Below are 109,304 nucleotides of genomic sequence, written 5' to 3'. Positions count from 1 at the left end.
CCGCCTGCCCTCTAAATATCGCTTTTTCGGCGATTTCGCTCATTAAAGTGTCATCTACACGGAAAAACGAGTCTTAACAACGTTTTTCGTCGGGCGGGTCGATCTTACACAATCTCCCAGCGAGCCTAGATGTCTCGACAAAGTGTAGCGATGGCGCAAATTGGCTACCCAATATCTAGGCACACCGTCACAAGCTCGCATGTGAAGTCGAATTGCGTTCCGCATCAACTTCGACGCAACCATATAATATTATTTAGTTTTTCAAGAATGCACGGCTGTCAAAACGCAAGAGGCACGAAGCTGCAGAACGCTAAGCAGACCGCGAACCCGTCCCATCCGATACAGATTGCTTCATCATCACCATAGGCCCAACCAGTAATCGGTGGGTTCCACCAAGTGCACCAGCCGATGCGCTCAAACAGGCAAGCAATGCGTTTCAGTGCGAAGGGAAGCCGAGGGAATCGGCAGGGTTTTCCCAGCCGATTCTTAGCGTCACGCTGCGTCGCTCGGCCATCAGGGGATGACGGCTTGCAGGGACCGATCGTCCTGGTTCGCGGTTTTCTTAGCGTTCTGAGGCTTCAGGAAGGCCCGCGACAGTGACCAGCTAGAAATACTCATCGACACACTCAGCAGTCTGACAGGTCAAATCCCGCAGAACTGCGCACCTTTGCGAACTCATAAAGCGAACCGCACAGGGGGCTCTGACTGATGTCATTGTAGAACCGGGGCCTAAGCCCCGATCCTCTTGATGCGGATCCCCAGCTTGCGGGCCTTGTCGACGATGTTCTCGGTAATGCCCGAACCGGGGGTGGCGATCAGACTTTGGGGCATCGTCTCGAGCATCTTGTCGTTGCGCTTGAAGGGAGCGGCTTTGCCGTGGCTCTTCCAGTCGGGCTTGAAGACCACCTGGGTGACACCGCGGGTATCTGCCCAGCGGGCCGCAATCATCTCGGCACCCTTGGGCGTGCCACCGTGCAAGAGCACCATGTCGGGGTATTTGGCGTGGGTAGCGTCGAGAACGGACCAGATCAGATCATAGGCGTGATAGTCCCCGCCCGAGAAGGCGATCCTTGTACCTTCGGGGCAGTGCACCTCGGTCTCTTTGCGGCGCTTGGCCGACAGATAGGCCCGGCTATCCACCACGGCGGAGGTGAGGCCGCGATGCGAGACCTTGGATCCTGTGCGGGGCAGCCAGGGCGAGCCTGTGGCGGCCGAGAAGTGGTCCACGGCCAGATCGCGCATCTGCTCGAAGGCGTCGCGATGGTCCCAGAGCTTGAGCCCGATCATCTGGAGGCGCTCGAGCTCGACCGAGGCGACCTCTGAGCCGTCCTGGATGGCCAGACTTTCCCGGACCTCGAACTCATTGTCGTCAAGGAGCTTCTGAATGTGGGTGAAGCGACGATGGAAGATCGAAGTGAGGGACCAGAGCATCTCTTCGAGATTGTCTTCCAACTGGCTGCCGGTGAGGAGGCCGATGGTGGTGTCAAAGAGCGTCGCCATGGCGAGATCGACCTCGTCGGGCTGGGCAAGCTGAGCCTGATGCGCGCCATCGCTATTGCGCGCTCGGCCCCACCGCTGGTCGTATTGGTGCTCTTGGTCAGCCCGGTTCCGCCAGGGATCGGCTTGGCCATTCTCATCGCCGTATTCTTTTCCCTCGGCGCGCTGACGAACGGCCTGACGATTGCCGTATTCGGGCTATTGATGGAAGTCTCCCCAGACGAGCGTCGCCCATCGTATAGCGGCTATTTCAATGCCTTGACCGCTCCAGCGTTTGTCTTCCCGCTTCTGGGAGGCTTTGCCATTGCAGCATTTGGAACTTGGATCGTGTTCGCAGTCGCGCTCATGCTTGCCGTCGTTCAGGCGACTTTTCTCTTTCGCATCGAGCTGCCCGGGTCGGTATCGGTCTCCCGGTAGGCTACCGAATTTCGCGAGGCCGAATATTCAAACATGACCGGTGCGGCTGAGGTTTTTTTGATGGTTTCGGATAGCGAACAGCCGATGGCGGGTTTTCTACCTAGTGTCTTGTGAAGAGTTGGAGTTCTCAAGAAAAAGGCCATTGACCTTCCAGTGACTGGAAGATGCATATCTTCGACAGATTGGAAATGGAGGTCAATCATGTGTGCTGACGAGACGAGCGAGATAGTGAGCGATCCGGTGTGCGGGATGTCCGTTGATCGCGCGACCGCACGCCATGTATCCCAAGTTGCAGGCGCGCCGTATTTCTTCTGCTCGACGCGCTGCAAGGAGAAGTTCGATGCAGCACCGGAAACCTACATAGACGGAGGACCCACGCCGGAAGCAATGCCAGAAGGCACGATTTATACATGTCCGATGCACCCCGAGATCGAGCAGGTCGGCCCCGGCGACTGCCCGATTTGTGGTATGGCGCTGGAGCCAAAAGATATTCAGACAGTCGATGAAGGCCCCAATCCGGAACTCGTCGATTTCACCCGCAGGTTCTGGATCGGCACAATCCTAACCGTTCCCGTCGTCGTTCTAGCGATGGGAGGCTATGTCGGTCTCCCCGTGCGCAGCTGGATTGGCGAGGGATTGGCCCACTGGATCGAGCTAATTCTGGCTACGCCGGTCATTCTCTGGTCAGGTTGGCCGTTTCTGGTGCGCGGCTGGAAGAGCTTCAGGACCATGAACCTCAACATGTTCAGCCTGATCGGTATGGGAGTTGCCGCTGCCTGGGCGTTCAGCACGATCGCAGTAATCGCGCCCGGACTATTCCCAAGCGGTTTTCGGGACGTTGAAGGCAATGTCGGTGTCTACTTTGAAGCGGGCGCGGTGATCGTGGTTCTGGTGCTACTTGGACAGATTCTGGAACTACGTGCCCGGGAGCGGACCGGCTCGGCCATCCGCACCTTGCTCGACCTGGCCGCAAAGAGCGCACGTCTGATACGTGAGGACGGAACGGAAGAGGAAGTGCCTCTGGAGGACGTGCAGATTGGCGACCGCATAAAAGTGCGCCCAGGCGAGAAGGTGCCAGTGGACGGCGAAGTTGTCGAAGGGCGGTCGTCGGTTGATGAGTCGATGCTCACGGGCGAGCCTGTGCCGGTCGAGAAAGTCGAAGGCGACGTGGTCACCGGGGCGACAATCAACGGCACCGGCAGCCTCGTGATCGAAGCCAGACGCGTAGGAAAGGACACGATGCTGGCACAGATCGTCGAAATGGTGGCAGCAGCACAGAGGTCCCGCGCTCCGATCCAGAAGCTCGCAGACGCCGTGGCCGGCTATTTTGTACCAGCTGTGATCGCGGTTGCAGTCATTTCGTTCGTCTCATGGTCAATCTGGGGGCCGTCGCCCGCGCTGGCTTACGGCCTGGTCTCCGCCATCGCCGTTCTCATCATTGCCTGTCCCTGCGCGCTCGGGCTCGCAACGCCGATGTCCATCATGACCGCGACCGGGCGCGGGGCTCAGGCGGGCGTGCTGATCAAGAATGCCGAAGCGCTTGAGGCATTCGAGAAGGTGGACACGCTGATCGTTGACAAGACCGGCACTCTGACGATGGGCAAACCGGAACTGTCTGTCGTGCTACCGGAAGACGGCCACGAAGAAGCCGAGGTTCTTCGACTTGCTGCCAGCCTGGAACGCGGCTCCGAGCACCCGCTGGCTGAGGCGATTGTGCGCGGTGCTGAGGCACGCGGCATGAAACTCGCAAATGCCGACGCGTTCGAAGCCGTCACCGGCATGGGTGTTAAGGGTAACGTGGACGGCAAACCGGTGGCCTTGGGCAACGCGAAGATGCTCGCCGAACTCGGTATCGATGCGCCTGAGGTGACCGAAGTCGCCAACGCCCGTCGCGACGAAGGTGAAACGGTCATGTTTGTCGTCGTCGACGGCGGGATCGCCGGTCTCGTGAGCGTGGCAGATCCGGTCAAGGAAACAACTCCTGCCGCCCTGAAGGCCCTGCATGACCTAGGTTTCCGGATCGTAATGGTCACGGGCGACAATGAGCGCACGGCCAAGGCCGTGGCGGGGCGGCTCGGCATCGACGAGATACGCGCCGATGTCCTGCCCGAGGACAAGGCCCGCATCATACGTGAGCTTCAGGCCGAGGGATGCAGGGTCGCCATGGCCGGGGACGGTGTGAACGATGCACCTGCTTTGGCGCAGGCCGATGTCGGTATCGCCATGGGTACCGGCGCCGATGTCGCGATCGAAAGCGCAGGTTTCACCTTGGTCAAAGGGGACCTAAACGGACTTGTCAGAGCGCGCCGCCTGTCGCTGGCGACAATGCGGAACATCAGGCAGAATTTGTTCTTCGCCATGATCTACAACACTGCCGGTGTGCCAGTGGCCGCCGGGGTTCTGTTCCCGTTCTTTGGTCTCCTGATCTCGCCGATGTTCGCAGCTGCCGCGATGAGCCTTTCATCTGTCTCGGTCATCGGGAATGCGTTGCGACTGAGATCGGTGCGTCTTTGAAAAAATGGAGCCACTCAGGCACTTTCCGGAGTCGCATTCATTTAAGTGGCGACAGATCCGAGCAGAATCAGACGGCAATCAAAAAGAAAAAATCTATGCAGGCATTGACCTTCCAGTTAGTGGAACCCCTATCTGTTGGCTATGGATCAAGCGAGGTTTCAACGATGAACATTGGTGACGTCTCCGAACGAAGCGGACTGCCCGCCAAAACCATTCGATACTACGAGGATATCGGGCTTGTTCGTCCACCGCGTCGTGAGAACGGTTATCGCGAGTTTGGATATCGCGAATTGAACACGCTTGCATTCCTCGGACGCGCCCGCTCCCTGGGGTTCAGCATCGAGGATTGCCGAACGCTCTTGTCTCTTTACGAAGACCGCGAGCGGTCGAGCTCCGAAGTCAAGGCGATTGCGAAGATCCATCTGACGCAAATCGACCGAAAGATCGAAGAACTACAGGCATTGAGCGCAACGCTCGGCGATCTTGTCGCACGGTGTCAGGGCGACAAACGGCCTGATTGCCCGATCATTGACGACCTGGCGCAACAGGTTTCCCGCGAAGACGGTGATCAGGCGATAAATCGCACTTCACGGAAACGCGACAAGCCGTCGCTGGATATTCATGCAACGCAATAGTAGATAATTATCCATGATCTTGTTCGCCCGCCTTTTCTGCTTTCTCGCGCTCATGGCTTTCGCCGTGGGCGCAGTTGCGCATTCGGCGGGATCGGCTGCCATGGCCTCCGCGATGATCACCGCGGATGCCGGGATGTCCGGGATGGACGATTGCGACGCGTGCGGCGATCAGGAGGCCGGACTCAAGGGCGGGGTTTGCAATTTCGTGTGCAACGTCACAGGGATGGCCGCTGTTCCGGTTGCTTCGGCGGACACGGGCCATGTCGCCACGTCCATCGCGCATGACCGGATGCCGGAGCGGGTTGCGCGTGGCATCACCGGTCCTCCGGCTAAAGAACCACCTCGATTCTACCTCTGATCCGACACTCGGCGCCTGATCGCGCTGGATGTGTCGACTCGTACCGACTGCGCGCTTCCGTGCGGTCGCGCGAGACAATCGCACCGCCACCGCAGCTTTGCCGCGGTGCAGCGCCGTCAGATCAGAGAGTACAAGTTCATGTTCAACCGATCCAATCCGACTCTATCGCGCCGTTCCTTTCTCGCTGCTTCGGTAGCGGGGGTTGCTGCAACGGCCTTCGGCAAGACCACGTTCGCCGAGTCGCAGAGCCGTAGTTTCTCGTTGCGTGCCGCGCCGGGCGCTGCGCGGCTAGTGCCCAACCCGCACCCCGAGACACCCGCGTGGTGCTACAACGGACAGGTTCCCGGCCCCGAATTGCGCGTGCGTCAGGGCGAACGCTTGCGCATCGACGTCATGAACGGCTTGGCCGAGGACAGCACGGTCCACTGGCACGGGCTGCGCGTGCCGAACGCCATGGACGGGGTGCCGCACCTGACCCAGACGCCAATTGCACCGGGCGAGACCTTTACCTACGAGTTCGAGGCAGTCGATGCGGGAACCTTCTGGTATCACCCCCACCAGCGCAGCTTCGAGCAGGTCGGGCGCGGTCTCTACGGACCACTCATCATTGAGGAACCGAACGCGCCGCAGGTCGACCGCGACATCACCTGGATCCTCGACGACTGGCGCCTGACGCGGGATGCTACTATCTCGGACGATTTCGGCGCGACCATGGACATGAGCCACGCCGGACGGTTGGGAAACACGGTCACGATCAACGGGCAGATTCCCGAGACCTTCGCTGTGCGGCGAGGCGAGCGCATCCGGCTGCGGCTTATCAACGCCGCCAATGCACGCATCTTCGCGCTCGATTTCGGCGACCACGAACCGCGCGTCATCGCGCTGGATGGCCAGCCTGTCGCCCCCCATGCAGCGCCCGGCGGGCGGGTTTTGCTCGGCCCCGCCATGCGGGCCGATGTCATCCTGGATTGTACTGGCGCCTCGGGCTCAAGGGTTCAGCTGGTCGATCGGGCCTATCGCGATAACGAGTATCGGCTGCTCGATATCGTCTACGAGGGCGCGCCACTGCGCGACGCGCCGCCCGATTGGGATATTGCCTTGCCTGACAATTCGCTTCCGGAACCGGACATGGCGTCTGCGCGCCGCCACGAGGTGCTGTTCACCGGCGGCATGATGGGCGCGATGGTCGAACGCGACATGGGTCTCAGTCCATCCGGCGGCATGATGGGGGGCGGCATGATGGGCATGCGCCACGACGGGCGCGGCATATGGTTCGTCACCGGCAAGGCGGCCGAGGGGCATATGCTCGATCCCTTCCTCACCCTCGAACGCGATGCAAGTCACGTCATCCAGATGACCAACGCAACGGCTTTCCATCACCCGATCCACCTGCACGGCCATTCCTTCCGGGTCATCACCCGCGATGGGGCACCGACCGAGCATCGCGAGTGGCAGGACACGGTTCTGATGGCACCGCGCGAACGCGTCGAGATCGCCTTTGTCGCCGACAATCCGGGGGACTGGATGTTTCATTGCCACATTCTCGAGCACCAGGCGGCGGGGATGATGGGCGTGATCCGGGTGGCCTGAACATGGGAGAAAGCAAATTGAGATCCGTATACCCAACGCTGCTTCCCACGCGACGCGCCTTTCTTTCGTCGGCTCTCGGCGTAAGCGCCTATGTACTTCTGCCGGACCTTGCGCGGGCCGGCAGCGGCGGCGGAATCCGCGCGTTGGCTTTCGACGGTGACGTGCTGTTGGCGGCGGAAGCAACGTTGAACGTCAGCGAGGATAACGGCGGCACCTGGGCCGAGCGGACGACGCCCGGCAAAGTGCTGGCAATGGCCACCAATCCTGACCGGCCCGGCCTTGTCGCCGCCGGCCTGGAAAAGGGCGGTGTCGCACTGTCGGCCGATGGTTCGGCAACGTGGCGCATCGGCAATGCCGGGCTTCCGGACGGAGAAGTGAATGCCCTCGCAATCGCATCGCGGAACCCCGACCTAATCTATGCGGCAGTCCGCGGCGACGGTCTCTATAAGAGCGAGGACGCTGGCGAAACCTGGACCCTGGCGATGGACCGCCCCTGGCTCAAAGAGGCCGAGCGCGATCCGCTCACTTTGGCGTCCGTCGATCTAGAGACCGGCATGGGCGGCATATGGATTTATGCCGGCACCGAGATGGGTCTGACCCGGGTGCCTGACTGTTTCTGCCGGTGGCAGGACGTCCAACCGGGCAACGCAATGGATGCGCTGGTCTCTGGCGATGCGCCACCTCCCGAAAACCCCTTGCCCGACGGCGAGCCGGTACAGTCGCTGGCGAGCAGCCCTTCGGCACCGGAGCGGCTCTATGCCGCTCTGCCCTCGGGGATCTGGACCTCGGCGGATGGCGGGGTGGTCTGGACCCAGGTGGCTCTTAGCGCCGCGACTGCGATCGCGGTTCATCCTCGTGACGAGACGTACATCGCCGCTGTCATCGGCGGCACCCTGAAACTCAGCCGCGACGGCGGCAAAAGCTGGACCGCGACAGCGGCCGGATGAAGGAGAGAGAGATGCAGAGAAGAACGGTATTCGGCCTGATCGGCGGCGGTATTGTCAGTGCGGGGGCGCTGACGACGCTGACCTGGGCACAAAGTGAGCCAACGGCAAAGCCGGAAACGACCGATGGCACGAAGCAGATCACGATCTGGCGCGATCCGGGCTGCGGTTGCTGCGATACTTACGCCGATTATCTCGAAGAAAACGGCTTCACCGTCACCCGCGTGGATGACCGGGATTTCGACAAGCGGTCGGTCGACGTCGGTGTTCCGGAGCGCGGCATTGGCTGCCATCTCGCCGAGATCGACGGCTATTATGTCAGCGGTCTGGTTCCGGCCGAGATCATCGACCGGCTCCTGAGCGAGCGACCGGACATCGCTGGCATCACCTTGCCGGGAATGCCGGCCAATGCCCCGGGGATGGCCCGCGTCAAGACCGGCACCCTCAAGACCTACGCCTTCGGCGAGGGCGGCATCACCGTCTATTCCGATGAGTGAGTGCATGGGCATGATGAACGGGCCCATGATGGGCGCGATGATGCTTGTTGGCGGGGTGGTTCTGCTGCTGCTCGTCGCCGTCCTTGTGTTGAGCGTGATCGCCCTGGCCAAGTACATCCGGGGCGCTACATGAGACCGATTGCTGGCATGTTTCTGGCAGGGATCGCGACTGCCGTCATCGGCAGTTTCGTTCTGGCGCAGGCATCTCCCGACGAGACGGCGATCGAAGGTCTGACCTTTCTTGGAGAGCCAGTCTCTGAGGACGACCTCATCGCAGGCAAACAAATCTACGCCGAAAGCTGCGCGTCCTGCCATGGTGAGAATCTCGAAGGCCAGCCTGACTGGCGGCGACGTCTCGACAACGGCCGTATGCCTGCCCCGCCGCACGATGAAACGGGCCACACCTGGCACCATTCCGACCGCAATCTTTTCATCGTGACGAAGGGCGGCGTTCAAGCGGTGGTGCCAGGATATGAGAGCGACATGCCGGCCTTCGAGGGCATCCTGACAGACGACGAGATCGCCGAAGTCCTCGCCTACATCAAGAGCACCTGGCCCGAACGGCAACGCGAGTTCCAGGCCGAGGTCTCGGCAAACGACAGGGGTGGGCTATGACTGAGCACACCGAGCATCCGCCAAAGCGAACATCGCGGCTGGCCCTGCTGCCAGTGGCCGTTTTCGCGGTGATCGGCGGCGCATTCTATTGGGGGCTTTTCAACAACGATGACGGTCTGCCTTCGGCGCTAATCGGCAAGCCGGTACCCAAATTCGATCTGCCGCCGATCGAGGGACGTTCCGACGGCCTCTCGACCGCCGATCTGAAAGGGCAGGTGTCCATCGTCAACGTCTGGGCGTCGTGGTGCGTGCCGTGCCGGGTCGAAATGCCCCTGCTCAACGAACTGGCCGCTCGAGATGAAGTCGCGATTTTCGGCATCAATTACAAGGATCGACCTGCAGAGGCCTTGGACTTTCTCGGGGAGCTCGGCGATCCTTACGACAGGATCGGGGCTGACAGTACTGGCCGGGTCGCGATCAACTGGGGCGTGTACGGTTTGCCGGAGACCTTCGTGATCGATGCGGAGGGTCGGATCGCCTACAAGCATATCGGTCCCTTCAACCGCCGCTCCTTGGAGGAAGACATCCTCCCCGTGGTGCGACGCCTTCAGGAAGGAGCCGGATCATGAATCGACGCGAACTTTTGGCGGGAATAGCGGCTCTGGGGCTCGCGGGACGTGCCGAGGCAAAGCCGCTGATGCCGCTTCACGATGCGCCACGCGAAATGCTGTCGCCGCCTTTCGTCAACGGAGCGGGGCGAGACCTGACCCTGGAGGATTTCCGGGGCAAGGTCGTGCTTCTCAATATCTGGGCAACCTGGTGCGTGCCGTGTCGCGAGGAAATGCCGACGCTCGATGCGCTTCAGGCCCGTCTCGGAGGAGACGATTTTCACGTCCTGCCGCTCTCCATCGACCGGGCAGGCCTCAAGGTCGTCCGGCGCTTCTACGAGGAGATCGGCATCCAGCACCTCGACATCTACCTGGCGGACAGTACCCGCGCGATGTGGGCTTTCGGAGCGCTCGGCTTGCCGACGACGATCCTGATCGGGCGCGGCGGGGAGGAACTCGGCCGCCTGGTTGGACCGGCCGAATGGGACAGCCCGGAAATCATCTCTCAAATGCAGACCATCATCAACGAAAAGGAATGAAGAGCAATGTCGGACATATCACCTGAAACCCATGTTGGCGGGGCCGGCCAGTTGCGTCCCAAACTGGGGCGCCGCGGACTGATTCTGGCGGCGATGGCGATTATCGCCGCCGGAATGGCCCTCAACTGGGGCTGGCTGACCGCCATCGGGGCGGCCCCGCTCATCCTGGCTGTAGCGCCGTGCGCTGTCATGTGCGGACTGGGCTATTGCGCGATGTGCAAATCCGACTCCTGCGACAAGACGAACTCACCCACAGAGGCGAGCACTACGAGGGATTGAACCCGAAAACCAAAGGAAGCCTGAAGGAGAAACAGATGAAACCTATCAAGAATCTGAGCATCGCCGCAGCCGTGGCTACCCTCCTGGCAACCGCTGTGGTTGCCCAGGAAAACAGCGGGGCGTCCGGCCAGATGATGGACGGCGAGAACGGCATGTCAGGCAACATAATGCAGGGCGATATGTCCGGCATGGACGGCATGATGCCGATGATGAAGATGATGCAGGCCTGCACGGAGATGATGGAGGCGATGAACGTATCCATGGAGAAAACCCAGCCTTCGATAGACAAAGGCTGATTGGTCTTCGCCGGGGGCACGAGCCCCCGGCGACACCACACGGAGGATGCGTATGTCACGAACACCGGCCGCTCGATTTCTGTTGGTCCTTCTTTGGATGCTAATCGCGCCTTTGGGTGCCGCAGCTCAGCAATCCACCCCGCTCGATCAAACGGAGCAAGAGGCCATCAGGCTGCCGTTGAGCCAGCTCTTCTCCGGGGGGCGGAAGTAGATGGTGGACGTCTCCCTTTTTGGCCTGACCGCGGCGCTTCTGGCCGGAGCTATTTCGTTCCTGTCGCCCTGCGTTCTCCCGCTGGTCCCTGGGTATGTCTCCTACGTTGCGGGACGCACGGCGGCCCAAGGCGGTGTCGCATCCGCTTCCTCCTCGCGCGCAGTGTGGCTGAGCATGTGCTTCGTGCTTGGCTTCTCGACCATATTCATCGCGCTCGGCGCGTCGGCGACGGCGCTCGGACAGGCACTGTTGCGTTGGCGTTATGAGTTAAATCTCATCGGTGGGGTGATCATCATTCTGTTCGGGATGTTCATGATCGGTGCTGCGCGAATATCGGTCATGGAACGCGACTTCCGTTTCAATCTCGACATCCCTGGCGGTCAGCCGGCTGCTTCCTACGTGCTCGGTCTGGCGTTCGGCTTTGGCTGGACGCCGTGCATCGGGCCTATTCTCGGCGCGATCCTCACAGCCAGCGCAGCCAGCGCGACGATCGGTGAAGGCATGGTCTTGCTCGCTGTCTACTCAACCGGTCTCGGTGTTCCTTTTCTCATTGTTGCTGCTTTCACTGACCGTATCGCCGGGCGACTGCGGGCCATAGGTCGCGTCGGTCGACGACTTCACCAAGCGGCCGGTGTGGTGATGATCCTGATGGGAATTGCGATGATGACAGGACAGTTGAGCGCGCTGTCATACTGGATGCTCGATGCGTTTCCGATTCTCGGACGTATCGGCTGAGCGGCGAGAAGCTGTTTTGTCGGGTCACGAAAGTTTTCCTTGAACCTCTAGTAGCTTTAGGCGTTAGCCCTCTACAAAGCGCCAGTGCCGCGGGCAAACTGCCACCGCCACCTCAAACCCTCTCGGGCTGGCAACAATGTATCCGGGAAATTGCGCGACCCGCCATACAATTACGAAGGAGACGTCTAACATGTTGACGAGAAGGCATTTCATTCAATCGACCACCGCGCTGTTCTCGGCATCGCTGGCCAGCCCGGCATTCGCCGACTCTTGGCCCACGGAAGCGCAAAAGGCCGAATGGGACGCGCAAGTCACGCCGCCTGGCTACGATCCTGCCACGTCCAATCCCTGGGGTCTGCATCCGCGCTTTCTTCCGCAACGTGTCGCCGCCAATGCGGGCCTCGTCCCTGGAGACATCCATGTGGATGCGGTGGCGCGCTATCTCTATCACATCGAGGAAGGTGGTACGGCAATGCGCTATGGTGTGGCGATCGCGCGTGGCAATCTATACGAGCCGGGCACATATACGATCAAGCGCAAGGTCAAGTGGCCGCACTGGCAACCGACGCAGAACATGATCGACCGCGATCCCGAACTCTACGCGGACATCGCCGACGGCATGGAGCCTGGACCGGAGAATGCGCTCGGGTCTCGAGCGCTTTACCTGTACGTCGGTGATCGCGACACCTATTTGCGGATACACGGCTCTCCGCATCCGAGCAGCATTGGTGGTCGTGCAAGTTCCGGCTGCGTGCGCATGGTTATGGCGCACATCAACGACCTCTACCCAAACGTCGAGCTCGGATCGACGGCCTACCTCTATTCGGCCGAGGACAGCGTCACCGCCCGCAGCTAGACGCGCGCGGGCTTGGCGGGCGGTTCGACGGTCTGCCGAGCGGCTCAGCTTTCCCGTGCGGCGCAGATGCGACTGCCATTTGGCGTGCGGAGCGGAACCAAGGTCGTTTCGACCGGCCCGCTATGCTGGTACCAGTAACAGCTGTCGTCCGGCACAAGGCGCGCGGTAGAAATATCCTGGTCGGGCGCCGCCATTGCCACGACGCTATCGGGAATATTCCCGATAGCGTTCGCCGCGTCGCTCCCGCTGCTTGGAGGGATGGCACACCCTGCGGTGAACAACAGTGTGGTTCCGATCGTCACGTTTTGCTTTGATAGTACCGGCCGCATTGAATTTCCTTCCTGTTTTGTCGGTCTGGCCGCAACAGTTGGCCAGCCTCTTTCCGACGACACATAGCAAAAAAAGCGATCCGGAGAACCATCAATTAATGTTCTTGAACCTCTAGGTACTGTAGGAACTATGTTGTTCTGAACAACCCGACTTTTGAGGTCCGTTCATGTCTGCTGAAACCAACCGACGAGATCATTCTCACGCCTCGCAAGAGAGCGGCAACAGTTGCTGCGGAAGCGATCGACCATGCGGCAACGTCGCTCCGGCGACGCCTGCGCCGTCTGTCGGGCGGAGCTTCCAGGTCTCCGGGCTCGACTGCGCCGAAGAAGTGGCGATCCTGAACAAGGTCGTCGGTCCGAAGGTCGGCGGAGCAGAGCATTTGGCCTTCGACGTCATCAACGGGCGGATGACCATTCTGGACAGCGCGGACCGTGTAACTGACGACGAGGTGGCGCAACTGGTTGCGACCACCGGCATGAGTGCGAAGCCCTGGGATGCGGGAACCGCATCGGAAGATCAGGCGGCCCATCTCGCCCGGCAGCGGCTGTTCACGGCGCTGAGCGGCGGCTTCTGGGCGGCCGGCTTTCTCTGGCACATCTTCGAGACCGGCATGGGCGGGGCCCTCGGCCTGTTCGCGGGTCACGGCGAGTCCCCCATGCCGCTGGCCGAGGCGGTGCTCTTCGCCGTCGCGATCCTGTTCGGTGTCTGGCTCGTGGCCCCGAAGGCTTGGTCCTCCGCGCGGCGTCTGTCGCCCGATATGAACCTTCTCATGGTGGTCGCGGTGGCGGGAGCCATTGGCCTCGGCGAGTTCTTCGAGGCGGCGACGGTGGCCTTCTTCTTCTCGCTGTCGCTCTACCTCGAGAGCTGGAGCGTCGGGCGCGCGCGGAACGCCGTGTCGGCGTTGCTCGACCTCGCACCGCCGACGGCAAGAGTTCTCTATGATGATGGTTCTGAAGCAGACGTGCCGGCTTCTGCTGTTGCCATCAATGCACGGTTCGTGGTGCGCGGCGGCGACCGCATCCCGCTGGATGGTGAAGTTGTTGATGGGGCAGGGGCCGTCGATCAGGCGCCGATCACCGGCGAAAGTGCGCTGGTGCCGAAGGAGCCAGGCGACGAAGTCTACGCGGGCACGATCAACGGCGAAGGGACTTTGACCGTGCGCGCGACCAAAGCGGCATCCGACACGGTGCTCGCCAAGATCATCCGCATGGTGGGGGACGCTCACGCCCGCCGCGCGCCCGTGGAGCAGTGGGTCGCGAAGTTCGCGCGCATCTACACGCCCATCGTCATGGCGCTGGCCGTCGCCATTGCGCTAGTGCCGCCGCTCGTCTTCGGTGGCGCCTGGGACTACTGGTTCTATAACGCGCTCGTTCTTCTCGTGATCGCCTGTCCCTGTGCGCTGGTCATCTCGACGCCGGTTTCCATCGTGGCCGCACTGACGGCCTCGGCGCGGGCGGGGGTTCTCATAAAAGGCGGCGCGTATGTCGAGGCTCCAGGCCGGACGACGGCTCTGGCGATGGACAAGACTGGAACCATCACGATGGGTGAACCGGAGGTGGCCGCCGTCCATCCACTTGGGGGGGCCTCGGCGCGAGATCTGATGACGCTGGCGGGCGCACTCGAAGCGCGGTCATCGCATCCGCTGGCACGTGCCATTCTTGCGCGGGCCGAGGCAGACGGCATCGCGGTTCCAGCGGCGGAGGATACGCGCACCGTGCCGGGACGAGGGCTGGAAGGACGGGCAGGAGGCCGGAAAGTCTGGCTCGGCTCCGACCGGTTCGCCGAGGAGAAAGGGTTCGGCAGCGCCATTCCGGCGGACCTCCGTGACCGGATCGAAGGGGCCGGCAGTACGCTTGTGGCCGTCGGGGACGAGACCGGCGTGACCGGCATCCTCGAACTGCGCGACCGAATCCGCCCGGACGCCAAAGGTATTGTCACGCGCCTTCATGCGCAGGGCGTGAAAACCATCGTTATGCTGACGGGCGACAATGAACGCACGGCGCGCGCCGTTGCGGCAGAGGTCGGCATCGACGAGGTGCGTGCCGAACTCTTGCCCGAGGACAAAGTGACGGCCATCGAGGAACTGGTCGAAAGCCACGACATGGTCGCGATGATTGGCGACGGAGTGAATGACGCCCCGGCCATGGCGCGGGCGCATTACGCCATCGCCATGGGCGCCGTCGGGTCCGACGCGGCCATCGAGACCGCCGACATCGCCCTCATGACGGACGACATCGGCAAGGTACCGTGGCTCATCGGCCATTCACGCCGCGCCATGTCGATCATCCGCCAGAACATCGGCGTTTCACTGGCGACGAAAGCCGTCTTCGTCGTCGCAACGGCATTCGGGATGGCGTCGATGTGGGGCGCGATCGCCGCGGATGTCGGCGTCTCGCTGCTGGTGGTTGCGAACGCGTTGAGACTTCTAAATGGTCACAAGTCCAATGTATCGCCATCCGGCGGCGAGCCGATTGGTGAGCAGATGGCAAGAGGCGCGCTCGCACACGGGCATTGAACCGCCACCACCCGCAGGGTAGCGTTCGGCCCATATGAGACCTCGCTCACGAGGCATAGAGCAGTGACGAAAATCCATATTCCGCGCCGGGGCGTCTTGTTCGGTGGGCTTGTTGCCATTCTGTCCGGTTGCGCCAGCAAGTTCCGAACCTACAGCGGACCCGAGGTCACCCGGCTGCGCCTCTACAAGGCGCAGCGCTTGCTGGTTCTTGACGGCGCCGATCGTGTGTTTCGGACCTATCCGATCGGGCTGGGCTTTGCGCCTGTCGGTCATAAGCAGTTCGAGGGCGACGGCCGCACACCGGAAGGCTCCTACGTGATCGACCGGCGGAACCCCGACAGCCTCTTCCATCTGTCCGTCGGCATCTCCTACCCGAACGAGGCCGACATCGCTTTCGCTGAGTCCCAGGGGCGTTCCCCCGGCAAGGACATCTTCATTCACGGCGGACCTCGGCGGGGGATCGACCCCACGAATGTCCGCGACTGGACGGCAGGCTGCATCTCGGTCTCGGATCCCGAGATCGAGGAAATCTACGCCATGGTTAGGGACGGGACACCGATAGACATCTACGCCTGAAGGACCAGGAGGCGTGTCGCGTCCGCCGATTGTTTCAGGCAAACCGGCGGCGAAGAGCCACGTTGATGGCCTCGATCGCGATCACCATCGCGATCACGGCCAGTGTGACGCTTGCTGCCTTGTCGTACTGGAATGAGCGCACATAGGTCTGGATGTAGAACCCTATACCGCCCGCACCGACAATGCCCAGGATCAGCGACTCGCGCAGGTTCAGTTCGAACCGGAAGATGGTGTCGCGGGCGACGACCGGCGCCATCTGCGGCCAGATCGCGTAGCGGAGCCGCGCCAGCGGCCCGGCACCGGCGCTTTCCAGCGCGGCAATCGGCGCGCGGGAGACGCCGTCGATCGCTTCGGCGTAGAACTTCGCGAGCATGCCGGTGGCATGGAAGGCGACCGCGATGATGCCGGGGAGGGGACCCAGGCCCACCGCACCCACCATGAGCATCGCCACCAGGATCAGCGGGATGGCACGGATGAAAGCGAGGAGCGTCCGGACGGGTCGGTAGACCGCCGAAGAAACCATCGTCTCGGACGCAAATATCCCGAGGGGGACCGATAGGAAGACCGCGCCCAGAGATCCCAGGATCGCGATGCGTAGCGTTTCCGCGCTACCCTTCACGATCTCGTTCATCACGGTCGGATCGGGCGGGACCATCCGGCCGAGGAAATCCGCGATCCGGGGTCCGGCGGAACAAAAACGCGACAGGTCCACGCGACAACGGTCCCAACGCCGAGCAGTGGGATGCTCCAGCGGGGGCGCACCTCCGTCAAGAGGGCCGGCGCCGGAAGAGTGCCGACGAGAATTACGAGAAAGCTCAACCCATAGCTTCCGACCCATGCAGCCGGTTGCCGCAAGGCTGCGTATTCGACAAGCGCGTAGCCCGCGAGGTTCCATGGGAATCCCGTGAGGATGTGGCCGCGCAGCCACTCTGCGGCCGTCCAGCAGGTCGCAAATAGAAGACAGCCCATAACGCCCTCGATCGCGCGACGGCGTGCGATGGCCGTGAAGAGTGTCGCCGCCATGGCCGGAAAGATGGCCAGACCCGCAGACAATCCTGCGACGGCGGGGATCGCCAAAGCACCGAACCTCTCGGCATCCACGTAGAAACTCTCCGCGATCCACGAGAGACCGAAGCCGAACTGCCCGAGACCGAACGCCCAGCCGACGAGTGCGGCCTTGGCCGGGGAAAGATGCCGGAGGAGGACAAGAAGGGCAGCGTAGGCAACGGGGACGAGCAGGAGGATCGAGAACGGAGGGAGGGTCAGGACCGTCAGTCCGCCGGCTACAATGGCCACGATCATGCGCGTCGGCAGGGAAATCACCCGCTCCCCGGACAGCGTCCAAAACAGCGTCATGGACCGCACCTGGGCCGTCGCGTGATCATCGGCGCGACAAGAAGCAATCCGACGCCGCCGACCACGAAGACGTCAGCCATGTTGAAAGCTGGCCAGTGCGCGGAGCCGGCGTAGAAATCGAGGAAATCGGTCACGGCCCGGAACCTGAGGCGGTCCAGGACGTTGCCTAAGGCGCCGCCGATGATCGCCCCGTAGGCAACCGCCTCGATGCCGTCCCGGGTGCGCAGCATCATGGTCACGAGCCAAGCGCACACGGCAAGAGCGAGCACCACGAGGCTCCACCACGGCGCGCCGCCCAAAAGCCCGAAGGTCACGCCATCGTTCCGATAGAACGTGAGATTGAATCCGGTGAACACGGGAACACCAGCGCTCAGGACGCTCGCATTCGTGATGACGATGGCCTTTGTGACCTGATCGATCGCGAAAGCCGCGACGGCAGCCAACATGCCGATCACCGGCGGTCTTTCGGCTGACAACATTTTCTCACCCCAGCCAGACATCGAGAAACAGCATCAGGACAAGGCCAACCGACAGTCCGAGCGTCGCCTTGTTCTGATGTCCGCTGCGATGGGTCTCGGGGATGATTTCGTGGCTGATCACATAGAGCATCGCGCCGGCGGCGAACGCCAGCCCCCAGGGCAGCAGCGGCTCCGACAGCGTGATGATACCCGCCCCGAGCAACCCGCCGATCGGTTCGACCATGCCGGTGAGGGCCGCGATGCCCCAGGCGCGCAGCTTCGCGTATCCTTCACCCATGAGCGACACCGCCACCGCCAGACCCTCGGGCGCGTTCTGCAAGCCGATACCGATGGCGAGTGGGACGCCACCTTCCATGCCACCGGAACCGAACCCGACCCCGACCGCGAGACCCTCAGGAAAGTTGTGGATCGTGATTGCGATGATGAAGAGCCAGACCCGCCGGAGCGACGCGGCGTCCGGACCTTCGCGGCCTGTTTTGAAGTGTTCGTGCGGCAGCTTCTCGTTCATCAGGGCAACGGCAGCCATGCCAAGAAGGATTGCGATGCAGACAATGGCCGCGGGCGCGGCCCCGTTGTCGAACCGCGGTTCGGCCGCGTCCAGCGCGGGGATGATCAGGGAGAAGAACGAAGCTGCGAGCATCACGCCAGCCGCAAAGCCGAGCGACAGGTCGCGTGTGCCGCGTGAGGGGATCCGCCCGAACAGCACGGGGACTGCTCCGACGGCTGTCAATGTGCCGGCGGCCAGGCTTCCGAGAAAGCCGAGCATGATCGGGGACAATGGATCCATTCGTCAGGTGGCTTACCCTTCCGGGTAGCTCGAGTAGACTTCGGTCGAGCCGTCCTTGAGAATCAGAAAGACGTCGTAGGCTTCGCGGTCCTCCTCGGGCCCCATGCCGGGCGAACCGTAGGGCATGCCCGGAACCGCGAGACCGATCGCGTCGGACCGTTCGTCCAGAAGGCGGCGGATGTCGGCGGCCGGCACGTGGCCCTCGATCACGTAACCGTCGACGAGCGCCGTGTGGCAGGAGACCATACGCTGCGGCACCCCGTTGTCGAGCTTGAAGCGCACGAGAAGGCCGCCGAACATGTCCTGGCCGGTCGGTGTGAAGCCGTTGTCCTGGAGATGGTTCATCCAGGACAGGCAGCAGCCGCATCCATTGGTCTTTCGGACATCGATGGCAGTTGCCTCCGCGAGGGCCTGCGCCGCCGGAAACAGTGCGATGGCGAAGGTCAGGGCTTGTGTCAGACGTTTCATGGGTCAGAGCCTTTCGGTTGCTGTCAGGGCGATCTCGCGGTCGAGACTTTCAGCGAGAAGGGCGCGGGCTTCGGCCAATCGCGACAGCGCGCCAGTGTCATCCGCTTCGCGCTCGGCAGCTTCGGCGAGCCGCTCGTCTGAGAGAGGATCGGTCGGCCGACCGTCCACCAGAACCTCGTAGTGCAGGTTCGGACCGGTCGCGGTGCCGGTGGCGCCCACACGGCCGATCAGGTCTCCGGCGGCCACGCGCTGGCCTTGCACGAGGCCTTCCGGGACCGCGCTGAGATGCGCATAGCGCGTCGTGGTGTCCGAGCCATGCGAGATTTCAACCACGCGGCCGTACCCGTTCCGCCAGCCGATGAAGCTGACGCGCCCGGGTGCCGTGGCCTGAACCGGCGTCCCACGCGCCGCAGCGAAATCGACGCCGGTGTGCATTCGCACGTTCCCGTAGACCGGATGCGTGCGGCGGCCGAAAACGGAGCTCAGTCGCGCGCCTTCCACGGGCTGCGCGAAGACGCGGAGAACCGCGCCGTCGACATAAACCGTGGCCTGACCGCTGCCATTGTCCGGCCAAACGACCTCATAGAGCGCGCCGCCGACCTCGAGCGCGGCAAAGGCCAGTTCCGGTTGTCCGATCCTGTCCTGGCCCACGCGCGCCTCTCGCCACAGAACCCGGAGCGTTTCGCCGCCGGCCATCTCACGGCGGAAATCCACCGTTCCGCCGAGCATCTGCGCCAGGTCCACCGCGAACCGGGCCGGGATATCGGCCTCGTCGAGCGCAGAAAAAAGCGAGCTGTCGATCACTGCTTCCCCGGCAAGCGTCACCATCTCGGACTCCGGCGTGACGACCTGCGTGGCAAGCTCATCGCCGAAGATCACCTCGATGCGTACGCCGTCCTCGACGGCGAGCGCGACACCGCGCGGGCTTCCGTCCGTCGTCGAGACGACGGTGACGGAATGTCCTGGCCGCAGCCGCCTCAAATCATACTCCGCGCCAAGGGCGAGGGCGACTTCCGCACGGTCGGTCGCCGAGAGACCGGCCTCCGCAAGAACTGTATCGAGCGTCTCACCGCTTTCTATGTTGCGCGACCAGGTGAAAAGGGGAGGGTCGATCGTCGGCAAGGAAGTGTCGGCGACCGAAATCTGCAAAAGAGGCATGGGGCTAGGCAACGTCGTGGGCTCGGCTCCTGCCTGCGCAATTCGCGGCGGTTCCGACACCACAAACGGGGGAGACTGGAGACCGTCCGGCATCCATATGCTTGCTACCGCGAGACCCGGAGGGACGGGGTCCTTCGACCAGATCCCCGAAAGTAAAACGACACCCCCCGATAGCGCGACGACAACTCCGATACCCGCCGCGATGGTTCTGATCCTCATGTTGCCCCCTCGGTTTCTTCTTCGAGTGCGCGGCGAATCTTCGGCACCGCGAATTCCCTTGGCTCGTGATAGTCGATCATGGTGACGAACCGCCCCGCAGCGTCGAAAAGGAAAACGCTGGCGGTGTGGTTCATCGTATAACCGCCACCCTCGGTCGGCACCCGCTCGAAGCTCCCGCGGAAACCGCGCACGGCTTTCGCGATTTCCTCATCTTTGCCGGTCCAGCCGCGGATCGCCGGATGGAAATAGCCGGCATACTCCGACATCGCATCGACGGTGTCGCGCTCGGGATCGACAGTGATGAAAACCACGGACATCTCGTTTGCCTCGTCCCCCAAATCGTCGAGCCATCCCGAAATGTCCGAGAGCGTGGTCGGGCAGACGTCCGGACAGTAGGTAAAGCCGAAGAACACCATCGTAGGGCGCCCGATCAGCGTTTCCGGCCCGACCTCGTTTCCCTCGTGATCCGTCAGGCTGAAGTCCATGGCGGACAGAGCCAGCGGCCGCTGGCCCATCGGTTCGGGCGCCCCAGGCCCGTCGACTTGCCACCAGCCGACAAAGAGCGCGAAGACTAGCGCCCCGGCACCCGCTGCGCCGTATCCAAGGATCGTCCGTCGCCGCATCAGTCGTTCGGACCTCGCGCAGCGATGCCAAGGATCGGCACCTCGACCGTCACTTCGCCTCCGTCGTCAAAGAGCAGCGTCAACGGATAGGATTCTCCTTCCGTCATCGTCGTCTGCAACAGCATCAGCATCGCGTGCAGACCGCCCGGCTCGAGCGACATGCTTTCGCCTGGCGCGATGGTGATCTCGTCGGCCGGAGCCATGGAACTCACGCCATCGGCATCGGTCTTCGACTCGTGGATTTCGGGCATCATGGCGAGCGGCGTCACGAGACCGATCAGTATCACCGGTGTATCGCCGGTATTTCGGATCGTCATGTAGGCGGCGCCTGGGCGGTTCATGCCGATTGACGCGCGGGACCAAGCGCCTTCGACGACCACGTCCTCGGATCCTGCAAGCGCCGGCGTCAAAGCCCCCGCCCACGACAAAAGCGCTGTCAGCGCACCGCTAGTAATGAAGGTCCTCATCCTGCTCTTCCCATTTCTTGGTTCAGCTTCGCGCCGCTGCGACTTCAGCCGCCACCAGGCTTCGTAGTTCGGCCTCCCCGAACGGGTCGAGTGGCTTGCCGTTCACGAAGAACGTGGGCGTCTGGCGGACGCCCACAGTCTCGACGTCGGCGCGGTCCTGGTTCAGGATCGCCACTACGTCCGGTGCAAGCATCCGCGTGCGCGCGGCCTCGGCATCGAGGCCCGCCGTTGCGGCGATCTCCAGGATGAGTCCCGGCTCAGGCGCTCCATGCGACGCCCATCTCGGCTGTTCCCGCAGTACCGCTTCGAGAACCGGCTCAAAGACGCCCTGCATGCGCGCGGCCTCGAGCACGCGGATCGCTTCCTCGGACGCCGCGCCGTGGAAAGGTGTGTAGCGGATCACGACGCGGACAGCATCCCCACGCTCGGCCATGATGTCCTTCACGATGGGATGAAAGGCGCGACAGGCCTCGCAGGCCGGATCGAAGAATTCGACGATCGTAACGGGCGCCTCCGCAGGCCCGAGGATGGGTGAGTAGGGGCGGATCATCGCGTCCGCGAGTTCCGGAGCAACGGGCTCCACTTCGGCCACGGGACCGGGGCGGTTTGCAAACCAAGTGGCTCCGCCAAAACCGGCGACGCCGAGGGCGAGAACGGACAGGATCAGGCCGCGTCGGTTCATGTTCGTGTGTCCTTAAGTGAAAGGGCCGACAGCGCCCCGATCAGCGCGAAGGCAGCGAGCGCCATCAGCGGGATAGGGATGCCGAAGACCAACTGGTTGTCGTCGGTGCAGGAGGGACCAGCGGCCGTGCAGGGCTGAATGCGCTCGGGGACCAGGCCAGCGTAAAGACCCATATGCCAGAGCGCGACAGCGCCGCCACCGAGCGCAAGCGCGATCCCGTAGCGGCCGGCGCGATGGTCGCGACACCAAAGGCCGAGCCCGAGAATGATGGCCAGCGGGAACATGAAGGCCCGCTGGAACCAGCAGAGCAGGCAGGGCGTCTGCCCCAGCACCTCGCCGATGAAAAGCACGGCTAGCGATGCCGTGAGAGCAATCACCCATGCCAGTCCCAGTGCCGTTTCTCCGGATATTCGGGTCATGTCGGTCAGATCCTCTCTCTCAGATTATCGAGGATCTCTTCGGCGGACGTGCCGTAGGGCCAGGACTCGGCAAAGCCTGCGTCTGGATCGAAGAGGAACAGATGCGACGTATGCCCCATCGTGTAGCCGTCGGGGGCAGAGGCTTCTTCGATGCGTTCAAAGAAGATCGGGAAAGTTTCCGAAGTCTGCGCAATCTGCTCCGGTGTGCCGGTCAGTCCGATGATGCCGGCATCGAACAATGTGACATAGTCGGCAAGTTCCATCGGTTTATCTCGATCGGGGTCGATCGTGATAAAAATCGGTTGCACCTTGGCAGCGTCAGGGCCCAGTCCCGCCATGACGGCCGCGACCTCCGACAGGGTGGTGGGGCAGACGTCGGGACAGTTGGTGAAGCCGAAGAAGATCAGCATCCAGCGCCCCGCGAAATCGTCTTCGGTGCGTACCATGCCCTGATGATCGGTCAGTTCGAACTCCGCGACGAAAGCCGGCTCTGCCTCTGATCGAGAGCTGTCGGCGCGATCGTCGGACCCGAGCAGAAGCCACCCGAGCGCGAGGACTGCAATGCCCACCAATGCCCAGAGAAGTTTTCTTACCGATGCGAGGGACAATCCGGACTGCCTGTCATTGATTCTTGATTGTTTCGGCGTTTACATCCTCTAGCTACTGTAGATTCAAGCCTGATTGTCCGGCTGCGGCGGGAGGTCACGCGTCTGTGAGTCTTGGACTTGCGCTATCAACCCACCAAACCTACAAGGTCTGTAGGTTCTCTTAAGGGAAACATATGCTGACAATCGGCAATCTGGCGAAGAAGACCGGCACCAAGGTGCAGACCATCCGGTACTACGAACAGATCGGGCTCATGCCTGAACCGGGCCGGACGGAGGGCGGGCAACGCCGCTACGGGGATGCCGAACTCGATCGGCTATCGTTCATCCGTCATTCACGGCAACTCGGTTTCTCGCTCGATGCGATCCGGGAGCTCCTCGATCTCAGCGACCATCCGGAAAAGTCCTGCGACGAGGCAGATGCGATCGCCCGCCGGCAACTCCGCCAGGTCGAGCAACGCATGGCGCGCCTGAAGGCACTTCGCACCGAGCTGAAGCGCATGATCCACGAGTGCAGCGGCGGGCGAACGGCGGATTGCCGGGTGCTCGAGGTCCTGCGGGACCATTCGGAGTGCCTGACCGAGCACGACGACATCGGGGCATAAGCTCGGCTGGCACTGGCCCTTGCGTTTGGAACCCTGCAGCGCGGTGGCGGTTCACCTCATGAACGCCAGAGGAACAGATCAAGCATGGCCACGGCAAAGAAGGCGAGGGAGAGACGCACGCTCTGGATCGTTCTGGCGCTCAACATCGGTCTGGCTTTGGCGTTCTTCGCGACCGGCGCGTTCGGCGATTCGAGCGCCCTGATCGCAAACGGCCTCGACAACCTTTCCGACAGCTTCGTCTACGCCATAAGCCTGTTTGCGCTGTCCCGGTCCGGCAGGTGGAAACGCGGCGCCGCCAATGTCTCGGGTGGGTTGCTGATCCTGTTCGCATTGGGCATCCTCTATGATGCGTGGCGGCGCTATGTCGGCGGGTCGGATCCGCTCGGGACAATCATGATCGCCATGGCCCTGATCGCCGCGGCGATCAACGCGATCTGCGTCTGGTTACTCGCCCGACTCCGCGAACCGGACGTCAACATCCGCGCCGCGAACACTTTCAGCTGGAACGACTTCGCCGCGAACCTCGGGATCGTCGTGGCTGGCGGTCTCGTTGCCTGGCTGGGAACGAACTGGCCGGACCTAGTCGTGGGTGTGGTCGTGGCCGGGATCGCGGCATGGGGCGGTGTCGACATTTTGCGCGATGCACACGGCGAACACCACAAAGCCGTTCATGCCGACGACCAGTAGCGATTGATCGCCTTCTGAAAGAGGCTTGAAGCTACAGTTGCTGTAGCCTCTATTTAGACCCTCGCCAGATTCGAGGAGATCCATCTTGCCCGCCGTTGACCCCTTGCTGACAGCCACGCGGCTGCTGGATTTCGAAGCCGGCCCTATTGCTGATCTTGGCCGGTGCGATCAACGCTTGGTTGTTGATCGAAGAAGAGTTCCCCTGTGTCCTTCATTTCGACAGTTGGCGGCTGAAACTCTCCGGCTCCCCAACCATTTTTGCCCGGATCTGTCATGTCCAGTACATGTTGATAATCGTAGGCTGCGGCTTGCGCATCGTCCCTTATTCGAGCTGAGGTTTCGTTCAGGCAATTCAGGTAATCCTCGACCTCGCTAAAATAGCGCCGAAATTCCGCCCGGACCTCAGCACCGGAAAGTCCGGCATCGAGAAGGTGTGCAGCCTCTGGCCTGATGGGCTCGATACACAGTTCTTGGGCCGTCCCAGAAACCGTGAGGGCCGCCACGATGGCCGCCGATAAGATGAGCGGTTTCATCGGCGCCTCCTGCTCCGTTCATTCAGCCCGATCAGGCTTCCCATGATGTTCAAAGCACCAGTCCGCTGCGCCCGCACCATACCGCGCAGATACGCCCCTGCCGAAAGGATGGTGATCCCCGGATCGGCAACCTTGGCATCGGTGATTAGAACACAAAGCATCGCTGCATCCTCCTCCAGAACGTCCATGGCTTCCCCCCAGGCAGATGGGTGGATGCCCAACTCAGGCAGGCGCTTCTGCGCGGCGATCACGAAGGAATGGAAATCCAGCCTGCCGCGCTTTTGTCGCTCGATATCGAGCCACATCTTCATCTCTTCGGAACAAAGGCCATACAGACGATCACAGCCCAGGTTCTGAATGAATGTGGACTTGTGCGCCTCGCCGGCCGCCCCACCTTGCTTTTCTACGCAATGGACGCGGCCGTCAGGCTGCGGCCGATCAATAATCGAGTGCGTGGGCTTGACCACGCTCCGCGTATTGACCGGGTCGTTACAGATTACTTGGTTAGAATCTTGAGTTGTATCTTGTATATGGGACCGCTCGTTTTCGAGCGGTCGATCATGCATTTCATGCAGCAACTGAGACGCCGATATCGTCAGCGCCTCGGCTTCAGCCTCATGGTTCTGAAGCTCTTCGAGCGACATCCGATGAAGCGCCTGGCCTGACGGCCACCCTGCGAACGCCTGCTGGATGCGCTTGACCTCGGCAGTCAGGCCCTGACGCTCGATCAACTCGCACAGGATGCCTTTTAGGTGCCGCTTGTGCGAGCTGCGTTGCCCGCGTAGACGGGCGTGGGTCCTGCGATCGGCCTCGATCACGTCCCGCAGGGACAGAAACTCGTCGACGCGTGCGATCGCCACGCCGAAGAAGACGCCGCAACCGGAGAAGCCGGACCGCGCGCCATTCGCCATCGTCTGCTTCTCGATGAGCCCCGCGCGGACAAGCGCCGCCTCGTGTTGCCGGATGCGGCAAGCCGTGACGCCACGCTTGTGCGCAATCTCGCTCTGGCTGAGGTAACAGCAGGGTTCATCTACGCCGCACTTGAACGCGCTCGGCCTGGTCGACGCGATCATGGTGCGAAAAGTCATCATCGCAGCGGCACCGATGCCAAGGCTGGGCGCAACCGCATCGACAAGCGCGACGAAGCCGTCGCGCTCCATGCCGCGTGGAAGCGTTGGTTTGACGGCCTCGCACCGTCGGACAGGCAAAGCTTGGGGTACATGCATCTATTCGTTCCTCGTTCGTCTGAAGCGAGGCGGCAGCAGGCAAACGTCGACAGGTCGCACAAATGCGTTTCGACTTGTCTGCAAGGTGGGGAAGCTGATAGGCTAAATCATGATTACGGATGATTACGGGCTTGCCGGCCCTGAGTCCCTCAGCCCCCGTGGAAGGTTGCCGCCTTCGCGGGGGTTTTAATTTCTTAAGCCCTTGGTGTTCCTCTCCGTCATGGCCTTCGTTGCCTCATTCTTGCGCCCTTGGCGTACCCGGCATCGGCGATGCCAGCACCTGCGGTGATCAGTAATTCACCTGCTCGTAGCCATAGTTTCCCAGGTAGTCGGTCCAATCGATGAAGACGGCCCTCCGGTAGAGGCTCGGACAGCTCTCGCCCCAACCGGCGAGACCTTCGAATGCGTCCGGTAGTGACGCCACCGAACCGCTGGACCAGCTGAAGTCGCCCTGCACCCCATAGGTGCCCACGCGGACCTTTTCGCTTCGACGGCAGTCGCCATCGCCGCTCTCTCGCTGCCGGGCATACTCGACGTTGTAGACGCGGATGGAGCGGACAAAGTCATACTCGGCCCCGCTGATGTCGACATCGGCCACGCCGTTGTCATCGGTATAATCCGCGATCGGGGACAGCATCTCGTCCCGCTCCGACCTCGGGAGAAGCATCCCCTTAAAAACTGCCGAGAATGGCGGCGAAGCCGAAGGTCTAGGCCTGCCGACCGCCTCATTGAGGAGCGGCAAAGCCCTCTCATCTTTAGGTAGGCGGTAGCCCACGCCCAAGGGGCAATTCCAGATCTGCAGTGGCGGCTCCACCGGCCAGGGCGTGATCCTGCTGATGAAGACAGATCGCGCCTCGTTGCACTCGGTGCTTCCGGGCCAGCCTCCCGCCAGACAGATCAGGATCGCGCAGTCTACTTGGTAAGCTTGCGCAGCGGGAGGTGCCGCCAGGATTAGGCCCGTACAGGTCAGGGCGGTCGCGGCACCACGCTTCATCGCGTGTCCAAAATATAACAAAGCTTCTGGCCCCCCTCAGAACTTAACTCGGCATGTCCCCGCCTGCGCTCCGCTCTCGGGATGGTCACAGCTGGGTGATCATCCTATAGCCGAAGGAGGCAAGGATAGCGCCAAACTTCCAGAGGGAGCGCTATTTGTCAAATGCGCCTGACGCTCTAAAGGCGCGAATGTGCATAATGGGCAAATTTACGTAGTTTGGCGCTTTTTCCAAATTTAGGCTTTAACGTTGAAGAAAGTCGTGATTCAAGGATACGCAGCACCTGTCCAGAAATTCCCAACGACAGGTGTCAGCCAATGTGGAACCCACGCGTGATTACGACTGATGCAGTGCAAAACTTCCTTGAGAAGGGTGGCAAGCTCGACTACCGCCCAATTCACACACCAAAAGGATGGAACTGGGAGCTCTGGGCTGTTCAGACGAACGGCGCGGCCAGCCCCGTCATTTCCTCGAAGACTGGCGAAGCCCGCGTCTTCAAGTCTTCCGACGCGCTCGTCAGCTTCCACATGCGCATTTTCCCCGACGCCGAAGGCGTCTGGGTGCCTGCCCCGAAATCTGGACAAGACGAAGACACCGAGTGATCGCCTCGGCGCTCTGCGCTGGCTGATCCTCCGACCGCTCTGCGGTTCACTCCTCTCCCTCTCGATCCTTTCCGCATTCACCGTCGGCTCACCACGCCTTGCGCTGGCTGAGCCCATGAATGCCACCGCGTTCCGGGCCGTCGCTGAGAACTGCGCGCCCGGTGTCGCCCCCTCCATCATGGAAAAGCTCGTCGCCGCCGAGAGTGGCTTCAACCCGTTCGCCATCGGCGTGAACGGCCCGGATCGGGCATCCTATGCGCCGCGCTCCGCCAATGAGGCCGCACAGATCGCTGCCCGCCTGATCGCAGAAGGCAAGTCCATCGACATGGGCCTCGGGCAGATCAACAGTGCCAACCTGTCCTGGCTCGGACTGACGCCTGCCACGGTGTTCGATGCCTGCCGCAACCTGACGGCTGCGGAAACCGTGCTGCGGGACGGCTATGACCGGGCGCGAGATGCCGGAGCGGACCAGACACAGGCCCTGCACCAGGCACTCTCCTCCTACAACACCGGCTCTTTCACGCGTGGTTTCCACAACGGCTATGTGGCCCGCGTGCTGGGAGAGGGGTCCGTGACCGCCCCCTCGTACGACAAGCGGTCACCCTCCCCGAGCGACGACAAGGACAGCGCGAAACGATGGGACGTGTTCGGCGCGGCCACCGGATCGAACGCCTTGGTTTTCCAATAGAAGGACGCAACCATGAAGACCTTTCTGACCCGCCACCGGAGCATCGGTGCCCCGATGTTGCTGGCTGCGGTCCTGACCGTAGCGGCGCAGCCCGCCGCTGCCGCAGGCTTCACCGACTTCCTGAACAACATCCTCGACGAGTTCGAGAGCGCCAAGCAGCCCATTGCCCTGATCGCGCTCATGTTCATCGGCGCGGGCTGGCTCTTCAACTTCGTCGACCTGCGCCGCGCCGCCTGGGCCGTGGGCGGCGTCGTCATGATCTACGCCTCCTCCGAGGTGCTCAGCATGATCACCGGCTGACCGGCAGGGAGGGCCCCGAATGAGCAATGCAATGGAAAAGGTAAAGATGAACGAGGACGTGCTGTTCCTCGCCCTCACGCGCCCGGCGATGATCTTCGGCATCCCCATCGAAGCCTTTGCCATGTGCTGCGGCATTGGCGGTCTGGCGATGATCGCCGCGGACTCGATCTTCTACCTGCCCATTGCGATCCCCCTGCTCGGCGTCTCTCGCCTGATCGTCGAGCGCGATCAGAACGCTTTCCAAATCCTGTTTCGCTGGCTGGACACAAATGCCCGGTGCCGGAACCGGAGCCTCTGGGGGGGATCATCGACATCCCCCCTGCGTCTCCGCCGCCTCTACAAGATCGAGGAGATCGACTGATGGGCCTGCTCGACAAGATCAAGACGGAGAACACGGCAGACCGCTACCTTCCCTTCATCCGCCATTCGGACGCGCACACGATCATCACCCGCAACCGGGGTGCCTTCCAGATGCTGAAGCTTGAGGGCGTCTCTTTCCGCACGGCCGATACCCAGCTCATCAACACGCTGCACAACCAGCTCAGCCACGCGCTGCGCAACATCGCCGACGACACCGTCATGGCCTATGTCCATGTGGTCCGGGCCACCGATGACGACTATCCGTCGGGCACCTTTGTCACCGACCTCGCCCGCTGGATCGACGAAAGCTATCGCAGCCGCATCGAGGCCAAGCGCCTGTTCCGGAACGATCTGTATCTGACCGTGTACATGCAGCCCCGCAGCCTGCCCGGTGGTCGGCTGGCAAAAGGCGTCCGTCGTGCCCGCACCAGCCAGATCGAGGTGGATCAGGACCTCCTGGACGATCTCGACGACAAGACCACGCAGTTGACCCGCAGCCTCAGCCGCTTCCGGCCCCGGAAGCTCTCGATCACCCGGGACCACCGCGACCTGCTGATCTCCGAGCCTGCCAGCGTCCTGAAGCAATTGATCTCTGGCCGGTATGAGCCGGTCCCGCTCGTGCACGGAACCATCGGCAACGCGATCTACACCGACCGGGTGATCTTCGGTCGGGAGGCTCTGGAAATCCGCCATGCCGCCGCCAGCACCTATGGCGCGATGTTCGGCATCAAGGAATACCACGCCCGCACGCGCCCAAACATGTTCGACAATCTGCTGACGGCCCCCTTCCGTTTCGTCCTGACCCAGTCCTTCCGCTGCACCGCGAAGAACGAGGCCATGCGCCAGATGTCCCTCAAGGAAGGGCGGCTGCGCAACGCAAATGACCCCGCCGTGTCCCAGGCGGACGGGCTGCGAGACGCCCGCGACGACCTGATGTCGGGCGAGTTCGTGATGGGCGAACATAACCTGTCACTGACCGTCCTGACCGAGGACGCCAAGGAGCTCAAAGCCCGCGCCGCCGATGCGCATAACCTGCTGTCGGAATCCGGGGCTGTCGTCGCCCGCGAAGACATGGGGCTTGAGCCGCAGTTCTGGGCGCAGCTTCCCGGCAACCATGCTCACCGGGCGCGGGTCGCGATGGTGACCAGCCGCAACTACACGGCCATGTCCCCGCTGCACAATTATCCGACCGGCCACCGGCACGGCAACGAATGGGGCGATGCGGTCAGCAAGCTCCAGACCAGCGCCGGAAGCCCCTTCTACTTCAATTTCCATGTCGGCGATCTCGGTCACACCTTCATCTGCGGCCCGTCCGGCTCCGGCAAGACGGTCGTGCAGACCTTCCTGCTGTCGCAGCTGGAAAAGTTCAGGGCCAAGCGCGTCCTCTTCGACAAGGATTACGGGGCCGAGATCTTCGTCCGCGCCTCGGGCGGCTCCTATCTCGATTTCCAGTCCGGTCGCCCGACCGGCTGCGCGCCGTTCATGGCGATCGATCTCGATGCCGACGGTCAGGCCTTCATGGTCGAGCTGGTCAAGTCCATGCTGGGCGGCGAACGCGTCCCCTTCTCGGCCGAAGACATCCGGCGGATCGAGATGGCGGTCGCGGGCCTGTCCAACCTGCCGCGCACTGGCCGCACCGTCTCTGCCCTGCGCGAGTTGCTGGGCTTCGGCGGTGGCGCGGAAGACATCGGCAACCGGCTGGATCGCTGGCTCAGCAACGAACGGCTCGGCTGGGTCTTCGACAATTCCGAAGACACCATCGCCTTCGATGCCGATCTCGTGGGCTTCGACATCACGGCCTTCCTCGACGATCCGGAAATCCGCAACCCGATCATGATGTATCTCATGCGCCGGGTCGAAAACCTGATCACCGGCCAGCGCATCGCGATCGTCATCGACGAGTTCTGGAAGGCCCTGTCCGATCCCTACTTCTCGGACTTCGTGAAGAACAAGCTCAAGGTCATCCGCAAGCAGAACGGCATCATCGTGGCCGGGACGCAGTCGGCCTCCGACGTGGTGAATAGCCCGATTGCCCGCACGATCATCGAGCAATGTGCCAGCCAGATCTTCTTCGGCTCCGACCGCGCCAGCCGCAAGGACCTGGTCGACGAGTTCGGCCTGTCCGAGCGCGAGTTCCAGATCGTGCGTGACGAGCTGCCCCTCGGCCACTTCCTCATCAAGCAGGCGCAAAACTCGGTGGTCTGCGACCTCGACCTGTCCGGCCTCGATGACGTGCTGACCGTCCTGTCGGGCCGTACCGCCACCAACGCCATCATGCATGCGCTGATGCAGGACCACCCTGCCCCGAAAGACTGGCTCCCCCGCCTATTCCAGAAAAGGAAGGATCTCCGATGACAAGGCTCTCCATGCCCGCCGCTGCGCTGGCGCTGTCTCTCTCGACCGCGGCCCATGCCCAAGGCGTGCCCGTGGTCGATACGACGGCCATCGCCAACGCCAAGGCCGAGTTCGTCAAGGAAATCGCCCAGATGGTCGAAGAGCTGGAGCAGGCCAAGGCGCTCTATGCCTCGATCAACGGCCTGACCGACATGGATTCCATCGTCAGCGCCCTGAACTCGCCCGATGTTCGCGAGCTTCTCGGGCCGGATGCCATGCAGATCGCCAGTGACTTCGACATTGATCTCGATGACCTGGGCGACCTGGCAGGCAAGGCGCAGGACGCAGCCGACTTCTCCGCGCTGGATGGGGCCAATATCGACGCCGACGATTTCTACCAGAGCGAACTGGACCGCATCCGCAACCAGTCTGCGCGCGATACCGCTGTCGGGGATCGGATCGTGTCGCTCTCCGATGACCGGCTGGCAGGGCTTGAGCAGCTGCGCAGCAAGATCGGCTCCGTTTCCACCCAGAAGGAGGTGGACGCCCTGAACGCCCGGATCTCGGTGGAACAGGCCATGCTCCAGAACGACACCAACCGCATTCAGGGCCTCGCCATGCTCCAGCAGGCCCAGGCCAAGGTCGAAGAACAGCGTCAGACCGAAATCGCCGTACAGCGCCGCATAAGGGAAGAGGCCGCTTTCGAACGCCTCTATGGGCCCGATGCATTTTGAAGGAGATCACCATGACACCCCAGATACCCATTCTCGCGGCCTTGACCGCCACCCTCCTGCTCATGGGCTGCAAGGAGGAGGAGAACCGGACAGTCGACTATTATTCGTCCAACCCGGAAGAACGAGCTGAGATGCTGGCAACCTGCGAAGTCTCTGATCGGGCAACGGAGGACGCGAATTGCGTCAATGCCGATTTGGCGGAGCAGCAGGCCAAGCGGGATCAGGATCGCGAAGGCTTCCAAAAAACATTCGGGGACCCGTCGTTCGACTGAACCGGGACACGGAAGGACCGCCACCATGCTGCAAGCGCTCTACGACAATTTTGCTGACAGTCTCACCGACAAGATGAACGACATCAGCAGCACCATCTCTTCCGAGCTGACTGCACCGCTGACGGCGGCCCTGACAATCTACCTGTTTCTCTATGGCTGGGCGATCATCCGTGGCTCCATCCACGAACCGCTGATGGATTTTACCCTGCGCGGCGTAAAACTGGCGATCATCTGGACCCTCGTGTCCAGCGCCGGCGATTACTCGTCCTGGGTCGGGGACACGATTCTCAACGGCATCCCTGATTTCGTGGAAACGCTGACCGGCGGCTCGGCCGACCTGCCCTCCGATCCCGTGATGGCAATGGCAGGGAAATTGAGCCTCGAGGTTCAGGAGCATTATGGCTCCGGCCTTGCCGGCTCCATCTACGGGTATGTCCTCTCCATCGTTCTGATACTCATTGCCGTGCCGTTCGCCGCCTTGGCATTTGTCGTCAGCTTGGTCGTGCACTTCGGGCTCGCTCTGATGGCCGCGATTGGTCCGATCTTCATCGCCTTCGCCCTTTTCGACGTCACGCGTGGATGGTTCTTCGCATGGCTGAGCCAGTCTCTGAACTTCACGCTCCTGAAGCTCCTGGTGACGGTTCTCATGATGACGATCACGGCCTTCGTCGGGGACGTCTACACAAACTTCAACATCAACGACGGGGCCGCTTCGATCTCAGCCTTCATGGTCGCGATGTTCTGCGGCACGATCTTCTTCTTCCTGCTTCCCTCCATCGCGGCGGCGCTGAGCGCCGGGGCCGGTGCCTCGACCGGCGCCGCGCAGCGCTTCGTGGAGCGGAAGCTTCTGGGAAATGCGGCTCCCCGGCAGGGAGGCAGCACGCCCCCTTCCGGCGGCTCCGCGACACGACAGAGCTGAGGCGGACAAATCCACCTCTTCCACGATTAGACTCCAAGGTTACGCGATGAAGATACTTGTCCTCCTGATGGCCGTCCTCAGCATTTCGGCCTGCGCCACGACGACGCCGCTGCCGGGTGTGAAAGGCTCGGTCGTCCGCCCTCTGAATCCGACCAAGTGGGACTATCAGGCCGCTGTCCTCGAAAAGCAGAAGGAAATCGGCGTCACGCCCCAGATCGCGGACACGCGGGAGGGGAACGACGCATGACGGTATCGCAGGACAAGGACCTTGCCGCCTATCTGAAGGAGGCCCGCAGCTTCGATTATGACAGCCGCCTCGCCGCCGAACGCTCCAAGCGGACAGCCTGGATCATCGCCGGGGCCGCCAGCGTCATGGCGCTGACCAGCGTGGCCGCTGTCGGCTTCATGGCTCCGCTCAAGGAAGTGGTGCCATTCGTCATCCGGGTCGATCAGGCTAGCGGCGTGCCCGAGGTCATGACCCGGCTCAGCGACGGCGAAACCACCTATGACGAGGCAGTCACCCGCTACTTCCTCGCCCGCTATGTCCGTGAGCGCGAGGGCTACACCTATGCCGAAAGGGAAGCGATCTTCCACGAGGTGACACTGATGTCTTCGCCCGAGGAACAGGCCCGCTTCTCGACCTATTACAACGGCTCCAACCCCAAGAGCCCGCAATACGCCTATGGCACCGACAGCAAGGCCGAGATCAAGATCCGCTCGATCTCCTTCCTGAACGACGGGCTGGCACAGGTCCGGTTCTACAAGACCGAGACCAACGAACGCGACAACCTGACGACGCAAAGCCTCTGGGTCTCGACCATCGGCTTCGACTTCGACGCCGATGCCAAGATCAGTACCGAGGATCGCACGATCAATCCCTTGGGCTTCATCGTCAGCACCTATCGGGCCGACCCGGAGGTGACGGAATGATCCGACGTGCAGCCCTCATTACCTGTCTGGCGCTCGCCGCCGCGCCTGCCCTGGCGCTCGACATCCCCAACCCGTCGCGTTCCGACAGCCGCGTTCGGTCCGTCAGCTACAACGAATGGGACGTGGTCCGTGTCGTCGGCACCCTGCGGACCTCCGTGCAGGTCGTCTTTGCCCAGACCGAGGAAATCATCGACGTGGGCAGCGGTGACACCGTCGCCTGGGAGATCGTGCCGCGCGGCAATATCCTCTACCTCAAGCCGCGCGAGGCCAACCCGCCGACCAACCTTCAGATCGCGACCATGCGCGAGGACGGCACCACCCGAACCTATTCCTTCGAGCTGATCGTCCGGGACGGCGCGATCACCAACAACTCCAAGGATGTCTATTTCCAGATCAGGTTCGCCTACCCGACCGACGAGGCCAACCGCCGCCGCGCAGAAGCCGCAGACCAGAAAGCGCGGGCGCAGGAAGAGGCGGCCAAGGCAAGGCTGGCGGACTCCTTGGCAACCTCCGGCTCGAAGAACTGGCGCTATCTGGTCGCCGGATCGCATGACCTTCAGCCGTCGCAGGCCTACGACAACGGGGAAATGACGGTTCTGACCTTCTCGCGGATGAACCGGATGCCCTCGGTCTTTGTCGTGGACAGCACCGGCACCGAGCGCATGGCGAACACCACGGTCCGCAAGAACCAGATCATCGTGCATGACGTGGCCCGCGAGATGCGCCTGCGCCTCGGGAACCAGGTCACCGCACTCTACAACATGGGGCTGGGATCTTCGTCTGGTGGCTACACCGGCACCGGCACCACCAGCCGCTCCGTGCAGCGCGAAATCATCGGACAGTGATCATGACGACTGAAGAGCAAGCACCGCAGGACGGTGCGCCCGAACCCGTTGAGAACGGCATCGAGGGCGAGCGCGGCATCTCCTCGATCACCAGCGCCAAATCCGCCGGTCTGAACGAGAAGAACAAGAAATTCCTCGTCGCCGCTGGCCTGGTCTTTCTTGGCACGATGGCCTTCCTCCAATGGCCTTCCGACGAAGAGCCTGCACCGCCCGAGGAAACCGAGCGCCAGCAGACCACGATCCGGCCCGGGCAGAACTTCGAACCTGCGGAACTACCTCGAGAGCAGGAGCAGCAAGCCGAGCCAGAGGTGGCAGACCCCGAACCCGAAGCGCCAGTCGGGCCGATCGAGCGCGTGCGACGGGAAGAACAACTGGCCCCTGCGGAACCGAGCGAGGCCGAACAGCTTTACGAGTCCTCTAAACGCGCACCCGTCATGGCCTATCAGGGCAACCTGACGGGGCTTTCCGGATCGGCAGCCCAGGCAGGCACCGATGCCGGGGCCAATCTCCTTGGCGGCTCGGCCGAGGGCGCGGGCGGCAAGATGACGGGACTGGCGGCCGAGCTCGTCACCAGCGACCGGCAATCGGAGAAGGCCACCGTTCTCGCCCATCCGAACCTGACCGTGACACAGGGCACGACGATCCCCTGTTCGCTCGACACGGCGATGGATTCCACGGCCCCCGGGATGGTCCGCTGCACCGTGACCGACGATGTCTATTCGACCACGGGCGCGGTGATCCTTCTGGATCGCGGCACGCGCATCGTTGGCGAGTACAAGGGCGGGATGCAGCGGGGCCGCAAACGCCTCTTCGTCATCTGGACCCGAGCCGAAACACCGAACGGCGTGATCGTGAACCTCGGCTCGCCCGGCGCCGATGCCCTTGGTCGTACCGGCTTTGATGGCGACATCGACACCCAGTTCTGGACCCGCTTCGGCGGCACGATGATGCTGTCGATCATCGACGATGCCCTGATCGTCGCCACCACCTCCGGCGATGGCGATGATGACTCCTATGAAAACTCCCGCGCGGCGGCGCGCAGCCTCGCCCAGACGGAGCTGGAAAACACCATCGACGTGCCCGTGATCCTGCGGAAGAACCAAGGCGAAGAGGTGTCGGTCATGGTGGCGCGCGATCTCGATTTCTCCGGCGTCTACCGGTTGAAATGATCGAGAGGCCCATCCTGCCGCAAGAAAGGCCCGTGCCCCCGGCGCTGGCCTCTCACATGGCCCCGCTGTCGCCCTTCCTTGAACGCCACGACGTTCTGGAAATCTGCATCAACCGCCCCGGCGAGGTCTTCGTCGAATATGCCCACGGAACATGGGAACGGGTCGAACTGCCCGACCTGACCTACGCCTTCCTGACCGGCCTCGTCGCGACCGTGGGCACGTTCTCGCGGCAGAAGATCAACGAAACGACGCCACTCCTCTCCGGCTCCCTGCCGCAGGGCGAGCGCATCCAGATCGTGTTGCCGCCTGCCGTTCCGGCGGGCACGGTCAGCATCACGATCCGCAAACCGGCGCAGCGGACCTTCACGCTCGATGAGCTTCTGGGTCAGGGCATGTTCGAGGGCGTCACCAACGCCCCCTCCGCCTTGTCTGGCGAGGATGACGCCCTGCTTGACCATCACCGCAACGGCGACTGGAAAACCTTCCTGAAATCCGCCGTGCTGGCGAAGAAGAATATCCTGGTTTCGGGCTCCACCGGCTCGGGCAAGACGACCTTCTCGAAGGCGCTGATCCCGCTGATCCCGACCGATGAACGGCTGATCACCATCGAGGACACCGTCGAGCTGGAACTTCCACAGCCCAACGTGGTGCGGATGATCTATTCCAAGGGTGGTCAAGGTGAGGCCAAGGTCACGGCGCGCGACCTGCTGGAAAGCGCGCTCCGGATGCGACCCGACCGCATCTTCCTCCAGGAGCTTCGCGATACCTCGGCGTTCTACTACCTGCGCAACGTCAACACCGGGCATGGCGGGTCGATCACCACCATACACGCCGACTCCGCCACGCTCGCCTTCGAACAGCTGGCCCTTCTGGTGAAGGAAAGCGAGGCGGGGCGCGACCTCAAGCGCGACGAGATCAAGGACATGCTCTACCAGATGGTCGATGTGGTCGTGCAGATAAAGAAGACCGCCGCCGGGCGCAGGGTCACCGAGGTCTATTTCGATCCCCGCAGAAAGCTCGGGGGTGCCGCATGATCGTCCAGAACTGGCATCGCCTCGGCACACCCGCGCGGGCTGCCGCGATCTCGGCTGCGGTCGTGTTCGCCGTTGCCGGGGGGCTCGTCACCGCCGCCTATGTCATGCAGTGGGGGCTGAAGGTCCCACTCCACATGCCCCGCGACCTTTTGCTTTGGCCGCAGGCGGCACTGGCCGGATACACTGATCCCGAGACGGTCAAGTGGATCAAGCTCTCCGCCTATGCCGGGCTCCTGCCGACCATCGTGATCGCCGCCGCCATCCTGAAGGCGCAGCCGAAACCGGACGTGCATGGCCGCGCCGAGTTCGCACGCGCCCGCGACATCCAGCAGGCGGGCATGAGGTCGAAGGCTGGTCTGATCGCGGGTTTCACCGGCTCCCTGCCCTCCCGACACTATGGCAAGCGGGTCGACAAATGGGGCCGCGCAGTCGAGCAAGGCGGCGCGGTCAAGATCCAGAAGGCCGGGCATCTGACCCCCAAGAACCTGCTGATGTATGGCGGCGACGAACACGTTCTGCTCTATGCCCCGACCCGCTCCGGCAAGGGCGTCGGCGTGGTGATCCCGAACCTTCTCAACTGGCCGGACTCTGCCGTGGTCCTGGACATCAAGAAGGAAAACTGGACCCTGACCGCAGGCTTCCGCAAGGCAGGCGGCCAAGAGGTGTTCCTGTTCGATCCCCTCGATCCGGACGGTCGCACACATCGCTGGAACCCGCTTTCGACGGTCCGGCGCGGCACCGATTACCAGATCGAGGATCTTCAGCGGCTGGCCGATCTGTTCATTCCGGTCGCCTCGAAAGACCCGTTCTTCGACCGGGCAGCACAAACGGCCTTTGTCGGCGTCGGTGGCTATCTGGCCGAGACTCCGGAACGGCCCTTCACCTTGGGCGAAATCTACCGCCAGCTCACCCTGACCCCTGACTTCGTCCAGGCCTTCCAGAAGCGGATCGAGGACAGGAAGGCCTCAGGGCGTCCGCTGTCTCTTCAGACCGTCACGACCCTCAACGACTTCCTGTCGAAAAGCGAGAACACCTTCGAGAGCGTGAAATCCACGATCACCGCCAATCTTGGCCTCTTCGCCAACCCGATGCTCGACCGCGCGACCGCCACGTCGGATTTCTCCTTCGCTGATCTGCGCCGCAAGCGGATGACGATCTATGTCGGCATCACGCCCAACAACCTCGGTCGCCTCGGGCCGCTGATGAACCTCTTCTTCCAGTCCTGCGTCGATGCGAACATGCAGGAACTGCCCGAGCACAATCCCGCCCTGAAACACAAGATCCTGCTCTGTATGGACGAGTTCGCCTCGGTCGGCGAGCTTCCGGCCTTCAAGCGCGGCATCGGCTATTTCGCGGGCTACGGGATGAGGGTGCTGACCATCGTCCAGACCCCGGCCCAGCTGGCCGACATCTATGGCCAGGACGGCGCCGATGCCTACATGGACAACTCCGGCGTCAGCATAGTCTTCACCCCGAAGGGGGTGAAAGAGGCGCGCAACCTGTCGGAACGGCTCGGCACGCATGGCGTTGAGGCCCGCAGCGAGTCCAAGTCCAAATACCTTGCCAACCGCAAGGGCACGACCGTCAGCCACAGCGAACAGAAGCGCTCCCTCATGCTGCCGCAGGAGCTTCTGCAAATGGACCAAAGCGAGGCGCTGGTCTTCGTCTCGGGACATCCACCAATCCGGGCGAAGAAGATCAGGTTCTATGCCGAAGCCGCGCTTCTCGAACGCTCCAAGGTGCCGCCGCCCGTGGTCCCCAAGATCGACCGCCACGCCCTGAGTGACGCCGTGGCTTCCCTCAGAAATGAAAACGCGACCCTGCGCGAAAGCGTTTCCGTCCTACAGGACAAGGTCGACAAACTTGCCGGTCTGAAAGCCTTCCAAGCCGCGAACGTCGCCAATGGCGAACCTGCCGAGGTGCCGATGACCGACGAGGAGATCGCCAACCCCGAAGGCATCTCTTTCGACCGGCTGGCCCTGAGCGGGCAGAAGGCACAGGCGAAAATCAAGGAGCTGAACAAGGCCGGACAGGTCGGAACACGCAAGGGCGCAGCGGATATCCTCGCCGCCCTTGGCTGTGACGTCGCCCCCGCGAAAGCCGAAAGGAAACGGAATGCCTGAGACGGACAAGAGCACAAGCTTCACGCTCTCCTATGCGCATAACCACAAGGAAGAGCGCTTCACCTCGGCCGCCGCCGCAGGGCGTGCCTTCGCGGATGCCGACGCCAGCCAGCGCCCCCGCGTGATCGAGGCCACGGAGAAAAGCGCGCGTACCGTCGCCCATACGGTCACCATCGGGAGGGCAATCCAGAAATCCGTCCCTACGCTCGACAGCGTCCGCAAGGATCTCACCGACCTCAACCGCGATGGCGCGGCCCCTTCCCGCATGACGCAGACCAACATGGACTTCTGGACCGGCTATCATGAACGGGTCGCGGAGAAGGCCAGCCCCGATAAGGCCTCAGCGGACCAGGGCTCGATCTCGCCTAGCGAGAAACAAAAGGCCAAACCGGATCAGGATCGCTTTGACCTGCCGGTCAACTACCACGACAGGTTTCTCGTCACGAAGGCGAAGGGTCAGCAGGACCTCTACCGATCCTATGATGACGCCCGGCCTGCGATCATCGACAAGGGCGACCAGCTCAGCACCCGAAACGCGGATCGCGGGACCGCAATGGACATGATCGAGCTGGCCTCGCATCGCGGCTGGCAGAGCCTCAAGGCGAAAGGGCCAGAGGAGTTCCGGCGCGAGATGTGGGTCGAAGGTACCGCCCAGGGCCTGAAGGTTCAGGGCTATCGCCCCACGGAGAAGGATCAGGAGGAAGCCAACCGCCGGTCTCAGATGATCGGGGAACGCGCCATCGAGCGGACGGACCGTGCCTCCCAACCCGCCAATGCGAAGACGACCGGCCGCGAAAACCAGCAGGGCGTGCCGCGCCAAAGCTACTCTGACGGCATCTCCGGCAAGATCACCGACATCGGCACCGCCCCTTATCGCAACCGCGAAGGGGCGGACCCGGTGCCCTTCGTCGCCCTAACCAGCAAGGCGGGCAAGGAAGAGCATATCTGGAGCGTCACCCTCCCTGCCGCGCTCGAAAAGCATGACCTGAAGGTCGGCGACCGCGCGACCTTCTTCTCTCCCCGCGTCGAACCCGTGACCTACAAGACCAAAGACCAGAAGACCGGCGAGGAAGTCGAACGTCAGGGACTCCGCCGCCTCTGGGACGCCAAGGACATCGAGCGTGAAACACAGCCGCAACGCGCGACACAGGGCACATCTGCGGCGAAGGCAACCACCGAGGAGACGCCAATGGCTGACAAGCAGCGCGAGCAGGACACCAAATCAGATCGGCTCGAAGACCGGATCAAGCGCTACGAACCCGGCGACCATGCCGCCAAAGGTCCGGCCAGCGTTCTGGCCCACATGGACGCGCGGCTCCGGGCTGAAGGGGTTTCGGAAAAGGACCGTGAGACTGCCCGCGACCACGCCGCCAAGCTTCTATCTCAAGGGATGAAATCCGGAAGACCGATCCCTGTCCAGAAACTAGCCAACGTCACCAAGGAGCAGGAGGCTCAAGTGCGTGGAGCGACCGCCAAGGAAACGAGACCTGTTCCTGAACGCCAGATGCCGGACCAGACCAAGGGCAGCCGCTCTAGATAGAGCGTCATGTTAACCTCACATTGTCGTGAGCTTCCAGCAACTGGAGGGCCTCTTCGGACTTGACGACTGACCACCAGGAAGTGTTTGTCGTCGGTGGACGAAGGGAAACTGTATGCTCGGTAGGGTCTTCATCATTCTTGTTGCATTGCAGCTCGTTGTGACGAGTGCGTTTGCGCATGTGATGCCAATGGCCGAACATTGTGCAGCGCCTGCGGCTCAGCATGTGCATGGTGACGAAGTATACGTTCTTCAGGATCAGATGGCCGACACTGCCTTCGAGACTGAGCAGCAGCCCAAGCCAATGGGACTGCTTCATTGTGCCAGCGTTGCTTGCACAGATCAGTCTGGAAATACGTCTGCTGTCGACCTGCACAAAGATTTCCGGATCGCGGACCTTTCTCCGGCTGAACCACGCATGGCTCTGCAGTCCGTTCTTCTTTCCTTCCTTCGGCCTCCTCTGGCCTGAGCGCGCCTGTCCGGCGTTGATTGCGGCGTGCCCGAGCGGCTACGTCCGGCAATCCGATCATTTGCGGCCTTCTTCAGGTTTGAACCCTTGGCCCATCTGATCCTTCTCCCTCCCTTCACTGCTCGGCAGTGATCTCCTCTTTGCAGGGCCATCTTTTTGGTCCGCGCTCACGGAAAACACATGAAACACACGAACTTCCTGCGGCCTCTCGCCGTAGTGCTGGGGCTTGCCCTCGGCCTGCCCGCGCAGGCTGGCACTTATGACATTACCGTCGACAAGGTCCGGATCGACACCGGAACCTTCAAGAAGAACGGCATCGGCTACAATGGCAGCCAGACCCCGACCATCCTGCACTTCCAGGAAGGCGAAGACGTCGTCATCCGCGTGAAGAACAATCTGCGCGAAAGCACGTCCATCCACTGGCATGGCCTGATCCTGCCGTTCCAGCAGGACGGCGTGCCGGGCATCAGCTTTAACGGCATCAAGCCGGGCGAAACCTTCACCTACCGCTTTCCGATCGAACAGGCAGGCACCTACTGGTTCCACAGCCATTCGGGTTTCCAGGAGCCTGACGGCGCCTATGGTGCCATCGTGATCGCCCCAAAAGGCGGCGAGGCCGTGCCGACGAACCGCGACTACGTGGTGCAGTTCACCGACAAGCATCCACACAGTGGATCGCGGATCTTCCGCAACCTGAAAGCTTCGGCAGACTACTACAACCGCGCGCAACGCACGGCGCAGGACCTGATCGAGGACGCGGGTGCCGAGGGTTTGAAAGCCGCACTTCAGGATCGGAAGATGTGGGGTGCTATGCGCATGATGCCCACGGATATCGAGGATGTTCAGGGCTTCACACCGCTGATCAACGGGGCCAGCACCCAGCAGAACTGGACCGGCATCTTCAAGCCCGGCGAGAAGGTGCGCCTGCGCCTGATCAACTCCTCGGCGACGACCTATTTCGACGTGCGCGTGCCTGGTCTGAAAATGACGGTGGTCCAGGCCGATGGCAATGACGTGAAGCCGGTCACGGTGGACGAGCTGCGCATCGCCGTGGCGGAAACCTACGACGTGATCGTCCAGCCGCGTGAGGCCAAGGCCTATTCGATCATCGGCGAGAGCGCGGGTCGCACCGCGATGGTGCGAGGCACGCTGGCCCCGTCCGAAGGCATGGTCGGCCCCTACTACAGGATGCGGCCTCAGCCCCTGCTTACGATGGCAGACATGGGGGGCATGATGTCCGGGATGGATCATTCGGGAATGGACATGGGCGGTATGGACATGTCCGGGATGGACCACTCAGGCATGGACATGAGCGGGTTCGACATGTCCGGGATGGATCACTCCGGCCATGATATGAGCAGCATGGATATGTCTGGCATGGACCATTCCGGGATGGATATGGGCGGCATGGACATGTCCGCTGGCATGCCCGTCGTTCCTTCTGAAGGCGCACCGGGCGCTGCCTTCTATGCACCGGGCAGCGGGCTGATCCCGACGGCGGCCAATGGCGGCAAGTTCCTTGGCTACGAAGACCTCACGGCGCGCAAGCCGCTCTACCGTGATCGCCCCGCCACCCGCGAGATCGAGATCCGCCTCACTGGCAACATGGAACGCTACATCTGGTCGATCGACGGCGTGAAATACGAGGACGCCGATCCGATCCGCCTGAAGTATGGCGAGCGTGTCCGCTTCAAGTTCGTCAACGAGACCATGATGGCGCATCCGATGCACCTGCACGGGATGTGGACGATCATCGACACTGGCAAAGGGGCATACGACCCCGTGAAGCATACGGTCAGCGTCGCACCTGGAACGACGCTCTACACCGAGACCGAAGTCGACGCTCCCGGCCAGTGGGCCTTCCATTGCCACCTCTCCTATCACATGGCCGGCGGCATGTTCCGCAAGGTCATCGTCGAAGGCGGCCCGTCCTGATGGGCGCGTATTCCAAGGAAACTAATCACATGAAAAAACTGCTGCTTGGAACGGCCCTCGGCCTTCCGCTTGCGCTGACTTTCACCTCTGTCGCGATGGCAGAGGTGGGCGTTTCCCCGACAGTTTGGGGCGTGCGGACCGACAAGCTCGAATACCGGATGGGCGATGAGGAGAACTCCTTTGCCTGGGAATTCGACGCATGGGTCGGCAACGACGAACTGCGGCTCGTCTGGAAGAGCGAAGGCGCGAAGATCGAGGGCGGCGATTTCGAAGAGATGGTCAATCAGATCCGCCTCCAGAAACCGATCACCGATTTCTTCGATGGCTTCGTCGGGGTCGCCGCCTCCACGCCGGACGGCGCGCCCGAGCGCTATCATGGGGCTTTCGGCGTGACCGGCCTCGCGCCGCAGTGGTTCGAAGTCGAGGCGGCGCTCTATGTTTCCGAATATCCCTACATCGGGGCGGAAGTGGAGTACGAAGGCCTGCTGACCAACCGGCTGATCCTGACGCCGTCTCTCGAGGTCAGCCTGCCGCTGGCGGATGATCCCGAGCGAGAAATCGTGGCGGGCGGCGGCTCTGTCGAGCTGGGACTGCGTCTGAGCTATGACCTGATCGGCCGCAGCGTGTCGCCCTATGTCGGCGTGAACTACGAACGCGCCTTCGGCGGCACAGCCAACATTCTGCGCGATCATGGCCATGAGGTCGACGAGCTGACCGGCGTCGTCGGCATCAACTTCATGTTCTGATTTTCTGCGCCCTCTCTGCATCAGCATTTTAACGCGATGGAAGGCCATGAGGGCGCAGCCTTTTCAACCTGAACCAACCAAGGGAGCATCCCAATGAAACTTCGTACTATCCTGACGTCCGCCGCACTGTCGGTCGGTCTGGCCCTGAGCGCAGGCGCTGCATCGGCACATGGTAAGGGCATGATGACCATGCCGGGCAACGGCCAGACGGTCGGCGCGGACACCAAGGTCATGCACCTGATGTTCAAAGACCCCATGCAGATCACCACCGTCACGATGAAAGCGCCGGACGGTAAGACCTACAAGATCAACGGTCCTGCTGCGAATGAGTCCGTGAAAACCTGGGAAGGCAAGCTGCCCAAGCTCGCACCGGGCAATTATAAGGTCGATTGGCGCGGCATGTCGCCGGACGGCCACCCGATGAATGGCAGCTTCGCGTTCAAGGTCGCGAACTGATCATGGGCGGAGTTCTTGCCGCACTGGAACCGGTGCAGATCGCCTCGATCCTCGTCAAGGCGGGGATGTATGTCAGTGTCCTGCTTGCGGCGGGCTCCGTCATTAATCTCTGGCTCCTGACTGAGCTGGATGCCGCTGCAAGCCGTCGCCTCAGGCGGCTTGCAGCATGGTCGGCCATAGCTGGCATCGTGTACAGCGCTCTGAATATCGCGCTGCGGGCAGCTTTTTTCTATGGCGGGTTCGGTGGAGCGCTTGATCCAATGATGCTCCAGATTGTCCTGTCCAGCCCTCTTGGGCTGTCGGTAGAAACCAACGTTCTTGGTCTTCTAGCAATCGCGAGCATCGTCCTAGATCGTAGTTGGACACGCCTTGTGGCGGTACTTGGTGTTGTTCTTGTGGCCGTCAGCTTCGCTCTGCGTGGTCACGCAACCGGCGACCCAAGGCTGGCGCTTTCGACGCTTTTTGTCATCCACATCCTTGCTGCCAGTTTCTGGATCGGAGGCTTTTACCCTCTCTATGACATGGCTGGGCGCGGTAACGAGGCGGCGGCGCGCACTGTCAAACGGTTCGGACAGGCGGCGCTGGTCGTAGTCGGGCTGCTGGTCGCTGCAGGTGTGGTAATCTTGGTGATCCTTGCGGGCAATCCAATCGCGGTCCTGACCCAACCCTGGGGGCAATTCCTGATGCTGAAACTGGCGGTGGTGGCTCTGCTTCTTGGGCTTGCAGGGCTGAACAAGCTGCGATTGACCCCCGCTCTCGAAGAAACCGGGGATGGCAATCCATTGCAGTCTTCGATCCGATTGGAAGCGGTTGCTTTCGTCCTAATCCTGATTGTCACTGCAACCTTCACCTCAACTGTAGCGCCAGAACATGTTGGGTAAACTTGTCCTTTGGATCAGCTTCGACGCAACGACATGCTTTTGGAAAGGAGTAGCCACAATGAGCAAGGCTCGATCTAGGACTTTAGTTGCGCTTGTGGGTGCGGCCGGACTTCTTGCTCAAATGGCACTCGCCGACGGACTACCAACTTCTGCAGAAGCGTTTTATGGTGTCACAATCGAAAACGTACATGTTACTCAAGGCCAACGAGGGAAGAATGCGACAGTAAATTTTGTAATTGATAACTTTTCTTACCGAGACGTATACCTTCAAGGTATCTCCTCTGATGCTTCTGCTGGCGGCGAATTGTTCTACAAGAATGCCTTTGGCCAAAGTAGTATCGAAAATGGCTTGCCAATCATGCAAGATGAGTCACTTGATCTGGCAAGTTCGCACATCGGCGCTCGTTTGACAGACCTCAATTCGGGACTCTTACCAGGGGACCACCTGACCTTGAAGTTGCATTTTAGAGAGGGTCAAATAGCCATCTTAACGCATGTCAGCCCCCAATAATTAGCCTCCCCATCCAGAGGCCCATCGCGATCATCATCAGGTTCTCGGTCAGGGAAATGAAGCCGAGCGGCACGTTGGAGTTTCCGCCGACGCAGGCACATTTCAACTCGCGCTTGTCGATGTAGACGGCCTTGAACACGCTGACCGCCCCAATGGTCCCGATGAACAGGGCGACGGGTGCAGAGATCCATGTCAGCACGCCCGCAGTCATCAGGATGCCGGCCAGGGCCTCGCCGTAGGGGTAGATCTTGCCATAGGGCACCCAACGTTTCGCCAGCAGGTCGTAATTCAGGAACATGGTCGAGAACTGCTCGACGTCCTGAAGCTTCTGGATCGCAAGCACGGTCATGGACAGCGAGATGAACCACTGGAAGCTCTGCCAGGTCAGGATCGTCCCGTATTGGTGCCACGCCAGCCCAAGCGCCAGCAGGGCACAGACCGAAAAGATCGCGATGACAGGTCGATATGTCGTGTCGCTCTGTTCTTCCTTGGGTGGGTCGATCCCGAGGAAAATGCGCAGATCGTCATGACCCCCGATCCGTTTCCCGTCAATGAAGGTCTGCGGCGTCGTCTTGACGTCATGCTCGCGCTTGAAGGCCTCAGTCTCGTCCTTGGTCTTCAGGTGATGATCTTCGACGGCGTAGCCTTTGCGCTCAAGCAAGTCCTTGGATTTAAGACCGAAGGGGCAGGTATGCTCGGGCATGACCATGCGGTAGAGAACGGCGGTTTTCGTGGTATCTTTTGGCATGATCATCTTCCTCAATTCGTGCAGGCGTACTGACCGCGGAAACCGGCCTCGTAGTCAGGGCCCGCGCTGATGATGAAATCCTGCAGACTTTCATCTTCCGTGTCGCGCACCTCGATCGCGATCGGGTCAGTGGCGAAGCTGTCTTCCCCGCCATCGAGTTGCACAAGATCACCGCTGATCTTGACCAAGGCAGTGCCATTTCCAGACACGAACACGGGCGGGCTCGTCTCAGTGTAGGTGAAGCTGCACGCGGCCCCATCCGGGAAGACCTGGGCGATATCTGCCTGCGTCAGGAACTCCGGATCGACCTTGGAAACGACCTCGCTGGACAGGGCGTCCTGAGCGGGTTTCAACTCGGCTGCCGGTTCATCCCCAGCGGGGGTCGCCTCTCCATTCGCCGAAATGTCCGCGATCAGATAGCGCATCTCCGCGATTTCCTTATCCTGGGCGTAGATGATGTCATCCGCCAAGGTGCGCACCCTGGGATCGGTGATTTCTGCACGGGACGACGTCATGATGGCGATTGAATGGTGTGGGATCATCGCCCGCATGTAGGCGCGGTCCTGCACCGTCACCTGACTGCGCACCAGCCAGAGCGCCCCTGCGAAAACGATGATGGAGCACGCGAATATCGCGATATTGAGCGTGCGGTTCTTATACATGCCGAGCATGAAGGCCAGCATGACGAAGGCCATAACCGCCCCCATGACGATTGCGATATAGGCGCGTGTTTCTGACCAGAAGATATGGCTGATCAGATACGTGTTCAGGTACATCAACCCGAACATCAGGACCGTAGACACGGCAATCATCACAAAAAAGCGGGAATAGGCCATCGTCACCTCCGAGTGCGTTTAGGGGAATAACAACCTTCCAGTGGGTGGATGTTCCCCTAAAATTGACTTTTTTCGACCTATTCCTGCTGAGTTCTTTCACGTTGATAGGCGCGTTCGCGCTCGGGCCAGGTGGATTTGATGTAGTCTAGGATCGCTCGAATTTCCGCATCCCTCAGGCTGTCGCCAAAGCCGGGCATGTCACTTTCATATCCCCCGCCGACCACCGCGGCAGTCCCATCCCGCGTGATGCGGAACAGGATGTCGTCGCCATGATGCCAGGTGTGGCCCGTTGCATCATGGGGTGGCGCAGGCAGGCGGCCGTCGGGACCGGGGCTGCGCCAGTCCGGCTGCCCCTGAAGCTCCGTCCCATGGCAGGATGCACAGTTCTGCTGATACAGAGCTACGCCATCCATGCCCTCCTCCGCCGCAACGGCCTGCGCCCAGCTTGCAAGAGTTGCTGCAAGTGCGATCAGGCCCTTCATGCGACCATGATCCAATTCGTCATTCCCGAAGCTGCGTGCCCCAGCATATGGCAATGCAGCAGCCACTTTCCCGGATTGTCCGCAACGAAGGCGATCTCAGTCATCTCGTTGGGCATGACGAGAACCGTGTCCCGTAGAGGACCAAGGCTTCCGTCTTCCTTACGCGTCCTGAAGTGCATCCCGTGCAGGTGCATCGCGTGCGGGAAAATCGTGTCATTGGTCATGCGGATGCGGGCCGTCTCGCCGTGCGAAAGCGTGGCAAACGGCGCCTCTCCTAGCCCGGCCTGTCCGGCCAGCGCCCAGAACTGTCCTTGTTGCACCAACTCCTGCCAGGTCAGTTTCTGCCCGTTGAAGGCTGCGCTTTCCAGGCCGCGCATCGCACCGCCCTGCAGCGGCATCTCAAGGACAGGCGCGGTGTCGACGCCCACAACCTCCATGCGCGGATTGCGTGGCAAGGGCTGAGGCGCACCGCGCGGAACTGAGGCGGCACGCCCTTCGACAGAAACTTCAGCCAGTACGCGCCAAGTATCATCCGCTGCGGCAAAGAGAAGTCCTGCGGTTTCCCCTTCCTCGGCGGTGACATCGACGATCAGATCCATGCGCTGTGCCGGTGCAAGCACAAGCGTATCCGTCACCGGTTCCGGCGTGTCGAGAGGCATGCCGTCGAGAGCCACCGTCCAGCCGATCATCCCCTCCAGCCGCAGTCCGAAGATCTGGGCATTGGCCGAGTTGATCAGCCGCAGCCGCAGCCGCTCGTTTTGCCGGGCCGGAAGCCTGTAATCGTAGCGCCCGTTCACGCCCACGAGGTTGCCGATCTGGCCTCCGTGGCTGCGCGTCATCGGCGCTGCGAAGTCATCGACGAACAGGCCCGTATCAGGGTCCAGCAACCAATCGTCGATCATCAGGACGTCGTCCCGGTCCACATCCGGCGGTGTGGCCTCATCGATGATCAGCGCACCGGAGAGACCCCGCGCGACCTGTTCCATCGAATTTGTATGGGCGTGATACCAATAGGTTCCCGCATCGGGCAGATCAAAGGCGTAGTCGAAGCTCTCACCGGGCGGCACCGCACTCTGGGTCAGCCCCGCGACACCATCCATGGCGTTGTCGATCCGGATGCCATGCCAGTGAACCGAGGTCGGAACCTCCAGCGTGTTCACCAGCCGTCGCTGCAACCGGCTGCCTTGAGCGGCGCGGATGACCGGGCCAGGGATCGTCCCGTCGTAGCTCCAGACCGGCGTCGCCGGATAGCCATCCGGGGCAAGCTGCACTGTGGCTTCCCTGGCTGTCAGGAGCGCCATATCCTGAGCCTGTGTAGGGCGCGCCAGTGGCACAGCAGCGAGACCTGCGCAGAAGGCGCGTCGTGTCATCTTCATATCAGTTGATCCCATTGGCGCGCTGTGCTTCGCGGATGTAGGCGATGATCGACGTCACATCCGCACGGGTCACCCCGGGCTGCGGCGGCATGTCTCCGAATTTCCAATGGTGCGCGCGTACACCGTTCGCAGCCGCCATCTGGAAGGCCATGTCGCCATGATGCGACGGCTCGTAGATCTTGTGGATCAGCGGCGGGGCGATCCCCATTTTCCCGGCGGCATTGTCACCATGGCAATCAGCGCAGACCGCATCGAAAGCCCGCTTCCCCATCGTCCCCTCGGGCGACAACGTATCGGGAAGAGTGACGGCCACCATGGCCGCGCCCTCCGCTGGCGCCGTGGTTTCCTGAACTGGGGCGGTTTGCTCGGAGGAGCGGGTGACTGCATAAGCACCAAGCGCCACGACAATAATCGCGGCCCCGGCGACGGTGAGTTTGTTCATGATAGTATCCTGGCCTGCACGGCTTTGCGGGCCGCGCGCTCTGATGATGGGTCGATCGAAATCGACCCAGACTCAACTGGAGCTGGCTCAGGCGCGAGGAGGTGGGAGGTCCAGAGACAGACTGATCGTCGTGCCACTTTGTGGCTCCGGCCACGCATGACGGAGGCGTGGCAGATCAGTGTCACGGAGAGGCTGACTGGTATCGAGAAGGGCATAGGATGCGCAGATCGCCATGTCTGCGCAAGGCGCGTCAGCTTGGTGCTGGTCCGCCTGGGCCTGCTGATCTGTATGGATCGTCGTTTCTGGGCAGGCCGCACAGTCATGCATCGCAGACCCTGCCGCAGACATTTGCGGAAAGGCAGCCAGCATCATGAGGCTGGTCAGGACGATTACGACGATTAGGCGCATAAAGACCCTCGATTGCAGCATCAAAAATGGGTTCGGACGGTGGCATGGTCAATCCCAAAACCGCGCCGATTCTGCTGCTCTCAGCCTCAATCGCTTGCGCAGCCGATAGCCACAATCCCACCTTAGTGTCGGAATTCGGTGCCATGTAGCGTAGGCAAGTAAAGTCGCCGAGAGCTGGGAACGGGCGAATGCACCCGCAGCGAAGCCGCGGCAGATCATGGTCAGTTCGGGCTCTGACACGCTATTCGCCGTAGATTTCCCGAACGGCAGGTTTTAGAACTTGCGAGGCCGTCAAAAGGCTTTCGGCCCTCCCACACAGCAACAGTCTCTATCGTTGACGTCCCCCCCTGTCTGGGCTCCCCTTCGATAGATCCTGCTGACGCTCTGGACTATCGACTGCATGTCCGCGTCCGCGCAGCACGGAGCGCGTGCCCCCCTGCCCCGCCAGAGACCGGGCCATATCAGCACGTTGCGTGGTCGTCTCGGTTAGTCGCGCTGCAAACTGTTTGGTTTCGCGCGCCAGGTCACGGTCCTTCGGGTCGGCTGAGCCAGCCAAGATCGTTGCGGCTTGGTCATAAGTCGCCATCACCCTGTTGCGCCGCGCGATCAGCGCATCATCCCAGGCTTTTTGCGGTAGGCGACCGCCATTATCTTCGAGATCGCGCCGGACCTGGCGCATCTTCCGGGCATCGGCCAAGGGCTTACCGCCCCGCTGTCTGATCTTGTGGACCGGCGTCACCTCTCCTCGGCGCGTCACGCCTCTGGCATGGCGAGGGGTGGATTCCGCCTCGATCCCGCGTGTCCTTAGCTTCTCGGCAAACGTATCCCGCAGGCGTTGTAGATCGGCTTTCCGCAGGTTCAGCTTCTGACCGTCTTCGCCAATCGTGCGCAGCGTCAGGTGCACATGGGGGTGATGCGTATCCGTGTGCAGGGCCATCGCGTAGTCGTGCCGCCCTTGGAACTCCTGCCTTGCCAGTGCCGTGACCGCGTCTTTCACCGCTTCCGCATTTGCCGTGCCGGGCATCGAGAATACGACACTGGTCGTGATCCTCGTCCGGTCCGTGGCAGAGCCTTCGCGGCGATCCTCGTCGTGCTTCTCCATCCATTCGCGATAGATGACGCTGACCTGCTGCCGTCCCGAAAAGGTCTCGCCCCGATCGTTCTCGACCTCGATCTTTCCGTTTCGGCTGATGTAGGCGAGATGCTCCGAGGCCCTGACCGCTTCTGATGCTCGGCTGACCTTGATCGGATTGCCGGACTTGTCGTTCCTGGCGGGTTTAGACACCTTCACCATGACCTCCGGCACACCCTTGACGACACGGGCAAGCCGCGCCTTATCTGCCGCCGAAATCGTCTGTGCCTGCGCAGTTGCACGATCCGCATCCTGGGCGCCAGCCCTGCGCTTTCTGCCCCCGCTGTCGACGGATCCTCCAGCCGGCTTATTCAGCTTTCTGTTGGCCTCTGAGTCCCAGCAATCCTGGAACCCCAGCTCCGATTTGAAATCACTCACGACTGATCATCTTCCCCGGACTGGAACTGGAAACGGCCTTCTGCATAGACGCTGAGCGCCATGCGCAGCTTGGCGACGTCCTGGCGCAGAGCCTCGACTTCCGCCTTGGTCAGATCAGCGCCCGCCCCGGTCAACACACCTCGGTTCAGGGCATAGGCAATTTGGTTGGCGTTCACAGCCAACCCGCGAAGTTGGCGGTAGGCGGCGCGAACGCCCCGTCTCTCGCCCGACACCATCTGCGGTGCATTGCGCATCCGGGCCGACAGCAGCGCGGCAGCCCAAGTGGATGCCGTGACGCCTTGGGACCGCGCCTCTTCCTCCAGATCCTGCCGCACGTCGGAAGCCAGTCGGACCGTCACCTTGCCCTCCCGCCGCGCGCGGGAAGTCGGACGGCTGGGCGGCGGCGCGGCCTCGTCCCCATCCAGCGCCAGACCGATCAGGCGCCCCAAGAGGACCGACACCGTTTGCCCTTCCGATGCCGCCAGCGCCGCCAGCTGGGCATGGCGATCAGGCGGCAGATAGGTCATCGCGGCTTTTTTCTTTGTCGGCATTTTACCTCAAAGGTGCATTACTTGCTGGCGCTTAGCCTATCCTGCATTAGTCTTAAACCTAGCCCCGAACGTGGTCCGGGACCACGTTTTCCGCGTTCTTCGTCAAGGCTGGGCAAGATGCCGCCGCGGGCGCGAGATGCGGTCCGGGACCACATCGAAAGAGCGTGACCCAGCGCTGGTCGCAAAGAAAAACGCACCGTCCGAAGGCGGTGCGTTTCGATTCGTCAGGCCTGCTTTGCCGAGGGCTAGCCCCAGAGGGAAAGCAGTCGATTGCGCGGGGTGACGCGGAAGACAAGGCTATCGAGATAGAAGGACAAAGTGCTCAGAATGACAAAGACACCAGCCATCAGAACGGGAGCAATGAGCCGATAGACGAAGGGGATCTGATCAACCGCTTCGACGCCGTAGCCAGTAAAGATCATGACGGCTCCGGCCACAGCGGCAACCAGATGCAGCACCATCAGCACCGTGAGCGCCGCCTGAACCGGCGTGCGGATCAGCAGCATTGCATTCCAAAGCGCGATATTCACCATCTCTCGTCCTCCTCAGTCCCGCAGCAACTCCACCAGCTCGACCTCGACCAGGGGCACTTCTGCCACCCGGCCATCTTCCTCGAAACGAATGAGAACGGACTTGCTGTTCGAGGCAAGCTGATCAAGCAAGGCCCGGCCAAGCTGTCCGGCATGACGGACCAAAAGGGCGGGCGAGGCGCTGGCGACGCGCGGCCGGGGCACGGTCTGAGAAGCTGCCGCTGGCGCTTCACCTGGCTCGCTCCCCTCCCCTGCCGCTTCCGCCATCTCAAAGCTTGCATCGAAGGTATCCCTCGGACTTTCCGCCTGAGGTCCTTCCGGTGCAAGCGGTACGACGGCACGCACGTCGCGCGCGGTCTGTTGGCTTTCGATCTCTCCCCGCAGGCGCTCGACGGTCACGCGAGAAATATCTACCGCCTCGGTCTCATTGAGAAACTTCCGAACGGCGGCTTCGTCCTTTTTCCAGAGCGTGTTCAAATCCGACAGCGCGCGGATCGGCGCGTTCCGGGCGGCCGCGTCGCGCAACACATCCGGCATCCTGGCCAGGGCGGCGAAGCGGGACACCTCGCCTTCGTTCCAGCCAAGCGCCTCGGCGATCGCACTGCGCGACTGGCCCGCCGCCCGCATCGCAGCGACCGCCTCCGCGACCTCAAGGGTCGTCAGGTCGGCCCGCTGCACGTTCTCGGTCAGCTGCGCCATGCGCAGCGCATCCGTCATTTCGCGAACAACGGCGGGGATCCTGGTCAGTCCCGCCAGCTTCGCAGCCTGAAAACGCCGCTCACCCATGATCAACACGTACTTCCCGGCCTCATCTGCAGGCTGCACCGTGATCGCCTGAAGAACACCCTGGGTCCGGATGCTCTCCGCCAGCGACGCCAACTGTTCCTTGTCAAAATGCCGACGGGGCTGTTCGGGGTCCGGCACGATGTCGTCAAGCGGGATGTCACGCTGCCCGGCCTGCGCCGGTTTGTTCTTCCGCGTCAGGGCCGCGAGATCGCCGCTCTTCTTGAGACGGTCGAGCGTCTGCATCGTGCTGCCAAATTTCTTCTCGGCCATGGCTCAATCCTCCTTCTCGATAGCCTCGATGAACCAGTCGAAGAAGGCCCCGAACTCGGCGGCAGCCTCCTTGCCGCTGGCGGTCGGCACCTCGAACACCGGGATCCCTTCTGCTTCTGCCGCCTCGTATCCAACCCGGTTCCGGATGGCGTGTGGCACCAGAAGGTTGGAATAGGACTCCGCAACCGCGAGCAGGGTCTCGCGCTCATTCTTCTTCACGGCGTCGAAGCGCGACGGCAGCAGGCCCAGGAACTGGATGCCCTCGTTGATCTCCTGCACCTGCACGAAGGCTTTCAGAACGCCCTCGACACCATCGAGTGAAAACCGTTTCAGCTCGATGGGCGACAACATGAAGTCCGCCGTCAGAAGCGCGCCGTAGACCAGCGCCGAGAATGTCGGCGGCGTATCCACGATGCAGAAGTCCGCGCCGTCCAAGCCGTCCAGCGCCGCCACGGTGCTTTGCAGCACCGCATCGTCCGAGCTGACAGGCACGTCGCGGTCTCCTTCGATCAGGACGACCTCGCCAGGATCGACGGAAAAGCTCGGCGCTCCGCCACCCTCGAGCATCTGCAACGCATTACCGACGACCCGCGCACCACCCATGGCGCTGGTCAAGTTGCGTTGCCCGTCCAGATCAACGGCGATTACAGAATAGCCTGAACGACCAAGGTAAAAGGCAATCTGGCTCGCCACGGTGGTCTTGCCGACACCGCCCTTATTATTCGCGATGACGATTGTCGTCACGGTCTGCTCCCTCCTCGTCAGTCTTCTGGCTCAAGCCCCAAAGCTCAAGCGCCTCCAGGACGATCTCGCCCATTGTCGTATCCCGCTCGACGGCCTCGCGCTTCAGGGCGCGATGCACGTCGACGGGCATATTCATGGAAAACATGCGTGTTGGATTGCGCATCGACCTCTCCGCAAAACGCAGTCGGATTTCGGCTGACATATGCGCGGCACCCTGATGCAGGGCGACTGACCTCGGCCACAGGCCGCCGCGACGAGACATCTGTCTCGGCGCGGCAAATTTTTCCTGGGGCCAGGCCGCGTGCCTGTAGTGGCGTCCATAGAGTCATACATATGTATGGACTTCAAACAGATGGGGCCCGCAATTGCGGGCCCCTTGCGAAGTCTTGCCGATCTGCTCAGGCGGCGCGTAAAGCCCCGCCGGCGGCGGCGGCCTCCAGAACAAAGTCTGCGGCCTTCTGCGCGGCGCTCGCGGCCTTGAAGATCGCCCGCTTGTCCTCTTTCAACACCCCGAGCCAGCTATCGAGGTAAGATGCGGCCTCGTCGATGGTCGGCTCGACGCCAATGCGCGCGCCAAGGAAGCAGCTGCCGATTTCTGCAATCAGCTCCTCGCGGGCATAGTCCGCCTTGGTGCTACCGACCTTGAAGCGGTCCAGCCGCGACCGATGCCCTGTCCAATGCGTGACCTCGTGGCAGAGCGTTGCCGTGTAGTGCTGCGCCGAGATGAACGCGGACACGGGCGGCATCTGGATCCGATCCTCCGCCGGGATATAGCACGCCCTTACACCGCCATGCGTGACATTCGCCCCGACCGCTTGGAAGAAAGCATCAACTTCCGGCAGGGGACGGGTGCCAAGATCCTCCTGCACCTCCGGACGGGTGTAGAACTGCTCGGGCAAGCCTTCAATCTGGTCCGCGTTGAAGACGCGATAGGCGCGCGCATAGGGGATCGCGACCGCCTCGCCGTCATTATTCTCACGCTCGACGGTCCCGTATTTCACCACCGTCGAGGACTTCTGCCCCTTGCGCACATGCGCGCCAAGGTCCTTGGCCTGCTTGAAGGTGAACCAATGCGCCGAAGCAAACCCGTTGGCATGGGCGGCAAGCCAGAGCATCAGCACATTGATCCCCCGATAGGGTTCGCCATTTGCCCGCAGCGGGAATGTGCCGCCCTGCTCGCCGCCGGTCCACGGCTTGCGCCACGGCGAAACGCCCGCCTCCATCGCCTCGATGATCTGGTTGGTGACGTGCTGGTAGATGTCGAAATCCGATTTAGCCATTTGTGGCCTCCTGACTGGTGGGACGGGGAGGCTTGGTGCCCTCCTTCCGCCGATGGGCTGCGCCTCGGCCACCTGATCCGACCGGAAACGCATGTTTTCGGCGGAACAGAGTGGGGGAGGGCGAAGCCCGACCCACGGGCCCGAACCGGACAGTCAAAGGATCGGAGACGAGGATGGTGCGGCCCGCAGGCCAGAGGCCGAGGACACGGTCCTCGTCGGAGACGACGCGCCTGCGCGGCGCTTGTCTTTTGACTGTCCGGGGCAGGTCTGTTGGGCGGACCAGACCAAAGGAAACTGCCAGGGCGGGGGTGAGCGGGCGCAAGCCCGTCGATCCCCTGTCCTGACCTCTGAAACCATGTGACCCGCGCAAACTGCGCGGGTCTCTTCTGATCTTTACGGGAAGTTCAGCTAGCCGAGGCCGGCGGCCGCCATCAGCCCTCCTCCGGAGGCCGATCCAGGTTGCGGGAGTAGCTGACCTCGACCTTGAGGAAACCGGGGACGCTGAGCGCAACCGAGATCTTGAGGTTCGCTTTGGTGGTGAGGCTTCGCAGGATTGAGCGCAAACGGGCGATGATCTTGTTCATTGTGGTGCTCCTTTCGGTGATGGATGATTTCGGGAGATCACCGCGACGGCCCAGACCGGACGGGTGCACCGCCTGCGGTCGCAACGAAGCGCAGCGCAGTGGAGAAGGGCTCGCCCTTGCACCGGGAGGTGGCCGGCGCACGCTCTCCCAATCAAATCGCCACACCGCGAAGGCGCGTTCGCACACTGACGGATGCCCGAACCTGCGCATTCCTTCCTGCGCTGCGCCACCCCGACCCGATCGCGAAATGCGGGCCAGACCTTTGGCCGAGACGGAGGCCTCTGAGCGACCATTCGGCCGCGCTGAGGGCTGGCTCGGAGAGACTGACCGCAGCGCTCTTGGCCGAAGGGAGCACGGGGGTGTCCGGCTCGGGGTGGAGGGCGGCGGCGCCGACCGGAACCTCGGCACGCGGTCCCGCGCCTGCGCGGGATTCGCCCAGACCCAACGTTCCGCCGCGGTTTCCCACAGGCCCCTCTCTCGATACTTGGGGTCTCGTTCGGGGCCTGCTCCGGCCTGAAACTCCGCTCCCAAGGTCGCTCCATTCCAGGCTGGGAAACCGCTCGGCCTCAAATGCTCGGCGAAAATCGACCCGTCAGAAATTTGGTCCTGGATCACGGTGGCAATGCGATCTCCGAACCAGGAATGCGCCTAAAACCGGAACTTCAGCCGCTTCCTGAGACCGAGACACATTAAAAAACATATCCACTTTCAGTGCCTTGCCCTGACGTTGACTGGCGTCTTTCCGCGCAACGATGGAACAGAAAGGTTCAACCCCAGACTGTTTCAAAGTAGCAATTCCGGGCTTGGTTCTTGTTGGTGAATGACCACGATGACCGCTTTCGCATCTCTCTCAATGAAGATGCGAAGACCGGCGTCATGGGCTCCCGACAGAGAGCCAGCATGACGTTCTCAGCCAACCGCTTCTTTCTGAGCGGCGAGCCGACACGACCCGTTGCGGCGCCGGTCATTCAACCTGTGGCACGGCACAAACGGACCAGGAAGGAGGAATAAATGGACCAATCGAGCGAGGCTATCCGACAACCGAAGCGCGCCCTGCTACTCGGCAACAGGGTGCGCCAGTTCATCAAAGAAGGGGGCCGCCTGCGCTACGAACCCCATAGAGACCCTGCGAACGGCAAAACCGTCTGGGTCGTCATGGGTGTTTTCCCCGACGAGACGGAAGAGCCGGTGTTCACGACGTCGTCCGGCGAGCACAAGCACTTCCGCTCGGCCGATGCCATGATCCAGTATCACAGCCAGATGTGCCCCGATGAGGATGTGCTGATCGTTCCGATGCCTGCGAGCCATTAGCTCACGGATTGGAATGGCCCCTCCTGGGGCCATTTCGCCGCGACAGCGGCTCCCGCGCGAATAGCGCCAGTCCTGCCCCAAACGAAACGACCCCGCCGAAGCCGGGCCGGAACGCCCTTTCGCCGGTCAGGGAAATGATCCTCAGTCCGTCCCTTCCTACGGCTGGCAGACAGCCCGAGAGAACGGAAAAAGGGGCCGCGCCGTGCGCGACCCTCTCTCGGTCATTTATCCGATGCCTTCTTCGCCGGATCGGCGACCCGCATCACGGTCAAACCCTTCGCCTCGGCCTTCTGCCCGAGGTTCAGCGCCACCCCGTTGCCGCCGAAGAGCACAACACCCGTCGCGGCGAACTTGTCGTCGAGCATCTCATCGTTGCACTTGAACGGAGCCGCCCGCCCATGTGCGGACCAGCGCGGATCGAAGCGCGCCTGCGCGACGCCGCGCGCTCGCGCCCACCGTGCCGCGATCATCTCGGCACCATGCTTGCCGCCCTTGTGGCAGAGGAAGATCTCCTGACTGCGGTTTTGCCGGATGCGCTCCCGAACCTTGTCGAGCGTGTTGAAGATGACGTCGATATCGGTCCAGTCGGTGGCGCCCGAGACGATCAGGGGCACCCCCTCGACCTTCGACTTCGCAGCCGTTTCGCGATCATGCTGTTCCAGGAGCTGCTGTGCTTCGAAGACCGCCCCGGTCTCTTGAGCCCGGACGCTCGCCCGCGAGCCTGCGGCCGGGATGAACGCATGGCCGGTCTCGACCTCGTAGCATTCCGCCGCCGCCTCGGCCATCGTCTCGACGGCTCCGACGATTTCCCTCAGCTGCAGGAAGCGGACCTGGGCCTCTTCCAGCGCGGTCTCCGCGATCTCCGATCCGTCGTGCGATTTTGCGAGTGCTCCGATCTTGTCGGCGGTGCGGTCAAGCTCCTTGCCGAGTGCAACCTTGCGGCGTTGCAGGATCGTGGCGAACCCATGCGCGAGCGGTTCGATCTCGCTCTCGAGCCCGGTGCCGCGCAGCTGGCCGAGCAGCGCTTCGAAGGTCTCTCGGGTGATGCTGTCCTTCAGGACGTCGTCTTCGGGGATCGGCAGGACGGCGCCCTTCTCCGTCAGCCCGAAGAGTTCGGTGGTCTCGTAGGCGGTTGCGTTGTCGTAAGCCATGTCGGTATCTCCAGATGGTTTAGGAGCCACCACGTGAGTGTGGGGGCATGGCCGTACGTCTGGTTCACCGAATCTGTCCGGGTCAGGGACGGCGAAGCCGCCGGCTTGCCGGGCGCAAAAGTTTTCCGGGCGCGCCGCCAACCACGGGCGCACCCTCGATCACTGGGCTGACACCTCCGTGCGCACCGCCCTTGCCGAAAAGTTTTGCGATCCTTGAGGCGGGCTGATTTGGGGGCCATCCGGAGGATATGCTTCCGCGCTCATGTGTGTGTGTTTGACGGTAGGTTTGCCCGACACGAGCAGGCAAACGCCGCGACCGGACGCGGGAGACGGATGAAGTGGAGGGATGGTTTTGGCCTCTGGACAAAACAGACCGGAGCGCAATCCGTCGGAGCGGCCGGGGAGCGACGTGCTCGCGAGGCGGGCAAACCCGGGGGCCTGGGTGCGACGCCGCGGTGAGGCCGCATGGCCGAATGCGCGATCGGCCAAGGGCCGATATCTCCCTTGCGACACGCGAAGCCGAGCAGGGGAGGCCGTCAGGCATCGGGCGCCACGTTCAAAGCTACGAACGACGTTCGCTGCAAGTGCCGAGCCGGTTTCGGTTGCTCTCGCAAATCACATGGAACAAGGTGGGAACACACAGGAGGCCGAGCCATGGTTGATGACATCGAAATGCCGCCGGAACTGGCGGAAACCCTTTACCGGCAAAACGAGATCGACCGGGCAGCGGCCGGACAAAAGGCGCCAGTGTCGGGCTTCACCTACAAGGGGGTGCGGCTTGAGAGCAGATGGGCGGTTCTTCGCGAACTGGAAGATATGAAACGTATCGTCGATGCCATGCCCGAACTCATGTCCCGGCGTCTGGAAACCATCTGGTGCGACTCCAATGCCGGCGCAACCTACAGTATGACCGTGAAAGACAGGCTTTGGATCCCTGATCTGAAATGGGCGATTTCGGAGGCGGTCGTGGATTCGGTCGGCGGGCACAACGGCGTCACCCTTGACGGTGATGCGCCCGCCGGGATGGACATTGACCCGTATTGGCCCGGCGACTACCCTTGAAATAGTGACCGAACCGGCAAAAAGGTCGCCAAATCGGCCTCTTAGCGTTGACTGGTTTTCCACCCCACGGGTAGGGTGGACTATCAACCCCACCTCTGGTGGAATCTCGTGCACCTAAGCAGCGTGTTCCAATCACCGCAAGTCCGGGAGTAGCGGAATACCGATATTCGGGTGGGGTGGAAATCCTACCACCCGAAGGCCCGGCCAAGCCATTGAGACGACGCCCAAGCCTCCGTAGATCAAAGGACAAGGAGGCCCACAATGGCAAAGACAACTACGACCACACCAAGAAAGACGCGCAAGAGGGCGCCGGAAAAGTCCTCGACCGAACGTATCTTCGGGCCAAAGGTTTATTCGCATGGATATACCGGCGTTCCCAATATCCTGCTGCGCGCGCAGAACCGGCTGGGGATCACCCCTACGCAGCTGACCATCATCGTCCAGCTTCTGGGCTATTACTATGATCCGCTTCGCCCGCCCTTCCCGACGAAGCGCGACCTTGCAAAGCGCATCGGCATCACCGAGCAGACGATCCGAATCAACATCAAAGCGCTCGAGGAGGCCGGGCTGGTCACGCGCGAGCAGTGGAAGACCAGCGTCGGCGACTACGGGCCGAACCGGTACCACCTGACAGGGCTGATCAACAAGCTGAAGAAACTCGAGCCGGATTTCGAGGAGGAACGGAAGGAGCGGGAAGAGGCGCGGGCCCTCACCGAGACGCCGCGCGCCAGAGCCAGCGCGCGTGCCAGAAAGGCCAAGAGCGATGGCGGCACAGAATAAGCGCATCCTCTGTTTCATCGACGAATGCGGAACCGCCGGAGACCCCGGCTTCGCGCTCGGATGCGTGATGGCCTGGGCGCGGGACTGCGGGCGGGTCGACAAATCCTTGAGCGATCTGCTGGAGCCGAACGCCAACGAGCTGCATGCAGCGAACCTGAGCCGGGAATACCTGCAAGGCCTTCTGGCGCGCTTTGCTCAGGCCGACCGACCCGAGGGCATGGTCCTGATGAACAGGCTGGGAACGATGACCGAGGGCACGGCGTCTGCGATCTACGCCGGAAACGTCATCGAGACCGTCAAGGTCGCCGTCGGGCAGTTCCGGAAGCTGAGCAGGATTCGCGGTCAGGGCCTCGGCAACGTCGAACTGATCCTCGATCTGAACCACCACAACACGAACCCCGAATTCCAGCGGATCATTGCGGAGGCGTGCCAGCATGACGGGCGGTTCAAGGCTGTGAACCGCATCAGCCAGATCGACTCCGCAGCATCGCGCCTCCTGCAGCTCGCCGACGTGGTCGCCTATGCGCGCAGGTGGATTCAGCGCGGCGAAGCAAATGCGAAGGGGCTTCACGAGACCTATGGGATCCAGGTGCTTTGAATCAAAAAAACCGCCCTCGGGGCGGTTCTTAAGAGCGGCTCGCAACCGAACCCTTCGAGGTTCGGGTCACCGCGACGCTCGACCTGCACGCGGCATGACGGGTCGCCGACAGCATCGCTGTCAGAGCAGTAAGTAGCAGGGACAGGGTGAAGATTCAACTGTTGCGCCCTCTCAGGGGCAACGCAGGATAGGGTATGCGGCAAGCGGACAAGGAGAGAAAACGACGATGGCAGACACTGATGATGAGAAGTTTCACGCGGAAATCGAACGCCTCCACAAGCGCCTAGAATGGATCAGTGAGGAGGAAGCGCGATCCGCGTTGGTAGGAGGCATCGCAGCCCAGGGCAGTTTCCAGCCGGAGCGGGACAGGATCATCCAGAGGACCGATGAACTGTTGGATGAATGGACAGCCTTGACCAAGGCGCGCAACCGTCAGGAATAACGTCTGAACTGCCGCTAGACTAGTCGCCCAACATCCTCGCTGCCCGCATGCTGAACGCGGCCTGCTCCCGTCCGAAGCCGACAATAATGTGATCATGGACGGTGATGCCCATCACCCTGCAGGCGTCAACGATCTTCCGTGTCATGTTGATGTCGGCCTGGCTTGGCTGCGGGTCGCCGGAGGGGTGATTATGAGAGAGGATGAGAGCAGAAGCATCAAGCACGATAGCCGAACGCAGGACCTCGCTGACATAGACCGGAACGTGATCGATGCTGCCCCGTGACATGATCTTGTCACGGATCAGCTTGTTTTTCCGGTCCAACAGCAGCACCCGGAACACCTCGACCCGTTCGCGGACGGCGTTCAGAGCCAGGTAGTCGGTCAGCATCGTCCAGGATTGCAGCACGGCAGTGGCCCGGGCATGCCTGCGCAGGATATCTCGTGCCGCGTCGATGGTCTCGATTTCGGCCTCCGAGAAGCCGGGCGCGGGCGGATCGGTGGTTTCGATGGGGTCATGTCGTGTCATGTCGGCTCCAATGGTTTGAGGGTGGCACGGCGGGCGGCGCGCTGATCCGGTTCGAGATCGGCGGTGTGATCGCAATCGGGCGCCATGCAGATCGCGGGCACGACGCTGCCGAGCGCATGGTCTTCCAGGAAGTCCGCGATCTCGGCGAGCGTCACCAGCTTGGGATGGGCAAGATTGAACATGTGTCCATTCTTTTGATGGGATGAAACGAAAAGAGGGGAGCCGCGCTGCTGCGACTCCCCTCACGAGGCGTGCCTCTTGGGGACAGGAAGCACGGATTACAGGCGCCCCGATTGCTCGGGACGCCCTTTCGCTAGAATACTGCTGTTTGTCAGCTCACCAGGGCGAGGCCGGTGTTGTCCGACCGCTCTTGGCCAGCGCTCTCGACAAACGGGATGATCGAGAAGGTCTGGCCACCGCGCTGCTCCTCGTTCTGCACCGCGTTCACCCGCAGATCACCATCGGGCGTGTTGATGAGGAGCGAGACGTAGTCGTTCCCGGTGCGATTGCTCTTCGCCATCCAGGCCGATCCCACGCGGATCGGGTGGCCCTTCGGCGAGCTGACCTCGATGCGGTAATCGGGATGGGTCTCCTCGGTCTTGAAGGTGTTCTCGATGAGCATGAAATCGAGATCGAACATCATGTTGGCGACGTAACCGGCAAAGGCGTTGTCCGCATCCATCGCCGTCAGCTCGCCCGAGATCGAGCCGGATTTCATGGAGCCGTTCGAGACCAGCGGGATGATCTCGTATTCGCCGCTCTGGGCCTCCCGCGCCTCCTTGCTCTGCACCGCATTGACGCGGAACGGGCCGAGGCCCACGTCGATCTGCATCGAAAGGTAAGGGTTGCCGGTGGTATTGCCGATCTCGTTCCAGGCCGTGCCGATGCGCACCTTGCGCCCGGACTTGTTGACGGCCGTCACGTCGAAATCCGGGCTCCGCTCGGACATCTTGGTCCGGACCTCAAGCTGGATCGCGATGTCGAACCGGGTGGAGTGGATCATGCCGGTAAAGGCTGCGGTTGCGGTCTCGGCGGTTTTGGTCAGGGTTCCTGCGAACATGGGTCTTCTCCTTGGGTTTGCCGCTGCCCGGCTTCCTGCCTGAGCGCGCGGGATTGCTTTTCCGACCCCTCATGGGATCGCAAAAACCCACAGCCTTCTTTCCTTTCTCTCCTGCCCGTCAGCCCGTCCCAGCGTCAGGATGGCCCTCCGACGTCGCCCCTCGCACCTCCCTTCCTGCTCCCCGTTTGCTTCACGCGTGGACACTACTATGAAGAAGTCGGCCTCGGCCCCGTTCAGACGATGGCCACTCCGGTCGGTCAGACCGATTGCGCTGCCGTTCGGCACAAAGGTGATGAGGTATTGGCCGAGGATATCGCGGTGCACCCGGTAGCCTTCGTTGGCCCAGTGGACGGATTTACCGGCATCCACGGCGGCCTTGATCTGCGTGATGTTCATATTGATCTCCAGTTCCAGTTTTGACCGCGGCAACGCGGCGCGCGGGCGGCGACGCCGCTGCCCACGTCCGCTAGATCGGTACCGCTTAGGCGGCGCGATCTGCCGCCCTCGGAGAGCCCGCCCCCACGATCCGGCCGAGGATCGCGGCGGTCTCGACACCCTCCCCGTGCGGCACGAAGACCCGGAGCTGGTAGGCGATGATCTCGGTGAAACAGCCCAGAGCTTGCAGCCCGTCGATCGCACCCCGGTCGGCACCGTCGATCTCGAGACGGGCCGCGCCCGCGACCCGGCGGCGGGTGAGCGTGAGGCCCCGGCCCAAGTCGACCGGCGCGGTGGAGCCGAGCGCCGCCGTCAGCATCTCCTGCGGGGTCTTTGGTGTGCCCAGCATGAACCGGGCACGCAGCGCGGCGGCGCCGTCTTCGCTGACGGTCCGACCGATCATGCTGCCCTGCCCGTCCGGCGTGACCCGGTAGATGCGCTCGTTGCCCGACGGGATGTCCTTCCAGATCGGCAGCAGGAGCCCGGTGAGGAGATAGAGCTTCGTCGTGGTGGTTTTCGGCAGGCTGTCGGCCTCCGCGTCCCAGAGATGCAGGAACTCGGGACGCGCGATTTCCTCCCAGGCCGAGGCCTGGAACTTTCCTTCCTCGACATAGGTCGATCCAGTCGGCCGCGTGACTTTGCGCATCAGCGTGACGATCTCCTCGTCATAGATCTGCATGGGCCGCGACGAGATCAGCGCCGCGCGCCCCGAGGCGCGATTGACCATCGGCAGCTTGTCATGGTTTCGGTCCACCGCGTCATCCCCCGCGAGGATATGGACGGGGTCCGTCACCTCGAGCCCGATGATCCGCGTCACAGCCCCGGACCTTGGACAGGTCCAGAGGTCCTCAGCCGAGACCTGCTCGATCCTTTCGCCACGCAGGGTCTCGACCCCGAGATCGAGCGTGCCCGCGGCCCGCGCCCGTTCGGTCTGATCGGCAATCCGGGTCATGAACTCGGCGAAGAGCGCGTTCTGCATATGGATCGGCAACGCCAGGACCCGGTTCAGGAAGCGCTGGATGGGCGGCAGTTCTTCCAGCAGCACGCCGTCCTGATCAATCAGCCGAAGCGCGGTCCAGTCCGTGAACCACTCGTAGCTCATCGCCCCGGCACGCCCGGCGGCCAGATCGGCGTAGTAGCCGCGCAGTGCAGCCCGCGCGATCGGGCTTTCGAGATTGTCCTCCTCGCGGAACATGCCCTGCGAACCGGTCTCGCGCTGCCCCTTGGTGAGCGCCCCCAGTTGGTCGAGCCGCCGGGCGATCGTCGAGGTGAAGCGCTTCTCGCCATGAACATCCGAGGTGCAGACCCGGAAGAAGGGCGCGCTGACCTGGGCCGAGCGATGCGTGCGGCCGAGCCCCTGGATCGCTGCATCGGCGCGCCAGCCGGGCTCCAGCAGGTAGTGCCGCCGCCGCTTCTGGTTCTTCGCCGATCTAGCCGCATGGTAAGACCGACCCGTGCCTCCGGCATCGGAGAAGATGAGGATGTCCTTCTCGCCGTCCATGAAGGCCCGGGTTTCCGAGGAATTGCTGCTGGCGGACCGCTTCTCGATGAAGAGCGCTCTGTCCCGGGATTTCAGCGGCCGGACCGAACGTCCCGTCACCTCGGCCACGGCACCGTCGCCGAAGGCCCAGAGGATCTGATCAAGCGCCGAGGGGATCGGCGCCAGGGCCATCAGCTCCATCATCGCCGCATCGCGCAGAGCTTCGGCCTCGCGCGAGACGACCAGAGTGCCATCCGCGTCTCGAAGCGGCTCTGCCACCATGTTCCCGTCGATCTCGACGAGTTTCTGGGCGTGGATCGGGAAAGCCTGTTCGAGGTAGCCCAGGACGTAGTCGCGCGGGGTCAGCGCGCCTTGCGTCAACTCATCCTCGGGGTCCATCGCCTCCAGCCGCCGTTTCAGGAGGCTCTCGCCGGTGGAGACCACCTGGATAACACAGGCATATCCCTCCGCCAGATCCTCGCCGATGGCGCGAATGATGGTCGGGGCCTTCATCCCGAGGAGCAGATGGTTGAAGAAGCGCTGCTTGGTACTCTCGAACCGTGACTTCGCCGCAGACCGCGCCGCAGAGGCGTTCGTCTGACCGGAGGCGTCGTTGACGCCGGTCGCGGTCAGTGCCGCCTCGAGATTGTGATGGATCGTCCGGAAGGCACCGGCATAGGCGTCGTAGATCTCGATCTGGGAGGGCGTCAGCGCATGTTCGAGCACGTCATATTCCACGCCGTCGAAGCTGAGCGCCCGAGCCGTGTAGAAACCGAGCGTCTTGAGGTCGCGTGCCACCACCTCCATCGCGGCCACCCCGCCGGCCTCCATCGCGGAAACAAAGCTCTCGCGGCTCGGGAAGGGATATTCCGGTCCCTGTCCCCAGAGACCGAGGCGGGAGCCATAGGCCAGATTGTGCACGCTCGTGGCCCCGGTCGCCGAGACGTAGAAGACCCGAGCCCGGGGCACTGCCAACTGCAAGCGCAGCCCGGCGAGACCCTGCTGAGAGGGTTTGACGCCCCTGCCCGCCTCAGACCCGGCGGCGTTCTGCATGGCATGCGCCTCGTCGAAGGCCAGCACGCCGTCGAACCCCTCGCCCATCCAATCGAGGATCTGGCCGAGGCGCGTCGTCCCACATTTTCCCGCTGAGCGCAGCGTCGCATAGGTGACGAAGAGGATGCCGTCGCCCATGGAGATCGGTTGGTCGGGCTTCCATTTCGAGAGCGGCTGGATATCCGCAGGCGAACCGCCGAGATCGGTCCAGTCCCGGATCGCGTCCTCGATGAGCGTGGCGGATTTAGAGATCCAGACCGCCTTGCGCCGCCCCGCGAGCCAGTTGACCAAGATGAGCCCGGCGCATTCCCGGCCCTTGCCACACCCCGTCCCGTCGCCGAGGAAATATCCGAGGCGATAGGCCCGTGCGTCCGGATCATCGTCGGCGCGGGTCATTCGGGTCTGGTCCTCGTCGATCGTGAACCTGCCCGGCAGGTCGCGTTCGTGCGCGTCGTTCGCCATGAGGATGGTCTCGAGCTGAGCCTCGGAGAGATAGCCCTCTTCGATCAGGCGACCGGGCAGCCGCAGATCAGCAGCGGCATCGCTCGAAGGCGCCGGCGGGGCCACCGACGCCATGGCGATACTCTCGACCAGCGGCGTGGGATGTTCTTGCGCGCCCGCAATCTCGATCCGCTGAGGGCGGTAGCGGGCATAGATGTCCGAAACCGGGGTGTTTTCACGGGGGGTGTCGAGGGGGGTAAAGGCCAGCGGGACGGCTGCCAGGGCTTTGGGTTTGCAGGTAGAGCTTGCGACAAACCGTCGGCTGCGTACGGCGGGAGTAGTGCCCTGACGCGGGATGGCCCGGACCTGTGCACGCGACTGAAGCGGAGCGTTAGATCGGGTCGCGGCGATATCATCGACGATGTGCTGCGCCGCCTCCAGATCGGCCGCAACCGCGCGGACGAACGCGACCTCGTCCTGCACCTTGTCGAAAACCATGAGCTGGGTCTCAACCGTGGTGCCGAGCTTGCGATAGACATGGCCCGGGATCGTGAGATCGAGACGCGGCTTTGCGATTGCCGAGGCCCGCGCCCAATGGGCCGCATCCCGTTCCGGCGAAAATCCCGTCGGCATGATCGCCACGAGCCTACCGCCGGGGGCGAGCCGCTTGGCGGCGGCGATCAGATGCTTTGCCGCGACATGCCTGTCGCGCGACCGATCGACCGAGGAGGCGAAGGGTGGGTTCATCACGATGACGCCCGGAAGATCAGATGCGGTCAGGAGGTCGTCGATATGCTCCGCGTCATGGCCGGTCACCTCGACCGCGAAGACCGCCTCGAGCAGGGCGCGGCGGAAGGGATCGATCTCGTTGAGCATCGGCTTACCGCCCGCGCGCAGGGCAAAACCGGCCAGCGCGCCGGTGCCGGCCGAAGGCTCAAAGAAGGTCTCACCAGACCGTATGGACGCAGCGCGTGCAACTAGCGCGGCATAGGGCAACGGGCTGCTGAATTGCTGCAGGCGGATCTGCTGCTCAGAGCGCCGCGTTTCCGTCAGGAGCCGCGAGGCCAGCAGTCCGGCAGAGGTCAGCGCGTCTTGGCCAGTCCCCTGTACGACCTGCATGACCGCAGCGGCCTGCATCGCGTCATAAGCCATGCGCCAGGACCAGGCGCCCGCGGCATCGCTGCCGCCAAAGGTCTCACGCATGAGCCGTGCCAAAGACGAGCTTCTGAGCGGTCCTTCGGCGAGTGCGCTGCCAATCAGAGGCAGGACCTCCCTGAGCCGAGCATGTGATGGGATAACGGGGTCGGTGTTCAGCCTACGGTTGACCATGGGATCTGTCCTTCCAGTCAGGTTACGGGTCTGACAGGACAAAAAGCCGCCTTTCCACTTTCAAATGCGCGGAGGCGGCCCAAGCTTAGGTCATGTTGACAAATGGCGGATCCAGAGACGGATCGACGTGATGTCAATGAAGCCGAGGAAGCTTTCCGCCGTCTTGTCGTAGCGGGTCGCGACACGCCTGGCGTTCTTGAGCTTGTTGAAGCAGCGCTCGACCAGATTCCGCAGGCGATACAGCGAGCGATCGACACCAATCCGCTTCTTGCGGGACTTTCGCATCGGGATCACGGGCAGGACGTTGCGCGCTTCCATGCCGTCTCTGATCTTGTCTGCATCGTAGCCGCGATCCGCGAGCAGCACGCTCGGGCGGGGCAGATTATCCGCCATCACCAGATCGAAGCCGAGATAGTCCGACGTCTGGCCTGGCGTGATCTCTGTCCTCATGGGAAGCCCGTGTGCATTGACGAGGAGGTGGATCTTGGTCGTAAAGCCACCTCGAGAACGGCCGAAACCTTGTCGTGGAGTCCCCCTTTAGCGCCCGCTGCCTGATGGTGGGCGCGGATTACGATGCTGTCGATCATCTGCAGGGCGCTTGGCACAGCTCCGCTCTGGTTCAGTGCCTCCATGATGTCCTCCCAGAGCCCGGCCAACGTCCAGCGCCGGAATTGCCGATAGACGCTCGACCACTTGCCGAACTCCCCGGGAAGATCGCGCCAAGGCGCCCCGGTTCGGGCAATCCAGAAAATCCCATCAAGAACGAGGCGGTGGTTGGTGGGTTTACGCCCGTTCGGGGCGCGGACGGCGAGGATGAAGCGCTCAAAGAACGTCCATTCCTCGTCCGACATAAGGTCTCGTGCCAAGCTGGTCTCCATCGCAGATGCCAGCTTGAATCATGCTCAAAGCCTGATGTGAATCCCTTTTGTCAACACGACCTAGGCTCGAAGCCCTGCACCACGTCGATTTCCGTACTCCAGTCGCGGCAGGCCCGCGCCAGTCCGGTCGGCAGCGCGGCATCCGTAATGAACACGTCAAGCTCTGACAGGGACGCGATCCGCACCGGGGCGGTGCGCTGGAACTTGGACCGATCCGATACGAGGAACGTCCGGCGCGAATGTCGCAGGATCGCCTTGCTCACACCCACTTCCTGCACGTCAAAGTCGAGAAGATCGCCATCGGGGTCGATGGCCGAGCAGCCGATTACCGACAGGTCGAACTTGAACTGGCGGATCGTGTCGGTGGCCAGACTTCCGATCAGCCCACCGTCCAACCGCCGCAAACTGCCGCCTGTCACGACGACCTCGCACTCCGGGTTCATGGCCAGGATCGACGCGACATTCATGTTGTTCGTGACCACCAACAGGTTGCGATGGTTCAGAAGTTCCTGAGCCACGGCTTCGGTGCTGGTCCCGATGCTGAGGAACAGGGAAATGTCGTTGGGGATCCGCGCGGCACAGGCGCGTGCGATGGCCGCCTTGGCTTCGGGGTGCAGGTTGCGGCGTTCTTCGTACCGAATGTTCGCCGTGCCGGAAGACAGGATCGCCCCACCATGCACCCGCTCAAGCTGACCGCCCTCGGCCAGGTCCGACAGATCGCGGCGGATCGTCTGCAGTGTCACGCCAAAGTGCTGCGCCAGCTCTTCTACCGTGACCTTACCGTCGCGGCGCGCGATTTCGAGGATTTCGGGATGGCGGAAACTTTGGGACATCGGGACCTTCTGATGATCGTGCCAAAAGCTGACATGCGACCCCGTCCGGCGCAAGTGGGCGCTCAGACGCGCGGGGCTGGCAGCGCCGATAGGCTGATTGCCTCGGACGTGTCGCAATGTTCGCTTCTCGCACGATAGCGCAAAAACGAACATAGGCGAAAAATTTATTATTGCGTTTCTGTTTCTTTTGGCTCAGAAGACTGTCACGCCAGCGTGAGGAGGACCCTGTGCGGACCGAGGACCAGACTGACATCGTCGATATTTTCGTGATCGGGGGCGGTATCAATGGCTGCGGGATCGCACGGGATGCGGCCGGGCGCGGCCTGTCCGTCACCTTGGCCGAAATGAGCGACCTCGCCTCTGCCACGTCGTCGGCTTCGACCAAGCTGTTCCATGGCGGCCTGCGCTATCTTGAGTTCTTCGAATTCCGCCTTGTGCGCGAAGCGCTGATCGAACGGGAAGTCCTGCTGCAGGCCATGCCGCATATCTCCTGGCCCATGCGCTTCGTGCTGCCCTATCACCGCGACATGCGGTTCGAGAGCGCCACACCCACGTCGAGGCTGTTGTCCACCGTCATGCCCTGGATGAAGGGGCGGCGTCCGGCATGGCTGATCCGTCTGGGCCTGTTCCTGTATGACACGCTGGGCGGTCGCAAGATCCTGCCGGGCACGGCGACGCTGTCGCTGAAGGGCACGCCTGAAGGTGTGCCGTTGCAGGATCACTTTGAAACTGCTTACGAATATTCCGACTGCTGGATCGAGGACTCGCGCCTTGTCGTGTTGAACGCCCGCGATGCGGAAGCGCGCGGCGCGCAGATCCTGACCCGCGCTAAGGTCCTGTCCGCCGACCGCAGCGCCGATCACTGGACGATCGAGGTCGAAGATGTCGTGACAGGCCAGCGGACCCGGCATCGCAGCCGCATGGTGGTGAACGCAGGCGGGCCGTGGGTGGGGGAGCTGCTGCAGGGCACCATTCGTCTGAATTCGCGCGAAGGCGTCCGGCTGGTGCGCGGCAGCCATATCGTGACCCGGCGGCTGACTGATCATGACAAATGCTATTTCTTCCAGGGCAAAGACGGGCGGATCATCTTTGCGATCCCCTATGAGACCGATTTCACGTTGATCGGCACCACCGATCAAGATCACGCCGATCCTGACCAGCGCCCGGTCTGTACGCCCGAGGAACAGCAATACCTGATCGACTTCGCCAACGGGTATTTCCGCCAGCAAATGACCCGCGACGACATCGTCTGGACCTATTCCGGGGTCCGCCCGCTTTATGACGACGGGGCCAGCAGCGCCACCGCCGCCACGCGCGATTACACGCTCAAGGTCGACACTGCCGGGGCGCCGGTACTCAATGTCTTTGGCGGTAAGATCACCACCTACCGTCGGCTGGCCGAAAGCGCGCTTGAAAAGATCTCGGCTGCGTTGGGGCGCGATACTGCGCCCTGGACGGCCGGCGTGGCGCTGCCCGGCGGCGACTTCGACGTATGGGACGTGGAGCGTCTGATCGCCGATCTGATCGCCGGGTATCCTTTTCTGGACGACCGCTGGGCCCGGCGCCTGATCCGCGCCTACGGCACGGAGGCGCGAAAAATTCTGGGCGATGCCGCGACGGCAGCTAACATGGGACGCGATTTCGGTGCCACTCTGACCGAAGCCGAAGTGCGCTGGCTGATGGCACAGGAATATGCCCGCACGGCCGAAGACGTCGTGTGGCGGAGAAACAAGCTTGGGTTGCGCCTTTCGAATGAGGAAGTGCAGGCCTTGGACAGCTGGATGGAAGATCAAAGGGCAGCGGTCGCGGCAGCCGAATAAGGCTGCGCGGAACGATGACGGGAGGACAGGGATGACGCTTGAACTTAAGGGCGTGTCAAAGGTCGTGGAGGGGCAGACGCATATCCACCCCACCGACCTGACGCTGGAAAAAGGCACGATGAACGTGCTGCTGGGGCCGACCACGTCGGGCAAGACGTCCCTGATGCGACTAATGGCAGGGCTGGATGCGCCCACCCGTGGCAACGTCATCTGGGATGGCACCGACGTAACTGGCGTGCGCGTCCAGGACCGTGCCATTGCAATGGTTTACCAGCAGTTCATCAACTATCCCTCGATGACGGTCTACGACAACATCGCCTCTCCAATGAAACTGATGGGCGTGTCGAAATCCGAGATCGACACCCGGGTGCGCGAGTCCGCCGAGCTGATGAAGCTGACGCCGATGCTGGACCGCAAGCCTCTGGAGCTGTCCGGCGGCCAGCAGCAGCGTTGCGCGCTGGCGCGGGCGCTGGTGAAGAACGCGGGCCTTGTGCTGCTCGACGAGCCGCTGGCCAACCTCGATTACAAGCTGCGCGAGGAGCTGCGGGTCGAGATCCCGAAGATCTTCGAGAAATCCGGGGCGATCTTCGTCTATGCGACGACCGAGCCCGAAGAGGCGCTGCTGCTCGGCGGAAATGTCGCCACGCTGCACGAGGGGCGCATCACCCAGTTCGGTCCGACGCCGCACGTGTACCGCCAGCCGGTCGACGCCACCACGGCGCGGGTGTTCTCTGATCCGCCGATGAACTTTCTGTCCGTCTCCAAGACCGGGGGCCGCCTGTTGTTCGGCGACGGTCAGAGCACCGAAGTCAGGGGCAAACTCGCCGAGCTGCCCGATGGGCGCTACACCGCAGGCTTTCGCCCCAACCATCTGGAAATCCGGAACCACGCGCCGGATGCGATGAAGTTCACCGCCACGCTTTCGGTGACCGAGCTGACTGGGTCCGAAACCTTCGTGCATCTCGATCACCACGGCGAGCGCTGGGTCGGCCTCATCCACGGGGTGCATGACCTTGCGATCGGCTCGGATCTCGATGTCTGGCTCGACGCCCGGCATGTCTACATCTTCGGCGAGGATGGCGCTCTGGTCGCCCCTGCCGCCTATGCTCTCGCGGCCTGAAGGGGGGGCTGATCATGGCACGCATCACGCTCGACAACCTCGCGCACAGCTACAAGCCGCAGCCGACGTCCGAGGACGATTTCGCGCTCAAGGAGCTGAACCACGACTGGATCGACGGCGAGGCCTATGCGCTTCTCGGCTCGTCCGGTTGCGGCAAGTCCACGCTGCTGAACATCATCTCCGGCCTGCTGCACCCGTCGCAGGGGCGCATCCTGTTCGACGGCAAGGACGTGACCCACGCCCCCACCGCCGAGCGCAACATTGCGCAGGTCTTCCAGTTCCCGGTCGTCTACGACACCATGACGGTACACGACAATCTCGCCTTTCCCCTCCGCAACCGGGGCCGCGACGAGGCTTACGTGGCCGAGCGGGTGAACGAGATCGCCAGGATGATCGGCGTGGAGCACATGCTCAAGCGCAAGGCGCGCGGGCTTGGTGCGGACGAGAAGCAGAAGATCAGCCTCGGGCGCGGCATGGTGCGCAAGGACGTCAACGCGCTGCTCTTCGACGAGCCGCTGACGGTGATTGACCCGCATATGAAATGGGAGCTGCGCACCCAGCTCAAGCAGCTTCACCACGAGTTCGGTCACACGATGATCTACGTCACCCACGACCAGACCGAGGCGCTTACCTTCGCCGACAAGGTCGTCGTGATGTATGACGGCCGCGTGGTGCAGATTGGCACGCCCGAGGAGCTGTTCGAGCGGCCCGAGCATACCTTCGTCGGCTATTTCATCGGCTCGCCGGGGATGAACGTCATCCCCGCTCAGATCGAGGGCAATGTCGCGCATGTGAATGGTAGCCAGATCGCGCTGACCCGCGGCTACACCGACCTGTCGGGCAAGGTCGAGATCGGCGTGCGCCCTGAATTCGCCCGCCTCAGCCGTGACGAGGGCCTGCCGGTCAACATCCGCCGCGTCGAGGACGTGGGCCGCCACAAGATCGTGCGCGCCGATTTCTTCGGGCAGGAGCTGAACATCATCGCCGGTGAGGATGACAGCATCTCGCCCGATATGACCCGCGTCACCTTCGATCCGGCGCATGTCAACGTCTACGCCAACGACTGGAGGGTGCCGGGCGCCGCCTGAGCACGAAGGGGTCCGAAAGAGACCCCCACAAAACACTCCGGGGGAGGAAACAATGAACAAGACACAGAACAACAAGGCGTGGTTCCTCGTGCTGCCGGTGCTGGTGCTGGTGGCCTTCTCGGCGGTGATCCCGCTGATGACGGTGGTGAACTATTCCGTGCAGGACACGTTCGGGAACAACCAGTTCTTTTGGGCCGGTCTCGAATGGTTCGAGGAGATGCTGAACGACGAGCGCATCTGGAACGCGCTGCGCCGCCAGCTGACCTTCTCGGCGATCATCCTCGCCATCGAGATCCCGCTGGGCATCTTTGTCGCGCTCAACATGCCCAAGAAGGGCTTCTGGTCCAGCTTCGTGCTGGTGATGATGTCGCTGCCGCTGCTGATCCCGTGGAACGTGGTCGGCACCATCTGGCAGATCTTCGGGCGGGTGGACATCGGCCTGCTGGGCTACACGCTGGCCAAGCTGGGGATCGACTACAACTACACCCAGAACATCGTCGACGCCTGGGTGACGATCATCGTCATGGATGTCTGGCACTGGACCTCGCTGGTCGCTCTGCTCGCCTTTGCCGGGCTGAAATCCATTCCCGACGCCTATTACCAGGCCGCGCGGATCGACCAGGCCAGCCGCTGGAAGGTGTTCCGCTATATCGAGCTGCCCAAGATGATGGGTGTTCTGATGATCGCCATCCTGCTGCGCTTCATGGACAGCTTCATGATCTACACCGAGCCTTTCGTCGTCACCGGAGGCGGCCCCGGCAATGCCACCACGCTGCTGTCGATCGACCTCGTGAAGATGGCGCTCGGGCAGTTCGACCTCGGCCCCGCCGCCGCCTTCTCGCTGATGTACTTCCTGGTGATCCTCGCGATTTCCTGGGTGTTCTACACCGTGATGACCAACCTCGACAAAAAGGGGATGTAAGATGACCGACGCCACCATCCCCGAAAAGCTCACCGCGGGGGGCAGCAACACGCGCCCCCGCCTCCGGGTCAATTCCCGCTCCGTGGTGATGACGCTCTACCTGCTGTTCCTCTTGCTGCCGATCTACTGGCTGCTGAACATGAGCCTCAAGACCAATGCCGAGATCCTGGGCGATTTCACCCTGTTCCCACGCGATCTGACCTTCCAGAACTACGTGACCATCTTCACCGATGCGAGCTGGTACATGGGTTACGTCAACTCGCTGATCTACGTGGTGATGAACACGGTGATCAGCCTCGCGGTGGCGCTGCCGGCGGCCTATGCCTTCAGCCGCTATCACTTCCTCGGTGACAAGCACCTGTTCTTCTGGCTGCTGACCAACCGCATGGCGCCGCCCGCCGTGTTTGCCTTGCCCTTCTTCCAGCTTTATTCCTCGGTGGGTCTCTTCGACACCCATATCGCGGTGGCACTGGCGCATTGCCTGTTCAACGTGCCGCTGGCGGTGTGGATCCTCGAAGGCTTCATGCGCGGCGTCCCCAAGGAAATCGACGAGACCGCCTATATCGACGGCTACAGCTTCGGCGGCTTCTTCATCAAGATCTTCACCCCGCTGATCGCCAGCGGCATCGGGGTCGCGGCCTTCTTCTGCTTCATGTTCTCCTGGGTGGAGCTGCTGCTGTCACGCACCCTGACCACGGTGGATGCGAAACCCATCGCCGCGATCATGACCCGGACGCAGGGCGCCTCCGGCATCGACTGGGGGCTTCTGGCTGCGGCAGGCATCCTGACCATCATCCCCGGCGCGCTGGTGATCTACTTCGTCCGCAACTACATCGCCAAGGGCTTTGCCCTCGGGAGGGTGTGATGCGTCTGTGGGAGGCGCGACTGCGCCAAGCCCGACCTCGGGTGGGCCGAAACGCATTCTCGGCCCATGCACTCCAAAGCATCACAGCCGCGCAAGCCGGGGCTGTTCCAACGAAAGCCCTCCCGGGGGGGAGGTCGGGCTTGGCGCAGTCGTGCCGGGTGCGCGAGGTGGTCTACATCGCGCACCTGCCCGAAATAGGAAAAAGGAGCGCCTGACAAATGGACTGGATGGCATGGACCTGGCCCACGGCGGCCTTCTTCGCAACCATCGCGCTGCTGCTGGTGATCTTCACCGTGCTCGCGGTGAAATTCCCCGAAACGCCGCGCGTCGGCATCCTGCGCACCGAGACCACGCGCGGCGACCGGCTCTTCGTCACGCTGCTTGGCAGCGCCTTCATCAACCTCGCCTGGCTGGGGCTTGTCGGCGCCGACACCCAGCCCTGGGCGATGGCCGTCTGTCTCGTCTACGCCGCCGCGGTCTTCCGCTGGGTCTGACGATGCATGCGCCGTCCCGAAAAGGCGGCATCCAACACTAGGTTCGAAATGGGAGGAGAACCATGAACTTCAGAAACACCACCGCGATGGCACTGGCGATGACCCTGCTGGGCACCGCCGCCTTCGCCGACATGGAGGCGGCGAAAGCCTTCCTCGATGCCGAGATCGGCGATCAGTCCGCGCTGACCCGCGAAGAGCAGGAAGCCGAGATGCAGTGGTTCATCGACGCGGCCGAGCAGTTCCGCGGCATGGACATCAAGGTTGTCTCGGAAACCATCACTACACATGAATACGAAAGCCAGGTCCTGGCCAAGGCGTTCTCGGAGATCACTGGCATCAACCTCACCCACGACCTCATCGGCGAGGGCGATGTGGTCGAGAAACTCCAGACCCAGATGCAGTCGGGCGAGAACATCTACGACGCCTATGTGAATGACTCGGACCTGATCGGCACCCACTGGCGCTACCAGCAGGTGCGCAACCTGACCGACTGGATGGCGAACGAGGGCGCGGACGTGACCTCGCCGACGCTGGACCTCGACGATTTCATCGGCACCGATTTCACCTCGGCCCCCGATGGCAAGCTCTACCAGCTGCCGACCCAGCAGTTCGCGAACCTCTACTGGTTCCGCTACGACTGGTTCAACGACGAGAAGAACCAGGCCGATTTCCGCGAGGCTTACGGCTACGATCTGGGCGTTCCGGTGAACTGGTCCGCCTACGAGGACATCGCGGAATTCTTCACCGGGCGCGACCTGTCGCACATGGGCATCGACACCGAGGTCTATGGCAACATGGATTACGGCAAGAAGGACCCAAGCCTTGGCTGGCGCTACACCGATGCGTGGCTGTCCATGGCCGGTGCCGGATCGAAGGGCGAGCCGAACGGCCTGCCGGTCGACGAATGGGGCATCCGCGTCAACGAGAACTCGCAGCCCGTGGGGTCCTGCGTGACCCGGGGTGGCGCGACCAACGGCCCCGCAGCCGTCTATGCCGTGACCAAGGCCATCGAGTGGCTGGAGAAATACACGCCCCCGGCGGCGGCGGGCATGACCTTCTCCGAGGCAGGCCCGATCCCGGCGCAGGGCAACGTGGCGCAGCAGATGTTCTGGTACACCGCCTTCACCGCCGACACGGTCAAGCCCGGCCTGCCGGTGATGAACGAAGACGGCACGCCGAAATGGCGCATGGCCCCCTCGCCGCACGGCGTCTACTGGGAGGAAGGCACCAAGATCGGCTACCAGGACGTGGGGTCTTGGACGCTGATGAAATCCACCCCCGAGGACCGCGCCAAGGCCGCCTGGCTCTATGCGCAGTTCGTCACGTCGAAGACCGTGGACGTGAAGAAATCCCACGTGGGCCTGACCTTCATCCGCGACAGCTCGATCAACCACGAGAGCTTCACCGAGCGTGCGCCGGTGCTGGGCGGCCTCGTGGAATTCTACCGCTCGCCCGCGCGGGTGCAGTGGTCGCCGACCGGCACCAACGTTCCCGATTACCCCAAGCTGGCGCAGCTGTGGTGGCAGAACATTGGTGACGCCATGTCCGGCGCCAAGACCCCGCAGGAAGCGCTCGACGCGCTTTGCGAGGACCAGGAGCGCGTGATGCAGCGCCTCGAGCGCGCTGGCATCCAGGGCGACATCGGCCCCAAGCTCAACGAGGAGCAGGACCCGGAGTACTGGCTGTCGCAGGAAGGCTCGCCCAAGGCGAAGCTCGACAACGAGGATGAAGAGCCCAAGACCATCTCCTATGACGAACTGATCAAGAGCTGGCAGTAAGCCAGCCCGCCGGGGCCATGTGCTGGCCCCGGCGTCCCCTCCCTTCCGACATTGCTGAACACGACCCGGGGCCCTCCGCCCCACGGGAAAGGCTTGCCATGCGCCATATCCTCGCCATCGACCAGGGCACCACCTCCAGCCGCGCCATCCTCTTTGACGAGCAGATGCGCGTGACCGCCTCGGCGCAGGAGGAATTCCCGCAGTATTTTCCATCGTCAGGCTGGGTCGAACACGACCCGTCCGACCTGTGGTCCACCACCGCCGCCACCTGCCGCGCCGCCGTCGAAAAGGGCCGCGCGGGCGGGGCCGAGATTGCCGCCATTGGCATCACCAACCAGCGCGAAACGACGCTGGTCTGGGACCGTACCACCGGCCAGCCGGTCTACAACGCGATCGTCTGGCAGGACCGCCGCACCGCCGAAATGTGCCGCCGCCTGCGTGACGAAGCGTTCGAGGACACGGTGACCGACCGCACCGGGTTGCTGCTCGACCCGTATTTTTCCGCCACCAAGATCAAGTGGATCCTCGACAATGTCGAGGGGGCCCGTGCGCGCGCCGAGGCCGGAGACCTGATTTTCGGCACCGTCGACAGCTGGCTGGTGTGGAACCTGACCGGCGGGCGCGTTCATGCGACGGATGCCACGAACGCCGCGCGCACCATGCTTTACGACATTCACAAAGGGCGCTGGTCTACGACAATCTGCGCGCGGCTCGGGATCCCCGCCTCGATGCTGCCCGAGGTCCACGACTGCGCCGCTGATTTCGGCGACACCCGGCCCGATCTTTTCGGTCGGCCAATCCCGATCCTGGGCATCGCGGGCGACCAGCAGGCCGCCGCCGTAGGACAGGCCTGTTTCCAGCCGGGCATGTTGAAATCGACCTATGGGACCGGGTGCTTTGCCCTGATCAATACCGGCGACGTCGCCGTGCGGTCACGCCACCGCCTGCTTACCACCATCGCCTACCAGCTGGAGGGCCGGCCCACCTACGCCCTTGAAGGGTCGATCTTTATCGCGGGCGCGGTGGTGCAATGGCTGCGCGACGGGCTGAAGGTGATCCGCCACGCGGAGGAAACGCAAGGGCTCGCGGAAACGGCGGATCCCGATCAGAAGCTGATCCTCGTCCCCGCCTTCACCGGGCTGGGCGCGCCCTATTGGAACGCAGAATGTCGCGGGGCGGTGTTTGGCCTGACCCGCGCCTCGGGGCCTGCGGAATTTGCCCGCGCGGCGTTGGAAAGCGTCGGGTTCCAGACCCGGGACCTGCTGGATGCAATGCGCGCCGACATGGCCCAAGGTATGTCGGAAACGCCTGTCGCCTCGTTGCGGGTGGACGGTGGGATGAGCCGCTCGGATTTTGCGATGCAGTTTCTCAGTGACATCATCGGCGCGCCGGTGGATCGCCCGAAGGTGGTGGAAACCACTGCGATGGGGGCAGCATGGCTGGCAGGGGCCCGCGCGGGGCTTTACCCAGATCAGGCGGCCTTCGCCGCGGATTGGGCGCTGGACCGCCGGTTCGAAGCGGCAATGCCCGCAGAGCGGCGCGAAGCGCGGCACGCCGCATGGCTGCGCGCGGTCACGGCGACGCTGTCGGCCTGAACGCGGAACATTCTTGGGACACTTCCGCCCTCCTGCATACAGACCGCATCATGCCGGAGCAGGGGGGGGCGAGGCTTCGGACGTCCCCGCGCCCGCGACAGTCAGGAAGACTGGCCAGGACATGGCACCGAACCCTTCCCAGACGGCGGGATCGGATACAACGCCCCGGTTGCCATGCACAAACCCGATCGCGTTACCCGCCCGTCATTGTGAGGATGCCGGAAAAACCGTTTTCTGGCGCTGCTCCGCTGGAGAGCTATGCTTGCAAGTGAATTTGCAGCCCCGTTGTCAGGCCTGACAACCCGTCGCACCATTCCAGAGGCTCCGAAGGCCAGGCATGTCGACCAGATCGGACGGTCTATCGACACCGGGGCCGAAGGTCATTGCAGTCAGGCCACCATCCACAGGATCCCGGCGCAGGACCAACACCGGGGATTGTCATTAGGCGACGCGCAACAGGATGGGCCTTGGCCGTTTTCTTCACCGCCTTGTCCAAGTCTTCCGCCACTTGGCACAGCTTGGCACGGGTAACGATGAAGGCATTGGCCATGGCCCCCAGAACTGGGTCGGTCTCGCCCGCTGCCGCCAGTTGATCGCGGAACGCCTGCCTCTGTCGCCCCTGGCCAATGCCGATCATACGGATGCCGAAGGTTTTGAGGACGCCACGGATGTGACCTTCGAGGTCCTTGCGCGACCGGATCAATCTTTCACGTGCCGCGACAAGGCACCTCAGCCGGTCGGCCTCTTCGCTGCGCACATGCACCGCAGTGAACCAGCCAGTTCGGGCGAGCTGTGAATAGCCCCATGCATCGTAGACGCCTTCTTCGCTAATTTTGAGGCAAGGAGGTCATGATGAGCAGCACCAAGTTCAGCGACGATTTCAAGAGAGACGCCGTCGCGCAGATCACCGAGCGGGGCTATCCGGTCAGGGAAGTGTCGGAGAGTCTCGGGGTCAGCGCGTATTCGCTCTACGCTTGGAAGAAGAAGTTCGCGAAGGCGTCCTCGGGAGAGGCAGAGAAAGACGCCGAGATCCGGCACCTGAAGAAGGAGCTGGCGCGGGTCTCGGAGGAGCGTGACATTTTAAAAAACCGTTCCGGGCCGCCGCCCGCCTGTGCGCGGTAGCAACAGCCTGTGGTATGCTCTTGGCGAAGGGCAGTTGCCGATGGCTTATTGGTGGGCTGGACCCCGTTAAAAAACGTGGCACATGGGCTGATGCGCACTTGAGAGTGGTGACGGCGCGCTTGCGGTGATCCCGGTTAGGTCGTGTTGACAAAAGGGATTCACATCAGGCTTTGAGCATGATTCAAGCTGGCATCTGCGATGGAGACCAGCTTGGCACGAGACCTTATGTCGGACGAGGAATGGACGTTCTTTGAGCGCTTCATCCTCGCCGTCCGCGCCCCGAACGGGCGTAAACCCACCAACCACCGCCTCGTTCTTGATGGGATTTTCTGGATTGCCCGAACCGGGGCGCCTTGGCGCGATCTTCCCGGGGAGTTCGGCAAGTGGTCGAGCGTCTATCGGCAATTCCGGCGCTGGACGTTGGCCGGGCTCTGGGAGGACATCATGGAGGCACTGAACCAGAGCGGAGCTGTGCCAAGCGCCCTGCAGATGATCGACAGCATCGTAATCCGCGCCCACCATCAGGCAGCGGGCGCTAAAGGGGGACTCCACGACAAGGTTTCGGCCGTTCTCGAGGTGGCTTTACGACCAAGATCCACCTCCTCGTCAATGCACACGGGCTTCCCATGAGGACAGAGATCACGCCAGGCCAGACGTCGGACTATCTCGGCTTCGATCTGGTGATGGCGGATAATCTGCCCCGCCCGAGCGTGCTGCTCGCGGATCGCGGCTACGATGCAGACAAGATCAGAGACGGCATGGAAGCGCGCAACGTCCTGCCCGTGATCCCGATGCGAAAGTCCCGCAAGAAGCGGATTGGTGTCGATCGCTCGCTGTATCGCCTGCGGAATCTGGTCGAACGCTGCTTCAACAAGCTCAAGAACGCCAGGCGTGTCGCGACCCGCTACGACAAGACGGCGGAAAGCTTCCTCGGCTTCATTGACATCACGTCGATCCGTCTCTGGATCCGCCATTTGTCAACATGACCTAGGGGGCTAGGCAGATCAAATAGGTGAAAAACCGCGTTGCGCGCGTATTCGGCCAAAGCGGCCGTTCAGACAGCGCGTGGCGAAGGACAACTTCGAGCCCGAAGTGCTCCGGATCGTACTGAAGCTTCGCTACGGCTGCATTCGGCCGGTGCCAGCCCAAACTTACCCTGACTTTGAGTTAGCAAGGCCGGGGAAGCAGACCTTCAGCATGAGATCGTCGGACGCCCTAGGCGCGGGCTTTCCGGGCATTCGGCGACTAGCTGGTGCAATTGCAGCATGATTAAGGAACTACTGCGCAGCCGAAGCGAGCGGGATTCTGCGCCACAGCGCCGCCAATGTAGGCGAAGTTGCCATTCAAATGTCGGAGCCGCACGCGCAGGTATGGGTTTGCCCCACGACTTCTAACTGTCCGCTGCACCGCGCGTCGCATGAAGATCAAGGATCGCCTTCGCCATGTGCAAGTCTTGCAGCGAGATACCCGAGCTGTCGAAGATCGTGATCTCGCGGGCATGTCCACGCCTCGGAGCTTTATCGGACAGCACCGACCCTATCGCCGTCGGGTTAGCATCGGGCCCCGCGTGCTAGAACTCTCCGATGCGCAGTGACTGTTCCGGGAGGTCACAGAAGAGACGAGCGTGTCGGAAGAGATTCGCAGGCAGTTCCTGTTTTCCTTGAGAGTCAGATCCCATGGAGGAGACATGCGTTCCCGGCCGGACCCAGGCTGCCTCGAAGAGTGGTGCAGTGGCCGTTGTTGCGGTGACGATGATGTCAGCGGCACGGACCGCAGTTTCCGCCTCTGCGGCCTCCGCCGGCAAGCCCGAGCTGCGCAATCTCTCGACGAAGGCTTTTGTGCGCGCGGCTTCTCTGCCAACCACCAGCAAGCGGGACAGCTTCCGGATACGCGCGATCGCCTGTGCCTCGTAGGCGGCTTGGTGGCCCGTTCCGAACAGGGTCAGGACCTCCGCATCCGGGCGCGCGAGGGCATCCGTCGCTACGGCATCCGCTGCGGCGGTGCGGTCGCAGTTCACCACCGATCCTTCGATCACGGCGCCTATGCGGCCCGTAGTCTGGTCGATCAACAGGATGGTCGAGGCGTGTCGTGGCAGACCGCGTGCGTCGTTCGTCGGGAAGTAGGCACCGACCTTCAGCCCGGCCAAGGTTGCCCCTGAGGCGGATTTGATGGTGAAGCGGTTTTGCGGGTCGCTGCCGTGGGCGACCACCACCGGGAAGCTCGCGGCACCCGGCGCGACGGCGGCGATTAAGGCGTCGCGCACCGCTGAGAAGGCGAGTTCGGGCGTGACGATGGCAGAGGACTGGGCCTCGGTGATCAGGATCATTTCGGTCTCCTTACCAGCCGCCAAAGCGCGGCCAAGATTGCAGGGAGCCGCCGTCCACCGGCAGCACAGTGTAGCGATGATGCTGCGCAGCGGTTGCGCAGGCGTGATTGGGCAGGATGCGCAGGCGTGCGCCCACGGGCAGGTCCGGAACAGGCCCGTCTTCGCCGGAACGCAGCGAGACAGTACCGTGTTCCTGGTTGGTGCCGCTTACGATGAGGCCCGGCAGGATGCGGCCTGTCTCGTCGCAGACCAGCCCATAGCCCTGATCCACCTCCTGCGCCGCAGTCCCTCGGTCGCGTGACAGGGCCATCCAGCCAGCGTCGATCATCGTCCAGCCCTTGGCCGGTTGATGCCCGATCACGGTCGTCAGCACGCTGAGGGCTATGTCATCGACCGTGCAGACGTCGATCCCCGCCATGACGAGATCGAAGAACATGTAGACCCCGGCCCGCAGTTCCGTCACGCTGGTCAGGTCGCGTGCGGCATGGGCGGTCGGTGTCGAGCCGACACTGACCACGGCGCACGGCAGTCTAGCCCTGCGCAGGGCTTCGGCGGCAGCAACGGCGGCGGCGCGCTCCTGTTCCGCGAACTCAGCATGGGCGGCGGCGCCGCGCACGCCATAGCTCTCGCCGGCATGAGTCAGGACACCAAGAAGGCAGGCGCGTTCGTTCAGGATTTGGCCGATCCGGACCAGCGCCGGGTCTTCGGGTCGCAGCCCGCCGCGATGGCCATCGCTGTCGATCTCGATCAAGGCGGGAACACCGGCCTGCGCCACCGCGCGCGCCTGCGCCTCGTTGTCGAGGATGACTTTCAGATCACAACCATGGGTGCGCAGGGCCTGCACGCGCTCCAGCTTTTGCGGAGCGATGCCCACGGCATAGAGAATATCTGCAAACCCTGCCGCGTGAAACGCTTCGGCCTCCGCCAAGGTCGAGACGGTGATGGGGCCGGGCGTCCCGCCGGTCAGGCGGCGCGCGGCCTCGACGGATTTTGCGGTTTTCAGATGGGGGCGCAGGGTGACGCCAAGCCGTGCGGCGCGGGTGTCCATGCGTGCGATGTTGCGCATCATCCTTGCTTCGTCCAGCAGCAGCGCAGGCGTGGGGAGAGTGTCAAACGTAAAGGGGGCTGGGTCGGTCATGGTGGGGATCCTCTGGTAATGCAGTGCCTTTACCATCCGTTGAATTCAGCGCGTATTCACATGAACTGAAATCAGCATTAAGATTTAACTTAATGCTTGGTATCTCTGATCTCCGTTTCCTCACCGCGCTTTCGACCGCGCCGAGCCTTGCTGCTGCGGCCCGCGATCTGGGTGTGACGCCCCCGGCGGTGTCGCAACGGCTGGCGCTGCTCGAAGACCGTTTGCGCCTGCGGCTTGTCGAGCGAGGTCGAGGTCCGCTAAGGCTTACCGCAGAAGGCGGCTATCTTGTTGACCGGGCCCAGCATATTCTTGATAACGTGGACAGCCTCGCCGAAGACATGGCCGTCCGAGCGGGCCGGATCGAGGGGCCGCTGCATGTCATTGCCCCCTTTGGATTCGGGCGGTTGCATGTTGCCCCGATGCTTGCGCGCTTTGCTGCGGAACACCCGTCGCTGCGCCCGACGCTCCGCCTCAGCGAAGATCCCGTGGGTGCGATGAACGATGGGCTTTGGGATGTGCTGATCCACGTGGGGCGCCTGCCGGACCTCCGGATCACGCAACGCAAGCTTGCACCCAACCGTCGCTTGCTGGTGGCGTCGGCCGACTACGCCGAGCGCGTTGGACTTCCGCAGAGCCCAGAGGAGGTCGCTGCACACAGGATCGGCGTGGTTCGCGAGAACCGGGCGGATGCCACGCTTTGGCCGCTGGCGGGCCCGGACGGCATTGAGATGAACCTGCGCGTGCAGCCGGTCTATGCCTGCAACGACGGCGAGGTCCTGCGCGCCTGGGCGTTGGAGGGGTTCGGTATCGTGGAGCGCTCCGAATGGAGCGTTTCCGCCGATCTGCGCACCGGCCGACTGGTGCGCGTGTTGCCGGACTGGTCTCTTCCGGACGCTGACATAGTGGCTTTGCTGAACCCCCGCGCCGTCCGCTCGCTCCGCATCGACAAGTTCGTCGAGCAGCTGGAATCCGGCATCGGCGCGCCCCCGATGTTTTGAACGGCCAAACATGGACAAGCGCCCCGTCCCTCAGCATCGTAATAGAGCTTATGGGTGCCGACCGTTTCTCTGCGTCTTGCAATGACTTTCGGGATGTGAGCCTTGCTAAACAAGGTCCGTTTCAGCGCATTGCTGCCGCTGCTCGCAACCAACGCAGCATGCACAGCGATCGGCAAGACTGTCCCGCGCTGCCGACGCTTGCGCCAGTCGCAGGCAATGACCGCTTTAGCTTAGGGGCCGATCAGAAGCACCCTTCAAATGATAAGGACAGAACCATTTGATGCCGCCCAAGCAGCGTACACGAATTTCGGGTACTCGAGGATCAGGACCGGTTCGACAGTTTCAGTCCGCCTGCGGCGCGGAGGCGCTGCACCTCGCGAAGGATCGCGTCGGTGAAGGCCGGGCTGGAGGAGCCGCGCGGTGTCCGCTCTTCGAACGTATAGTAGGTCTCGAGAATATCGGCGTTCAATTCGTCTAGGATCACCCAGAGCGGCAAGCCGATCTCGAGGCCCGCACGCCGGGCCTCTTCTTGCGGCCCTCCGTCTCTCCTCGATCCACCTTCCAATTCCAGAGAGAATGATATTCAAAGACCTGCCCTGCGGCGAGGAAGTCAGCGGTCACGGAAATGCTCTTCAATACCCTGATCGAGAAAGCTCCCGAGGTCCTCTGGCATATCAGCCACATCAAGTGCCACCTGCGAGCCGCGCCCGGCCGTCAGGGCCTGGAACCGCTCCATCGACATGACCACGAAACGTGGCTTACGGTGTTTCGTAATGGCAACCGGGGCTACGGTCGCCGCCTCGAAGAGATCGCTCGTATTTCGGGTCAAATCCCCCGCTGCGAACTGTTTCATCTTGGCTCTCCACGCACTCTCTGCCTTAATAGGATTACACAGAATTCCTTAGTATTCCGCAAGAGACAGGTTGATTGGCCTCCCACTCAAGGTGGTGCATCGTCAGATCCCCGCTCAGAAAAGAACTCCGCCAGGACCGGACTTGCCTCACTTCTGGCAGAGCTGAGACGCTCCGATCCCGCCAGAGAGGCCTTCGACAGACGCACGAGACCGCCGGTTTCCTCGATGCGGTAGCATCGCCGCCTTTTTCCTCCGCGCCGGTAATGGGTGGCGGTCACGATCTGGCAGGTGCTGCCGTCGGTCAGCGTGACCGGCGCTGCAAGCCGTATCCGGTCTCCCTCGTCGTAGTCCGGGATCGCCGCCCAGTCCCGGCAGCGCTGGCGCCAAGCATGGGCATAGCTGCCGGGATCCTTCAACTCGGAGAGCAGGGCCAGAAGGCTGACAGGTGCGCGCGACTCCACCGGGCCAGCAGCCTCCTCGACGTCTTTGTAGCCCCAGCAGCCATCGTCGTAGCGCGTCAGGAAGACGGCCGCGAAGGTGATCGACCCGTCGGCATCGGTCACGTAGGTCGCATCCTCAACCGGCGCGCCATCAAGTGTCGTTATCCTGGCCGCGGCATACCAGGTCGAGCCCACCTTGCAGGCCTTGAGCAGGACTGTCTTGCGGGTATCGGTCTCGAAGCTACAGAGCCGGGCGATCTCCGCCTTCTCGTCCGCATAGGTCCTCACACGGCGGTGGGTGTAGAAGAGCCAGCCCATTATGCCACCCTCCGGTCATCGACCTCGATCAGCGCGTCGAGCGGCACCCGGTAGGGCAGCATCTCGTCGAAATCCTCGCAGTTGCCGCGGTTCTGCACGAGCGCCTGGGTATCGGTGGCGTCCATGAGGATGACCCGGAACGTGCCGCCGAGACCGGAGGGGACATCATAGGTGCCGCCGATCAGGTAATCGGCTGCACGGCGCGCAAAGACCCGGATCGTGTGGCCATCGGTCGCCAACCGAATGGTGTCGTGTCCGCGATCGATAAGCATCTGCACGTCGTCGAGGATGTCAGTGTAGAACTGGCCCGTCAGATCGCGAAACGCGGCTTGCCGGGCCGCCATCCAATCGGTGTCCCGAAACGGGTTGATGCCTGCGGCGAAAGCATAGGAGGGATCGGCGCGTTCCGTCGTGACGATCCGCGTGGTGGAGCCATCAATTCCGTTCGAGCGCAGGTGGACGCCATTACCGACGATCAGGATCAGGGCGGGGTTGCCGACCGGGCCATTCCAGTTCGGCAGGAAGGTGAAGCAGCCGCGCGCATGCGCGATCTGGGCCGCGACGTCCGCGGCGGAAAAGCTGAGAAGTACCATGGGATTTACCTGTGAGTTTGAGAGAAGTGCGCCCCGCACAGGCGACGCAGTACGGGGCGGCTGCAGGGTCAGGCCGCTTCGGCGACCTCGGTTTCGCCTTCGGACGGCTCGGCGCCGGGGGCTTCGAACGGTTCGGTGCCCGAGGTCTGCATCATCGGCGGACACCAGGCCGCGACCGCCGCCCGCTGCGCCTCCGTCAGGGTCGCGAAGGGCTCGGCGAAGAGCTTGTCGCAGAAGGCAACGACCTCTTTCTTGGTCGAGGACGCCAGGGTCACCGCCTCCTGCGTGAGCCCCAGTTCCTCGCCGAGGATTTTGAGGAGCCATGCCTTCTTGAAGCGGTTGAAAAGCGCCGCATTCGGTGTCCAGTGCGCCCGGATGTCCGGCATCACCTCGATCTCGAAATCATGCATCAGGCTGTCGCGCTGACGGTCTCGCGCCAAACAGGACTGCGTGGTCGCCGCCGTGGCGTAGGCCACTAGCTTGGCCTTTTCACGCGCATCGAGCGACCGAAACAGCGCGAATTGATCGGCGGGGGATTTCGCATCATCCGCCCAGGAGAGGTCGAGCGCGTCATGCGCGGCAGCCACCTGTTCAAGCGACGTGCCATCGATCTCGTCCATCTTGGCGTGGGTGCGATACTCCGGACGCGCATTGAGTTTGATCGCCTGCGTGACACCCATGCCGTGGCCCAGCACATCGGTGACCAGCTTGAACAGCGTGAGATCCAGCGTGGCCTCCGGGTGCATCGTCATGGCAGCGCCAAGCGCCATCGCCCGCTCGGTCTTCAGATCCTCGGTCAGCGAGGCGGGGTAGATGATCTCGCCGCTGTCCGGCGCGCCCTCATCCGCAGACGTGCCGGGCGCTTTGCCGGACCTCTCCGGCTGATCTTCGGGACGCACAAGCCCGACATGCAGGGAAATCCTGCCCTGCGCCCAGGTGGCGATCACGCCGGAGCGCGCAAGATCCTCGGCGCTGTATGCCTCCTGCAGATCGCGTGCCTCGGCCTCCAACTCATCCACACGTTTGTAGAGATCGTTGTACGCCTCGTCCGCGAGCTCCTCATTCTCCATCTCGCGCTCGAGTTTCTCGAGCTCGGCGGTGATCTCGTCGAGGCGTTGCTGGCCGCATTCATCGGGCTCGACCGGCCCGGGATAGGCCCGACCGAATTCCGCCATGGTGGCGTAATCGTACCGGATGACCGCATCGGCCCAGGCAAAGCCCACCTCCGCGCGCGCCGCTTCAGCCGCGGCGGTGAGTTTCTCGAGGAGAATGGTCTCGACCAGCGCAGAATTCTCGAGCACGGAATGCTCGTCCAGGAGGTCCGCCGCGATGGCACCGCCACGCGCCTCGTAGTCCTTGCGCACAAACGCCCCGATGTCGTCACTGACCTGCACGCCACGGGACTTCAGCGCGTTCCGGACCGTGTAGGCCTGCAGGTAATTGCCATCCTTGGTGAGTGCCCCGAAGACCTCCCGCTGCACCTCCTGGCTCGGGTGATCCGCGAAGGCTTTCATCACGTCGAGCGTGATCGCCTTTGCGCGTGCAGCCGCGCGGATCTCCGGATGGATGAGCCCGTAGCGCAGCCGGCCCTTCACCGCCGCGACCGTGGTGCCAAACGTCGCGGCGATGCTCTCTGGCGTCTGGCCGTCGACCTCCATCATCCGCGCAAAAGCCTCAAACTCGTCGATGGCATTCATCGGCGCCTGGGTGATGTTCTCGGCGAGCGACAGCGCGGTGGTCACGTCGCAATCGTCCGGGACCAGGCGGCAGTCGATCTTGGTGCGATTGGTGACCCCCTTGGCCGCCTTGTCCGCGACCAGCTCCATGAGGGCCGCATGGCGCCGGCCGCCTGCGAGGACGCCGAACTTGCCGTCAATCTTCTGGACGAGGAGCGGCTGGAGAAGGCCCAGCACTGCGATGCTGGCCTTCAGATGCGCGATACTGTCGGAGGCGTAGGCCTCAGGGGACTGGGCCCGCACATTCGCGGGATGGGCGACGAGATCGCCGATGGCGACGGAGACGGGCTCGAGAGCTTGTGTCATGAGATGTCCTTCTCTGGGTTCTGTGCCACCCGGACACCCCGAGCGGCCTGACCGATCCCCGGATCCGGGAACCAACAGGACAAAAGGCCCACTTTCCCTTTCGAAGGGTCAGCGGGCCTTTCAGCGTTGGCGAAGGAGGTGCGGCGCCCCCTACCAGTCGTGCGCCATCATGATGGTCAGGACACGCGTGGTCGTCTCGGGGTTACCGGGATCCTCGGCGCCATAGCGAAAGTCGGACTCCGCTTCATAGAGATCGAGTTTCCAGAACACGGTCTCTCCGCGGATCGTGACCGCCCCGAAATCGTGCCAGCCCTCGGGATCGTTCTCAGGCTCGAAAGTCTCGAACTCCCCTGTCGCCTTCACGGCATCGGCCATGAAGGCATCCCCGGCCTCCATCAATGACCGGGTCACATGCATCCGGCCCTGGATGGGCCGATCCGGTGGCACCCCGAGGCAGGCAAGTCGGCGGAAGGCGTCGTTTTGCGCGGCGATGGCGACCGCGTCGGGCGGGGTGAACGCGTCAGGTTCAGGATGGCTCATGGGTCTGTCCTTTCCGGATGGGTTGAAACCACCAGACCCAAGGCCTCCTTTCACTTTACCCGGGGGTCACAGGCGCGACGGGCCCCTCCCTCACGCGGCCTGCTCTCCCTGCCCCGCCTCCGATACGGCAACAAGAAAATCGCAGGCGTGCTGCGCATCCGCCGCGTATTTGAAAATGGCCCACTTGTCCGACCGGAGCACCAGCCGTTAGTTGTCGAGATAGGCCGAGTCCTCGACGTTGAAGGCGTAGACCCAGGCGAGGAGGTCTACGATTTCCTTCTGAGTGACGCGCATCGCCATGGTCACGCCGGTCAGCAGGGTGGGCTCGAACACGCGTCGCAAGATTCTCGGATTTGGGACCGAAGAGAAGCCTCTCGCTGCTGCCGACCTTCATCGCCACCGTCGAGCTTGCCGCCACGATCGCCTACTCCGCGCAGGCCTTCGGTTGAAGTTTTCGCAAAAAGATGAATTTTTGTGCGGCAGGCACAGAAGGCAGTTCCTCATGCAGTTCCTCCGTTCCCTCGGGCCAACCGTAGCGCACGTCTCCCTCCGCGAGGCGCTACGCGCCGGCTTCGGCGCGCTGCTCGGCCTCGGCGTCACCGGGCTATTCCTGCTCTCGCCGCAGATCGACCTAAGCCTCGGGCTCTATCTCGTCGCCCCCTTCGGCGCGACTTCGGTGCTGCTCTTCGCGGTGCCCAACAGCCCCCTCGCCCAGCCCTGGTCCGCCATCGTCGGCAATACCGTCGCGGCGCTCGTCGGCGTTGCCACCTGCCTGCTCGTCCCCGATCCGGTGCTACGCATCGCGCTCGCCGTGGGATTGGCGATCACTGCGACGATCCTGTGCCGCGCGGTGCATCCACCGGCGGGGGCGGTGGCGATGACCGCCGCCATGAGCCCCGAGGCGATCAACCATCTCGGCTTCTGGTTCGCCCTGACCCCGGTCGCCGCGGGCACCGCCGCACTGGTCATCCTCGCCGCGCTCTACGCCCGGCTGACCGGGCGGCACTACCCGTTCCGGCAGTTCGACGCCCCAGGCCAGCACGGCACCGGGGACCGTGCCCCCTCCGAGCGTCTCGGGCTCTCGGAGACAGAGCTCTCCGGGCTGCTGGAGAGATACCGGCAGTCGTTCAACCTCGGGGTCGAGGATCTGGCCCGGCTCATCGGCGCCGCCGAACTGCAAGCCGCGAGCCACCATGCAGGCCCGCTCAATGCCGAGGACATCATGTCGCGCGATCTGGTCACCATCGGCGGCGACACCGGCCTTGCCGAGGTCGCCGAGCTGTTTCGGCGGCATCGGTTCGCCTCGCTGCCGGTGGTCGGGCCGGAGCAGAGGTTTCTCGGGGTGATCTTCCAGATCCACCTGATCACCCGCGCCCGCGAGGATGCAGAGCGGCTCGAACGCGGCTTCCTGCCCGCGTTCCGTCGGCTCGTCGATCTGGGACGCGAAACCCCGGTGACCGCCTCGGACATCATGAATGTCGCCGGCCCGCGCGCGACGCGCGGCTCACCTATCGCCGCGCTGCTGCCGATGATGGCGGATGGGGACGTTGATGCCATCCCGGTGCTCGAACGCGGACGCATCGTCGGCATCGTCACGCGCACGGACCTAATCGCCGCGCTGGCGCGCCAGGCGCTCCTGGAACGCTGAGTCCCAGATGAATAGACGTGGCGAACAAAAATAGCCGAGACAAGCTCGGCCATAGTCCAACAGGGAGGTAGGAATAGATGAGCGTTTCAACGCAAATCAAAAGCCCTGCCCGCGACTTCGACCGCCCCGTAGCCGAGGTCCAGATCTGCGCGGCGGTCATGACCCGCTTTACTGCCCTCGGCATCCCGGTCACCGTGGCCATGGGATAAGTGTGTCCGGGGAAAGGGGAACTCTGGCTGTTAGCTGATTTGTCCAACAACGCCCGCCGGCGATGAACGTCAACAGGCCCTAGCTTGTCATGCCCGTTGCAATCATCAGCAAACGGAAAGGGTAGGCGAACATACCAGCGGTCCGATGGAAGCTCATCAACGTGAACAAGCTGAAAGCAGAAAACCCCAAGAAGCATACCGCCCAAGGGGAAGAGCTCGAGAAACTTTTCGGCTGAAGATGGGGGCTCATGGGAAAATCGGCTCAAAGAGCTCGGAATCGAAGCCTGAGTTCTCTCAACAAGTCACGATCGGGAGCTTGCTGTACTTGATCTTTGGCAACCAGAACGGTTCGAGCCCGAAGGCCACGACCCAGACTATCAAAATGGACCGTTCGCCGCAGCTCGGCAGGATTGGCAGCAAGCTAGAACGATGGCGCCTTGAGAAGGTCAGAGATAGGCCAACGATCAACTTGGCCCGAATTGAGAAGTAGCCGGCTCCTCAAGCTGTCTGCCAGAAGCACCACCCCAATCAGAAAAACTCTGTAGTCCAGATACTGAGCTCTCGGCCCTTGACAGCCCGTCTGAGATGATCCACCTCTGTATGCACAATACAGAGGAATCGAACTTGAAGCTTGGTGACATTTGCGAAATTGGGTCAGGGCACACCGCAAGGGGGCGCCTGGAGGTTTCGCCGGAAGGCGGGCGGCTTGCCGTCCAGCTTCGCGACGTCCAGCCCGATGATGATTTGGCGGCAAGGTCATTGCAGCGATATATGCTGGATGATCTGCCCGAGCGCCATGTTGTCCGCGGGGGAGAAGTGATCTTCAAATCCCGCGGCGAACCAAACGTAGCGGCTTCGGTCACCACAAAGCTTGAAGAACCGATTGCCGTGATCCTGCCGCTTGTCATTTTGCGCCCTAGAGCGGGTCTCACGCTGCCGGATTACCTCGCCTGGGCGATCAACCAGCCAAAGTCTCAGAGATACTTCGACACCGAAGCACAGGGGACCAGCATGCGGATGATTTCCAAGGCGGTACTCGAGGAGCTGGATGTGCCACTGCCGGATTTAGAAACTCAAGCGCGTATTGTTGCAATTCATAAGCTTGCCAAGCGCGAAGGTGCACTGCTCCGCCATCTGGCTGATCGCAGGGAACAGCTTTCATCCATCATTCTGGCTGAGCGCGCCCGCGCCGGTCGCCAAAAGGAACTCGTCTAATGACCGATCAGGTTACCCAGCAGCAGATCAACCAGACCGCATGGGCGGCTTGCGACACCTTCCGTGGCGCCGTCGATGCCGGTCAGTACAAGGACTACATCCTCGTGATGTTGTTCTTGAAGTACATTTCGGACCTCTGGAACGACCATCTCGAGACCTACCGCAAGCAGTACGGAGACGACGAGGCCCGCATTCGCCGGCGCCTCGAGCGTGAGCGTTTCATCCTGCCCGAGGGCGCCAGCTTCTACGATCTCTATGCCCAGCGGAACGAGGCCAATATAGGCGAGCTGATCAACATCGCGCTGGAGAAGATCGAGGACGCGAACCGGGCCAAGCTTGAAGGCGTCTTCCGCAACATCGATTTCAACTCCGAGGCCAATCTCGGCCGCCCGAAGGACCGCAACCGCCGCCTCAAGAACATGCTTGAGGATTTCGCCAAGCCTGCGCTCGACCTGCGACCTTCGCGGGTGACCGAGGACATCATCGGCGAATGCTACATTTACCTGATTTCACGCTTTGCATCGGACGCCGGGAAGAAGGCCGGAGAATTTTTCACCCCTGCACCTGTCTCGCGCCTGCTGGCCAAGCTGGCCGCGCCGCAGCCCGGCAACACGATCTGCGATCCCGCCTGCGGGTCCGGCTCGCTGCTGATCCAGGCTTCGCAGGAAGTCGGGTCGGAGAACTTCGCCCTCTACGGGCAGGAGGTGAACGGCGCGACCTGGGCGCTGGCCCGGATGAACATGTTCCTGCACGCCAAGGATGCGGCCCGCATCGAATGGTGCGACACGCTCAACAGCCCGGCGCTGGTCGAGGGCGACCACCTGATGCGCTTCGACGTGGTGCTCGCCAATCCGCCGTTCTCGCTCGACAAGTGGGGCGCGGAGGATGCCGACAGCGACCAGTACAAACGGTTCTGGCGCGGCGTGCCGCCCAAGTCCAAGGGCGACTACGCCTTCATCACCCACATGATCGAGATCGCCAAGCGCCAGTCCGGTCGCGTGGCGGTGATCGTGCCGCATGGCGTGCTGTTCCGGGGCGGCGCCGAGGGACGCATCCGGCAGCAACTGATCGAGGAGAACCTGCTCGATGCCGTGGTCGGCCTGCCCGCCAACCTGTTCACCACTACGGGGATCCCAGTCGCCATCCTGATCTTCGACCGCTCGCGCGAGGAAGGCGGCGTGAACGCAGACCGGCGCGATGTGCTGTTCATCGACGCCAGCAAGGAGTTCACGCCGGGCAAGACCCAGAACGTGATGGACGACGTTCATGTGGCGAAGGTGCTGGAGACCTACACAACCCGCGCCGAGGTCGAGCGGTATTCGCACAGGGCGAGCGCTGATGAGATCGCCGAGAACGGCTACAACCTCAACATCCCCCGCTACGTCGACACCTTCGAGCCCGAGGAAGAGATCGACGTCGCCGCGGTGCAGAAGGACATCCTGCGGATCGAGGCCGAGCTGGCCGAGGTGCGGGCGAAGATGGCCGAGTATCTGAAGGAGCTCGGCGTAGATGCATAAGGGTCATGCCCGCCGTTCGATCGGCGATCTCTGCGACTTCTTTAATGGCAACGGCTTTCGCCCGCCGGATTGGAGTGCTTCCGGGCTGCCGATCATTCGGATCCAGAACCTGAACGGGTCGCAGAACTTTAACTACTTCGATGGGACGCCTAAGCCGAAATGGATCGTCGAGCCCGGGGATCTGCTATTTGCGTGGGCTGGGGTCAAAGGCGTTTCATTCGGCCCCACGATTTGGCCCGGGCCTCGCGGGGTTCTCAACCAGCACATTTTCCGCGTCGTGCCCAAGAAGGGCATCGACAGGTACTGGCTCTATTTGGCCTTGCAGGTTGCCACTCGCCGTATCGAGGCGAACGCACATGGTTTCAAAGCGTCCCTCGTCCATGTCCAGAAGGATGACATCACCAACCAGGTCGTTGATCTTCCTCCGTTGCATGAGCAACGCAAGATCGCTGAGGTCTTGCGCACATGGGGAGAGGGACTCGACAAGCTCACGGCGCTTCGCTCCGCCCACGAAGACCGCCTCATTGGACTGCGGGACTCCCTTATGGCGCGCGCCAGCCGCCATGGTCAGCCCGTCTGCTTCGGAGACTTTCTGACTGAAAGCCGCACTCCCGGAACGGATGGTGCAACCGCACGAAAAATTTCAGTGCGCTTGTATGGAAAGGGCGCGACAGAAAAGATCGAACTTCGTCGCGGCAGCGCGAATACTCGCTACTATCGCCGCGCGGCAGGTCAGATCATCTGGAGCAAGCTGGACTTCCTCAATGGGGCTTTCGCCCTTGTCGGCCCTGAGCTTGACGGGTGCGAGTCCACCCTCGACCTGCCGGCCTTCGACTGCAACTCTAGCGTCAATCCGGTTTGGTTGATCGAGTATTTGACCAGACCGTCCTACTACACCAGACAGCTTCACCTTGCTCGTGGTCAGCGAAAGGCACGTCGTATCGCTCCCGACGATTGGTTGGCATCGCCACTGCGTTTGCCAGATCGAGCGACGCAGGATCGCATCGCTGACGCTTTGGCATGCGCGCGAACCGAACTCTCGCTTATCGACGCCCAAATCGAAGCCCTGACCCGCCAGAAACGTGGCTTGATGCAAAAGTTGCTGACGGGCGAGTGGCGCGTGATCTCAGAGAAGGAATTGGCATGAAGGTTCTCGGATTTCGCGGCGACCCGAAGGCCCCACGCTACGCAGTCGTGTCGGAAGCGGGCGGCGCCTACGCCTTGGAAAACGCTGCCAGCGACAACAAGCTCTCCGTCCCCGCGTCGATCAGCGACGAGGCTGATGCCGAGCGGTTGGAGTGGATGTATCGCGAAGTCCTCGCGATCTTCGACGCCCACCCCGGCATCGAGAGGGTGATGATCAAGCAGAATGAGTTCACCCGACAGGATACGAAGGCGAAGAGACGTTCTGCCTATAACGATGCCGCAGTGATCCTTGCCTGTGCGCATCGAAGCATCCCGGTCGAGCTCAAGATCTACGGCTCGATGTCGACGACGAGCGCAGACACCAAAAGACACGCAGAGAGCCGCGTAGGTAAAACCGACAAATACTGGGACACCAAGATGGCAGACGCGGTGAATGCCGCTTGGTGGGGGCTGCGCCACCCATGAACCAGCTTGTCACTGTCACCCTCACGCCGGGCATGACCCTCTACAAGTACCGGTTGGTCAGCAAGATCGGCGCAGGCAGTTTCGGAGAGGTCTGGCTGGCGCATGATCTTGCCGTGCAGCGAGAGTACGCGGTCAAGATCCTCCAGCCGGGGGTCTCAGTGGACGAGCGGCTGCGTGAAGCCCAGATCGGCAACCGGCTTGAGCACAACAACCTCGTTTATGTCCACCAAGCTGATGTCGTGCCGGTGTCGGGGGCGCATGCCGTCATCCTCGCCATGGACTACCAGCCGAACGCCTCGGTCGAGACCTTGGCAAATCCGGCCGGCTATCTGCCGCTTCCCGCCGTCCTGCGGATCGCGCGAGATATTCTGCAAGGGCTGGAGTACCTCCATGCTCGCAGCTTCTATCACAACGATATCAAGCCGGGGAACATCCTGCTGGGGCCCCAACAGCAGGCGATGCTGTCCGACTACGGGATTACTGGCGTTTCATCGAATGGCGCCCCCGTGGCGGCTCCGAATGCCTACGTTCTCCACCGTGCACCGGAAGTCCTCGCGACCGGAAACATCGGCGTAAGTTCGGACATCTTCCAGGTGGGCATGACCCTCGCGAGGTTGCTGATTCACCTGGACCACCTGCGGTCAGTCCGCGCCAGCATCGGGCCCGCGCAGTACGATCAGGACATCGCATCCGGGAAGCTCCTTCAGGCAAAGGACTTCGGGTGCCACATCCCGGCGGCAGTTCGGCGCGTGATCCTGAAGGCCGTCCATCCCGATCCGGCCAAACGGTACACTAGCGCGCTCGAGATGCGGCGCGCGCTCGAGAAGCTGGACTATCCCGGGCACTGGACCGTCGATGCTGCCGGCAATGAGGTCGGCAAATGCGGGACCTACGAGTTCGCGCACTCGGTCTCGCCTGTGGCAGGCGGGATGTTCGACGTGACCTGCAGCAAGCGCAATGTGGTCTCCGGCAATACTCAGCGCGTCACCCATTTCTGCAAGCGGGGTCTAACCCAGAAGCAGGCGGAAAAGGTCGTCGCGGATTTCAAGCAATTCGTGGTGACCGGGAAATGACCTTCAACGCCGCTGAGAAACACCAGTCCCAAGTGCCAGCAGTGCAGTTGCTGGTTGCGCTTGGGTTCACGCCGCTCTCGCAAGAGGAGGCGCTTCGCCTGCGCGGCGGGCGTCTGCGAAACGTGGTGCTGGACGATGTGCTCGCTGAGCAACTCATGCGCATCAACCGCTTCACGCATCGCGGCCGCGAGTATGGGTTCGATCTTGAGGATGCGCACGAGGCGATGCGGCGGCTGAAGCCCACGCCAGATCGGCTGAAGGGGCTGCGCGGCACGAACCAGGACATCTACGACACGCTCGTCCTCGGCACGACCATCACGAAGTCCATCGACGGCGACTCGAAGAGCTATTCGTTCCGCTTCATCGATTGGGAGCGGCCAGACAACAATGTCTTCCACGTCACCGCCGAGTTCTCTGTCGAGAGGACCGCATCGAGCCAGACGAAGCGCTGCGATATCGTCGCATTCGTGAACGGCATCCCGATCCTTGTGATCGAGAACAAACGGCCGACCGAAAGCCTGAAGAAGGCGGACAGCCAGCTGATCGGTTACCAGAACGAGGACAACATCCCGCAACTCTTCCACTTCGCCCAGCTGCTGATCGGCATGAACCGCAACGAGGCGCGCTATGCAACTGTCGGCACGCCGCGGAAGTTCTGGCAAACCTGGCGCGACGAGGAAGACACCGACGAGGCCATCGCGCCCTTTGCCAACCGCGTGCTCACCGCGGCGGAAAAGGACGCCATCTTTTCCAGCGACTTTGCGAGCGCACGCACGTATTTCGACGCGATGGCCGCCGAGGGTAACCGCGCGGTCACGGTTCAGGACCGGACAGTGTACGCGCTGTGTCGCCCCGAGCGGTTGCTCGATCTCATCCGCCGATTCACCGTGTTCGATGGAGGTGTCCGCAAAGTCGCGCGCCATCAGCAGTTTTTCGGGATCCGTCGCGCGGTCGAGACGGTCAAACAGCACGATGTCAGCGGCGCCCGAAAGGGCGGCGTGATCTGGCACACGCAGGGCTCGGGCAAGTCGCTCACCATGGTGATGCTGGGGCGCTCGCTCGCTCTCGAGCGCAGCATCGAGAACCCACGGCTCATCATCGTCACGGACCGCGATGATCTCGACAAGCAGATCAAAGATACATTCAAGTCCTGTGATCTCGAGCCGATCCGCGCGACGAGCGGGGCTCACCTTCTGGAGCTCGTCCAAAACAAGGCTCCGCTGGTCACCACGATCATCAACAAGTTCGACACGGCGCTGAAGAACAGCAAGCTGGTGGACGAGAATCCGAACATCTTCGTATTGGTGGACGAGAGCCACAGGACGCAGACGGGGCGCTACGGCGGCCACAGCCAGTTCGCCGCCAAGATGCGGCGTCTCCTGCCCAAAGCTTGCTACCTCGGCTTCACCGGCACACCCCTGCTCAAGAAGGAGAAAAACACGCTGTCGACCTTCGGGCGGCTGATCCACCGCTATGCCATCGACGAGGCGGTCGCCGACGGCGCCGTCGTGCCGCTGCTCTATGAGGGGCGGCTTGTCGAGCAGCAAGTCTCGGGGGCCGTGATTGACCGCTGGTTCGAAAAGATCAGCGACGGGTTGACTGAAAGCCAGAAGGCCGACCTTAAGAGCAAGTTCTCCCGGATGGACGCGCTTGCCAAGACTGACCAGGCTATCCGAGCCAAGGCCTTCGACATCTCCGAACACTATCGCCAGCACTGGCAGGGGACCGGGTTCAAGGCGCAGCTCGTTGCCCCCTCGAAGGCCGCCGCCGTCCGCTTCAAGGAAGTTCTCGACGAGATCGGCCACGTCTCGAGCGCGATCGTCATCTCGCCGCCGGACGAGAACGAGGGCAACGAGGAGGTCGACCAGGAGTCCAAGGACCTCGTGCGCCGCTTCTGGTCGCAGATGATGGCTCGGTACAAGACCGAGGAGGAGTACAACCGCCAGATCATCGATGCCTTCAAGGGCTCCGGCGATCCGGAGATCCTTATCGTCGTTTCCAAGCTCCTCACCGGCTTCGACGCGCCCCGGAACACGGTGCTCTATGTCTGCAAGTCCCTGAAGGAACATAATCTTCTGCAGGCGATTGCGCGGGTGAACCGGCTCTACGAGGACGGCGGAACAGAGAAGCAGTTCGGTTTCATCGTCGATTACGAGGGGCTGCTGGGCGAGCTGGACAGCGCCTTGACCACGTACAGCGCCTTTGAGGGTTACGAGGCGGCCGACCTTGCTGGAACGGTCCACGATGTCCGGGAAGAGATCCGCAAGCTGCCCCAGCTGCACGACCAGCTCTGGGACCTTTTCAAGCCAGTTCGGAACAAAAAGGACATGGAGCAGTTCGAGCAGCACCTAAGTGACGAGGCGGTGCGCCACGAGTTCTACGCGCGCCTCAAGGCATTCAGCCGATGCCTGCACATCTCGCTCTCGTCGGACAAGCTGTTCGATGTCTTCGACGAAGCCAAGGTCGATGCCCTGAAGCGGGACTGGAAACAGTTCTCCGAACTCAAGCGCTCGGTCCAGCTCCGCTATCAGGAGACGGTCGATGTCCGCGAGTTCGAGCCGAAGATCCAGAAGCTGCTCGATGACCACGTGGTGGCGATGCCTGCGGAGACCATCATCGAGGTGGTCAACATCAACGACCCTGAGGCGCTGAAAGCAGTTGTCGGTGAAACGAGCGTCTCCGAAGCCTCAAGAGCAGACCGCATTGCCAGCGCGACGCGGAAGGCGATCACTGAGAAAATGGATGAGGACCCGACGTTCTACAAACAGTTCTCCGAACTGCTCGAAGAGACCATCCGCGCCTATCGCGAGAAGCGGCTGTCCGAGCGCGACTACCTGAACAGCGTCGTGGGCCTCGCAAGCAAAGTTGCGCGCAAGGATCGCGGTCGGGATGTTCCGGAAGGCATCCGTGGCGATGAGGATGCGCAGGCGTTCTTCGGGATCCTTGACGGTCAGCTTAAGTCCAAGGGTGATGAGCCGGTAGCCAGCGACGATGTCGCAGCGATCGCTCAACAGATCATCGACATCATCAAGTCGCACTTGATCGTGGACATCTGGTCGAACGAGGTGGCCCAGAACAATCTGCGCAACGCCATCGATGACTACTTCTTTGACGTCCTGCGTGACGAGAGGGGCGTCGACCTACCCGTGGAGGTGCTCGACGATCTCGAGCTGAAGATCATGGACCTCGCCCGGGCGCGGTTTGCGGCATGACGCGGGAGTTGCATTGCCTGCAGTACGGCGAGCAGGAGATCCAGTACGAGATCGTTCGCCGGCCGAGGAAGACATTGGAGATCGCCGTCGAACCGGATGCGTCGGTGGTGATCGCAGCCCCGGAGGACGCGACACTAGACGCCATCGAAGCCAAGCTGCGGAAGCGCGCGGCATGGGTGACAAGGCAGCAGCGGTATTTTGCGCAGTTCCTGCCACGCACGCCAGAGCGCAGGTTCGTCGCCGGGGAAACCCATCTCTACCTCGGGCGCCAGTACCGGCTGAAGGTCGTCCCTCACGTCCAGGAAAGCGTGAAGCTGATCCGCGGTTTCATCGTCGTGCAGACGCACCGGCCGACCAAGCCGGAGGTGACACGTGAACTGGTCGAGGCATGGTATCGAGACCGAGCCTACATCAAGTTTCCGGAACGGATCGAACTATGTCTCGGTCATTTCCCAGACCCTGAGGCATTCAGGCCGAAGGGACTCATCGTACGTCAGACCCGGCAGAGGTGGGGGTCCATGTCACCGGCCGGACGTCTGCTACTGAACCGCCGCCTCGTGCAGGCGCCAGTCGACGCGATCGACTACGTGATCACCCACGAGCTCTGCCACGTGGCGGAGCCTCATCACGGGGCTGCCTTCTTCGAGCTCCTCAACAAGGTGATGCCCGACTGGGAGCGTCGGAAGCAGAGACTGGAACGGGCCATGGCGTGATTAGCAGCGTCAAGGAAACAGGTTCTTCGTCCGTTCGCCAGGAAAAAGCAAGCTACAGGAACGACTGGTACTCATCCATGAAAGTCGCAACCTGCAATAGGCCCTGTGCTTCGGACTTGTGAATCAAGGCCGCAACATCGAGCGCTGGATTTTTGAAACGCTCGCGCATGCGGCGCAGGGCCAGAATGGCCTCCGAAGGATCCAGCTCGATTGTATCGGCGATGAAGTCGTCAGCGGAAATCGCCTGGATGGCATGCGGGTCCAGAACCGCGGAAGGAAAGTCGGCAAGATTGTCCGTCACGATGACTGAAGCAGACGTCGCGATGGCCGCTGCCAGCACGTGGTTGTCGCCCGGATCCGGCAGTGCGAGCTTGCCTTCGAAGATCTCATAGCCTGTCACCAGCGCTTCAGGGAACGCCGCCTCGATTGCCGCCCTTTGCCGGGAACCATCGGTTTCGCCCTTGGTGATCTGGGTGATTGCCTTCTGGGTCTCGTCAAGAATGCGACTGCTCCACCGAGGCCGGAACAAGCCGGCCTCGGCCAGGCTCAGGAGCATGTTTCTGCGAAGTGCACCGCCAAGGACGCAAGCGTCGAGGAGAGCCGTGAACCGATCTGCGTATCGGCTCATATAAGACCTTCTTCCGCATCCATTGTGGCAAGGTCGCTCAAAGCGTCCGAGCGAGACGCATCACGCTTCTCCTTGTAGGCAAAGAGGTCGTCGGCCCGAACCCGGCGATGACGGCCGGTCTTCGCAAACGGAATTTCGCCTTCCTCGAGAAGCTTTACCAGGAATGGGCGGGACACGTTGAGAAGGTCCGCCGCCTGCTGCGTGGTCAACTCTGACTCGACAGGGATCATCCGAAACCCGCGACCGCTCGAGACGAGCCGCAGCACCTCGAGCAGCGAAGCCGTCAGGGCGGGCGCAAGCGTCACGGTGCGAACTTCGCCGCCTTCCAGGGCGAGCGACAGCTTTGTCGGTTCGCCTTCCTTGATCTGGGAGGCGACAATCGTTCTGAGTTGTTCGGCGTTCTTGATCTCGACCTCGTCAGGCAAACGATCAAAGAACGCCTCTTTTCTGAGGGCGTTCATCTTCTCTCTCCAGTTCTCTCGTCTCGTGTTGGATATAGGCTATCCTTCATTCGAAACAATCGCAACACTCGAAATATTCGAAATTCCTTTAGATCGTGTGAACGGGTTGCAGCATGCGAACACCGCATCGCTCTCACGACGAAGCGACCACCACGGCCTGCGCCAGTTGCTCCAGGTCAGGAAGTTCGTGAAGGTCTTCCAGCCCAAAACAGACGAAGAACTGCTCGCAGGCATAGGCGACGACATCTTCTCGACCAGAATCGAGCAAGTGGACGTCTTCAAAGGGATGCAACGGATATCACATTGAAATTGTGAGTATTTTTGGCTCTCCGCATGAATCGTTGCACTGCGGATGAAACGATAAGAAGGACGACCGAGATTGCGTCAGGCATCGGCAACGGAGACCGGCAACGCGTTACCCGAAATCGACTTGTGAAGCTTCCACCACAACCCCAGCATCCTCCAACTGCTCCCGATCGGGAAGATCGAGAAGGCTCTCCAACCCGAAGGCGACGAGGAACTGCTCTGTGGTGACGAAGGTATAGGGTGCACCGCGTCGAGGCGACCGTGGCCCGGTCCCGATCAAGCCGCGTGCATGCAGTCGCCCAATCAGATCACGGCTGATCTCCTTGCCGAAGATGTCCTTCAGCCCGTCGCGCGTGATCGGCTGGTGATAGGCGATGGCCGCCAGGACCGCGACGTCGAATTCGCTCAGGTCCAGTAATTGATCCCCGACATCCGCCGCAGCGCGGATCGCTGGGGCGTAGATAGCCCGCGTCCGGAACATCCAGCCGCCGGCGACTTGAGCGATTTCGAATGCCCGCCCCTCCAGATCGACGGCCAGATCCTCGACCAGCAGGTCGACCGAGGCCCCCTGCCCCACGACGCGGACCAAGTCCTCGCGGGGGACCGGCGAGGCCGAGGCAAAGAGCACCGCCTCGATCCGGCGCATCCATTCCCGCCAGCGCAGCTCAGGCGGCAGGTCGGGCAACTCGCGGTCAAGCTCGAGGTCGGAGCGATCCTTCACCATCGCTACACCCCGTAGAGCCGGAAGGTGTCGCGCCCGGTCAGTTCGCGCACCGCCCCGAGATCGACCAGACGGTCGCAGAGCCGCCGCGCGGCGCGATCGGGCATCGGCAGGGCCGCGGGGGCCACGGCGTCGCAGGTCAGGAGCATCTCGACGGCGGCGCCTGCCGCCTTGGCCCGCAGCTTCGGGGTGACCGCCTTCAGATGCGCCGCCCGGCGGGTGAGGTCGGCGGAAAGCCGAACCGCCTCAGAGCACGATCCGATCAACGCGCGATGGCAGGCCAGCCGCAGGTCACAGCCCTGCTTGCGCAAATCGGCACGCTTCAGGCCCGTGGCCAGCAGCGGGACCAGATGAGGCCAGCCAAGCGCCTGCGCGAGGGCGGCATCTGCCAGGACCAGCGCCGGCGTCGTCGCGCGCGGCGCCTCGGACAGCACCGCCTCCAGCACCATCGCTGCACGGGTCACCGGCGGTCCGCGTCCCGCGTCGAGCCATGTTGCGATCTGTCCCGGCTCAATGCCCGGCAGCGCGCGGGCCAGCGACTTGACCGAAAGGGGCCGCTCCGCGGCCCGGCGCCATTCAAGGCAGGTTTCCCCGGCCGGTCCGGGCAGGTCGCCGGGGCGCAGAAGGTGGATCGCGTCGCGCAGCTCTGCGGCCCGCTCGGGGCGCCCGGAAAACGCGACGCAGGCCGCCGCAGCACGCAACGCCAGCCTGTCCCGCAGCAGGGCGAGGGGCACCCCTTCGCATTCCAGCACAAGATGCAGCTGGCTCAGCACCGCACCCGAAAAGAACGCAGCATCTTCAAGGTCTTCCGCGCGCGCGGAAGAGGCCCAGGAGGGTATCCCTGACGGGGTGCCAAGGGCGCTGAGGGGATCCGGTCGGGCAAGTGTCATGGCCGCAGCCTACAGTTGCGCGGCGCTTTTGGCCAGATAATAGCGCGGTAAACGCCCCGCCTTGCTGGTCTCCTCTATGTCCAATAAGTTTGCATTATCGGACATTGTAGAATAGGCTGCAGCACGGTCTCAAAATTAGCAAATTTTCGGGGAATGAATGGACTCAGACAACGAGAATTCGATGTCATCGCATTCGGGTAAGTCTGTTGATGCTCAAGGCGACGAGAGAGGTCAAGACAGAAGCGATGGGATCGCCCTGCCCGCGTATGTGGCTGGCTCCGGCACGCTCGATCGCCTGGTGGACACCGCCCGCGACTATGCGCGCGCCGCAGCCTCCGACAACACGCTGAAAGCCTACGCGAAAGACTGGGCGCATTTCGCGCGCTGGTGCCGGATGAAGGGCGCGGAACCGCTGCCTCCGTCTGCTGAGATGATCGGCCTTTATCTCGCCGATCTTGCGTCCGGATCAGGTTCCTCCCCTGCCTTATCCGTCTCAACCATCGACCGCCGCCTGTCCGGTCTCGCCTGGAACTATGCGCAGCGGGGTTTCACCTTAGATCGCAAGAACCGGCACATCGCCACGGTGCTGGCAGGAATCAAGCGCAAGCATGCGCGCCCGCCGGTTCAGAAGGAAGCAATCCTGGCCGAGGACATCGTCGCGATGGTCGCCACTCTGCCCTATGATCTGCGCGGGCTGCGGGATCGGGCAATCCTGCTGCTCGGCTATGCCGGAGGTCTGCGCCGCTCGGAAATCGTCAGCCTCGACGTGCAGAAGGACGACACACCGGAGTCCGGTGGCTGGATCCAGATCTTCGACAAAGGCGCCCTGCTCACTCTCAACGCCAAGACCGGCTGGCGCGAGGTCGAGATCGGTCGCGGCTCGAGGGATCAGACCTGCCCCGTGCATGCGCTGAAGCAATGGCTGCATTTCGCAAAGATTGACTTCGGTCCGGTTTTCGTCGGCATCACGCGCGATGGCAAACGGACGACCGAAACGCGGCTGAACGACAAACATGTTGCACGCCTGATCAAGCGTACGGTCCTCGATGCCGGCATCCGATCGGAGCTGCCCGAGAAAGAACGACTGACTCTGTTCTCCGGTCACAGCTTGCGTGCTGGTCTCGCCAGTTCGGCAGAAGTCGACGAGCGCTACGTCCAGAAACATCTCGGACATGCCTCGGCCGAGATGACCCGCCGCTACCAGCGCAGACGCGATCGGTTCCGCGTGAACCTGACCAAGGCCGCCGGCCTCTGATCCCCTGCCCCATCACGCCGCCAGCCCGCTGAGCCTGCCGTAGAAGCTGCGCTCGAGATGCAGCTCGCCTGCCCCGGCCTTCTCGACCATGCCGCGCAGATAGCCGCCCGGCGACGAAACCTCGCCCGCACAATGCTTCTCGAAGACAAGCGCCAGCGCCGCTGTCGCCACCTGTTTGCCGAGCCGGTCCTGCGCTACGTTCCAGGCATGCTCAGATACCCCGATCATCGGCCTCAGTTGACCCGCGACCCGGTGGAGATCGCCCCAATCCTTCAGGAACCCATCCATATTGCGCGCCCAGGACGCGAATTCGGGACAAGCCTGCATCACGGTGGGCAGGTCCAGCGCCGTCCGCTTCTTGCTGACCTCGGTGACCCACACGTCCAACTCCCTATCAACCTGTTCGTCGGGTCGAACATTGGGCGCACCACTCGCCGCTTCCTCATTTTCTGAGGAATTACATTTTACAGGATTAAGTTGGTTTGTAATTAGTATGTGGGTGTCAGAAATGACCTCCCTGGGGTTCATTTCTTGGGTCTTCTCAGAAACTCGTTCCTTGGTTTCGGGCCTGTTTTTCACAGGTTGGACGACCTCAGTTGCATTGAGATAGGCAGCTTCGACGCGCTCCTGGAGCTCCTTGAACCAAGTTAGCAGCCGCACAAGCTGTTCGGAGGCTTCATGACGGCGCGGCAACCGATCCAGAAGCTCCTCGAAGAGCCCGGCGAACTGCGCCCAGGGCCCACGCAGCGCGCTGCTGACGGCCGCTTCGATGCGCGCGCGGATCATCCGGCGTGCAACAGTGATCTGGCGCTTCAGGCGCTGGCAGAGTTCGCGTTCAGCCTGCAACTCGGCATGAAGCTCGTCGAATTCCTCAACACGCGCCGACAGCGGCGAGAGATCGAAGCCGTAGGCCTCGACGATGCGCCCCTCAGCGTCTCTGCGGCCCCAACGCTTGCCGTTGGGGCTGTCCTGGAAGGAAATCACGCCGATCTCGGCCAGACGCCGAGCATGGCGCTTGAGCGCGGAGAGCGAGAACCCGGTCTGCTCCATCAGATAGGCGTTTGACGCCCAGACGATCGGACGCTGCCCCTCCTCCCAGTCCTGGGCCTGTGTAAACGCCCCGAGCGTGTCGAGGAGCATCACATCTCCGGCCTTGAGTCCAATGTACACGCCCACGCGCTTCACCGCCACGAGGGCCCGCGATTTGGATACAGCCACCCGTTCACCGGCTTGGGCAAGCTGCGCTGCAATGCCAAGACCCGGTGTCGGCTTGCGCCAACCTGTATGTTTCATGCCTGTTTCTCACCTCCAGTTATGTGGAGGCAAAAGAAAGCCGTTCGCCGAAGTGGCGTTCTTGTTGACAGTGATTCGCGGGAGAGATATCTTCTAAGCGACCAAACTTTTCAGATTAGCTCTCAGGCCACGCTGCTTGGGGGCTTTTCTTTTGCCTAGATCATTGTTCTGACTGCTCCTCTTTCGTAGCGAGGAATTCGCTGTACAGCTGATCAAGCCGACCCGAGAGAAAGTCCCCGAACTCGGTTGAATCTTGTGCCGTAAGCGAAATGCTGAATGCCTTTCCGGAACGACCGATGACTCCCTTGATGCGGCCTTTGCCGGCAGTCCAGGTTCGTTTCTTGGGCGTAGCACGCGTTTTTCGGCGCTTCGGCGCCCTGCCCGCTTCTGCCAGCTTGCTGTGCAGGAACTCAAAGCGAGCATCACTGTCGAGGTTTTGAAACCCGTCGAACTCCAAAGCTCCCTTGAGGATCTTGCCATTCGATGGTTCCGAAGCCAACTTCTTGAAGTCTTCCCAGCGATCACGCCCAATCTGCTTGGCCGGCCCAATCTGTTCGATGACGTGCCGAGGGACGTTCTGCGCCACTGACAGCATCCGTGAAAGCAACGTCCCATCGATGGTAAGGGCAGACTGGATCACATCCTTTGCTTGCCCCATATCCAAGAGGCTCCTCGCAAATAGGGCCTTCTCAATAAATGAGAGATCTGCGCGCGCAGTGTTTTCCTGCCCTTGAGCAAGAACATGAGCCACATCGTCCATTGGCTTTACAACTGCGCGAACCTTACGGCCGAGCGCCGATGCAACTCGCACACGGCGATGCCCAAAGACGATCATATAGCGGCCATCCGCTTCCGGATGCGGTCTAAGCAATACTGGCGTGTCCTGGCGACCCGCTGCGATCGATGCTTTCAGTTCGTCGAAAGCAACATCGTCATCACTAAGCCGATCCGAAACGAATGACACATCGATCAATTTCGGATCGATCTCGACAATGGTTTCGCCTTCAAGGAGACGCTTCGAGTTCTCCGCAAGGCTATCGATTGAAACCTTCATCGATTTCGAAGCACCGCGCATCGCGTATCCAGAGCGACCGGAATCCTTCGACTGTTCCGTCGAACCGGCCATAACGCTCTTCAGGAGGTCTTTGCGAGCCATCAAGCCATCTCCCTTTCGTCAGAATCCAACCGGCGCGCAGCCCGCATTTCGACAGTTGCACGGCTGTCAAAACTAGCGTTCTGCACGGCTGTCAAAACCACAGTCACTCTCGCCCCCAAGCCCTATGGATCAGTTCAGCGATTTCGTCGTTCACATCATTTAAAGACGTCACGGCGCGGTCGTAAGTTGTCCGCACGAACTGAGACCGTTCAACTTCGTAAAGCGTCTGCTTGGTAATCCCAGCATCGGAGATCGCCGTAGATTTCAACATAGGATTCGACAGCATCTGATTTGGGAACATCGCCTGGAGGAACCCAACCATCTGCTTTTGGGGACCGTCCGTTGGTTCAAATCGCGTTACGAGGTAACGGAACCACTTCAGGCGCATGTTCGCTCCAGCATCACGGATCGTCTTCATGATCCCGCCCAGCATCAGGAGAAACTGGCTCATCGACATGACGTCCAGCATCTGAGGATGGACTGTCACAATTACCGAAGATGAAGCCGTCAGAGCAGTGAGCGTGAGGTAGCCCAGCTGAGGAGGACAATCGATTACGACCACGTCATAGCGATCTTCAACCTCGTTAAGCGCCTTCGATATACGAGTGAAGAAGGCACGGCCCTCATGGGAATCGCTGCTCGTCAAAGCGACCGGGGTATCGTATTCGTACTCTTGAAGCTCAAGACTTGCCGGAACGATATCTAGGTTGGGGAAGTTTGTTGGCCGGATCACCTCCGAGATCGGTTTGCGCTCGTCATCATACCGAAGTGTCTCGTAGAGCGAAGGCACGTCGTCGAGTTCTGGCTGAATGCCGTGCAAAGCTGTGAGCGAGGCTTGGGGGTCCAAGTCGATCGCAAGAACTCGATGCCCTTTCAACGCCAAGTGCTGCGCGAGGTGGGCGGCGGTAGTGGTTTTTCCGGAGCCACCTTTGAAGTTCACGACGGACACAACGTGCAGTTCTTCGCCAGGCTGCCGATAGGGGACATAACGGCGCTTTCCGGGACGACCATGCTTATCGAGATAAGCTCTCAGCTCAAGCATCTGCTCGGCCGAGTAGCTGCGCCTCCCAGAAGACGATGTTTCAGGTTCAGGACCTTTGCCTTCGAGATGAAGCTTCTTAATGGTCGACTGGGTCACACCGAGATAGTAGGCAACCTCGGCCAACGAAAACTGACGCAGACCTTTTTGGGCGTCCGGAGGATACTGTTCCTGCCGCAACATATTGAGGCGGTCGGAAATCAACTCTCCTTGCTGTAGGATGATCTCGTCGAAGGGTTGATCCTTCGTATCAGCCGCAAAAGACCGTTCTCTCAT

115 protein-coding genes and 6 pseudogenes are annotated in these 109,304 nt (G+C 62.3%); 66 read left to right on the top strand and 55 right to left on the bottom strand.

Going from position 1 to position 109,304, the window contains the following annotated elements; translation table 11 throughout:
- Positions 1 to 729: 729 nt before the first annotated feature.
- Positions 730 to 1,530: pseudogene (locus tag ACK3BB_RS26385) on the bottom strand (DUF2493 domain-containing protein); the annotation flags it as partial.
- Positions 1,531 to 1,539: 9 nt separating this feature from the next.
- Between ACK3BB_RS26385 and ACK3BB_RS26380 the strand changes: the two are divergent.
- The 17 genes from ACK3BB_RS26380 to ACK3BB_RS26300 all read left to right on the top strand — a co-directional run bounded on the left by ACK3BB_RS26380 (position 1,540) and on the right by ACK3BB_RS26300 (position 15,952).
- Entirely contained in the window at positions 1,540 to 1,914 is a 375-nt protein-coding gene (locus ACK3BB_RS26380; protein WP_224902629.1) for a hypothetical protein, read from the top strand.
- 201 nt (positions 1,915 to 2,115) lie between these two features.
- The gene (locus ACK3BB_RS26375) at positions 2,116 to 4,428 is read left to right on the top strand and encodes a heavy metal translocating P-type ATPase (protein WP_224902627.1); all 2,313 of its coding nucleotides are present in this window, start codon (positions 2,116 to 2,118) and stop codon (positions 4,426 to 4,428) included.
- A gap of 164 nt (positions 4,429 to 4,592) precedes the next feature.
- The gene (gene cueR, locus ACK3BB_RS26370; RefSeq protein ID WP_224902728.1) at positions 4,593 to 5,063 is read left to right on the top strand and encodes a Cu(I)-responsive transcriptional regulator; all 471 of its coding nucleotides are present in this window, start codon (positions 4,593 to 4,595) and stop codon (positions 5,061 to 5,063) included.
- A gap of 13 nt (positions 5,064 to 5,076) precedes the next feature.
- The gene (locus ACK3BB_RS26365; RefSeq protein WP_224902625.1) at positions 5,077 to 5,421 is read left to right on the top strand and encodes a hypothetical protein; all 345 of its coding nucleotides are present in this window, start codon (positions 5,077 to 5,079) and stop codon (positions 5,419 to 5,421) included.
- A gap of 138 nt (positions 5,422 to 5,559) precedes the next feature.
- Positions 5,560 to 7,011, top strand: a complete 1,452-nt coding sequence (locus ACK3BB_RS26360) for a multicopper oxidase family protein (RefSeq protein ID WP_224902623.1) — start codon at positions 5,560 to 5,562, stop codon at positions 7,009 to 7,011.
- A 2-nt stretch (positions 7,012 to 7,013) separates the two neighbouring features.
- Positions 7,014 to 7,958 carry a WD40/YVTN/BNR-like repeat-containing protein gene (locus ACK3BB_RS26355; protein WP_224902613.1) on the top strand — a complete coding sequence of 315 codons (945 nt, stop codon included), beginning with the start codon at positions 7,014 to 7,016 and terminating at the stop codon, positions 7,956 to 7,958.
- A gap of 11 nt (positions 7,959 to 7,969) precedes the next feature.
- Positions 7,970 to 8,452, top strand: coding sequence for a DUF411 domain-containing protein (locus tag ACK3BB_RS26350; RefSeq protein WP_224902610.1), 483 nt, complete (start codon positions 7,970 to 7,972; stop codon positions 8,450 to 8,452).
- A gap of 4 nt (positions 8,453 to 8,456) precedes the next feature.
- Entirely contained in the window at positions 8,457 to 8,585 is a 129-nt protein-coding gene (locus tag ACK3BB_RS26345) for a hypothetical protein (protein ID WP_263625186.1), read from the top strand.
- Positions 8,582 to 9,067: a c-type cytochrome gene (locus ACK3BB_RS26340; RefSeq protein ID WP_224902606.1), complete on the top strand. Its 486-nt coding sequence runs from the start codon at positions 8,582 to 8,584 to the stop codon at positions 9,065 to 9,067. The genes ACK3BB_RS26345 and ACK3BB_RS26340 overlap by 4 nt, the downstream gene beginning before the upstream one ends.
- Positions 9,064 to 9,636 (top strand): DsbE family thiol:disulfide interchange protein, encoded by a 573-nt coding sequence (locus tag ACK3BB_RS26335; RefSeq protein WP_224902602.1) that lies wholly within the window; start codon positions 9,064 to 9,066, stop codon positions 9,634 to 9,636. The genes ACK3BB_RS26340 and ACK3BB_RS26335 overlap by 4 nt, the downstream gene beginning before the upstream one ends.
- The gene (locus tag ACK3BB_RS26330) at positions 9,633 to 10,154 is read left to right on the top strand and encodes a TlpA family protein disulfide reductase (protein WP_224902599.1); all 522 of its coding nucleotides are present in this window, start codon (positions 9,633 to 9,635) and stop codon (positions 10,152 to 10,154) included. The genes ACK3BB_RS26335 and ACK3BB_RS26330 overlap by 4 nt, the downstream gene beginning before the upstream one ends.
- A gap of 6 nt (positions 10,155 to 10,160) precedes the next feature.
- On the top strand, positions 10,161 to 10,433 hold the full coding sequence (locus tag ACK3BB_RS26325; protein WP_224902596.1) for a hypothetical protein: 273 nt from the start codon (positions 10,161 to 10,163) through the stop codon (positions 10,431 to 10,433).
- A gap of 35 nt (positions 10,434 to 10,468) precedes the next feature.
- The gene (locus ACK3BB_RS26320) at positions 10,469 to 10,729 is read left to right on the top strand and encodes a hypothetical protein (protein ID WP_224902593.1); all 261 of its coding nucleotides are present in this window, start codon (positions 10,469 to 10,471) and stop codon (positions 10,727 to 10,729) included.
- Positions 10,730 to 10,940: 211 nt separating this feature from the next.
- On the top strand, positions 10,941 to 11,675 hold the full coding sequence (locus ACK3BB_RS26315) for a cytochrome c biogenesis CcdA family protein (RefSeq protein WP_224902591.1): 735 nt from the start codon (positions 10,941 to 10,943) through the stop codon (positions 11,673 to 11,675).
- 190 nt (positions 11,676 to 11,865) lie between these two features.
- Positions 11,866 to 12,531, top strand: coding sequence for a L,D-transpeptidase (locus ACK3BB_RS26310; protein WP_224902588.1), 666 nt, complete (start codon positions 11,866 to 11,868; stop codon positions 12,529 to 12,531).
- Between the two features lie 658 nt (positions 12,532 to 13,189).
- Entirely contained in the window at positions 13,190 to 15,376 is a 2,187-nt protein-coding gene (locus tag ACK3BB_RS26305; RefSeq protein ID WP_412103263.1) for a heavy metal translocating P-type ATPase, read from the top strand.
- A gap of 72 nt (positions 15,377 to 15,448) precedes the next feature.
- The gene (locus ACK3BB_RS26300; protein WP_428929728.1) at positions 15,449 to 15,952 is read left to right on the top strand and encodes a L,D-transpeptidase family protein; all 504 of its coding nucleotides are present in this window, start codon (positions 15,449 to 15,451) and stop codon (positions 15,950 to 15,952) included.
- A gap of 34 nt (positions 15,953 to 15,986) precedes the next feature.
- On the opposite strand, the gene phnE is transcribed toward ACK3BB_RS26300, so the two are convergent.
- The 11 genes and pseudogenes from phnE to ACK3BB_RS26245 form a co-directional block, all read right to left on the bottom strand.
- A complete protein-coding gene (gene phnE, locus ACK3BB_RS26295; protein WP_318246727.1) occupies positions 15,987 to 16,790 on the bottom strand; it encodes a phosphonate ABC transporter, permease protein PhnE in 804 nt (267 codons plus the stop codon).
- A pseudogene (locus ACK3BB_RS26290) lies at positions 16,685 to 17,308 on the bottom strand (apolipoprotein N-acyltransferase); the annotation flags it as partial. The pseudogene ACK3BB_RS26290 and the gene phnE, both read right to left, overlap by 106 nt.
- Positions 17,305 to 17,763, bottom strand: a complete 459-nt coding sequence (lspA, locus tag ACK3BB_RS26285) for a signal peptidase II (protein WP_428929727.1) — start codon at positions 17,761 to 17,763, stop codon at positions 17,305 to 17,307. The pseudogene ACK3BB_RS26290 and the gene lspA, both read right to left, overlap by 4 nt.
- A 28-nt stretch (positions 17,764 to 17,791) precedes the next feature.
- Entirely contained in the window at positions 17,792 to 18,574 is a 783-nt protein-coding gene (locus tag ACK3BB_RS26280) for a ZIP family metal transporter (RefSeq protein ID WP_224902569.1), read from the bottom strand.
- A 12-nt stretch (positions 18,575 to 18,586) separates the two neighbouring features.
- Positions 18,587 to 19,042: a DUF411 domain-containing protein gene (locus ACK3BB_RS26275; protein WP_224902567.1), complete on the bottom strand. Its 456-nt coding sequence runs from the start codon at positions 19,040 to 19,042 to the stop codon at positions 18,587 to 18,589.
- Positions 19,043 to 19,045: 3 nt separating this feature from the next.
- Entirely contained in the window at positions 19,046 to 20,200 is a 1,155-nt protein-coding gene (locus ACK3BB_RS26270) for a M23 family metallopeptidase (RefSeq protein WP_412103261.1), read from the bottom strand.
- 215 nt (positions 20,201 to 20,415) lie between these two features.
- Entirely contained in the window at positions 20,416 to 21,042 is a 627-nt protein-coding gene (locus ACK3BB_RS26265; protein ID WP_224902560.1) for an SCO family protein, read from the bottom strand.
- Positions 21,042 to 21,509, bottom strand: coding sequence for a copper chaperone PCu(A)C (locus ACK3BB_RS26260; protein ID WP_224902557.1), 468 nt, complete (start codon positions 21,507 to 21,509; stop codon positions 21,042 to 21,044). Before ACK3BB_RS26260 ends, ACK3BB_RS26265 begins: the two co-directional genes overlap by 1 nt.
- A 22-nt stretch (positions 21,510 to 21,531) precedes the next feature.
- Positions 21,532 to 22,191, bottom strand: a complete 660-nt coding sequence (locus tag ACK3BB_RS26255; RefSeq protein WP_224902554.1) for a DsbA family protein — start codon at positions 22,189 to 22,191, stop codon at positions 21,532 to 21,534.
- Positions 22,188 to 22,610 carry a disulfide bond formation protein B gene (locus tag ACK3BB_RS26250; RefSeq protein ID WP_224902550.1) on the bottom strand — a complete coding sequence of 141 codons (423 nt, stop codon included), beginning with the start codon at positions 22,608 to 22,610 and terminating at the stop codon, positions 22,188 to 22,190. Before ACK3BB_RS26250 ends, ACK3BB_RS26255 begins: the two co-directional genes overlap by 4 nt.
- Before the next feature lie 5 nt (positions 22,611 to 22,615).
- The gene (locus tag ACK3BB_RS26245) at positions 22,616 to 23,218 is read right to left on the bottom strand and encodes an SCO family protein (protein WP_428929684.1); all 603 of its coding nucleotides are present in this window, start codon (positions 23,216 to 23,218) and stop codon (positions 22,616 to 22,618) included.
- A 173-nt stretch (positions 23,219 to 23,391) separates the two neighbouring features.
- Here ACK3BB_RS26245 and ACK3BB_RS26240 point away from each other — a divergent pair, with 173 nt between their 5' ends.
- Both ACK3BB_RS26240 and ACK3BB_RS26235 read left to right on the top strand, forming a co-directional pair.
- The gene (locus ACK3BB_RS26240; protein ID WP_224902544.1) at positions 23,392 to 23,820 is read left to right on the top strand and encodes a MerR family transcriptional regulator; all 429 of its coding nucleotides are present in this window, start codon (positions 23,392 to 23,394) and stop codon (positions 23,818 to 23,820) included.
- A gap of 84 nt (positions 23,821 to 23,904) precedes the next feature.
- On the top strand, positions 23,905 to 24,507 hold the full coding sequence (locus tag ACK3BB_RS26235) for a cation transporter (protein ID WP_224902541.1): 603 nt from the start codon (positions 23,905 to 23,907) through the stop codon (positions 24,505 to 24,507).
- Between the two features lie 143 nt (positions 24,508 to 24,650).
- Here ACK3BB_RS26235 and ACK3BB_RS26230 read toward each other — a convergent pair whose 3' ends face one another.
- The 3 genes from ACK3BB_RS26230 to ACK3BB_RS26220 all read right to left on the bottom strand — a co-directional run bounded on the left by ACK3BB_RS26230 (position 24,651) and on the right by ACK3BB_RS26220 (position 26,903).
- Positions 24,651 to 25,040: a hypothetical protein gene (locus ACK3BB_RS26230; protein WP_224902532.1), complete on the bottom strand. Its 390-nt coding sequence runs from the start codon at positions 25,038 to 25,040 to the stop codon at positions 24,651 to 24,653.
- Positions 25,037 to 26,266 (bottom strand): replication initiation protein RepC, encoded by a 1,230-nt coding sequence (gene repC / locus ACK3BB_RS26225; protein WP_428929683.1) that lies wholly within the window; start codon positions 26,264 to 26,266, stop codon positions 25,037 to 25,039. Before repC (ACK3BB_RS26225) ends, ACK3BB_RS26230 begins: the two co-directional genes overlap by 4 nt.
- A 289-nt stretch (positions 26,267 to 26,555) precedes the next feature.
- The gene (locus ACK3BB_RS26220) at positions 26,556 to 26,903 is read right to left on the bottom strand and encodes a hypothetical protein (RefSeq protein ID WP_428929682.1); all 348 of its coding nucleotides are present in this window, start codon (positions 26,901 to 26,903) and stop codon (positions 26,556 to 26,558) included.
- A gap of 687 nt (positions 26,904 to 27,590) precedes the next feature.
- Between ACK3BB_RS26220 and ACK3BB_RS26215 the strand changes: the two genes are divergently transcribed.
- The 15 genes from ACK3BB_RS26215 to ACK3BB_RS26145 all read left to right on the top strand — a co-directional run bounded on the left by ACK3BB_RS26215 (position 27,591) and on the right by ACK3BB_RS26145 (position 41,108).
- Positions 27,591 to 27,860, top strand: a complete 270-nt coding sequence (locus ACK3BB_RS26215) for a hypothetical protein (protein ID WP_133119769.1) — start codon at positions 27,591 to 27,593, stop codon at positions 27,858 to 27,860.
- 115 nt (positions 27,861 to 27,975) lie between these two features.
- On the top strand, positions 27,976 to 28,548 hold the full coding sequence (locus tag ACK3BB_RS26210; protein ID WP_428929681.1) for a lytic transglycosylase domain-containing protein: 573 nt from the start codon (positions 27,976 to 27,978) through the stop codon (positions 28,546 to 28,548).
- A 12-nt stretch (positions 28,549 to 28,560) separates the two neighbouring features.
- A complete protein-coding gene (locus ACK3BB_RS26205) occupies positions 28,561 to 28,848 on the top strand; it encodes a TrbC/VirB2 family protein (protein ID WP_428929680.1) in 288 nt (95 codons plus the stop codon).
- Positions 28,849 to 28,867: 19 nt separating this feature from the next.
- Positions 28,868 to 29,209: a type IV secretion system protein VirB3 gene (locus tag ACK3BB_RS26200; protein WP_428929679.1), complete on the top strand. Its 342-nt coding sequence runs from the start codon at positions 28,868 to 28,870 to the stop codon at positions 29,207 to 29,209.
- On the top strand, positions 29,209 to 31,563 hold the full coding sequence (locus ACK3BB_RS26195) for a VirB4 family type IV secretion/conjugal transfer ATPase (RefSeq protein ID WP_428929678.1): 2,355 nt from the start codon (positions 29,209 to 29,211) through the stop codon (positions 31,561 to 31,563). The genes ACK3BB_RS26200 and ACK3BB_RS26195 overlap by 1 nt, the downstream gene beginning before the upstream one ends.
- Positions 31,560 to 32,276: a type IV secretion system protein gene (locus ACK3BB_RS26190; protein ID WP_428929677.1), complete on the top strand. Its 717-nt coding sequence runs from the start codon at positions 31,560 to 31,562 to the stop codon at positions 32,274 to 32,276. Before ACK3BB_RS26195 ends, ACK3BB_RS26190 begins: the two co-directional genes overlap by 4 nt.
- An 11-nt stretch (positions 32,277 to 32,287) precedes the next feature.
- Positions 32,288 to 32,548: an EexN family lipoprotein gene (locus ACK3BB_RS26185; RefSeq protein WP_428929676.1), complete on the top strand. Its 261-nt coding sequence runs from the start codon at positions 32,288 to 32,290 to the stop codon at positions 32,546 to 32,548.
- A 25-nt stretch (positions 32,549 to 32,573) separates the two neighbouring features.
- Positions 32,574 to 33,467 (top strand): type IV secretion system protein, encoded by an 894-nt coding sequence (locus tag ACK3BB_RS26180; RefSeq protein ID WP_428929675.1) that lies wholly within the window; start codon positions 32,574 to 32,576, stop codon positions 33,465 to 33,467.
- A 46-nt stretch (positions 33,468 to 33,513) separates the two neighbouring features.
- Positions 33,514 to 33,714, top strand: a complete 201-nt coding sequence (locus ACK3BB_RS26175; RefSeq protein ID WP_428929674.1) for a hypothetical protein — start codon at positions 33,514 to 33,516, stop codon at positions 33,712 to 33,714.
- Positions 33,711 to 34,397: a virB8 family protein gene (locus tag ACK3BB_RS26170; protein WP_428929673.1), complete on the top strand. Its 687-nt coding sequence runs from the start codon at positions 33,711 to 33,713 to the stop codon at positions 34,395 to 34,397. The genes ACK3BB_RS26175 and ACK3BB_RS26170 overlap by 4 nt, the downstream gene beginning before the upstream one ends.
- Positions 34,394 to 35,242 carry a P-type conjugative transfer protein VirB9 gene (gene virB9, locus ACK3BB_RS26165; protein WP_428929672.1) on the top strand — a complete coding sequence of 283 codons (849 nt, stop codon included), beginning with the start codon at positions 34,394 to 34,396 and terminating at the stop codon, positions 35,240 to 35,242. The genes ACK3BB_RS26170 and virB9 overlap by 4 nt, the downstream gene beginning before the upstream one ends.
- Positions 35,243 to 35,244: 2 nt before the next feature.
- Positions 35,245 to 36,411 carry a type IV secretion system protein VirB10 gene (virB10, locus tag ACK3BB_RS26160; RefSeq protein ID WP_428929671.1) on the top strand — a complete coding sequence of 389 codons (1,167 nt, stop codon included), beginning with the start codon at positions 35,245 to 35,247 and terminating at the stop codon, positions 36,409 to 36,411.
- A gap of 32 nt (positions 36,412 to 36,443) precedes the next feature.
- Positions 36,444 to 37,445, top strand: a complete 1,002-nt coding sequence (gene virB11 / locus ACK3BB_RS26155; protein ID WP_428929670.1) for a P-type DNA transfer ATPase VirB11 — start codon at positions 36,444 to 36,446, stop codon at positions 37,443 to 37,445.
- Entirely contained in the window at positions 37,442 to 39,568 is a 2,127-nt protein-coding gene (locus tag ACK3BB_RS26150) for a type IV secretory system conjugative DNA transfer family protein (RefSeq protein ID WP_428929669.1), read from the top strand. Before virB11 ends, ACK3BB_RS26150 begins: the two co-directional genes overlap by 4 nt.
- Complete coding sequence (locus ACK3BB_RS26145) at positions 39,561 to 41,108, top strand: LPD7 domain-containing protein (RefSeq protein ID WP_428929668.1); 1,548 nt, start codon at positions 39,561 to 39,563, stop codon at positions 41,106 to 41,108. Before ACK3BB_RS26150 ends, ACK3BB_RS26145 begins: the two co-directional genes overlap by 8 nt.
- A gap of 4 nt (positions 41,109 to 41,112) precedes the next feature.
- On the opposite strand, the gene ACK3BB_RS26140 is transcribed toward ACK3BB_RS26145, so the two are convergent.
- Entirely contained in the window at positions 41,113 to 41,481 is a 369-nt protein-coding gene (locus tag ACK3BB_RS26140) for a hypothetical protein (RefSeq protein ID WP_428929667.1), read from the bottom strand.
- 273 nt (positions 41,482 to 41,754) lie between these two features.
- On the opposite strand from ACK3BB_RS26140, the gene ACK3BB_RS26135 reads away from it, so the two are divergent.
- From ACK3BB_RS26135 to ACK3BB_RS26115, 5 genes are all read left to right on the top strand, one after another.
- Positions 41,755 to 43,509, top strand: coding sequence for a copper resistance system multicopper oxidase (locus ACK3BB_RS26135; RefSeq protein ID WP_428929666.1), 1,755 nt, complete (start codon positions 41,755 to 41,757; stop codon positions 43,507 to 43,509).
- 29 nt (positions 43,510 to 43,538) lie between these two features.
- Positions 43,539 to 44,255 carry a copper resistance protein B gene (locus ACK3BB_RS26130; RefSeq protein ID WP_428929665.1) on the top strand — a complete coding sequence of 239 codons (717 nt, stop codon included), beginning with the start codon at positions 43,539 to 43,541 and terminating at the stop codon, positions 44,253 to 44,255.
- A gap of 93 nt (positions 44,256 to 44,348) precedes the next feature.
- Positions 44,349 to 44,711 (top strand): copper resistance CopC family protein, encoded by a 363-nt coding sequence (locus ACK3BB_RS26125; protein ID WP_428929664.1) that lies wholly within the window; start codon positions 44,349 to 44,351, stop codon positions 44,709 to 44,711.
- Positions 44,712 to 44,713: 2 nt separating this feature from the next.
- Positions 44,714 to 45,592 carry a CopD family protein gene (locus ACK3BB_RS26120; RefSeq protein ID WP_428929663.1) on the top strand — a complete coding sequence of 293 codons (879 nt, stop codon included), beginning with the start codon at positions 44,714 to 44,716 and terminating at the stop codon, positions 45,590 to 45,592.
- Between the two features lie 58 nt (positions 45,593 to 45,650).
- On the top strand, positions 45,651 to 46,103 hold the full coding sequence (locus ACK3BB_RS26115) for a hypothetical protein (protein ID WP_428929662.1): 453 nt from the start codon (positions 45,651 to 45,653) through the stop codon (positions 46,101 to 46,103).
- On the opposite strand, the gene ACK3BB_RS26110 is transcribed toward ACK3BB_RS26115, so the two are convergent.
- From ACK3BB_RS26110 to ACK3BB_RS26050, 13 genes are all read right to left on the bottom strand, one after another.
- The gene (locus tag ACK3BB_RS26110) at positions 46,090 to 46,851 is read right to left on the bottom strand and encodes a MauE/DoxX family redox-associated membrane protein (protein ID WP_428929661.1); all 762 of its coding nucleotides are present in this window, start codon (positions 46,849 to 46,851) and stop codon (positions 46,090 to 46,092) included. The genes ACK3BB_RS26115 and ACK3BB_RS26110 overlap by 14 nt on opposite strands.
- Before the next feature lie 11 nt (positions 46,852 to 46,862).
- Complete coding sequence (locus tag ACK3BB_RS26105; protein ID WP_428929660.1) at positions 46,863 to 47,687, bottom strand: DUF6692 family protein; 825 nt, start codon at positions 47,685 to 47,687, stop codon at positions 46,863 to 46,865.
- Between the two features lie 77 nt (positions 47,688 to 47,764).
- The gene (locus ACK3BB_RS26100; protein ID WP_428929659.1) at positions 47,765 to 48,169 is read right to left on the bottom strand and encodes a c-type cytochrome; all 405 of its coding nucleotides are present in this window, start codon (positions 48,167 to 48,169) and stop codon (positions 47,765 to 47,767) included.
- Positions 48,166 to 49,545 carry a multicopper oxidase family protein gene (locus ACK3BB_RS26095; RefSeq protein WP_428929658.1) on the bottom strand — a complete coding sequence of 460 codons (1,380 nt, stop codon included), beginning with the start codon at positions 49,543 to 49,545 and terminating at the stop codon, positions 48,166 to 48,168. The genes ACK3BB_RS26100 and ACK3BB_RS26095 overlap by 4 nt, the downstream gene beginning before the upstream one ends.
- A 1-nt stretch (position 49,546) precedes the next feature.
- Positions 49,547 to 49,987, bottom strand: coding sequence for a c-type cytochrome (locus ACK3BB_RS26090; protein WP_428929657.1), 441 nt, complete (start codon positions 49,985 to 49,987; stop codon positions 49,547 to 49,549).
- A 736-nt stretch (positions 49,988 to 50,723) separates the two neighbouring features.
- Entirely contained in the window at positions 50,724 to 51,905 is a 1,182-nt protein-coding gene (locus tag ACK3BB_RS26085; RefSeq protein ID WP_428929656.1) for a relaxase/mobilization nuclease domain-containing protein, read from the bottom strand.
- Positions 51,902 to 52,432 carry a hypothetical protein gene (locus ACK3BB_RS26080; RefSeq protein ID WP_428929655.1) on the bottom strand — a complete coding sequence of 177 codons (531 nt, stop codon included), beginning with the start codon at positions 52,430 to 52,432 and terminating at the stop codon, positions 51,902 to 51,904. The genes ACK3BB_RS26085 and ACK3BB_RS26080 overlap by 4 nt, the downstream gene beginning before the upstream one ends.
- 269 nt (positions 52,433 to 52,701) lie before the next feature.
- Complete coding sequence (locus ACK3BB_RS26075) at positions 52,702 to 52,989, bottom strand: hypothetical protein (protein WP_428929654.1); 288 nt, start codon at positions 52,987 to 52,989, stop codon at positions 52,702 to 52,704.
- Between the two features lie 12 nt (positions 52,990 to 53,001).
- Positions 53,002 to 54,042: a ParB/RepB/Spo0J family partition protein gene (locus ACK3BB_RS26070; RefSeq protein WP_428929653.1), complete on the bottom strand. Its 1,041-nt coding sequence runs from the start codon at positions 54,040 to 54,042 to the stop codon at positions 53,002 to 53,004.
- 3 nt (positions 54,043 to 54,045) lie between these two features.
- Positions 54,046 to 54,786: a ParA family protein gene (locus ACK3BB_RS26065; protein ID WP_428929726.1), complete on the bottom strand. Its 741-nt coding sequence runs from the start codon at positions 54,784 to 54,786 to the stop codon at positions 54,046 to 54,048.
- Entirely contained in the window at positions 54,761 to 54,949 is a 189-nt protein-coding gene (locus tag ACK3BB_RS26060) for a hypothetical protein (RefSeq protein WP_428929725.1), read from the bottom strand. The genes ACK3BB_RS26065 and ACK3BB_RS26060 overlap by 26 nt, the downstream gene beginning before the upstream one ends.
- Positions 54,950 to 55,184: 235 nt before the next feature.
- Positions 55,185 to 56,066 (bottom strand): ArdC family protein, encoded by an 882-nt coding sequence (locus ACK3BB_RS26055; protein ID WP_428929724.1) that lies wholly within the window; start codon positions 56,064 to 56,066, stop codon positions 55,185 to 55,187.
- A 431-nt stretch (positions 56,067 to 56,497) separates the two neighbouring features.
- Entirely contained in the window at positions 56,498 to 56,650 is a 153-nt protein-coding gene (locus ACK3BB_RS26050) for a hypothetical protein (RefSeq protein ID WP_172720886.1), read from the bottom strand.
- A 1,011-nt stretch (positions 56,651 to 57,661) separates the two neighbouring features.
- On the opposite strand from ACK3BB_RS26050, the gene ACK3BB_RS26045 reads away from it, so the two are divergent.
- Positions 57,662 to 57,961: a hypothetical protein gene (locus ACK3BB_RS26045; protein ID WP_428929723.1), complete on the top strand. Its 300-nt coding sequence runs from the start codon at positions 57,662 to 57,664 to the stop codon at positions 57,959 to 57,961.
- Between the two features lie 221 nt (positions 57,962 to 58,182).
- Here ACK3BB_RS26045 and ACK3BB_RS26040 read toward each other — a convergent pair whose 3' ends face one another.
- Positions 58,183 to 59,112 carry a DUF2493 domain-containing protein gene (locus ACK3BB_RS26040; protein ID WP_428929722.1) on the bottom strand — a complete coding sequence of 310 codons (930 nt, stop codon included), beginning with the start codon at positions 59,110 to 59,112 and terminating at the stop codon, positions 58,183 to 58,185.
- Positions 59,113 to 59,766: 654 nt separating this feature from the next.
- Between ACK3BB_RS26040 and ACK3BB_RS26035 the strand changes: the two genes are divergently transcribed.
- The 4 genes from ACK3BB_RS26035 to ACK3BB_RS26020 all read left to right on the top strand — a co-directional run bounded on the left by ACK3BB_RS26035 (position 59,767) and on the right by ACK3BB_RS26020 (position 61,994).
- The gene (locus ACK3BB_RS26035; RefSeq protein ID WP_428929721.1) at positions 59,767 to 60,174 is read left to right on the top strand and encodes a hypothetical protein; all 408 of its coding nucleotides are present in this window, start codon (positions 59,767 to 59,769) and stop codon (positions 60,172 to 60,174) included.
- A gap of 261 nt (positions 60,175 to 60,435) precedes the next feature.
- Complete coding sequence (locus ACK3BB_RS26030; protein WP_428929720.1) at positions 60,436 to 60,954, top strand: helix-turn-helix domain-containing protein; 519 nt, start codon at positions 60,436 to 60,438, stop codon at positions 60,952 to 60,954.
- Positions 60,938 to 61,552: a DUF3800 domain-containing protein gene (locus tag ACK3BB_RS26025; protein WP_428929719.1), complete on the top strand. Its 615-nt coding sequence runs from the start codon at positions 60,938 to 60,940 to the stop codon at positions 61,550 to 61,552. The genes ACK3BB_RS26030 and ACK3BB_RS26025 overlap by 17 nt, the downstream gene beginning before the upstream one ends.
- 226 nt (positions 61,553 to 61,778) lie before the next feature.
- Positions 61,779 to 61,994, top strand: a complete 216-nt coding sequence (locus tag ACK3BB_RS26020; RefSeq protein ID WP_428929718.1) for a hypothetical protein — start codon at positions 61,779 to 61,781, stop codon at positions 61,992 to 61,994.
- 19 nt (positions 61,995 to 62,013) lie between these two features.
- Here the strand turns inward: ACK3BB_RS26020 and ACK3BB_RS26015 are convergent, their stop codons facing one another.
- The 7 genes from ACK3BB_RS26015 to ACK3BB_RS25985 form a co-directional block, all read right to left on the bottom strand.
- Positions 62,014 to 62,520: a JAB domain-containing protein gene (locus tag ACK3BB_RS26015; RefSeq protein WP_428929717.1), complete on the bottom strand. Its 507-nt coding sequence runs from the start codon at positions 62,518 to 62,520 to the stop codon at positions 62,014 to 62,016.
- The gene (locus ACK3BB_RS26010; protein ID WP_428929716.1) at positions 62,517 to 62,702 is read right to left on the bottom strand and encodes a hypothetical protein; all 186 of its coding nucleotides are present in this window, start codon (positions 62,700 to 62,702) and stop codon (positions 62,517 to 62,519) included. Before ACK3BB_RS26010 ends, ACK3BB_RS26015 begins: the two co-directional genes overlap by 4 nt.
- 149 nt (positions 62,703 to 62,851) lie before the next feature.
- Positions 62,852 to 63,580 carry a DUF736 family protein gene (locus ACK3BB_RS26005; protein ID WP_428929715.1) on the bottom strand — a complete coding sequence of 243 codons (729 nt, stop codon included), beginning with the start codon at positions 63,578 to 63,580 and terminating at the stop codon, positions 62,852 to 62,854.
- Between the two features lie 69 nt (positions 63,581 to 63,649).
- Positions 63,650 to 63,976: a hypothetical protein gene (locus tag ACK3BB_RS26000; protein WP_428929714.1), complete on the bottom strand. Its 327-nt coding sequence runs from the start codon at positions 63,974 to 63,976 to the stop codon at positions 63,650 to 63,652.
- Between the two features lie 85 nt (positions 63,977 to 64,061).
- Positions 64,062 to 68,192 (bottom strand): strawberry notch-like NTP hydrolase domain-containing protein, encoded by a 4,131-nt coding sequence (locus ACK3BB_RS25995; RefSeq protein ID WP_428929713.1) that lies wholly within the window; start codon positions 68,190 to 68,192, stop codon positions 64,062 to 64,064.
- Positions 68,193 to 68,408: 216 nt separating this feature from the next.
- Positions 68,409 to 69,196 (bottom strand): IS5 family transposase gene (locus tag ACK3BB_RS25990; protein ID WP_428929705.1). Its coding sequence is split into 2 segments (ribosomal slippage): positions 68,409 to 68,857 and positions 68,857 to 69,196, totalling 789 coding nucleotides; the frame shifts between segments, so codons are not numbered across the junction.
- 50 nt (positions 69,197 to 69,246) lie between these two features.
- On the bottom strand, positions 69,247 to 70,029 hold the full coding sequence (locus tag ACK3BB_RS25985) for a DeoR/GlpR family DNA-binding transcription regulator (protein WP_428929712.1): 783 nt from the start codon (positions 70,027 to 70,029) through the stop codon (positions 69,247 to 69,249).
- A gap of 227 nt (positions 70,030 to 70,256) precedes the next feature.
- Between ACK3BB_RS25985 and glpD the strand changes: the two genes are divergently transcribed.
- The 11 genes and pseudogenes from glpD to ACK3BB_RS25930 all read left to right on the top strand — a co-directional run bounded on the left by glpD (position 70,257) and on the right by ACK3BB_RS25930 (position 81,819).
- Positions 70,257 to 71,849 (top strand): glycerol-3-phosphate dehydrogenase, encoded by a 1,593-nt coding sequence (glpD, locus tag ACK3BB_RS25980; RefSeq protein WP_428929711.1) that lies wholly within the window; start codon positions 70,257 to 70,259, stop codon positions 71,847 to 71,849.
- Between the two features lie 31 nt (positions 71,850 to 71,880).
- Positions 71,881 to 72,969 (top strand): ABC transporter ATP-binding protein, encoded by a 1,089-nt coding sequence (locus ACK3BB_RS25975; RefSeq protein ID WP_428929710.1) that lies wholly within the window; start codon positions 71,881 to 71,883, stop codon positions 72,967 to 72,969.
- A 14-nt stretch (positions 72,970 to 72,983) separates the two neighbouring features.
- A complete protein-coding gene (locus ACK3BB_RS25970; protein WP_428929709.1) occupies positions 72,984 to 74,057 on the top strand; it encodes an ABC transporter ATP-binding protein in 1,074 nt (357 codons plus the stop codon).
- Between the two features lie 52 nt (positions 74,058 to 74,109).
- Positions 74,110 to 74,979, top strand: coding sequence for a carbohydrate ABC transporter permease (locus ACK3BB_RS25965; RefSeq protein WP_076625779.1), 870 nt, complete (start codon positions 74,110 to 74,112; stop codon positions 74,977 to 74,979).
- A 1-nt stretch (position 74,980) separates the two neighbouring features.
- Entirely contained in the window at positions 74,981 to 75,844 is an 864-nt protein-coding gene (locus tag ACK3BB_RS25960; protein WP_428929708.1) for a carbohydrate ABC transporter permease, read from the top strand.
- A 218-nt stretch (positions 75,845 to 76,062) separates the two neighbouring features.
- Positions 76,063 to 76,338: a DUF2160 domain-containing protein gene (locus ACK3BB_RS25955; RefSeq protein WP_076625780.1), complete on the top strand. Its 276-nt coding sequence runs from the start codon at positions 76,063 to 76,065 to the stop codon at positions 76,336 to 76,338.
- Positions 76,339 to 76,400: 62 nt separating this feature from the next.
- Positions 76,401 to 78,116, top strand: a complete 1,716-nt coding sequence (locus ACK3BB_RS25950) for an ABC transporter substrate-binding protein (RefSeq protein ID WP_076625781.1) — start codon at positions 76,401 to 76,403, stop codon at positions 78,114 to 78,116.
- Positions 78,117 to 78,214: 98 nt separating this feature from the next.
- Complete coding sequence (gene glpK, locus ACK3BB_RS25945; protein ID WP_428929707.1) at positions 78,215 to 79,711, top strand: glycerol kinase GlpK; 1,497 nt, start codon at positions 78,215 to 78,217, stop codon at positions 79,709 to 79,711.
- Positions 79,712 to 80,171: 460 nt separating this feature from the next.
- Positions 80,172 to 80,507: a hypothetical protein gene (locus ACK3BB_RS25940; RefSeq protein ID WP_428929706.1), complete on the top strand. Its 336-nt coding sequence runs from the start codon at positions 80,172 to 80,174 to the stop codon at positions 80,505 to 80,507.
- Between the two features lie 53 nt (positions 80,508 to 80,560).
- Positions 80,561 to 80,806 (top strand): annotated as a pseudogene (locus ACK3BB_RS25935) (transposase); the annotation flags it as partial.
- A gap of 225 nt (positions 80,807 to 81,031) precedes the next feature.
- Positions 81,032 to 81,819, top strand: a protein-coding gene (locus ACK3BB_RS25930) for an IS5 family transposase (RefSeq protein WP_428929705.1) whose coding sequence is annotated in 2 segments (ribosomal slippage) — positions 81,032 to 81,371 and positions 81,371 to 81,819 — 789 coding nt in all. Because the reading frame shifts where the segments join, the coding sequence is not laid out codon by codon here.
- A gap of 404 nt (positions 81,820 to 82,223) precedes the next feature.
- Here the strand turns inward: ACK3BB_RS25930 and ACK3BB_RS25925 are convergent.
- A pseudogene (locus ACK3BB_RS25925) lies at positions 82,224 to 83,159 on the bottom strand (ornithine cyclodeaminase family protein).
- A 10-nt stretch (positions 83,160 to 83,169) separates the two neighbouring features.
- Positions 83,170 to 84,297 carry an alanine racemase gene (locus ACK3BB_RS25920; protein ID WP_428929704.1) on the bottom strand — a complete coding sequence of 376 codons (1,128 nt, stop codon included), beginning with the start codon at positions 84,295 to 84,297 and terminating at the stop codon, positions 83,170 to 83,172.
- A gap of 92 nt (positions 84,298 to 84,389) precedes the next feature.
- Here ACK3BB_RS25920 and ACK3BB_RS25915 point away from each other — a divergent pair, with 92 nt between their 5' ends.
- The gene (locus ACK3BB_RS25915; protein ID WP_428929703.1) at positions 84,390 to 85,295 is read left to right on the top strand and encodes a LysR family transcriptional regulator; all 906 of its coding nucleotides are present in this window, start codon (positions 84,390 to 84,392) and stop codon (positions 85,293 to 85,295) included.
- A 322-nt stretch (positions 85,296 to 85,617) separates the two neighbouring features.
- Here the strand turns inward: ACK3BB_RS25915 and ACK3BB_RS25910 are convergent, their stop codons facing one another.
- The 8 genes and pseudogenes from ACK3BB_RS25910 to ACK3BB_RS25875 all read right to left on the bottom strand — a co-directional run bounded on the left by ACK3BB_RS25910 (position 85,618) and on the right by ACK3BB_RS25875 (position 90,414).
- Positions 85,618 to 85,791 carry a hypothetical protein gene (locus ACK3BB_RS25910; RefSeq protein ID WP_428929702.1) on the bottom strand — a complete coding sequence of 58 codons (174 nt, stop codon included), beginning with the start codon at positions 85,789 to 85,791 and terminating at the stop codon, positions 85,618 to 85,620.
- 114 nt (positions 85,792 to 85,905) lie between these two features.
- Positions 85,906 to 86,148: a type II toxin-antitoxin system prevent-host-death family antitoxin gene (locus tag ACK3BB_RS25905; RefSeq protein ID WP_428929701.1), complete on the bottom strand. Its 243-nt coding sequence runs from the start codon at positions 86,146 to 86,148 to the stop codon at positions 85,906 to 85,908.
- An 86-nt stretch (positions 86,149 to 86,234) separates the two neighbouring features.
- On the bottom strand, positions 86,235 to 86,906 hold the full coding sequence (locus tag ACK3BB_RS25900) for a DUF6927 domain-containing protein (RefSeq protein WP_428929700.1): 672 nt from the start codon (positions 86,904 to 86,906) through the stop codon (positions 86,235 to 86,237).
- Positions 86,906 to 87,499 carry a regulator gene (locus ACK3BB_RS25895; protein ID WP_428929699.1) on the bottom strand — a complete coding sequence of 198 codons (594 nt, stop codon included), beginning with the start codon at positions 87,497 to 87,499 and terminating at the stop codon, positions 86,906 to 86,908. Before ACK3BB_RS25895 ends, ACK3BB_RS25900 begins: the two co-directional genes overlap by 1 nt.
- A gap of 68 nt (positions 87,500 to 87,567) precedes the next feature.
- Positions 87,568 to 89,541 (bottom strand): ParB/RepB/Spo0J family partition protein, encoded by a 1,974-nt coding sequence (locus ACK3BB_RS25890; RefSeq protein ID WP_428929698.1) that lies wholly within the window; start codon positions 89,539 to 89,541, stop codon positions 87,568 to 87,570.
- A 150-nt stretch (positions 89,542 to 89,691) separates the two neighbouring features.
- A complete protein-coding gene (locus ACK3BB_RS25885) occupies positions 89,692 to 90,081 on the bottom strand; it encodes a DUF3768 domain-containing protein (RefSeq protein WP_428929697.1) in 390 nt (129 codons plus the stop codon).
- A 90-nt stretch (positions 90,082 to 90,171) separates the two neighbouring features.
- Positions 90,172 to 90,282 (bottom strand): annotated as a pseudogene (locus tag ACK3BB_RS25880) (ArdC family protein); the annotation flags it as partial.
- Positions 90,283 to 90,288: 6 nt separating this feature from the next.
- The gene (locus ACK3BB_RS25875; RefSeq protein WP_428929696.1) at positions 90,289 to 90,414 is read right to left on the bottom strand and encodes a hypothetical protein; all 126 of its coding nucleotides are present in this window, start codon (positions 90,412 to 90,414) and stop codon (positions 90,289 to 90,291) included.
- A 169-nt stretch (positions 90,415 to 90,583) separates the two neighbouring features.
- On the opposite strand from ACK3BB_RS25875, the gene ACK3BB_RS25870 reads away from it, so the two are divergent.
- The 9 genes and pseudogenes from ACK3BB_RS25870 to ACK3BB_RS25830 all read left to right on the top strand — a co-directional run bounded on the left by ACK3BB_RS25870 (position 90,584) and on the right by ACK3BB_RS25830 (position 101,279).
- Positions 90,584 to 91,729 (top strand): HPP family protein, encoded by a 1,146-nt coding sequence (locus tag ACK3BB_RS25870; RefSeq protein WP_428929695.1) that lies wholly within the window; start codon positions 90,584 to 90,586, stop codon positions 91,727 to 91,729.
- Positions 91,730 to 91,836: 107 nt separating this feature from the next.
- Positions 91,837 to 91,938, top strand: a pseudogene (locus ACK3BB_RS25865) (IS5/IS1182 family transposase); the annotation flags it as partial.
- A gap of 624 nt (positions 91,939 to 92,562) precedes the next feature.
- Positions 92,563 to 93,153: a restriction endonuclease subunit S gene (locus tag ACK3BB_RS25860; RefSeq protein WP_428929694.1), complete on the top strand. Its 591-nt coding sequence runs from the start codon at positions 92,563 to 92,565 to the stop codon at positions 93,151 to 93,153.
- Entirely contained in the window at positions 93,153 to 94,670 is a 1,518-nt protein-coding gene (locus ACK3BB_RS25855; protein WP_428929693.1) for a type I restriction-modification system subunit M, read from the top strand. Before ACK3BB_RS25860 ends, ACK3BB_RS25855 begins: the two co-directional genes overlap by 1 nt.
- Entirely contained in the window at positions 94,663 to 95,817 is a 1,155-nt protein-coding gene (locus tag ACK3BB_RS25850; RefSeq protein ID WP_428929692.1) for a restriction endonuclease subunit S, read from the top strand. The genes ACK3BB_RS25855 and ACK3BB_RS25850 overlap by 8 nt, the downstream gene beginning before the upstream one ends.
- Positions 95,814 to 96,281, top strand: a complete 468-nt coding sequence (locus tag ACK3BB_RS25845; protein WP_428929691.1) for a hypothetical protein — start codon at positions 95,814 to 95,816, stop codon at positions 96,279 to 96,281. Before ACK3BB_RS25850 ends, ACK3BB_RS25845 begins: the two co-directional genes overlap by 4 nt.
- Positions 96,278 to 97,354, top strand: a complete 1,077-nt coding sequence (locus ACK3BB_RS25840; RefSeq protein WP_428929690.1) for a serine/threonine-protein kinase — start codon at positions 96,278 to 96,280, stop codon at positions 97,352 to 97,354. The genes ACK3BB_RS25845 and ACK3BB_RS25840 overlap by 4 nt, the downstream gene beginning before the upstream one ends.
- Entirely contained in the window at positions 97,351 to 100,566 is a 3,216-nt protein-coding gene (locus tag ACK3BB_RS25835; RefSeq protein WP_428929689.1) for a type I restriction endonuclease subunit R, read from the top strand. Before ACK3BB_RS25840 ends, ACK3BB_RS25835 begins: the two co-directional genes overlap by 4 nt.
- A complete protein-coding gene (locus ACK3BB_RS25830) occupies positions 100,563 to 101,279 on the top strand; it encodes a M48 family metallopeptidase (RefSeq protein ID WP_428929688.1) in 717 nt (238 codons plus the stop codon). The genes ACK3BB_RS25835 and ACK3BB_RS25830 overlap by 4 nt, the downstream gene beginning before the upstream one ends.
- 52 nt (positions 101,280 to 101,331) lie before the next feature.
- On the opposite strand, the gene ACK3BB_RS25825 is transcribed toward ACK3BB_RS25830, so the two are convergent.
- The 5 genes from ACK3BB_RS25825 to ACK3BB_RS25805 all read right to left on the bottom strand — a co-directional run bounded on the left by ACK3BB_RS25825 (position 101,332) and on the right by ACK3BB_RS25805 (position 104,285).
- On the bottom strand, positions 101,332 to 101,907 hold the full coding sequence (locus tag ACK3BB_RS25825) for a PIN domain-containing protein (RefSeq protein ID WP_424988761.1): 576 nt from the start codon (positions 101,905 to 101,907) through the stop codon (positions 101,332 to 101,334).
- Entirely contained in the window at positions 101,904 to 102,368 is a 465-nt protein-coding gene (locus ACK3BB_RS25820) for a helix-turn-helix domain-containing protein (protein ID WP_172431607.1), read from the bottom strand. The genes ACK3BB_RS25825 and ACK3BB_RS25820 overlap by 4 nt, the downstream gene beginning before the upstream one ends.
- Before the next feature lie 133 nt (positions 102,369 to 102,501).
- Positions 102,502 to 102,636: a hypothetical protein gene (locus tag ACK3BB_RS25815; protein WP_428929687.1), complete on the bottom strand. Its 135-nt coding sequence runs from the start codon at positions 102,634 to 102,636 to the stop codon at positions 102,502 to 102,504.
- A 147-nt stretch (positions 102,637 to 102,783) separates the two neighbouring features.
- Entirely contained in the window at positions 102,784 to 103,398 is a 615-nt protein-coding gene (scpB, locus tag ACK3BB_RS25810) for an SMC-Scp complex subunit ScpB (RefSeq protein ID WP_428929686.1), read from the bottom strand.
- A gap of 2 nt (positions 103,399 to 103,400) precedes the next feature.
- Positions 103,401 to 104,285: a DUF1403 family protein gene (locus ACK3BB_RS25805; protein ID WP_428929685.1), complete on the bottom strand. Its 885-nt coding sequence runs from the start codon at positions 104,283 to 104,285 to the stop codon at positions 103,401 to 103,403.
- 157 nt (positions 104,286 to 104,442) lie between these two features.
- Between ACK3BB_RS25805 and ACK3BB_RS25800 the strand changes: the two genes are divergently transcribed.
- Entirely contained in the window at positions 104,443 to 105,540 is a 1,098-nt protein-coding gene (locus tag ACK3BB_RS25800; RefSeq protein WP_224902638.1) for a tyrosine-type recombinase/integrase, read from the top strand.
- A 12-nt stretch (positions 105,541 to 105,552) separates the two neighbouring features.
- Here the strand turns inward: ACK3BB_RS25800 and repC (ACK3BB_RS25795) are convergent, their stop codons facing one another.
- From repC (ACK3BB_RS25795) to repA, 3 genes are all read right to left on the bottom strand, one after another.
- Positions 105,553 to 106,833 (bottom strand): plasmid replication protein RepC, encoded by a 1,281-nt coding sequence (repC, locus tag ACK3BB_RS25795; protein WP_224902636.1) that lies wholly within the window; start codon positions 106,831 to 106,833, stop codon positions 105,553 to 105,555.
- A gap of 160 nt (positions 106,834 to 106,993) precedes the next feature.
- Positions 106,994 to 107,989, bottom strand: coding sequence for a plasmid partitioning protein RepB (repB, locus tag ACK3BB_RS25790; protein ID WP_224902634.1), 996 nt, complete (start codon positions 107,987 to 107,989; stop codon positions 106,994 to 106,996).
- A 103-nt stretch (positions 107,990 to 108,092) separates the two neighbouring features.
- Positions 108,093 to 109,304 (bottom strand): plasmid partitioning protein RepA, encoded by a 1,212-nt coding sequence (gene repA, locus ACK3BB_RS25785; protein WP_224902632.1) that lies wholly within the window; start codon positions 109,302 to 109,304, stop codon positions 108,093 to 108,095.

This window comes from Marinibacterium sp. SX1 (genome assembly GCF_050389775.1).
Taxonomy (GTDB): domain Bacteria; phylum Pseudomonadota; class Alphaproteobacteria; order Rhodobacterales; family Rhodobacteraceae; genus Marinibacterium.
The sequence above is the reverse complement of the archived record's forward strand: the minus strand, read 5'-3'. Positions and strand labels throughout refer to the sequence as shown.

What these genes read in the sequence shown, in the direction of transcription:
- phnE (WP_318246727.1), bottom strand. Translation starts at nt 16,790, where the DNA reads ATGGGTCGGAAGCTATGGGTTGAGCTTTCTCGTAATTCTCGTCGGCAC.
- ACK3BB_RS26095 (WP_428929658.1), bottom strand. Translation starts at nt 49,545, where the DNA reads ATGAAGATGACACGACGCGCCTTCTGCGCAGGTCTCGCTGCTGTGCCA.
- ACK3BB_RS25800 (WP_224902638.1), top strand. Translation starts at nt 104,443, where the DNA reads ATGGACTCAGACAACGAGAATTCGATGTCATCGCATTCGGGTAAGTCT.
- ACK3BB_RS26200 (WP_428929679.1), top strand. Translation starts at nt 28,868, where the DNA reads ATGAGCAATGCAATGGAAAAGGTAAAGATGAACGAGGACGTGCTGTTC.
- ACK3BB_RS26090 (WP_428929657.1), bottom strand. Translation starts at nt 49,987, where the DNA reads ATGAACAAACTCACCGTCGCCGGGGCCGCGATTATTGTCGTGGCGCTT.
- ACK3BB_RS26010 (WP_428929716.1), bottom strand. Translation starts at nt 62,702, where the DNA reads ATGTTCAATCTTGCCCATCCCAAGCTGGTGACGCTCGCCGAGATCGCG.
- ACK3BB_RS26260 (WP_224902557.1), bottom strand. Translation starts at nt 21,509, where the DNA reads ATGAGGACCTTCATTACTAGCGGTGCGCTGACAGCGCTTTTGTCGTGG.
- ACK3BB_RS25845 (WP_428929691.1), top strand. Translation starts at nt 95,814, where the DNA reads ATGAAGGTTCTCGGATTTCGCGGCGACCCGAAGGCCCCACGCTACGCA.
- ACK3BB_RS26060 (WP_428929725.1), bottom strand. Translation starts at nt 54,949, where the DNA reads ATGCGCAATCCAACACGCATGTTTTCCATGAATATGCCCGTCGACGTG.
- ACK3BB_RS25830 (WP_428929688.1), top strand. Translation starts at nt 100,563, where the DNA reads ATGACGCGGGAGTTGCATTGCCTGCAGTACGGCGAGCAGGAGATCCAG.
- ACK3BB_RS26380 (WP_224902629.1), top strand. Translation starts at nt 1,540, where the DNA reads ATGCGCGCCATCGCTATTGCGCGCTCGGCCCCACCGCTGGTCGTATTG.
- ACK3BB_RS26110 (WP_428929661.1), bottom strand. Translation starts at nt 46,851, where the DNA reads ATGCCAAAAGATACCACGAAAACCGCCGTTCTCTACCGCATGGTCATG.
- ACK3BB_RS26310 (WP_224902588.1), top strand. Translation starts at nt 11,866, where the DNA reads ATGTTGACGAGAAGGCATTTCATTCAATCGACCACCGCGCTGTTCTCG.
- scpB (WP_428929686.1), bottom strand. Translation starts at nt 103,398, where the DNA reads ATGGTGAAGGATCGCTCCGACCTCGAGCTTGACCGCGAGTTGCCCGAC.
- ACK3BB_RS26365 (WP_224902625.1), top strand. Translation starts at nt 5,077, where the DNA reads ATGATCTTGTTCGCCCGCCTTTTCTGCTTTCTCGCGCTCATGGCTTTC.
- ACK3BB_RS26210 (WP_428929681.1), top strand. Translation starts at nt 27,976, where the DNA reads ATGAATGCCACCGCGTTCCGGGCCGTCGCTGAGAACTGCGCGCCCGGT.
- ACK3BB_RS25895 (WP_428929699.1), bottom strand. Translation starts at nt 87,499, where the DNA reads ATGGTACTTCTCAGCTTTTCCGCCGCGGACGTCGCGGCCCAGATCGCG.
- ACK3BB_RS26205 (WP_428929680.1), top strand. Translation starts at nt 28,561, where the DNA reads ATGAAGACCTTTCTGACCCGCCACCGGAGCATCGGTGCCCCGATGTTG.
- ACK3BB_RS26030 (WP_428929720.1), top strand. Translation starts at nt 60,436, where the DNA reads ATGGCAAAGACAACTACGACCACACCAAGAAAGACGCGCAAGAGGGCG.
- ACK3BB_RS26125 (WP_428929664.1), top strand. Translation starts at nt 44,349, where the DNA reads ATGAAACTTCGTACTATCCTGACGTCCGCCGCACTGTCGGTCGGTCTG.
- ACK3BB_RS26275 (WP_224902567.1), bottom strand. Translation starts at nt 19,042, where the DNA reads ATGAAACGTCTGACACAAGCCCTGACCTTCGCCATCGCACTGTTTCCG.
- ACK3BB_RS25955 (WP_076625780.1), top strand. Translation starts at nt 76,063, where the DNA reads ATGGACTGGATGGCATGGACCTGGCCCACGGCGGCCTTCTTCGCAACC.
- ACK3BB_RS26035 (WP_428929721.1), top strand. Translation starts at nt 59,767, where the DNA reads ATGGTTGATGACATCGAAATGCCGCCGGAACTGGCGGAAACCCTTTAC.
- ACK3BB_RS26005 (WP_428929715.1), bottom strand. Translation starts at nt 63,580, where the DNA reads ATGTTCGCAGGAACCCTGACCAAAACCGCCGAGACCGCAACCGCAGCC.
- ACK3BB_RS26195 (WP_428929678.1), top strand. Translation starts at nt 29,209, where the DNA reads ATGGGCCTGCTCGACAAGATCAAGACGGAGAACACGGCAGACCGCTAC.
- ACK3BB_RS26340 (WP_224902606.1), top strand. Translation starts at nt 8,582, where the DNA reads ATGAGACCGATTGCTGGCATGTTTCTGGCAGGGATCGCGACTGCCGTC.
- ACK3BB_RS26145 (WP_428929668.1), top strand. Translation starts at nt 39,561, where the DNA reads ATGCCTGAGACGGACAAGAGCACAAGCTTCACGCTCTCCTATGCGCAT.
- ACK3BB_RS25855 (WP_428929693.1), top strand. Translation starts at nt 93,153, where the DNA reads ATGACCGATCAGGTTACCCAGCAGCAGATCAACCAGACCGCATGGGCG.
- ACK3BB_RS26080 (WP_428929655.1), bottom strand. Translation starts at nt 52,432, where the DNA reads ATGACCTATCTGCCGCCTGATCGCCATGCCCAGCTGGCGGCGCTGGCG.
- ACK3BB_RS26150 (WP_428929669.1), top strand. Translation starts at nt 37,442, where the DNA reads ATGATCGTCCAGAACTGGCATCGCCTCGGCACACCCGCGCGGGCTGCC.
- ACK3BB_RS26330 (WP_224902599.1), top strand. Translation starts at nt 9,633, where the DNA reads ATGAATCGACGCGAACTTTTGGCGGGAATAGCGGCTCTGGGGCTCGCG.
- ACK3BB_RS26250 (WP_224902550.1), bottom strand. Translation starts at nt 22,610, where the DNA reads ATGACCCGAATATCCGGAGAAACGGCACTGGGACTGGCATGGGTGATT.
- virB10 (WP_428929671.1), top strand. Translation starts at nt 35,245, where the DNA reads ATGACGACTGAAGAGCAAGCACCGCAGGACGGTGCGCCCGAACCCGTT.
- ACK3BB_RS26025 (WP_428929719.1), top strand. Translation starts at nt 60,938, where the DNA reads ATGGCGGCACAGAATAAGCGCATCCTCTGTTTCATCGACGAATGCGGA.
- ACK3BB_RS26100 (WP_428929659.1), bottom strand. Translation starts at nt 48,169, where the DNA reads ATGAAGGGCCTGATCGCACTTGCAGCAACTCTTGCAAGCTGGGCGCAG.
- ACK3BB_RS25850 (WP_428929692.1), top strand. Translation starts at nt 94,663, where the DNA reads ATGCATAAGGGTCATGCCCGCCGTTCGATCGGCGATCTCTGCGACTTC.
- ACK3BB_RS26375 (WP_224902627.1), top strand. Translation starts at nt 2,116, where the DNA reads ATGTGTGCTGACGAGACGAGCGAGATAGTGAGCGATCCGGTGTGCGGG.
- ACK3BB_RS26345 (WP_263625186.1), top strand. Translation starts at nt 8,457, where the DNA reads ATGGGCATGATGAACGGGCCCATGATGGGCGCGATGATGCTTGTTGGC.
- repC (WP_428929683.1), bottom strand. Translation starts at nt 26,266, where the DNA reads ATGCATGTACCCCAAGCTTTGCCTGTCCGACGGTGCGAGGCCGTCAAA.
- ACK3BB_RS26135 (WP_428929666.1), top strand. Translation starts at nt 41,755, where the DNA reads ATGAAACACACGAACTTCCTGCGGCCTCTCGCCGTAGTGCTGGGGCTT.
- ACK3BB_RS26185 (WP_428929676.1), top strand. Translation starts at nt 32,288, where the DNA reads ATGACACCCCAGATACCCATTCTCGCGGCCTTGACCGCCACCCTCCTG.
- ACK3BB_RS26315 (WP_224902591.1), top strand. Translation starts at nt 10,941, where the DNA reads ATGGTGGACGTCTCCCTTTTTGGCCTGACCGCGGCGCTTCTGGCCGGA.
- ACK3BB_RS25870 (WP_428929695.1), top strand. Translation starts at nt 90,584, where the DNA reads ATGCAGTTCCTCCGTTCCCTCGGGCCAACCGTAGCGCACGTCTCCCTC.
- ACK3BB_RS26230 (WP_224902532.1), bottom strand. Translation starts at nt 25,040, where the DNA reads ATGAAACCGCTCATCTTATCGGCGGCCATCGTGGCGGCCCTCACGGTT.
- ACK3BB_RS26180 (WP_428929675.1), top strand. Translation starts at nt 32,574, where the DNA reads ATGCTGCAAGCGCTCTACGACAATTTTGCTGACAGTCTCACCGACAAG.
- ACK3BB_RS25900 (WP_428929700.1), bottom strand. Translation starts at nt 86,906, where the DNA reads ATGGGCTGGCTCTTCTACACCCACCGCCGTGTGAGGACCTATGCGGAC.
- ACK3BB_RS25820 (WP_172431607.1), bottom strand. Translation starts at nt 102,368, where the DNA reads ATGAACGCCCTCAGAAAAGAGGCGTTCTTTGATCGTTTGCCTGACGAG.
- ACK3BB_RS25840 (WP_428929690.1), top strand. Translation starts at nt 96,278, where the DNA reads ATGAACCAGCTTGTCACTGTCACCCTCACGCCGGGCATGACCCTCTAC.
- ACK3BB_RS26265 (WP_224902560.1), bottom strand. Translation starts at nt 21,042, where the DNA reads ATGCGGCGACGGACGATCCTTGGATACGGCGCAGCGGGTGCCGGGGCG.
- ACK3BB_RS26355 (WP_224902613.1), top strand. Translation starts at nt 7,014, where the DNA reads ATGGGAGAAAGCAAATTGAGATCCGTATACCCAACGCTGCTTCCCACG.
- ACK3BB_RS26325 (WP_224902596.1), top strand. Translation starts at nt 10,161, where the DNA reads ATGTCGGACATATCACCTGAAACCCATGTTGGCGGGGCCGGCCAGTTG.
- ACK3BB_RS26240 (WP_224902544.1), top strand. Translation starts at nt 23,392, where the DNA reads ATGCTGACAATCGGCAATCTGGCGAAGAAGACCGGCACCAAGGTGCAG.
- ACK3BB_RS26130 (WP_428929665.1), top strand. Translation starts at nt 43,539, where the DNA reads ATGAAAAAACTGCTGCTTGGAACGGCCCTCGGCCTTCCGCTTGCGCTG.
- ACK3BB_RS26270 (WP_412103261.1), bottom strand. Translation starts at nt 20,200, where the DNA reads ATGCCTCTTTTGCAGATTTCGGTCGCCGACACTTCCTTGCCGACGATC.
- ACK3BB_RS25995 (WP_428929713.1), bottom strand. Translation starts at nt 68,192, where the DNA reads ATGCGTGAGACCTTTGGCGGCAGCGATGCCGCGGGCGCCTGGTCCTGG.
- ACK3BB_RS26280 (WP_224902569.1), bottom strand. Translation starts at nt 18,574, where the DNA reads ATGGATCCATTGTCCCCGATCATGCTCGGCTTTCTCGGAAGCCTGGCC.
- ACK3BB_RS26175 (WP_428929674.1), top strand. Translation starts at nt 33,514, where the DNA reads ATGAAGATACTTGTCCTCCTGATGGCCGTCCTCAGCATTTCGGCCTGC.
- ACK3BB_RS25970 (WP_428929709.1), top strand. Translation starts at nt 72,984, where the DNA reads ATGGCACGCATCACGCTCGACAACCTCGCGCACAGCTACAAGCCGCAG.
- cueR (WP_224902728.1), top strand. Translation starts at nt 4,593, where the DNA reads ATGAACATTGGTGACGTCTCCGAACGAAGCGGACTGCCCGCCAAAACC.
- ACK3BB_RS26170 (WP_428929673.1), top strand. Translation starts at nt 33,711, where the DNA reads ATGACGGTATCGCAGGACAAGGACCTTGCCGCCTATCTGAAGGAGGCC.
- ACK3BB_RS25940 (WP_428929706.1), top strand. Translation starts at nt 80,172, where the DNA reads ATGGGCCTTGGCCGTTTTCTTCACCGCCTTGTCCAAGTCTTCCGCCAC.
- ACK3BB_RS26040 (WP_428929722.1), bottom strand. Translation starts at nt 59,112, where the DNA reads ATGGCTTACGACAACGCAACCGCCTACGAGACCACCGAACTCTTCGGG.
- virB9 (WP_428929672.1), top strand. Translation starts at nt 34,394, where the DNA reads ATGATCCGACGTGCAGCCCTCATTACCTGTCTGGCGCTCGCCGCCGCG.
- repC (WP_224902636.1), bottom strand. Translation starts at nt 106,833, where the DNA reads ATGAAACATACAGGTTGGCGCAAGCCGACACCGGGTCTTGGCATTGCA.
- ACK3BB_RS25835 (WP_428929689.1), top strand. Translation starts at nt 97,351, where the DNA reads ATGACCTTCAACGCCGCTGAGAAACACCAGTCCCAAGTGCCAGCAGTG.
- ACK3BB_RS26350 (WP_224902610.1), top strand. Translation starts at nt 7,970, where the DNA reads ATGCAGAGAAGAACGGTATTCGGCCTGATCGGCGGCGGTATTGTCAGT.
- ACK3BB_RS26105 (WP_428929660.1), bottom strand. Translation starts at nt 47,687, where the DNA reads ATGGCCTATTCCCGCTTTTTTGTGATGATTGCCGTGTCTACGGTCCTG.
- repA (WP_224902632.1), bottom strand. Translation starts at nt 109,304, where the DNA reads ATGAGAGAACGGTCTTTTGCGGCTGATACGAAGGATCAACCCTTCGAC.
- ACK3BB_RS26190 (WP_428929677.1), top strand. Translation starts at nt 31,560, where the DNA reads ATGACAAGGCTCTCCATGCCCGCCGCTGCGCTGGCGCTGTCTCTCTCG.
- ACK3BB_RS26020 (WP_428929718.1), top strand. Translation starts at nt 61,779, where the DNA reads ATGGCAGACACTGATGATGAGAAGTTTCACGCGGAAATCGAACGCCTC.
- ACK3BB_RS25960 (WP_428929708.1), top strand. Translation starts at nt 74,981, where the DNA reads ATGACCGACGCCACCATCCCCGAAAAGCTCACCGCGGGGGGCAGCAAC.
- ACK3BB_RS26255 (WP_224902554.1), bottom strand. Translation starts at nt 22,191, where the DNA reads ATGAACCGACGCGGCCTGATCCTGTCCGTTCTCGCCCTCGGCGTCGCC.
- ACK3BB_RS26000 (WP_428929714.1), bottom strand. Translation starts at nt 63,976, where the DNA reads ATGAACATCACGCAGATCAAGGCCGCCGTGGATGCCGGTAAATCCGTC.
- ACK3BB_RS26320 (WP_224902593.1), top strand. Translation starts at nt 10,469, where the DNA reads ATGAAACCTATCAAGAATCTGAGCATCGCCGCAGCCGTGGCTACCCTC.
- ACK3BB_RS25920 (WP_428929704.1), bottom strand. Translation starts at nt 84,297, where the DNA reads ATGACCGACCCAGCCCCCTTTACGTTTGACACTCTCCCCACGCCTGCG.
- ACK3BB_RS25975 (WP_428929710.1), top strand. Translation starts at nt 71,881, where the DNA reads ATGACGCTTGAACTTAAGGGCGTGTCAAAGGTCGTGGAGGGGCAGACG.
- ACK3BB_RS26045 (WP_428929723.1), top strand. Translation starts at nt 57,662, where the DNA reads ATGGACCAATCGAGCGAGGCTATCCGACAACCGAAGCGCGCCCTGCTA.
- ACK3BB_RS26115 (WP_428929662.1), top strand. Translation starts at nt 45,651, where the DNA reads ATGAGCAAGGCTCGATCTAGGACTTTAGTTGCGCTTGTGGGTGCGGCC.
- ACK3BB_RS25825 (WP_424988761.1), bottom strand. Translation starts at nt 101,907, where the DNA reads ATGAGCCGATACGCAGATCGGTTCACGGCTCTCCTCGACGCTTGCGTC.
- ACK3BB_RS26075 (WP_428929654.1), bottom strand. Translation starts at nt 52,989, where the DNA reads ATGGTGAATATCGCGCTTTGGAATGCAATGCTGCTGATCCGCACGCCG.
- ACK3BB_RS25985 (WP_428929712.1), bottom strand. Translation starts at nt 70,029, where the DNA reads ATGTCCCAAAGTTTCCGCCATCCCGAAATCCTCGAAATCGCGCGCCGC.
- ACK3BB_RS25885 (WP_428929697.1), bottom strand. Translation starts at nt 90,081, where the DNA reads ATGAGCCATCCTGAACCTGACGCGTTCACCCCGCCCGACGCGGTCGCC.
- glpK (WP_428929707.1), top strand. Translation starts at nt 78,215, where the DNA reads ATGCGCCATATCCTCGCCATCGACCAGGGCACCACCTCCAGCCGCGCC.
- ACK3BB_RS26220 (WP_428929682.1), bottom strand. Translation starts at nt 26,903, where the DNA reads ATGCTGTCCCCGATCGCGGATTATACCGATGACAACGGCGTGGCCGAT.
- ACK3BB_RS25965 (WP_076625779.1), top strand. Translation starts at nt 74,110, where the DNA reads ATGAACAAGACACAGAACAACAAGGCGTGGTTCCTCGTGCTGCCGGTG.
- ACK3BB_RS26235 (WP_224902541.1), top strand. Translation starts at nt 23,905, where the DNA reads ATGGCCACGGCAAAGAAGGCGAGGGAGAGACGCACGCTCTGGATCGTT.
- ACK3BB_RS25915 (WP_428929703.1), top strand. Translation starts at nt 84,390, where the DNA reads ATGCTTGGTATCTCTGATCTCCGTTTCCTCACCGCGCTTTCGACCGCG.
- ACK3BB_RS25905 (WP_428929701.1), bottom strand. Translation starts at nt 86,148, where the DNA reads ATGAAACAGTTCGCAGCGGGGGATTTGACCCGAAATACGAGCGATCTC.
- ACK3BB_RS26360 (WP_224902623.1), top strand. Translation starts at nt 5,560, where the DNA reads ATGTTCAACCGATCCAATCCGACTCTATCGCGCCGTTCCTTTCTCGCT.
- ACK3BB_RS26015 (WP_428929717.1), bottom strand. Translation starts at nt 62,520, where the DNA reads ATGACACGACATGACCCCATCGAAACCACCGATCCGCCCGCGCCCGGC.
- ACK3BB_RS26050 (WP_172720886.1), bottom strand. Translation starts at nt 56,650, where the DNA reads ATGAACAAGATCATCGCCCGTTTGCGCTCAATCCTGCGAAGCCTCACC.
- ACK3BB_RS25890 (WP_428929698.1), bottom strand. Translation starts at nt 89,541, where the DNA reads ATGACACAAGCTCTCGAGCCCGTCTCCGTCGCCATCGGCGATCTCGTC.
- ACK3BB_RS25950 (WP_076625781.1), top strand. Translation starts at nt 76,401, where the DNA reads ATGAACTTCAGAAACACCACCGCGATGGCACTGGCGATGACCCTGCTG.
- ACK3BB_RS26055 (WP_428929724.1), bottom strand. Translation starts at nt 56,066, where the DNA reads ATGGCTAAATCGGATTTCGACATCTACCAGCACGTCACCAACCAGATC.
- repB (WP_224902634.1), bottom strand. Translation starts at nt 107,989, where the DNA reads ATGGCTCGCAAAGACCTCCTGAAGAGCGTTATGGCCGGTTCGACGGAA.
- ACK3BB_RS26120 (WP_428929663.1), top strand. Translation starts at nt 44,714, where the DNA reads ATGGGCGGAGTTCTTGCCGCACTGGAACCGGTGCAGATCGCCTCGATC.
- ACK3BB_RS26070 (WP_428929653.1), bottom strand. Translation starts at nt 54,042, where the DNA reads ATGGCCGAGAAGAAATTTGGCAGCACGATGCAGACGCTCGACCGTCTC.
- ACK3BB_RS25805 (WP_428929685.1), bottom strand. Translation starts at nt 104,285, where the DNA reads ATGACACTTGCCCGACCGGATCCCCTCAGCGCCCTTGGCACCCCGTCA.
- ACK3BB_RS26335 (WP_224902602.1), top strand. Translation starts at nt 9,064, where the DNA reads ATGACTGAGCACACCGAGCATCCGCCAAAGCGAACATCGCGGCTGGCC.